The organism is Lachnospiraceae bacterium (assembly GCA_025758065.1).
Taxonomy (GTDB): domain Bacteria; phylum Bacillota; class Clostridia; order Lachnospirales; family Lachnospiraceae; genus Enterocloster.
The window spans coordinates 2,707,229-2,822,571 of sequence record CP107199.1 but is presented as its reverse complement, the minus strand read 5'-3'; the positions used below and the strand labels follow the sequence as shown (position 1 = coordinate 2,822,571).

The 115,343-nt window shown below is 43.4% G+C and carries 105 protein-coding genes, 4 tRNA genes, 7 pseudogenes and 1 riboswitch (2 of these 117 running past the window's edge); of the genes and pseudogenes, 17 read left to right on the top strand and 99 right to left on the bottom strand.

Annotated features, from left to right (window positions below):
- From OGM16_13175 to OGM16_13100, 16 genes and pseudogenes are all read right to left on the bottom strand, one after another.
- Nucleotides 1-431, bottom strand: partial view of a restriction endonuclease subunit S gene (locus OGM16_13175; GenBank protein UYJ45752.1) — the beginning only. The gene continues 1,378 nt to the left of window position 1, outside the view; 431 of the gene's 1,809 nt are visible here — the first part of the coding sequence; it begins with the start codon at nt 429-431; its stop codon lies beyond the left edge, outside the window.
- Nucleotides 428-1,219 (bottom strand): hypothetical protein, encoded by a 792-nt coding sequence (locus tag OGM16_13170; protein ID UYJ45751.1) that lies wholly within the window; start codon nt 1,217-1,219, stop codon nt 428-430. Before OGM16_13170 ends, OGM16_13175 begins: the two co-directional genes overlap by 4 nt.
- Before the next feature lie 5 nt (nt 1,220-1,224).
- On the bottom strand, nt 1,225-2,286 hold the full coding sequence (locus OGM16_13165) for a virulence RhuM family protein (GenBank protein UYJ48462.1): 1,062 nt from the start codon (nt 2,284-2,286) through the stop codon (nt 1,225-1,227).
- The gene (locus tag OGM16_13160; protein UYJ45750.1) at nt 2,286-3,851 is read right to left on the bottom strand and encodes a type I restriction-modification system subunit M; all 1,566 of its coding nucleotides are present in this window, start codon (nt 3,849-3,851) and stop codon (nt 2,286-2,288) included. The genes OGM16_13165 and OGM16_13160 overlap by 1 nt, the downstream gene beginning before the upstream one ends.
- Nucleotides 3,844-4,071 (bottom strand): helix-turn-helix transcriptional regulator, encoded by a 228-nt coding sequence (locus tag OGM16_13155; protein ID UYJ45749.1) that lies wholly within the window; start codon nt 4,069-4,071, stop codon nt 3,844-3,846. The genes OGM16_13160 and OGM16_13155 overlap by 8 nt, the downstream gene beginning before the upstream one ends.
- A 389-nt stretch (nt 4,072-4,460) precedes the next feature.
- Nucleotides 4,461-5,078 carry a zinc ribbon domain-containing protein gene (locus OGM16_13150; protein ID UYJ45748.1) on the bottom strand — a complete coding sequence of 206 codons (618 nt, stop codon included), beginning with the start codon at nt 5,076-5,078 and terminating at the stop codon, nt 4,461-4,463.
- A gap of 102 nt (nt 5,079-5,180) precedes the next feature.
- Nucleotides 5,181-6,623: pseudogene (locus tag OGM16_13145) on the bottom strand (recombinase family protein).
- Between the two features lie 73 nt (nt 6,624-6,696).
- Nucleotides 6,697-7,113 carry a type I restriction-modification system subunit M N-terminal domain-containing protein gene (locus OGM16_13140; protein ID UYJ45747.1) on the bottom strand — a complete coding sequence of 139 codons (417 nt, stop codon included), beginning with the start codon at nt 7,111-7,113 and terminating at the stop codon, nt 6,697-6,699.
- Nucleotides 7,103-7,324: a helix-turn-helix transcriptional regulator gene (locus OGM16_13135; GenBank protein UYJ45746.1), complete on the bottom strand. Its 222-nt coding sequence runs from the start codon at nt 7,322-7,324 to the stop codon at nt 7,103-7,105. Before OGM16_13135 ends, OGM16_13140 begins: the two co-directional genes overlap by 11 nt.
- A 277-nt stretch (nt 7,325-7,601) precedes the next feature.
- Nucleotides 7,602-7,811: a hypothetical protein gene (locus OGM16_13130; protein UYJ45745.1), complete on the bottom strand. Its 210-nt coding sequence runs from the start codon at nt 7,809-7,811 to the stop codon at nt 7,602-7,604.
- Between the two features lie 145 nt (nt 7,812-7,956).
- Nucleotides 7,957-8,220, bottom strand: a complete 264-nt coding sequence (locus OGM16_13125; protein ID UYJ45744.1) for a hypothetical protein — start codon at nt 8,218-8,220, stop codon at nt 7,957-7,959.
- Entirely contained in the window at nt 8,217-8,579 is a 363-nt protein-coding gene (locus OGM16_13120; protein ID UYJ45743.1) for a TnpV protein, read from the bottom strand. The genes OGM16_13125 and OGM16_13120 overlap by 4 nt, the downstream gene beginning before the upstream one ends.
- 70 nt (nt 8,580-8,649) lie before the next feature.
- Nucleotides 8,650-8,778: a helix-turn-helix domain-containing protein gene (locus tag OGM16_13115; protein ID UYJ45742.1), complete on the bottom strand. Its 129-nt coding sequence runs from the start codon at nt 8,776-8,778 to the stop codon at nt 8,650-8,652.
- 153 nt (nt 8,779-8,931) lie between these two features.
- Nucleotides 8,932-10,278, bottom strand: coding sequence for a hemolysin family protein (locus OGM16_13110; protein UYJ45741.1), 1,347 nt, complete (start codon nt 10,276-10,278; stop codon nt 8,932-8,934).
- A gap of 148 nt (nt 10,279-10,426) precedes the next feature.
- A complete protein-coding gene (locus OGM16_13105) occupies nt 10,427-12,199 on the bottom strand; it encodes an ABC transporter ATP-binding protein/permease (GenBank protein UYJ45740.1) in 1,773 nt (590 codons plus the stop codon).
- Nucleotides 12,189-13,967, bottom strand: a complete 1,779-nt coding sequence (locus OGM16_13100; protein ID UYJ45739.1) for an ABC transporter ATP-binding protein/permease — start codon at nt 13,965-13,967, stop codon at nt 12,189-12,191. The genes OGM16_13105 and OGM16_13100 overlap by 11 nt, the downstream gene beginning before the upstream one ends.
- A 164-nt stretch (nt 13,968-14,131) precedes the next feature.
- On the opposite strand from OGM16_13100, the gene OGM16_13095 reads away from it, so the two are divergent.
- Nucleotides 14,132-15,010: a LysR family transcriptional regulator gene (locus OGM16_13095; protein UYJ45738.1), complete on the top strand. Its 879-nt coding sequence runs from the start codon at nt 14,132-14,134 to the stop codon at nt 15,008-15,010.
- A 122-nt stretch (nt 15,011-15,132) separates the two neighbouring features.
- On the opposite strand, the gene OGM16_13090 is transcribed toward OGM16_13095, so the two are convergent.
- Nucleotides 15,133-15,951 carry a YihY/virulence factor BrkB family protein gene (locus tag OGM16_13090; GenBank protein UYJ45737.1) on the bottom strand — a complete coding sequence of 273 codons (819 nt, stop codon included), beginning with the start codon at nt 15,949-15,951 and terminating at the stop codon, nt 15,133-15,135.
- A gap of 246 nt (nt 15,952-16,197) precedes the next feature.
- On the opposite strand from OGM16_13090, the pseudogene OGM16_13085 reads away from it, so the two are divergent.
- Nucleotides 16,198-16,404 (top strand): annotated as a pseudogene (locus tag OGM16_13085) (HAMP domain-containing histidine kinase).
- A 3-nt stretch (nt 16,405-16,407) separates the two neighbouring features.
- Here the strand turns inward: OGM16_13085 and OGM16_13080 are convergent.
- The 5 genes from OGM16_13080 to OGM16_13060 form a co-directional block, all read right to left on the bottom strand.
- Nucleotides 16,408-16,767, bottom strand: coding sequence for an Hpt domain-containing protein (locus OGM16_13080; protein ID UYJ45736.1), 360 nt, complete (start codon nt 16,765-16,767; stop codon nt 16,408-16,410).
- A 206-nt stretch (nt 16,768-16,973) separates the two neighbouring features.
- Entirely contained in the window at nt 16,974-18,497 is a 1,524-nt protein-coding gene (locus OGM16_13075; GenBank protein ID UYJ45735.1) for a 4Fe-4S dicluster domain-containing protein, read from the bottom strand.
- 186 nt (nt 18,498-18,683) lie between these two features.
- Nucleotides 18,684-20,186 (bottom strand): 4-alpha-glucanotransferase, encoded by a 1,503-nt coding sequence (gene malQ, locus OGM16_13070; GenBank protein UYJ45734.1) that lies wholly within the window; start codon nt 20,184-20,186, stop codon nt 18,684-18,686.
- Between the two features lie 59 nt (nt 20,187-20,245).
- Nucleotides 20,246-21,094: an endonuclease/exonuclease/phosphatase family protein gene (locus OGM16_13065; protein ID UYJ45733.1), complete on the bottom strand. Its 849-nt coding sequence runs from the start codon at nt 21,092-21,094 to the stop codon at nt 20,246-20,248.
- Nucleotides 21,095-21,133: 39 nt separating this feature from the next.
- Nucleotides 21,134-23,371 carry a PTS transporter subunit IIBC gene (locus OGM16_13060; GenBank protein ID UYJ45732.1) on the bottom strand — a complete coding sequence of 746 codons (2,238 nt, stop codon included), beginning with the start codon at nt 23,369-23,371 and terminating at the stop codon, nt 21,134-21,136.
- 645 nt (nt 23,372-24,016) lie between these two features.
- Between OGM16_13060 and OGM16_13055 the strand changes: the two genes are divergently transcribed.
- Nucleotides 24,017-25,048, top strand: coding sequence for a LacI family DNA-binding transcriptional regulator (locus OGM16_13055; protein UYJ45731.1), 1,032 nt, complete (start codon nt 24,017-24,019; stop codon nt 25,046-25,048).
- 5 nt (nt 25,049-25,053) lie between these two features.
- On the opposite strand, the gene OGM16_13050 is transcribed toward OGM16_13055, so the two are convergent.
- The 9 genes from OGM16_13050 to OGM16_13010 form a co-directional block, all read right to left on the bottom strand.
- Nucleotides 25,054-26,073 carry a hypothetical protein gene (locus OGM16_13050; GenBank protein UYJ45730.1) on the bottom strand — a complete coding sequence of 340 codons (1,020 nt, stop codon included), beginning with the start codon at nt 26,071-26,073 and terminating at the stop codon, nt 25,054-25,056.
- A gap of 99 nt (nt 26,074-26,172) precedes the next feature.
- On the bottom strand, nt 26,173-27,432 hold the full coding sequence (thiH, locus tag OGM16_13045) for a 2-iminoacetate synthase ThiH (GenBank protein UYJ45729.1): 1,260 nt from the start codon (nt 27,430-27,432) through the stop codon (nt 26,173-26,175).
- Between the two features lie 12 nt (nt 27,433-27,444).
- Nucleotides 27,445-28,209: a thiazole synthase gene (locus OGM16_13040; protein ID UYJ45728.1), complete on the bottom strand. Its 765-nt coding sequence runs from the start codon at nt 28,207-28,209 to the stop codon at nt 27,445-27,447.
- A gap of 87 nt (nt 28,210-28,296) precedes the next feature.
- The gene (gene thiF, locus OGM16_13035; GenBank protein ID UYJ45727.1) at nt 28,297-28,950 is read right to left on the bottom strand and encodes a sulfur carrier protein ThiS adenylyltransferase ThiF; all 654 of its coding nucleotides are present in this window, start codon (nt 28,948-28,950) and stop codon (nt 28,297-28,299) included.
- Between the two features lie 2 nt (nt 28,951-28,952).
- Complete coding sequence (gene thiS, locus OGM16_13030; protein UYJ45726.1) at nt 28,953-29,147, bottom strand: sulfur carrier protein ThiS; 195 nt, start codon at nt 29,145-29,147, stop codon at nt 28,953-28,955.
- Nucleotides 29,148-29,487: 340 nt separating this feature from the next.
- Nucleotides 29,488-30,387: an ABC transporter ATP-binding protein gene (locus tag OGM16_13025; GenBank protein UYJ48461.1), complete on the bottom strand. Its 900-nt coding sequence runs from the start codon at nt 30,385-30,387 to the stop codon at nt 29,488-29,490.
- Nucleotides 30,387-31,475 (bottom strand): iron ABC transporter permease, encoded by a 1,089-nt coding sequence (locus OGM16_13020; protein UYJ45725.1) that lies wholly within the window; start codon nt 31,473-31,475, stop codon nt 30,387-30,389. The genes OGM16_13025 and OGM16_13020 overlap by 1 nt, the downstream gene beginning before the upstream one ends.
- A 5-nt stretch (nt 31,476-31,480) precedes the next feature.
- Nucleotides 31,481-32,635, bottom strand: coding sequence for an ABC transporter substrate-binding protein (locus OGM16_13015; protein ID UYJ45724.1), 1,155 nt, complete (start codon nt 32,633-32,635; stop codon nt 31,481-31,483).
- 222 nt (nt 32,636-32,857) lie between these two features.
- A riboswitch (cobalamin riboswitch) is annotated at nt 32,858-33,088 on the bottom strand.
- A gap of 71 nt (nt 33,089-33,159) precedes the next feature.
- A complete protein-coding gene (locus OGM16_13010) occupies nt 33,160-34,515 on the bottom strand; it encodes an MATE family efflux transporter (GenBank protein UYJ45723.1) in 1,356 nt (451 codons plus the stop codon).
- A 300-nt stretch (nt 34,516-34,815) separates the two neighbouring features.
- On the opposite strand from OGM16_13010, the gene OGM16_13005 reads away from it, so the two are divergent.
- Nucleotides 34,816-36,648: an NAD(P)-binding protein gene (locus OGM16_13005; protein UYJ45722.1), complete on the top strand. Its 1,833-nt coding sequence runs from the start codon at nt 34,816-34,818 to the stop codon at nt 36,646-36,648.
- Nucleotides 36,642-38,435, top strand: a complete 1,794-nt coding sequence (locus OGM16_13000) for a [FeFe] hydrogenase, group A (GenBank protein ID UYJ45721.1) — start codon at nt 36,642-36,644, stop codon at nt 38,433-38,435. Before OGM16_13005 ends, OGM16_13000 begins: the two co-directional genes overlap by 7 nt.
- A gap of 144 nt (nt 38,436-38,579) precedes the next feature.
- Here the strand turns inward: OGM16_13000 and metA are convergent, their stop codons facing one another.
- From metA to OGM16_12965, 7 genes are all read right to left on the bottom strand, one after another.
- Nucleotides 38,580-39,497, bottom strand: coding sequence for a homoserine O-succinyltransferase (gene metA, locus OGM16_12995; GenBank protein UYJ45720.1), 918 nt, complete (start codon nt 39,495-39,497; stop codon nt 38,580-38,582).
- Nucleotide 39,498: 1 nt separating this feature from the next.
- Complete coding sequence (gene ligA / locus OGM16_12990; GenBank protein ID UYJ45719.1) at nt 39,499-41,475, bottom strand: NAD-dependent DNA ligase LigA; 1,977 nt, start codon at nt 41,473-41,475, stop codon at nt 39,499-39,501.
- Nucleotides 41,451-42,287 carry a pseudouridine synthase gene (locus OGM16_12985; protein ID UYJ45718.1) on the bottom strand — a complete coding sequence of 279 codons (837 nt, stop codon included), beginning with the start codon at nt 42,285-42,287 and terminating at the stop codon, nt 41,451-41,453. The genes ligA and OGM16_12985 overlap by 25 nt, the downstream gene beginning before the upstream one ends.
- Before the next feature lie 26 nt (nt 42,288-42,313).
- A complete protein-coding gene (gene queA / locus OGM16_12980; protein ID UYJ45717.1) occupies nt 42,314-43,366 on the bottom strand; it encodes a tRNA preQ1(34) S-adenosylmethionine ribosyltransferase-isomerase QueA in 1,053 nt (350 codons plus the stop codon).
- Nucleotides 43,367-43,407: 41 nt separating this feature from the next.
- Entirely contained in the window at nt 43,408-44,376 is a 969-nt protein-coding gene (locus OGM16_12975; GenBank protein ID UYJ45716.1) for a hypothetical protein, read from the bottom strand.
- A 236-nt stretch (nt 44,377-44,612) separates the two neighbouring features.
- Entirely contained in the window at nt 44,613-45,704 is a 1,092-nt protein-coding gene (locus tag OGM16_12970; protein UYJ45715.1) for a PTS sugar transporter subunit IIC, read from the bottom strand.
- A 392-nt stretch (nt 45,705-46,096) separates the two neighbouring features.
- Complete coding sequence (locus tag OGM16_12965; protein UYJ45714.1) at nt 46,097-47,770, bottom strand: RsiV family protein; 1,674 nt, start codon at nt 47,768-47,770, stop codon at nt 46,097-46,099.
- 66 nt (nt 47,771-47,836) lie between these two features.
- On the opposite strand from OGM16_12965, the gene OGM16_12960 reads away from it, so the two are divergent.
- A tRNA-Arg gene (locus OGM16_12960) sits at nt 47,837-47,908 on the top strand.
- Nucleotides 47,909-48,138: 230 nt separating this feature from the next.
- Here OGM16_12960 and OGM16_12955 read toward each other — a convergent pair.
- The 3 genes from OGM16_12955 to OGM16_12945 all read right to left on the bottom strand — a co-directional run bounded on the left by OGM16_12955 (nt 48,139) and on the right by OGM16_12945 (nt 50,011).
- On the bottom strand, nt 48,139-49,344 hold the full coding sequence (locus OGM16_12955) for a tyrosine-type recombinase/integrase (protein ID UYJ45713.1): 1,206 nt from the start codon (nt 49,342-49,344) through the stop codon (nt 48,139-48,141).
- Nucleotides 49,345-49,451: 107 nt separating this feature from the next.
- Nucleotides 49,452-49,652 carry a helix-turn-helix domain-containing protein gene (locus tag OGM16_12950; GenBank protein UYJ45712.1) on the bottom strand — a complete coding sequence of 67 codons (201 nt, stop codon included), beginning with the start codon at nt 49,650-49,652 and terminating at the stop codon, nt 49,452-49,454.
- 59 nt (nt 49,653-49,711) lie between these two features.
- Nucleotides 49,712-50,011: a hypothetical protein gene (locus OGM16_12945; protein ID UYJ45711.1), complete on the bottom strand. Its 300-nt coding sequence runs from the start codon at nt 50,009-50,011 to the stop codon at nt 49,712-49,714.
- Nucleotides 50,012-50,485: 474 nt separating this feature from the next.
- On the opposite strand from OGM16_12945, the gene OGM16_12940 reads away from it, so the two are divergent.
- A complete protein-coding gene (locus tag OGM16_12940; protein UYJ45710.1) occupies nt 50,486-51,043 on the top strand; it encodes a hypothetical protein in 558 nt (185 codons plus the stop codon).
- A gap of 210 nt (nt 51,044-51,253) precedes the next feature.
- Here OGM16_12940 and OGM16_12935 read toward each other — a convergent pair whose 3' ends face one another.
- Entirely contained in the window at nt 51,254-51,439 is a 186-nt protein-coding gene (locus OGM16_12935) for a ribbon-helix-helix domain-containing protein (GenBank protein UYJ45709.1), read from the bottom strand.
- Between the two features lie 126 nt (nt 51,440-51,565).
- Between OGM16_12935 and OGM16_12930 the strand changes: the two genes are divergently transcribed.
- Nucleotides 51,566-52,705 (top strand): hypothetical protein, encoded by a 1,140-nt coding sequence (locus OGM16_12930; protein UYJ45708.1) that lies wholly within the window; start codon nt 51,566-51,568, stop codon nt 52,703-52,705.
- A gap of 148 nt (nt 52,706-52,853) precedes the next feature.
- On the opposite strand, the gene tnpA is transcribed toward OGM16_12930, so the two are convergent.
- The 9 genes and pseudogenes from tnpA to OGM16_12885 all read right to left on the bottom strand — a co-directional run bounded on the left by tnpA (nt 52,854) and on the right by OGM16_12885 (nt 60,256).
- Complete coding sequence (gene tnpA / locus OGM16_12925) at nt 52,854-53,309, bottom strand: IS200/IS605 family transposase (GenBank protein ID UYJ45707.1); 456 nt, start codon at nt 53,307-53,309, stop codon at nt 52,854-52,856.
- Nucleotides 53,310-53,549: 240 nt separating this feature from the next.
- Nucleotides 53,550-53,681: a hypothetical protein gene (locus tag OGM16_12920; GenBank protein UYJ45706.1), complete on the bottom strand. Its 132-nt coding sequence runs from the start codon at nt 53,679-53,681 to the stop codon at nt 53,550-53,552.
- Between the two features lie 558 nt (nt 53,682-54,239).
- Nucleotides 54,240-54,629 (bottom strand): hypothetical protein, encoded by a 390-nt coding sequence (locus tag OGM16_12915; protein UYJ45705.1) that lies wholly within the window; start codon nt 54,627-54,629, stop codon nt 54,240-54,242.
- Nucleotides 54,622-56,406 carry a type IV secretory system conjugative DNA transfer family protein gene (locus tag OGM16_12910; GenBank protein ID UYJ45704.1) on the bottom strand — a complete coding sequence of 595 codons (1,785 nt, stop codon included), beginning with the start codon at nt 56,404-56,406 and terminating at the stop codon, nt 54,622-54,624. Before OGM16_12910 ends, OGM16_12915 begins: the two co-directional genes overlap by 8 nt.
- Nucleotides 56,396-57,316, bottom strand: a complete 921-nt coding sequence (locus tag OGM16_12905; protein ID UYJ45703.1) for a relaxase/mobilization nuclease domain-containing protein — start codon at nt 57,314-57,316, stop codon at nt 56,396-56,398. The genes OGM16_12910 and OGM16_12905 overlap by 11 nt, the downstream gene beginning before the upstream one ends.
- Before the next feature lies 1 nt (nt 57,317).
- Nucleotides 57,318-57,644 carry a MobC family plasmid mobilization relaxosome protein gene (locus tag OGM16_12900; GenBank protein UYJ45702.1) on the bottom strand — a complete coding sequence of 109 codons (327 nt, stop codon included), beginning with the start codon at nt 57,642-57,644 and terminating at the stop codon, nt 57,318-57,320.
- Nucleotides 57,645-58,107: 463 nt separating this feature from the next.
- Nucleotides 58,108-59,661: pseudogene (locus OGM16_12895) on the bottom strand (type IV secretory system conjugative DNA transfer family protein).
- Nucleotides 59,658-60,134 carry a PcfB family protein gene (locus OGM16_12890; protein ID UYJ45701.1) on the bottom strand — a complete coding sequence of 159 codons (477 nt, stop codon included), beginning with the start codon at nt 60,132-60,134 and terminating at the stop codon, nt 59,658-59,660. Before OGM16_12890 ends, OGM16_12895 begins: the two are co-directional and overlap by 4 nt.
- 41 nt (nt 60,135-60,175) lie before the next feature.
- Nucleotides 60,176-60,256, bottom strand: a pseudogene (locus OGM16_12885) (DUF5348 domain-containing protein).
- Between the two features lie 72 nt (nt 60,257-60,328).
- Between OGM16_12885 and OGM16_12880 the strand changes: the two are divergent.
- Both OGM16_12880 and OGM16_12875 read left to right on the top strand, forming a co-directional pair.
- Nucleotides 60,329-60,670 (top strand): transposase, encoded by a 342-nt coding sequence (locus OGM16_12880; GenBank protein UYJ45700.1) that lies wholly within the window; start codon nt 60,329-60,331, stop codon nt 60,668-60,670.
- Nucleotides 60,667-61,575, top strand: a complete 909-nt coding sequence (locus OGM16_12875; GenBank protein UYJ45699.1) for an IS3 family transposase — start codon at nt 60,667-60,669, stop codon at nt 61,573-61,575. Before OGM16_12880 ends, OGM16_12875 begins: the two co-directional genes overlap by 4 nt.
- A gap of 49 nt (nt 61,576-61,624) precedes the next feature.
- On the opposite strand, the pseudogene OGM16_12870 reads toward OGM16_12875, so the two are convergent.
- Nucleotides 61,625-61,774 (bottom strand): annotated as a pseudogene (locus tag OGM16_12870) (DUF5348 domain-containing protein).
- 31 nt (nt 61,775-61,805) lie between these two features.
- A pseudogene (locus OGM16_12865) lies at nt 61,806-62,009 on the bottom strand (DUF6017 domain-containing protein).
- Between OGM16_12865 and OGM16_12860 the strand changes: the two are divergent.
- A pseudogene (locus OGM16_12860) lies at nt 62,005-63,168 on the top strand (recombinase family protein). The pseudogenes OGM16_12865 and OGM16_12860 overlap by 5 nt on opposite strands.
- Before the next feature lie 128 nt (nt 63,169-63,296).
- Here the strand turns inward: OGM16_12860 and OGM16_12855 are convergent.
- Entirely contained in the window at nt 63,297-63,500 is a 204-nt protein-coding gene (locus tag OGM16_12855) for a hypothetical protein (protein ID UYJ45698.1), read from the bottom strand.
- Entirely contained in the window at nt 63,490-63,729 is a 240-nt protein-coding gene (locus OGM16_12850; GenBank protein UYJ45697.1) for a DUF5348 domain-containing protein, read from the bottom strand. Before OGM16_12850 ends, OGM16_12855 begins: the two co-directional genes overlap by 11 nt.
- Nucleotides 63,730-64,466: 737 nt before the next feature.
- Between OGM16_12850 and OGM16_12845 the strand changes: the two genes are divergently transcribed.
- Nucleotides 64,467-65,381 (top strand): DUF5688 family protein, encoded by a 915-nt coding sequence (locus OGM16_12845; GenBank protein UYJ45696.1) that lies wholly within the window; start codon nt 64,467-64,469, stop codon nt 65,379-65,381.
- A gap of 45 nt (nt 65,382-65,426) precedes the next feature.
- Here OGM16_12845 and OGM16_12840 read toward each other — a convergent pair whose 3' ends face one another.
- The 13 genes from OGM16_12840 to OGM16_12780 all read right to left on the bottom strand — a co-directional run bounded on the left by OGM16_12840 (nt 65,427) and on the right by OGM16_12780 (nt 79,338).
- A complete protein-coding gene (locus OGM16_12840) occupies nt 65,427-66,608 on the bottom strand; it encodes an N-acetylmuramoyl-L-alanine amidase family protein (GenBank protein UYJ45695.1) in 1,182 nt (393 codons plus the stop codon).
- Between the two features lie 140 nt (nt 66,609-66,748).
- On the bottom strand, nt 66,749-67,837 hold the full coding sequence (locus OGM16_12835) for a hypothetical protein (GenBank protein ID UYJ45694.1): 1,089 nt from the start codon (nt 67,835-67,837) through the stop codon (nt 66,749-66,751).
- Nucleotides 67,834-68,727 carry a hypothetical protein gene (locus OGM16_12830; GenBank protein ID UYJ45693.1) on the bottom strand — a complete coding sequence of 298 codons (894 nt, stop codon included), beginning with the start codon at nt 68,725-68,727 and terminating at the stop codon, nt 67,834-67,836. The genes OGM16_12835 and OGM16_12830 overlap by 4 nt, the downstream gene beginning before the upstream one ends.
- A gap of 10 nt (nt 68,728-68,737) precedes the next feature.
- Nucleotides 68,738-69,052 (bottom strand): WXG100 family type VII secretion target, encoded by a 315-nt coding sequence (locus tag OGM16_12825; protein ID UYJ45692.1) that lies wholly within the window; start codon nt 69,050-69,052, stop codon nt 68,738-68,740.
- Nucleotides 69,053-69,066: 14 nt separating this feature from the next.
- Entirely contained in the window at nt 69,067-69,369 is a 303-nt protein-coding gene (locus OGM16_12820; protein UYJ45691.1) for a WXG100 family type VII secretion target, read from the bottom strand.
- 12 nt (nt 69,370-69,381) lie between these two features.
- Complete coding sequence (locus OGM16_12815) at nt 69,382-69,678, bottom strand: hypothetical protein (protein UYJ45690.1); 297 nt, start codon at nt 69,676-69,678, stop codon at nt 69,382-69,384.
- Nucleotides 69,678-69,998, bottom strand: a complete 321-nt coding sequence (locus OGM16_12810; GenBank protein ID UYJ45689.1) for a WXG100 family type VII secretion target — start codon at nt 69,996-69,998, stop codon at nt 69,678-69,680. The genes OGM16_12815 and OGM16_12810 overlap by 1 nt, the downstream gene beginning before the upstream one ends.
- 68 nt (nt 69,999-70,066) lie before the next feature.
- Entirely contained in the window at nt 70,067-70,375 is a 309-nt protein-coding gene (locus OGM16_12805; GenBank protein UYJ45688.1) for a WXG100 family type VII secretion target, read from the bottom strand.
- A 36-nt stretch (nt 70,376-70,411) separates the two neighbouring features.
- Nucleotides 70,412-70,666 carry a hypothetical protein gene (locus OGM16_12800; protein UYJ45687.1) on the bottom strand — a complete coding sequence of 85 codons (255 nt, stop codon included), beginning with the start codon at nt 70,664-70,666 and terminating at the stop codon, nt 70,412-70,414.
- A complete protein-coding gene (gene essC, locus OGM16_12795) occupies nt 70,659-75,257 on the bottom strand; it encodes a type VII secretion protein EssC (protein ID UYJ45686.1) in 4,599 nt (1,532 codons plus the stop codon). The genes OGM16_12800 and essC overlap by 8 nt, the downstream gene beginning before the upstream one ends.
- A 13-nt stretch (nt 75,258-75,270) precedes the next feature.
- Complete coding sequence (locus tag OGM16_12790) at nt 75,271-76,395, bottom strand: DUF4670 domain-containing protein (protein ID UYJ45685.1); 1,125 nt, start codon at nt 76,393-76,395, stop codon at nt 75,271-75,273.
- Between the two features lie 49 nt (nt 76,396-76,444).
- Nucleotides 76,445-76,696, bottom strand: coding sequence for a hypothetical protein (locus OGM16_12785; protein ID UYJ45684.1), 252 nt, complete (start codon nt 76,694-76,696; stop codon nt 76,445-76,447).
- Between the two features lie 140 nt (nt 76,697-76,836).
- A complete protein-coding gene (locus OGM16_12780) occupies nt 76,837-79,338 on the bottom strand; it encodes a LuxR C-terminal-related transcriptional regulator (GenBank protein ID UYJ45683.1) in 2,502 nt (833 codons plus the stop codon).
- Nucleotides 79,339-79,561: 223 nt separating this feature from the next.
- Here OGM16_12780 and uvrB point away from each other — a divergent pair, with 223 nt between their 5' ends.
- Both uvrB and OGM16_12770 read left to right on the top strand, forming a co-directional pair.
- Nucleotides 79,562-81,547: an excinuclease ABC subunit UvrB gene (gene uvrB / locus OGM16_12775; GenBank protein UYJ45682.1), complete on the top strand. Its 1,986-nt coding sequence runs from the start codon at nt 79,562-79,564 to the stop codon at nt 81,545-81,547.
- Nucleotides 81,548-81,701: 154 nt separating this feature from the next.
- Nucleotides 81,702-82,580 carry an MBL fold metallo-hydrolase gene (locus tag OGM16_12770; protein UYJ45681.1) on the top strand — a complete coding sequence of 293 codons (879 nt, stop codon included), beginning with the start codon at nt 81,702-81,704 and terminating at the stop codon, nt 82,578-82,580.
- Between the two features lie 82 nt (nt 82,581-82,662).
- On the opposite strand, the gene OGM16_12765 is transcribed toward OGM16_12770, so the two are convergent.
- The 4 genes from OGM16_12765 to OGM16_12750 form a co-directional block, all read right to left on the bottom strand.
- Entirely contained in the window at nt 82,663-82,920 is a 258-nt protein-coding gene (locus OGM16_12765) for a hypothetical protein (GenBank protein UYJ45680.1), read from the bottom strand.
- A 173-nt stretch (nt 82,921-83,093) separates the two neighbouring features.
- Nucleotides 83,094-83,333 (bottom strand): hypothetical protein, encoded by a 240-nt coding sequence (locus OGM16_12760; GenBank protein UYJ45679.1) that lies wholly within the window; start codon nt 83,331-83,333, stop codon nt 83,094-83,096.
- A complete protein-coding gene (locus tag OGM16_12755; protein UYJ45678.1) occupies nt 83,330-84,667 on the bottom strand; it encodes a DUF2812 domain-containing protein in 1,338 nt (445 codons plus the stop codon). Before OGM16_12755 ends, OGM16_12760 begins: the two co-directional genes overlap by 4 nt.
- 108 nt (nt 84,668-84,775) lie before the next feature.
- Entirely contained in the window at nt 84,776-85,288 is a 513-nt protein-coding gene (locus OGM16_12750; GenBank protein UYJ48460.1) for a nitroreductase family protein, read from the bottom strand.
- Nucleotides 85,289-85,465: 177 nt separating this feature from the next.
- On the opposite strand from OGM16_12750, the gene OGM16_12745 reads away from it, so the two are divergent.
- Nucleotides 85,466-85,558 (top strand): putative holin-like toxin, encoded by a 93-nt coding sequence (locus OGM16_12745; GenBank protein UYJ45677.1) that lies wholly within the window; start codon nt 85,466-85,468, stop codon nt 85,556-85,558.
- Nucleotides 85,559-85,828: 270 nt separating this feature from the next.
- Here the strand turns inward: OGM16_12745 and OGM16_12740 are convergent, their stop codons facing one another.
- From OGM16_12740 to OGM16_12655, 18 genes are all read right to left on the bottom strand, one after another.
- The gene (locus tag OGM16_12740; protein ID UYJ45676.1) at nt 85,829-86,299 is read right to left on the bottom strand and encodes a flavodoxin; all 471 of its coding nucleotides are present in this window, start codon (nt 86,297-86,299) and stop codon (nt 85,829-85,831) included.
- Between the two features lie 27 nt (nt 86,300-86,326).
- Complete coding sequence (locus OGM16_12735) at nt 86,327-87,304, bottom strand: Gfo/Idh/MocA family oxidoreductase (GenBank protein UYJ45675.1); 978 nt, start codon at nt 87,302-87,304, stop codon at nt 86,327-86,329.
- A 401-nt stretch (nt 87,305-87,705) separates the two neighbouring features.
- A complete protein-coding gene (locus OGM16_12730) occupies nt 87,706-88,071 on the bottom strand; it encodes a cupin domain-containing protein (GenBank protein UYJ45674.1) in 366 nt (121 codons plus the stop codon).
- A gap of 146 nt (nt 88,072-88,217) precedes the next feature.
- A complete protein-coding gene (locus OGM16_12725) occupies nt 88,218-88,775 on the bottom strand; it encodes a GGDEF domain-containing protein (protein ID UYJ45673.1) in 558 nt (185 codons plus the stop codon).
- Between the two features lie 39 nt (nt 88,776-88,814).
- Complete coding sequence (locus OGM16_12720) at nt 88,815-89,690, bottom strand: cache domain-containing protein (protein UYJ45672.1); 876 nt, start codon at nt 89,688-89,690, stop codon at nt 88,815-88,817.
- A 386-nt stretch (nt 89,691-90,076) separates the two neighbouring features.
- Entirely contained in the window at nt 90,077-91,327 is a 1,251-nt protein-coding gene (locus OGM16_12715; GenBank protein ID UYJ48459.1) for a S41 family peptidase, read from the bottom strand.
- 232 nt (nt 91,328-91,559) lie between these two features.
- Nucleotides 91,560-92,729: a peptidoglycan DD-metalloendopeptidase family protein gene (locus OGM16_12710; protein ID UYJ48458.1), complete on the bottom strand. Its 1,170-nt coding sequence runs from the start codon at nt 92,727-92,729 to the stop codon at nt 91,560-91,562.
- Nucleotides 92,730-92,779: 50 nt separating this feature from the next.
- Nucleotides 92,780-93,682 carry a permease-like cell division protein FtsX gene (gene ftsX, locus OGM16_12705; GenBank protein ID UYJ45671.1) on the bottom strand — a complete coding sequence of 301 codons (903 nt, stop codon included), beginning with the start codon at nt 93,680-93,682 and terminating at the stop codon, nt 92,780-92,782.
- Between the two features lie 36 nt (nt 93,683-93,718).
- The gene (ftsE, locus tag OGM16_12700) at nt 93,719-94,393 is read right to left on the bottom strand and encodes a cell division ATP-binding protein FtsE (GenBank protein UYJ45670.1); all 675 of its coding nucleotides are present in this window, start codon (nt 94,391-94,393) and stop codon (nt 93,719-93,721) included.
- A 48-nt stretch (nt 94,394-94,441) separates the two neighbouring features.
- The gene (locus OGM16_12695; protein UYJ45669.1) at nt 94,442-95,530 is read right to left on the bottom strand and encodes a helix-turn-helix domain-containing protein; all 1,089 of its coding nucleotides are present in this window, start codon (nt 95,528-95,530) and stop codon (nt 94,442-94,444) included.
- Between the two features lie 215 nt (nt 95,531-95,745).
- Nucleotides 95,746-96,858, bottom strand: a complete 1,113-nt coding sequence (gene ugpC / locus OGM16_12690) for a sn-glycerol-3-phosphate ABC transporter ATP-binding protein UgpC (GenBank protein UYJ45668.1) — start codon at nt 96,856-96,858, stop codon at nt 95,746-95,748.
- Nucleotides 96,859-97,084: 226 nt separating this feature from the next.
- A complete protein-coding gene (locus OGM16_12685) occupies nt 97,085-97,933 on the bottom strand; it encodes a YitT family protein (protein UYJ45667.1) in 849 nt (282 codons plus the stop codon).
- A gap of 101 nt (nt 97,934-98,034) precedes the next feature.
- Nucleotides 98,035-98,868, bottom strand: a complete 834-nt coding sequence (locus OGM16_12680) for a S1-like domain-containing RNA-binding protein (protein ID UYJ45666.1) — start codon at nt 98,866-98,868, stop codon at nt 98,035-98,037.
- Nucleotides 98,865-99,605: a thioesterase gene (locus OGM16_12675; GenBank protein UYJ45665.1), complete on the bottom strand. Its 741-nt coding sequence runs from the start codon at nt 99,603-99,605 to the stop codon at nt 98,865-98,867. The genes OGM16_12680 and OGM16_12675 overlap by 4 nt, the downstream gene beginning before the upstream one ends.
- Before the next feature lie 148 nt (nt 99,606-99,753).
- Nucleotides 99,754-99,826 (bottom strand) — tRNA-Gln (locus OGM16_12670).
- A 34-nt stretch (nt 99,827-99,860) separates the two neighbouring features.
- Nucleotides 99,861-99,933: transfer RNA gene (locus tag OGM16_12665), tRNA-Gln, on the bottom strand.
- A gap of 34 nt (nt 99,934-99,967) precedes the next feature.
- Nucleotides 99,968-100,040 (bottom strand) — tRNA-Gln (locus OGM16_12660).
- A 123-nt stretch (nt 100,041-100,163) separates the two neighbouring features.
- A complete protein-coding gene (locus OGM16_12655; protein UYJ48457.1) occupies nt 100,164-101,648 on the bottom strand; it encodes an aspartate ammonia-lyase in 1,485 nt (494 codons plus the stop codon).
- 355 nt (nt 101,649-102,003) lie between these two features.
- Between OGM16_12655 and OGM16_12650 the strand changes: the two genes are divergently transcribed.
- Nucleotides 102,004-102,933 carry a LysR family transcriptional regulator gene (locus OGM16_12650; protein UYJ45664.1) on the top strand — a complete coding sequence of 310 codons (930 nt, stop codon included), beginning with the start codon at nt 102,004-102,006 and terminating at the stop codon, nt 102,931-102,933.
- A gap of 636 nt (nt 102,934-103,569) precedes the next feature.
- Here OGM16_12650 and trpA read toward each other — a convergent pair.
- From trpA to OGM16_12630, 4 genes are all read right to left on the bottom strand, one after another.
- Nucleotides 103,570-104,346 carry a tryptophan synthase subunit alpha gene (trpA, locus tag OGM16_12645; protein UYJ45663.1) on the bottom strand — a complete coding sequence of 259 codons (777 nt, stop codon included), beginning with the start codon at nt 104,344-104,346 and terminating at the stop codon, nt 103,570-103,572.
- The gene (gene trpB, locus OGM16_12640; GenBank protein UYJ45662.1) at nt 104,339-105,529 is read right to left on the bottom strand and encodes a tryptophan synthase subunit beta; all 1,191 of its coding nucleotides are present in this window, start codon (nt 105,527-105,529) and stop codon (nt 104,339-104,341) included. The genes trpA and trpB overlap by 8 nt, the downstream gene beginning before the upstream one ends.
- A gap of 439 nt (nt 105,530-105,968) precedes the next feature.
- Complete coding sequence (locus OGM16_12635) at nt 105,969-107,318, bottom strand: M20/M25/M40 family metallo-hydrolase (GenBank protein ID UYJ45661.1); 1,350 nt, start codon at nt 107,316-107,318, stop codon at nt 105,969-105,971.
- 12 nt (nt 107,319-107,330) lie between these two features.
- Nucleotides 107,331-107,621: a hypothetical protein gene (locus OGM16_12630; protein UYJ45660.1), complete on the bottom strand. Its 291-nt coding sequence runs from the start codon at nt 107,619-107,621 to the stop codon at nt 107,331-107,333.
- Between OGM16_12630 and OGM16_12625 the strand changes: the two genes are divergently transcribed.
- Complete coding sequence (locus OGM16_12625) at nt 107,588-108,856, top strand: AbgT family transporter (GenBank protein UYJ45659.1); 1,269 nt, start codon at nt 107,588-107,590, stop codon at nt 108,854-108,856. The genes OGM16_12630 and OGM16_12625 overlap by 34 nt on opposite strands.
- Before the next feature lie 105 nt (nt 108,857-108,961).
- On the opposite strand, the gene OGM16_12620 is transcribed toward OGM16_12625, so the two are convergent.
- From OGM16_12620 to OGM16_12600, 5 genes are all read right to left on the bottom strand, one after another.
- Entirely contained in the window at nt 108,962-110,395 is a 1,434-nt protein-coding gene (locus OGM16_12620) for a hypothetical protein (protein UYJ45658.1), read from the bottom strand.
- Nucleotides 110,396-110,511: 116 nt separating this feature from the next.
- Nucleotides 110,512-112,521: a molecular chaperone HtpG gene (htpG, locus tag OGM16_12615; protein ID UYJ45657.1), complete on the bottom strand. Its 2,010-nt coding sequence runs from the start codon at nt 112,519-112,521 to the stop codon at nt 110,512-110,514.
- Nucleotides 112,522-112,972: 451 nt separating this feature from the next.
- A complete protein-coding gene (locus OGM16_12610) occupies nt 112,973-114,187 on the bottom strand; it encodes a sigma-70 family RNA polymerase sigma factor (GenBank protein UYJ45656.1) in 1,215 nt (404 codons plus the stop codon).
- Nucleotides 114,188-114,204: 17 nt separating this feature from the next.
- Complete coding sequence (locus OGM16_12605; protein ID UYJ45655.1) at nt 114,205-114,711, bottom strand: DUF5721 family protein; 507 nt, start codon at nt 114,709-114,711, stop codon at nt 114,205-114,207.
- Between the two features lie 389 nt (nt 114,712-115,100).
- A protein-coding gene (locus OGM16_12600; GenBank protein ID UYJ45654.1) for an efflux RND transporter permease subunit crosses the window boundary here: on the bottom strand, nt 115,101-115,343 show its final stretch. 2,805 nt of this gene lie beyond the right edge of the window; only the last 243 of its 3,048 coding nucleotides appear in the window; its start codon lies beyond the right edge, outside the window; its stop codon occupies nt 115,101-115,103.

Sequence of the window (115,343 nt, the reverse complement as noted above, 5' to 3'; positions counted from 1 at the left end):
ATTTCACTCTGCACCTCAAGAGGTGGTAAGGGGATCTGAATTTTATTCAAAACTTTTTGCGTAAGGCTTGGAACGCCACCAGCCGTGTTATATTGTTCAAGATGCTCCCGCAATAAGCAGTGATATACATATCGAGGCATAGCAAGGTCAGTGTTGATTTCTGTATAGAAAATAGTGTCAACGTTCCAAAATGGGGTATCTACGTAATACAGTTTATCAATAGAACCTTTTCTGGGAATTAAAACAGAAGGCTTATTGTACACATAGCGGTCAATATGGGTCATTATTCCGCCTGAACCATATACAGGGATATCTCCTTCGCCATATGCTTTATAATCACTACCATTTTTTATCTTTAGAATTTCTTGAAGTTCCTTATGCTCCACCCCATCCGGGCAAAGCTCCTGAATCAGTTCATCCAATCGGCTCATTTATCTTCACCTCTTTCTTCGTTCCAACCAAGCACAGTAATAGCATCCAATAACTCTCTATGATTGATTACATTTTCAAGGATTCCTATTACAAGCCTATGTAGGGCTTCAAAATTCTTCAATCCTGCTTCTTCATCATACTTCCCATGAACAACACCGCTCAATTCTCGAAACAATTTATAACCGTTTGCAGAAAATTCTTTTGGAATTATCGAGCATTTTTCATCCACCTTTTTTAGTAGCTCAGAGAAGTTCTTTGGGTTTCCGCCTTCATATTGAGCATACTCAATATCGACTGCTTTCGCTGTTTTCACCGTGATTTTTTCGAAAATTTTTCTCAGATATACAACTGCGCCTGCTCCTAATCCGTCGGTATATGCCTGCATAGCTTTATCTAACAACGGAGTAAACTCCCCGTAGCGATTGTCGTTGATACGAACCATATCGGATAGTTTTACACTTTTTTTCAATATGCGTATAGTAGGCGCTTGACCTGTTATATCATTTTTGCTCTCTATCAAAAACCATACCGGTATGGAAGCACCGCATCCGCAAGTCAAAACACAGTCAACACTGATTAGATTCTTGCTCACAAAAATGCAGGTGAGTTTGGGACTTGACCAAAAAGTCCTTATATCCCCGCATGAAACGCAAAAGTAGTTTAAGGCGACCGTTCCGGTTGAAATATCGACCTTTTGACCTACTTTACCAGCTTTGTTTTGCAAAAATGCATCAATTTGAACGTATTCCTTATCGGGCGGCTTTGACAAAACATCAGATAATCTCATAAAGTTTATTCACCGCCATCCTTTGCTTCCGGCAGCTCTTTTGTATGTGAATCTGCTTCCAGCAATATCCTGTCGAAGTCGCTTTGATACAGCTGATCCTGCACGATGCGGTATTTTTCAAACTCGCTCAGGGCGTGTTGTTCCGCAATTTTGGCAGAAATGCTTCCCGCATTGGTCAAAATTTCCTTTCTGCTCAGCCGAAGAACGCCCTCGAACTGTTCTGCCCAATCCTCCATCGTCATAGGAACCTGTTCCTCAGCTCTTAGCTCTGCCAAATCAAGATAGGCGTTGACGATTCTCGTCATTGCAGAAAGTTCTTCCTGTGTCAGATAATTCTTGGCAATCACCACATCGTATTTCTGAATTTTACCGTTGGGAGCATCCTTCCAAGTGGTCAGCCCCATGTGCTCTTTGCGGCTGTCAGCACGGCGATAGATGGTCTCTGCCGCTGTTTCACCATGAATCGCCCAATGAAGCTGATTCTGCACCCGTGCGAAAAACAGCCTTGTCGTTTCTGCCTTGGCATCGTAGTCAATACTGGTGGCATAGATGTCGGTGATCTTCTGGTAAAACCGCCGTTCCGAAAGGCGAATTTCACGGATGCGTTCCAGCTGTTCTTCAAAATAATCTTTTGTCAGAATAGTTCCGCCGTTTTTCAGGCGCTCGTCATCCATAGCAAAGCCCTTCACGGTAAATTCTTCAATGATACGGTTTGCCCACTTTCTGAACTGCACCGCACGGGGAGAATCCACCTTATTGCCCACGGCAATGATAGCGCTCAGATTATAGTGATTGGTGTTGTAGGTTTTGCCGTCCGCAGCAGTTATTCGAAATTTTCGAATAACTGAATTCTCGTCGATCTCTCCGTCGGTAAATATTTTTTTCAAGTGATAATTGATGGTGTGCGTTTCCACATTATACAGAAGTCCCATCATTTTTTGGGTCAGCCATACATTTTCATCGCAATATACTGCATTTACATCGCTTTTCCCGGTGGCGGTGATGAATGTCAGATATTCCGCAGCGGAGGAACGAACGATGCTGATTTCACGCTTGTCTTTCTTCATCATCCCACCTCAATCTCTGCAATAATCTTTGCTATTTCATCACGAAGAACCTGTTCACGGGCAACGATTTGCTCGATCTCGGCATTGAGCTTTACAATGTCGATTTTCTCTCTGGTGTCCTCGGCTTCCACATAGGTGGAAACAGAGAGATTATAATCATTGTCCGTAATTTTCTCATAGTTTGCCAGATGAGAGAAGTGTGCTTCCTCGGCTCGATTAGCAAAGGTGTCCACGATTCTTTCGATGTTCGTCTGTGTCAGTTTGTTGTTGTTCGTTACCTTGATACACTCAGCGGAAGCATCAATAAACAGGGTCTTGTTGTCGGCTTTGCCTTTTTTCAGCACCATAATGCAGGTCGCAATAGAAGTTCCAAAGAACAAATTGCTTGGCAGTTGGATAATACAATCAATAAAGTTGTTGTCGATCAGGTATTTTCTGATTTTCTGCTCTGCGCCGCCACGGTACATAATGCCAGGGAAGCAGACGATTGCTGCTGTGCCGCCTGTTGCCAGCCACGAAAGGGAGTGCATGATAAAGGCAAGGTCGGCTTTAGACTTCGGTGCGAGAACGCCAGCCGGAGAAAAACGAGGATCGTTAATCAGCAGAGGGTTGTCATCACCAGCCCACTTGATGGAATAGGGCGGATTGGAAACAATCAGCTCAAACGGTTCATCGTCCCAATGCTGCGGTGCGGTCAGTGTGTCCTCACAGGCAATGTCAAACTTATCAAAGCCAACATCATGCAGGAACATATTGATACGGCAAAGGTTGTAGGTCGTGATATTGATTTCCTGCCCATAAAAGCCGTTTCTGACGGCATCTCTGCCCAAAACCTTTTCCGCTTTCAGAAGCAGGGAGCCAGAGCCGCAGGCGGGGTCATAGACTTTATTGATTTCAGTCTTGCCCACCGTGCCAAGTCTGGTGAGCAGTTCGGAAACATCCGCAGGGGTAAAGAACTCGCCGCCGGATTTTCCTGCCCCAGATGCGTACATGGTCATCAGATACTCATAGGCATCGCCAAAGGCATCAATATCGTGATCCTTCACATCACCAAGGTTCATATCAGCTACACCATGCAGAAGTTTTGCAAGGCGTTCATTTCTCTTTGCAACGGTAGAACCAAGCTTGTTGCTGTTTACATCAAAATCATCGAACAATCCAGCAAAGCTGCTTTCGGAAGATGAGCCTTTTGCAGAGCTTTCAATGTGGTTGAATACACGCTCCAAAGTTTCATTCAGGTTTTCATCGTTGTCGGCTTTGAGATTGACATTGCAAAACAGCTCGGACGGAAGAATAAAGAAGCCCTTTTCTTCTACCAAGCCATCACGAGCTTCTTCTGCATCGGTATCGGGCATTTTGGCATAATCAAAATCGGTATTGCCGGCTTCCTGTTCGCCGGAATTGATGTAGTTGGTCAGGTTCTCGGAGATATAGCGATAAAACATGGTTCCGAGAACATAGTTCTTAAAATCCCAGCCGTCAACGGCACCACGAAGCTCATCAGCGATAGCCCATATCGCACGATGCAGCTCGTCACGCTCTTGTTCTTTCTTTGTATCAACCATGGTTTTCCTTCTCCTTTTCGTTCGGTATAAATTCCAGAATATCGTCAACGCCACAATCAAGGGCACAGCAAATTCTTTCGATGCTCTCTAAGGCTATATAGTTGTCACGCTTTAACCGGGTAATGATGTTAGCACTAAAGCCACCTTTTTCCATCAGCTCAGCATTGGTCATTCCCTTATCAATCATAAGATGGAACAGTTTTTTGTAGCTTACCGCCATAGCTTCGCCCTCCTTTTACAATATTTCTTATCATATCACGAATAAGTGAAAAAATCAAATCATCAGCGATGAAATCAAATCGGATTTTCATCCTATAACCATCCTTTTGAGGGAATATAGCGTGGTTCAATAGGTTTGTATTCCCTTATGTACTTGCGGTCAGAATATCGGATGCAAGCCCGACATTTTGACCACATATCGCCCCAACTGTTACATTATTCCGTCCGGCTCTTGAACCCGGTTTGCTTTGCACTCTCATTTGATAAAATAAAAGCGGCGTTCCTGTTCTTCCTGTTTCAGAAGTTAGGAATGCCGCCTGTGCGTTACATTATTCTTATGCTTGGAATGTCAAGTGGTCTTATCCGTAGAACTTATTTTTTCTTTCTGTATTATCTTTTTTTATAAAGTACCAGCTCCGGATCTTCTCCTTCTGGCCCGTATGTGCTGATCATAATGAAATCCATATTGGCAAGGATACCGAAATACCTGTCTCCGCCAAATTCTGGCTCCAGCTGGTTTCCCAGATAAGTGGTTTCATCATTTAAAAATTTTACTGTTTTTCCGTTAGGCAGCGGATATCCCAGATTTACATAGCTGCCCACAAGGGCGTTCAATTTCTCCACTTTCGGAAGACCTTTTATATGAAGATCATTGATCTCTTTTATCAGCTGTTCTTTAAATGCCTCAAATTGCCCATTGTCACTTAATTCTTCATATCTTTTCCAGTAATCCAGACTGGGGAGAAGCTGTTTCATATAAGAACGTGCCTGTTCTTCTGTGAAATCTTCATTTACCATATGTTTTACGCAGACATCGATAAGGTCATCCATATTGCTGTAGGTGTAGGTTCCATCGGCATAGCACCATTTGCAATACTCTTCATTTAATGTACCATCGCTGTTATGGCTTATGATTCCATCCTCTAATGGCATTCCGCAGCACTGGCAAACAAGCTGCCTTGGAGCACCTAAAAGTGTATTGATCGACACGTCAAATTCCTTTGACAAAAGCTTTAAGGTCTCCGTATTTGGAACCGTCTCACCCGTTTTCCTTAGTTAAAGATATTGTTTTATCTGAGTGCCAGTTGCTGCTGACACTCAGTTTTTTTATCAATCAATTTTGCCGACAAAGCGGTAGTAAATCTCTATTTTCTGTTCACGAAAGCCGTTATCGTATTTGACTGCTTCATGGACTACGATTTTATTAATCATGTTGTTTAGTAGTTCTGCGGTCAGTTCCGTAGGCTCAGAATACTGTTTGACAATCTCAATCCATTTCCTTGCATCTTCCACGGACTGTTTGCTTTCTGATAAGGCCGCTTTGAGTTTCTGGATTTTTTCATCCAGTTCAAGCTGCTCCATCTGGTATTTCTGAGACAGCATATTGAAGTTATACTCGGTAATGCGTTCGGAAACTCTGTCCTCATACATTTTGGCAAACAGCCTATCAACCTCTGTCTTGCGCTTCTCAGCTTTTGCAAGCTCCGCTGTGTGTTTCTTCATGGCAGCGGCTCTTTCCTTGTCTCCAGCCTTCAGGATGCTCTCTAAGAGCTTTTCTTCATCCTCTCGGACAGCTTTTGTCCAATGCTGAACTCGGAGCAATACATAGGTGTAAAGCGTATCGTAGCGGATATAGTGCATGGAGCATTTACCGGTGCCTTGTCCGTAATTACTGCAATGGTAATGACCATACGGCGTTTTATTCTGACGATTCTCACCATAGGCAAGAGACCAGCCACAGTCAGCGCATTTTATAAGACCGGAGAAAATCTTGGTAGTGCCATCTTTCTGCTTTCTTCTGCGGGAAGCAATCTGCTCCTGCACATGATAGAAAACATCTTTGGAAATGATAGGTTCATGTGTATTCTCGATACGAAACCATTCTTCCTTTGGCTTGCGGATTTTCTTTTTGTTCTTGTAAGAAATGTTGGTCTGCTTGTTGTGGATGCTGTTGCCAATATAGGTTTCATCTTTCAGAATTTCCTTTACCTGGCCGATTGACCAATCGTACTGTTTTTCCTCTGGGGCATCTGCGTAGATGTGAGCAAATGTTCCGTATCGGGTGTAGTTGAGCCAACCGGATGTGGGAACCTTTTCTTCAATAAGCCTATGGGCAATACTTGCAGCACCGGAACCATGATAAGCAAGTTCAAAGATTTTCTCAATGATCCATTTGGTTTCCTCATCCACCACAATAGCATTTTTGATTTCAGGATGCTTCTTGTAGCCCAAAGGTGCGTAAGTACAGATACGTTGACCGGCAGCGTGCTTTGCACGAAGCGCAGCCTTTACTTTACGGCTGGTGTCCTTGGCAAACCATTCATTGAACAGATTTTTGAAAGGAACGAAATCACTGAGACCTTTTTCGGTATCCTCATTTTCTGTAACAGCGATATAACGGATATTCTTCTCTGGGAACACAAATTCCAGATAGTAGTCCATCATAACGTGTTCACGACCAAAACGGGAAAGGTCTTTTGTGATGATGCAGTTGATCCTTCCCGCATCCACATCGTCCATCATTCGCTGAAATGCTGGTCTGTCAAAAGCTGACGTTAGATAACGATACTTTTGAAAGCACTGGAAAATCAAGGTTTTTCGAGCGACGGACAAGCAGGGTATTGTACTAAAAACTGAATACGACGCAGAAGCGGCGTTTCTTACTCTCTACATGGGAGAACAGGAACGCCGCTTTTTTATGCCCTTTGTTACGCAGTAGGGGCAGAAAAAGCCTTGCTACAAGATCTTCACTTTCAGGCAAATTCAGCAGCCAATCATATCGAGCTTCTTCAGGCAGATAGAAACCGCATTTTTCGATAGCGATTTCATGGATAGGGCGTTCCATACGAGTACCTTTGGTAGAATTAAACTCTGCCTTGATCTCAGGCTCGAACTTGCTATATTTTACATCTGCAAATCGCAGGAAAATCAAGCCGAGAATAGGCTCGGCGTATTCCGTGGACTTCAAGCCAGAATTAGCACGTAGCTGATCGGCGGTTGTCCACAATGTATCCTTTAAGTTTTTCAACTGTTTATTGGTCATTTGTATTCTCCTCCGGCACATATTGCATTAAGTCACCGTAATCGCAGTTCAACACGTCACAAATCCTGCCAAGGATTGCAAGATTGACCGGTTCATCTCTGCGAAGCTTTGTCATTGTATTGGGAGCAATATCTGCCGCTTTTCGTAAATCTGCTTTACTCATTTTCTTATCGACAAGCAGTTTCCACATTCGGTTATATGAAATAGCCATGCGTCTACCTCCTGTTTCCGCTTTTACGCTTACTGTGTATAATAATAGCAAAACTTGCCGTAATTTTCAAGATACATTCGCAACTATATGCGATGACGGCTTGATTTCTGTGATTGTACATAAATGGTCATTTTCTTTCAATTCCATTCCGGAACGGATAGAAAAGGATCAGTATCACTATAATCAGTATTATTAATATCAGTATTATTACATTGTGATTTTCACAGTTCTTGAATTGTGAATCCACAGAGTACAGGCTGACCCAATAGGCCAGCCTTCATTGCAATTCATAGGTTTGGTTGTAACTCAGTTCAGGAACAACCACTGCTATTTGCGTATTGATTGGAACAGCGGACAGGAGACGCTGCATTTTGCGCTCAAACTCTTCGGAGAATTGATGCTGACATTGTTCCGGTATCGGTAAACTCTCATTCATTGCAAGAGCAAATTCCTCAGCCACCTGTTTCAATAATTCCTCGGACAACATATCACCCCCATCATATTCGTTTAACTATAATAACGATTGAAAACACCAATTTTGGACAGGCGGAAAATATTTTTTGCATTTTGATAGATACAAAATACCACCCGAAGGATCGTTCCTACGGGTGGCTTCAAATCGTCTATGTTCTTTATTCTTCCATGACTTCCAACATCATTCTGGCACCCAGCTTAAAGCTGTTCTGGAATATCAGGCACTCCGTAATGGTTTGATGTTCTCGGACACAATCCGTGTATTTCTCGAACAATGCTTTCTGTTCGTCCGTCATAGCTACTCGGAGTTTTTCTTCATTCCAGCAAATCAGTTCCTGTAATTTCTTATACTCTTTACAGGAAGAAGTATCGTAGTCGGTAGGCTCAATATTGCCGTACCAAAATTCTTCAAGAATTTTCATACGATGTCCTCCTCATAGACCAGTTCCCGGAGGACACTTTCTTCCGCCTGTGCTTTCAAACTATTCATATGTGCTACCCATGCAAGCTGCTGTGTTGCCTTGTCTGGTGCTGGATTCTTTCCCAACAAATCCGTCATCAACAACTCCATTCGCTTCTCACAGGTCTGTTGTACTTCCCGCAGATGCGGGAACAGGCTCTCTGTCAGAATCATGTCGTTAAAAAGCATTGGTTTGTTCTGTTCCAAAAACGCTCTACGCATTCTGCCATATTTTCCAAGGGCCTGTGTACTTGTATATGACAACTTGATGTTAGGGATATAGTAATCACCGCATTGGGTATAAGTGAAGTTCTGAGCCATAATGATACCTCCAATAAATCTTTAATTTTCATATTGGAAGTAATGTAAGCGTGAGTTTTTGGTAGTTTCTTTAACTTTGGGAAACTCCGTTTTCCCAGCGTGATACCGCCTGTCGTGTAACCATAACCTTTTGTGCTAACTCTTCCTGAGACACCCCCTTTTTCGTGCGAAGCTCTAAAATAATATTCTTTGTTTCCATGGCATTTACCTCCGTTATATAGATCATAACAGAATTACGAGTTTTCGAAAAGCAACCTGCTGTTTCTATAGATATTGAAAGCCGCTGTCAGCCTTTTCCGAATGTATGGCAGCAAAAAAGCAGTCCCCATGGTAAAGCAGGACTGCTTGGATCTTATGTTGCATCCCCGGTTTCCGGGGCTTGTGCTTCTTTCAGTGTCATTTTCACCCGGCCGATCACACGGTCATCCATTTTCAGGATCTCGTAATCCGCTTCCGGGGTGGTTACAGTAAGAGGAAGTGCCTTTTCAGTTGGGATATATCCCAGAGCCTCTATGAGATAACCGGATAAAGTATCGTATACGCTGTCCACATCCAGATGGAATTCTTCTTTCAGGTCCGATAATGCTATACTTCCGGAAAGGCTGTATACATGTCCTGGTTCCTGTTCAATGATCTCAGGTTCTACTTCTTCATACTCTTCGTGGATGTCCCCGACGATCACCTCGATCAGGTCCTCTAATGTGACCATGCCGGATACTCCGCCGTATTCATCGATCAGTATGGCCAGTTTTTCCTTCTTCTGCTGCATTTCCCTGAAAAGAGCATCTGTTCGCCTGTTTTCTGGAACAAAATAGGCAGGTGTTAAAAGAGAGCGGATATCCAGATCTTCAAAAGATTTCTTTCTTGCTTCGATCGTCAGCGCTTTCGTAGAAAGGATACCGATGATATTATCAATATCTTCCTGATATACCGGGATCTTGGAATGCATGGACTGGAGGATATCATCCAGATAAGAATCCACCGGTTCATCAATGTTAATGGCTACCATATCCTGTCTTGGCACCATGACTTCTTTTGCTTTTTTATCATCAAATGAGAAGATCGAAGTGATCATCTCTTTCTCGATCTCATTAAATACACCAGTCTCGCTTCCCGTTTCCAGAAGGGATTTGATCTCCTCCTCTGAAACATCACTTTCCAGATCTTCATGATGCATACCGAAAAGCTTTAAGATCCCACTGGTGGAAACATTTAAAAGACCTACAAAAGGCTTTACCACGCAGGATGCAAAATAGACCAGGCCAATGCAGGATAAGCTGAATTTTTCTGCATTCTGCAATGCTATTCTCTTAGGGATCAGTTCTCCGAATACCAGATTTACATAAACAAGGATAATGGTAACAAGTACCAGTGCAGCGATCCTGCTGCCAGGTATGCCCCATTGGTTCATCTTTACAGCTAATATTTCTGAAATCCCTGTTGCTGCTGCCGCACTGGAAAGAAAACCGGCCAGTGTGACTATCAACTGGATCGCAGATAAAAATGCTGTTGAGCCTTCCATCAGGTGCTCGATCAGGGCTGCTTTTGTATTTCCCTGTTCCTTTAACCTGTGGATCTTGTTTTTGTTTACAGATGCCACAGCCATCTCTGCTCCTGCAAAATATCCTCTTATAAGAGTAAGTACCAGAAGAATAAGAAGCTGTGTGAAAATACTGGCCGGTTGCGGATCGGTTTCCATAATAAAAATTCCTCCTTTGGGATGTGGATCATCATCCGTATTATTATCATTTAGACTTTATTATACAGACAGTCACGAAAAAAGTCAGCCCCTATTTTCTCAAAAAGGGACTGGCTTTATAAGTTTCTTTATAAATTTAACATTTCTTTTATCCTACAGCTGTAAACTGGCTGTTATAGATCTCAGCATAAAAGCCGTTCTTTGCCAGCAGCTCTTCGTGCTTTCCTTTTTCTACAATATGCCCGTCGCGCATAACAAGGATCATATCTGCCTCGCGGATAGTAGAAAGACGATGGGCAACAATAAAGCTGGTCCTTCCTTCCATCATCTTGGCAAAGGCTTTCTGAACACGGATCTCAGTACGGGTATCAATAGAGGATGTTGCCTCATCTAAGATCAGCATCGGCGGCAAGCAGAGCATAACTCTGGCTATGCACAAAAGCTGCTTCTGGCCCTGGGACAGGTTTCCGCCGTCCTCACTGATCACAGTATCATAGCCCTGAGGCATTCGCATGATAAAGCTGTGGGCATGGGCTTCCTTTGCTGCACTTACGATCTCTTCTTCTGTTGCCTCCGGTCTTCCGTATGCAATGTTGTCACGGATAGTTCCTGATTTCAGCCAGGTCTCCTGAAGCACCATGCCATAGCTGGTGCGAAGACTTTTTCTGGTAACGTCACGGATGTCTTTTCCCTCTACCTTAATAGAACCGGGATTTACATCATAGAACCGCATAAGGAGGTTGATCACTGTGGTCTTTCCACAGCCAGTAGGCCCTACAATGGCTACTCTCTCACCAGGCTTTACAGAAAGGTTCAGATCTTCGATCAAAGGTCTGTCCGGTGTATAAGAGAAATTTACATGTTCGATCTCCACCTGTCCCTTTACATTTTCAAGGACTGTGGCATCTTTCTTATCTTCCAGAATAGTCTTTTCATCGATCAGTTCAAATACTCTGGCTGCAGATGCGAGGGCATTCTGAAGTTCTGTTACAACGCCGGAGATCTCGTTAAATGGCTTTGTGTACTGGTTTGCATAGCTTAAAAAGCTGGTAAGCTGTCCAACGGTCATAAAACCCCTGATAACTGCATAAGCACCGGTAATACCAACAGCTGCATAGACCAGGCTGTTTACAAAACGGGTAGCCGGGTTGGTAATGGATGAAAAGAAAGTAGCACGCAGACTGTATCCGGCCAGCTTGTTGTTGATCTTATGGAAACGTTCTTCTGCTTCTTTCTGATATCCAAAAGCCTGGACCACCTTCATATTTCCAAGCATTTCATCAGTCAGTGTAGTCAGCTCACCTCTTGTTTCAGACTGATGTTTAAACATAACATATGTCTTTTTGGCAATAAAGCTTGCAACAAACAGGGAAACAGGCGTTAAAACTACAACTACCAGTGTGATCAGCGGGTTAATGGAAACCATAAAAAGCAAGGTTCCAAGAATGGTCATCACTCCTGTAAAAAACTGGGTAAAACCCATTAGCAGGCCTTCAGAAAACTGATCGATATCTGCAATAATACGGCTGATGATATCACCAGAAGGATGGGAGTCAATATAACTTAAAGGAAGGACTTCCAGATGTCCGAAGGCTTTTGTACGGATATCTTTTACCACTCTGTAGGTGATAATGTTGTTGATATGGTTCATAAGCCACTGGCTGATGGCGGTAGCTGCCATTGCCATGATGATCTTTTTAATAATGTTTATCAGGGCTGCAAAATCCACATTTCCCTGACTTACGGTCTCATCCACTGCTTTGCCTGTAAGGATAGGGATATAAAGAGTAAATGCAACTGTTACTAATGCTAACAAAAGGGATAAACATACTGCCCATTTGTAAGCAGCAATATAATCAAGGACTCTTTTTAATGTCTCAATGCTCTTATCCCGGCTCATTTTCGGCTTTTTACTGCTCATCCCGTTCCACCTCCTCTTTTGACAGCTGTGACAGGCAGATTTCCCTGTAAACATCGCATTCCTTCAAGAGCTGCTTATGACTGCCCATACCTGCCAGCTTTCCATCATCCAGCACCAGAATGGTATCTGCATTGCGGATGGTAGTTGCTCTCTGGGAAACGATAAATACAGTCATATCCTTTGTATTTTCCCGGATGGCCTTTCTCAGTCTTGCATCTGTTGCAAAGTCAAGAGCAGATGCGCTGTCGTCCATGATCAGGATCTGCGGATCTCTCACCAGTGCCCTTGCAATAGTAAGACGCTGGCGCTGGCCACCGGATAAGTTATGGCCGCCCTGGTCGATCACCAGGTCAAGTCCTTCTCCTTTTGCTTCAACAAAATCTCTTGCCTGGGCAACATCCAGTGCATGCCAGATCTCTTCATCAGAAGCATCTTCCTTGCCCCAGCGCATGTTATCACGGAGCGTGCCTTTAAAGAGGACAGCTCTCTGGGGTACCACGCCAATAGCATGTCTTAGATCTGTAAGGGATAAGTCTCTTACATCTTTTCCATCAATAAGAACAGTTCCTTCTCTTACGTCATAAAATCTTGGGATCAGATTTACCAGCGTAGACTTGCCGGAACCTGTACCGCCGATCACGCCAATCGTCTGTCCTTTCATTGCCTTAAAAGAAATATCTGTAATGGAATCAGATTTTGCACCTGCATAAGCAAAGTTTACATGGTCAAATTCCACTTTTGCAGTTTCAGCACTGACTTTTTCTGTGGTATCTTCCATGCTTTTTGCGCCACGAGTTTTTATCTCATGAGTTTTTTCCTCAATGCTGCTCTTGATCTCAAATACGCTGTCCACACGTCTCATACAGGCAACTGCCTTGGAGATCAGGATGATCAGGTTTGCCATTTTGATCAGTTCTACCAGGATCTGGGCCATATAATTTACAAGAGCAATGACTTTACCCTGACTGATGATACCGGCATCTACTCTTGTGGCACCTACCCAGATCACAGCTACAGTAGCAATATTAATGATCACATACGTAACAGGGTTTAACAGTGCAGATATCTTTCCTACAAATACCTGCATTTTTACCAGGCTGCCATTTTCTTCTTCAAACTTCTCACGCTCATTTTCCTGGCGGTTAAAAGCACGGATCACACGTACGCCCATGAGATTTTCCCTTGTAGTCAGAAGCACTTTATCCAGCTGCCTCTGCACAGACTGGTATAACGGCATACTTACAAGCATGATGCCAAATACTACAACGCACAATACAGGAATAGTCACTGCAAATACCATAGCTGTATGAGCATCTACGGTAAATGCCATGATCATGGAGCCAAATACCACAAATGGGGAACGAAGCAGCAGGCGCAAGGTCATATTAATGCCGTTCTGCACCTGGTTGATGTCACTGGTCATCCGTGTGATCAGCGTAGAGGTTCCTATGGTATCGATCTCCGTATAAGACAGAGTCCCAATATGGGAAAACAGGTTATTCCGCAATGCAGTGGCTGTTCCCGTGGCTGCCTTGGCTGCAAAATACTGGGCTGTCAGGGAACAGGTCAGTCCAATAGCTGCAAGGAGCAAAAGAAGACCTCCCATGCGCACCACATAAGATACACTTCTGTTTGCAATACCTACGTCTACCATACTTGCCACTACTAAAGGCACAAACAGCTCGAAGCTGGCCTCCAGCATCTTAAACAGCGGCCCCAGTATGCTCTCCTTCTTGTAGGCACCCATATAACTGAGTAATCGCTTCATAATGCATTTCTCCTAAAAATATTGTATTTTATTTAACTGTCTGGTATTATAGCACATGAAAACCTATATTTAAAATATTGATTTAATATAGAAATTATATGTTTATCCTATAGATATTTTTTATAAACATTTTGCAGAATTTGTAAAAAAAAGGGGGGGCTGTTATGAATCTGAAACAAATGGAATATTTTATAGCTATTGTAAATGAGGGAAATATTTCCGCGGCTGCCAAATCCCTGCATATCTCCCAGCCGCCTTTAAGTGCCCAGATGAAGCTGCTAGAAGATGAACTGGGTGTGGTGCTTTTTGAGCGGGGTTCCCGGAGCATTTTTCTCACGGAAGCCGGAAAAGTTTTCTATGAAAAGGCTTTGCACATCCTGCATCTGACTACCGCGGTATCTGATGAACTGCAGCAGATGGGCCAGGGATTAAGAGGGCCGCTGCATATGGGTATGATCTCATCTGTGCAGACTCCCAGACTGATCCGGGCGCTCTCCTCTTTTGTCAGTCTCCACCCGGAGGTGACTTTACGCATCAGTGAAGGAAATACATACGAGCTGATGGACCAGATTAATTCCGGTCTTATTGAAGTTGCAGTAGTAAGGACTCCTCTTCCTACAGAATCTTATCAGTGCCACTTTTTAGAGGCAGAACCAATGATGGCAGTGGGAAAACCTGAATTTTTCCCAGACCCGGCAGCTGCTTCCATCTCTGTAGCTTCCCTGGCTTCCTGTCCCCTTATTGTATACCGCAGATGGGAACCTTTTATCAGTCACTGTTTTCCCGGTACTGCTCCTGATTACCTTTGTATCAATGATGATGCCAGGACCAGCATGACCTGGGCCCAGTGCGGCGCAGGGATCGCTCTTGTACCTTCTTCTATGGCAAGATCAGGAGGCGAGGACTTATTAAAAATCCCCCTGTCAGACCAGGGGGTCATCAGCCAGATCGCACTCATTGCCAGAAAACATGGCATGGTCAGCCGTGTATCCAAAGAGTTTTTCCATTTTTTCCCGGAATACTTTGCAAACAAGGATTTTTGACCTTGAAACCCGCAAAAACATGAGTAAGCAGCCATTTTTCAAAGAAAAATGAGCGGATTACGAATGTTTTTAGGATTGCGAGAGTGCAAAGCACGTAGCAATCCGATGTGCAAGGACACCCACTATATCTCATCCCAAAACCAGTTCAATTCCGCTCCCATAAACAGGATGCATATACAGATATAAAACCACAAAAATGACAACGCGATAGCTGCAAGACTGCCATACATATAAGAATAGTTTTTCCCACCTGTAAAATTGAAATACATGGAAAATGCAAGAGAAAAAAGCATCCAGCCAGCTGTGGAAAATACAGCCCCCGGCAAAGCAGCTTTGACGTTTTCTTTCCGGTCCGGGACCAGGCAGTAGATCCCCAGAAAGAAAATAAGAAGCATGCCAAAGCCCCATAGCTGGCGCATCTGAATCACATAGCCGGTAATAGGTGCGATCAGCGGAAAATGACTCTGGATAAAGCTTTGAAGCGTTCGTCCAAACACAAGAAGGCCCATAGACAGAATGCACACTGCAATAAAAAGAATGGTGTAACCACAGTAGATCAGGCGGTTAAACACATACCAGTGTTTTCTCCCTTTTCCATTGACCCGGTTTAAACCTCTTGCTACGCTGAACATACCTCGCCCTGCAGACCAGAGGGCTGTTACAGCCGTAGCAGAGATCATAGTTGCCGGTGATTTTAGCATCAGGTCATTTACTACACGAAATGCCAGAGATCTGTATTCAGCCGGTACAATGTCCATGGCGATCTCTAAAAAGTCTGCTTTTGAGATCCCCGGTATCATCTGGACCGCCGTAAGAAGCAGCATCAGAAAGGGAACAACAGAAAGGATCACAAAAAAAGAGACCTGAGCCGCGTACACTGTCATCTCATCTTCTGAAAATTTATTGTAAATACGTTTTCCAATAAGAATGAGACGTACCATGGGCCAGAACCTCCTATTTTTAAACATGTTCTCGCGGAATCTTTCTGTGCTTGATTTTGTGGGAAGATTTTTTGTCAGTTGTGCCCAAATTTCTGGAAAGCCATGGTTTTTACCATGTTTTTAGCGGGTCACAGGTTCAAAAATGCAGGCACAAAATACACATGCCTGCATTTTAACATAAATATCTTTCAAGTTCAACGCCCTATCCGGCGCCACTTTTTCCTCTCTATCCACCCTGGACGAACAAATACCGGCATTGGCATGACTGAAGAGGTGCAAAAACATATGTTTGACAAATTTTACCAGGCCGAAGGCAGCCGCAGTATGGAAGGCAACGGCCTTGGTCTGGCATTAGTAAAAAAGATCCTCAGTCTCTGTGGTGGCACCATTAAAGTGACCAGCACACCAGACCTTAAATCTTCCTTTACAGTCAGGCTTCCTGTAAACCTGTAAATTTTAAAGTTCTTTAATAGCAGCTATGGTACGTGCATATTCTTCATCTACTGCAGGCATCAGTTCAGTTGCTTTTTCCATATCACCGGAACTGTTTTCAGACGGCCTTAAAACCTCTGTCACCTGTGCAGCCGCCTTGTAAAGGGGGCCAAATCCCAGATTCTGTGCCACACCTTTTAATGTATGGGCGCCGCGGAATGCTTCCAGGGCGTTTCCGGCGGCCATGGCATCTTTTAAAGCTGCATAGCTGTCATCATCCAGAAACTTAACAGCAAACTTGCGTACCAGCCCTTCACTTCTTAACCTGGATAATACATCCTCATAATCGGCTCCCATTTTCTCATAACACTCTTTTAAACTCATGACTTCTCTCCTCTTTCGTAAACAGATGCACTGTTTTTTATCCATTTGTATGTTTTATGCTCCCAAACCGGAATACAAAAAACACTGCTCCCCTTCTGGTAAACGAAGCCTGAACACAGGCATTCTTTCATAACCATGAGAAAAGCAGTGTTTTGAATTACCAAAATCACTTATTATTATAATGGAAAATGTAATTTAAAACAACATCAATCCACCAATTTGTCTAGCTCTTTTACATATTCCGTTTCATGACAGTTTTTATGGTTTGCCTTGGAAGCGTAAATATTGACAGCTGCCTGGGATTTCTTTACAGGCTGCATGGTTCCTGCGCCGGCTACACAACCGCCTGGACATGCCATTCCCTCTAACAGATAACCGTCATATTTGCCTAAGGTTGCAAGCTTTAACAGCTGACGGCACTCTTTTAAGCCTTCTGCATTGGCGATCTTGACTTCCATATCCGGTCTAAGTTCTTTTAAAACATCCTTAACAGAGGTTGCTACACCACCTGCAACAGCAAAGTTTCTTCCGTCTGTGGAAGCATCGTTGACACCGTTTGGATCTTCTTCAATATTTTCAATATCCACATGCTTCGCATCAAAGATTCCGGCCATTTCCTCAAAGGTCAGTACGAAATCCACGTCGCTTCGGATACTGGTGCGCATTGCTTCCAGTTTCTTTGCTGCACATGGTCCGATAAATACAACCTTTGCGGATTCATGCTGCTTCTTGATCAGTCTTGCAGTCAGTGTCATAGGAGTCAGTGCCATGGAGATGCAGTTTGCATGCTTTGGATATACCTTCTTTGCCATTACAGACCATGCAGGACAGCAGGAGGTTGCCATAAATGGAATCTTCTCCGGTACTTCATCTAAGAAGTCCTGTGCTTCCTGGGCTGCACAAAGGTCAGCACCGATCGCTACTTCAAAGACATCGGCAAATCCTAATTTCTTCATAGCTGCTCTCAGTTTTCCAGGAGTTACCTTTGGTCCGAACTGGCCTACGAATGCAGGAGCTACTGCTGCGTATACACGTTCACCAGACTGGATAGCACGGATGGTCTGGAAGATCTGTGACTTATCTGCAATAGCGCCAAATGGGCAGTTTACAAGACACTGTCCGCAGGATACGCACTTATCATAGTCAATATCTGCTTTTCCATTTTCATCAGAAGAAATAGCATCCATACCGCAGGCTGCTGCACACGGTCTCTGCTGAACGATAATGGCATTGTAGGAACATACAGTTGCACACTTACCGCACTTGATACATTTATCTTCATCAATGTGGGAGCGTCCTGTAGTACGGTCCAGGGAAACAGCTCCCTTTGGACAGACTTCCACACAAGGATGGGCTAAACATCCCTGACATCCATCTGTTACAAGGACTCTTTTCTCCCTGCAGGCATTACAGGCAAATTTAATAACATTGATCAGAGGTGGTGTATAGTAGGTCTCTGCTTTGTCTGCTGCTTCGATATTATCAGAAACTGGCGCATGCTCAGATGCATTACGGCACGGAAGTCCCATTGCCAGGCGCAGTCTCTCTCCTACAATAGCTCTCTCTAAGAATACATCATTACGGAAGTTTCCAACTTCTCCCGGAATGATCTTATATGGAAGTTCCTCAATACGCTTGTCTACAGGCCATTCAGTATGATAAGCCATACGGGCTACTTCTCTGAAGATTCTGTGACGGATCTCCTGAATACGGGTTTCTACTCCTCTCATTGGTTTTCTCCTCTTTGTTGTGATTTTTTTAACAGTTGCATATAGATCAAAAAAGTTTTATTAACATAACAGAAACAGCTCATTCGGGCTGTTTCTGTTTTTATTATACGCATATACGAAATACATTGCAAGTGATTTTCTTTCTCAATAGCTTATGTTTCTGTTAAAAAACAAACGAATTGCAGGCTATTGACCATTTAAACGTCCATATCTGCGGGTCATACCACGGATCTCTGCTTTTAACTGATCCGTCAGATCTCCTTTTTTCAGACGCCATTTCCAGTTTTCTCCTACAGTAGAAGGCTTGTTCATACGATAACGGTTATCCAGCCCCAGATGATCCTGCATGGGGATCACGCAAAGAGCTGCCTTGGAACGCATCACCAGACTGTTTAAAGACCTGTATAAATATTTCTTTGGTGTGTAATGATCGCACAGATAATCTCGTACCAGTTCCTGCTCTTCTTCTGTAATGCTGTCAAACCAGCCTGCCAGCGTTTCATTATCATGGGTTCCTGTATAAGCCACGGAATTCTCCGGATAGTTATGGGGCAGGTAATCACTGGCACAGCCGGAATCCCTGGAATCAAAGGCAAATTCCAGTACCTTCATTCCCGGAAATCCGCTGTCATGGACCAGTTTTCTCACAGAATCCGTTACATAGCCAAGATCTTCTGCAATGACTTCTTTTTCTCCCAGCACCTGGCGCACCCGGTTAAAAAGATCGATCCCCGGTCCCTGTTCCCAGTGGCCTGTGATGGCAGTTTCCGCTCCATATGGAATGGAATAATACTGGTCAAAACCTCTGAAATGGTCGATGCGCACTGCATCATACAACTTAAAGCAATGAGAAAGACGCTGCAGCCACCATTCATAACCTGTCTGCCTGTGATATTCCCAGCGGTAGAGAGGATTTCCCCAAAGCTGGCCTGTAGCAGAGAATCCATCCGGCGGACAGCCTGCTACTGCATACGGTACATTTTTTTCATCTAACTGAAATAAAGAAGGATTTGCCCAGGCATCTGCGCTGTCCATAGCCACGTAAATAGGAATATCCCCGATCATACGGATCCCAAGACTATTTACATAAGCCTTTAATTTATTCCACTGTTTATAAAATGTAAACTGCAGGTATTTCTGGAATTCTATGTCGAAATACAGTTCTTCCCGGTAATAATCCATGGCATAACCATAGCGAAGGCGGATATCTTCTGCCCACTCAGTCCATGGTCTTCCCTCATACCTGTCTTTCACTGCCACAAAGAGAGCATAGTCTGAAAGCCACCATTCATTTTCTGCAAGGAACTGCTGATAATCCGGGTTTTTGCTGATATTGCTGCGTTCATACGCTTTTCGTAAAATGGGATACCTGCCCTCATACAGTTTTTTGTAATCGATCGTCCCCTCTTCAGACTCTGTTTCCAGCTTTTCACATTCCTTTTCTGTTAAAACACCTTCTTCGATCAGATCTTCTAAGCTGATAAAGTAAGGATTTCCTGCATAGGTAGAAAATGACTGATAAGGAGAATCCCCATAACTGGTCGGCCCTAAAGGAAGGATCTGCCAGTAGCTTTGTCCTGCCTCTTTTAGCCAATCGGCAAATTCATAGGCGTTTTTTGAAAAACAGCCGATGCCGTATTTTGACGGCAGACTGGATATGGATAAAAGTATTCCTGCTGTTCTCTTCACTGTATTTACACTCTCTTTCAAATAATTATTTGGCACCTGCATCATCAATATTTACCGGATTATTTACCGGTTTCTATCATAACTGCATAATGATCTGAAACCACCGGTTCTCTTTTTCCGTTACATAAAATGCGGGATTCTTCTATATTAATATCTCCCCAATGCCAGATGTAGTCGATGCGCATTCCCTGCTTAGGCGATGTTTGGTCTGCTTCCTTCCAACCATCGATCTTTGGCGGTGCTGTAAAGCCTTCCTCTTTCTTTTTTGCAAGCTTCCATGTATCTTTCCAGCCACTTCCACTTACAAGATCGTAGCCTTCTCCCCTTACAGAAGCAGGACTGTTAAAATCTCCCATGACCCACAGGGATGTCTCTTTTTTATCTGTTAATTTCCGGATATTTTCTGAAAAAGATTCCCACTGGGCCTTAAAAGGTTCTTCTTCATCTTTCCACCAGCCCATATGTACTGTAAAAAACCAACCCTTTTCTGTGTGTATGCCTAAAGCTTTTCTGGTTTTCCAGTTATAGTAATCATTTGTATTACTTAAATTAAATACACAGGAAGAATGAATGGGATTTTGGGAAAATATTGCCATTCCTTCATCATATTTATCATATCCCACTTTTACCGGAATCCATGTCCAGTAATAAAAAAGGCCTTTTTTTCTTAACTCATCTACCAGAGAAGCTGCATAGTTATCCCGGCGCATTTTCCCTTCATAACCATTTACCGGCTGATAACCAGAGACTTCTTTTTCATTTATAAATGGTTCTGCCATGGTCTGGTTTACTTCCTGAAATGCCATGATCTCCGGCTGTTCCTGTTCTATGATACCGGAAAACAGCTGCATTTTTTCTGTAGCATTTTCTTCTGCCAGACTGTGTGTATTTAACGTAAGGATCTTCATTTTTCTGCCTTTCTATATCAGAGCAATTCCAAAAAACATTTATAAGATGTCATTAATATCTGATTTCAGCACATCTGCCTTTGGTCCATAAACTGCCTGGATCCCTTTATCCTTCTTTAAAAGCCCTAAAGCTCCCTCTGCTTTCCATGCCGGAAGCTCCGCAACCTTATCTACATCTTTTACTGTTACACGAAGTCTTGTCATGCAGGCATCTACTAAAACAATATTTTCCCTGCCGCCTAAAAGAGCGATGATCCGTTCTGCCTGGGAATCCTTCTTTGGGCTGCCGCCTTTTCCTGTGCTGTTATTTTCTTCCTCTTCTGCCCCGTCATCTGTATAATTTCCAAGACGTCCCGGTGTTGCAAAATGGAACTTGCCGATCATAAAATAAGCAACTGCATATCCGATCACAAAAAATGCGATCACACAGATCACGAAATTGATCAGATCCCCTGTCAGCCCTGCTTTCACAGACATTGGGATACGGGTGAAAAATTCCAGGTTTCCAAAAGAGTGAAGACGCAGATGGATGATACCAGCCATTGCAAATGCACAGCCCTGAAGTACTGCATAAACCAGATACAATGGCAGTGCACAGAACATAAACATGAATTCCAGTGGTTCTGTTACACCTGTTAAAAATACAGCAAGTACAGTGGATAAAAACATGGATCTGTATTTATCTCTTTTATCTGGATCTACTCTCTTATACATTGCAAGGGCAATACCTGAGATAAGTCCGGTAGCACCGATCATCTGTCCAACTTTAAAACGGGCCGGTGTAACTGTTGTAAGAAGATTTGTATATGCAGCCATGTCTCCTGCATTTTTGAAGTTGATCAGGTCATTCACCCATGCAAGCCATAACGGATCCTGTCCAAACACCTTGCTTCCTGCATTTACACCTGTCATGATCTCATAAGTACCGCCAAAGGAGGTATAATTCATAGGAATAGTCAGCATATGATGAAGTCCGAATGGCAGGAGCAGACGTTCCAAAGTACCATAGATAAATGGTGCCAGCACCGGTGATGTTGTGGAAGAACCTGCGATCCATACACCAAATGCATTGATACCGCCCTGGATCACCGGCCATACAACAGCTAAAACAGCGGAAATGATCACAGACCAGAGGATCACTACCATAGGTACAAAACGTTTTCCATTGAAAAATGCCAGTGCATCTGGAAGTTTCCTGTAGTTATAATACTTATTATAAATAATGCCTCCTACGAAACCGGATATGATACCTACAAATACACCCATATTTAATGCCGGGGCACCTAAAACAGATGTAAAGTAACCATTTACAAGGATTTCTTTTCCAAACAGTGTATGGGTAACTGCCTCCGGATCTGCCAGCATGTCAGAAGTAATTCCAAACAACGCTCCTGTAATTACATTGATCAGGATAAATGCGATCACTGCTGCAAAGGCGCCGCCGGCTCTCTCCTTTGCCCAGGAACCACCGATAGCTACTGCAAAAAGAATATGCAGGTTATTGATGATGGCCCAACCAATGCTCTCCATAGTGCTTCCCACCGTGAAGATCATACTCATATCGGCTCCTGTCATCTGGACCAGCTTTCCAATACTGATCATCAGACCTGCTGCAGGCATAACTGCGATAACTGCCATCAGTACTTTTCCCAGCTTCTGTAAAAAGTCAAAGTTGATGGACAGCTTTTTCTTTTCCTGCTCTGACTCTGATACTGCTTTCTGGTTCTCTTCTGTTCTTTCTGCCTCTGTTCTTTCTGATTCTGTTCTTTCTGATTCCTGCGCTTTTGCTTCTTCTGGCTTTGCTGCCACTGTCAAAAGTTCACTCTTTCCGGCTTCTACCTGTCCTGGCTGGCTCTTTACCAGTATTTTTCCTTCCATTCCGCCACAGATCAGAACCGGTGTAATGGGATTAAGCTTTCTTTCTTCTAGGAATTTGAGATCCATCTCTGCAAGCACATCTCCTGCTTTTACAGTATCCCCCTGCTTTACATGTACCTTAAAACACTCCCCTTTTAATGATACTGTTTCAAGACCTGCATGGATCAGAAGTTCTATACCATCTTCTGTTTTCAAACCATACGCGTGAGCTGTGTCTGCTACAGATACTACCTGTGCATCCACCGGACTTACGATTCTGCCATCTGATGGAATGACAGCCATTCCGTCTCCTATGATCTTCTGTGAAAAGACCGGATCTGGAACTTCTTCCAACGATACTGACCTTCCTGTCAGCGGTGACAGGAACAGGATTTTCTTACCTTCTTCATTTCTGCTCATAAACTGCAACCTCCTTTTATATCGATGTTCTCTCGGAATCTTTCTGTGTCTGATTTTGTGAGAAGATTTTTTGTCAGTTGTGCCCAAATTTCTGAGGCGTTGGCGTTGCGTCCGCCTCTGAAATTCGGGTGCGACTGGCGGAAAATCGGCCACAAAGGCAGATACAGGAAAGACTCCGGGAGGACATTACGGCCTGCTTTCTTTTTGTGCCCCGTCTCATGTTTCTGCAATATTGTGCAACCGCTTGCACTAAATATAATAAATTTGCATTGTATTTTCAAGTGTATTTTATATATTTTTTAGGTTTTCTATCTTTTGCACAATTTATCATGTTGCATTTTGTGCATATTTTCAAGTGTTTAATTATTTTAAATGGTAGTGCTTATATTTCGCAATATATTCATGGTTACTGTTCATGCGTTGCATGACCAGTAACGGAATTTGCCGTGGCTTCGCATTTAAATACGGCAAATTCCCGCTACCACTACGTTATCGTACGGCACTTTCGGTTCCAAAAGTGCCTACCATGTACAGTAACTATTCATGCAACTTTTGCATTGTGTTTGCACAATTATCATTGACACAGATTTCATTCTCTTTTACAATGATACCATACGATTTTTACTGAACCCAGGAGGTTTTATCATGGCAGTTACTATAAAAGACGTAGCAGCTCTTGCAGGTGTATCTTCTTCTACTGTATCCAGAACCTGCAAAAACAATCCATCTATAAGCGAAGAAACAAAAGAAAAAGTACGCCGTGCCATGGCACAATTAGGATATGAACCCAATTTTCAGGCCAGCAACCTGGCTTCCAAAAATTCCCGCACCATCGGGATCATTCTGCCCGTTTCTGCCAAAGAAGCATACGAAAACCCATTTTATCTGGAAGCTATCCGCGGGGTCAGCCAGCTGTGCAACAAGCGGCAGTATATTAATACAGTGATCACAGGTGAAAGCGAAGAAGAGATCCTTCAGGTGATAAAGACCATGGCTCGCAGCGGCCAGGTAGATGGGTTTATTGTCCTGTATTCCCGTCAGGATGACCCTATTGCCGATTTTCTCTATAATGAAGGCTTTCTTTATGTGCTGGTGGGAAAAGCCTATGCCCATGCAAACCAGACTATCTACATTGATAATGATAACCTTCTGGCATCTCAGGAAGCCACTGAATATCTATACCAGATGGGTCACAGGCGGATCGGCTACATTGGAACTGACACATCCATGATCTTCTCTGCTGACCGCAAAAGCGGTTATCAGACTGCCCTTTTGCAGCATAATATCCTTCCAAGAACGGATTACTGTGTAGAAATGGCTGCATCAGAAAAAGACAGCGCACCTTTACGCTGTCTTCTCTCTATACCAGACCGTCCCACTGCTGTTGTAGTCAGTGATGATATCCTGGCTGTAACCCTGGAACGTGTCTGCCTTGAAATGGGGCTTTCCATACCACAGGATCTTTCCATTGTATCTTTTAATAACTCTTTATTTGCAAGGCTTACCTCTCCCCAGCTTACTTCGGTAGATATCAACTCCTTCCAGCTGGGATCAGAAGCTGCTGCCCAGATGATCAACCATATTGAAGATCCCAGTCTTCCTGCTACCAAGATCCTGGTGCCTCACCATATGGTAGAGAGGGACAGCTGCTGTCCGCCAAAAAACAACATATTATAAATTTTTTACTGGATCCATGCCCCGTTCCCATCTACATAATAACCATCTGGTGTGCGGGTATTGGTAAGCATCTCACCGCTGTCACAGCAGTAATACCATACGTTGTTCCACTGTACCCAGCCGGTTACCATATAGCCGGATGCATTGAAGAAATACCAGTAATTGTTGATGTACTGCCACTGGTTCACCGGATAACTGCGGTCTGCGTTGCAGTACCACCAGCCCACATCATTTTTAAGCCATGCGCCCTGGCTGCTGTTTGTATCTCCAGGGCCTCCATCATTGTTTACGGAATTGGATGGTGTATTTCCGGAGGATCTTCCATTGTCACGGATATCTCTTGCCTCGCTGGAAGAAACGCTTAATTCATCAGACTCTTCCCAGTCACCTTTATTGGAAGAATTGTAAATAGCACGCACCTTAAAGGTGTAATCGCCGCTTCTTGTAAAATAGCTGGCAAAGTTATAACTGGTATCTGTGGTGGAGATGGCAGAAGAAATGCTGCTGCCATCCCTGTAGAGACGTACCTCATAGCGCTTTGCATCTTCCGGCTCTTCCCAGCTGGCGGTGCCGTCATAATCATCCCAGTTCAGTTCTGTTACATCCAGCTCATAATCATCGGAGTCACGTTCCAGCTTTTCCAGTGTAAGGCTGACTGTCAGCTCATATTTACCAGATCGGCTGACTGATGTCACATTGGCATCATTTCCGCTGACTGAAATATCACTCTTGTTGATACCTGTACCAAAATAAGCATCCCTGTCTGAAGATAATGTAACTTTGATCTTTGGTCTTGCGCCATTCTTCCACTCGTCAGATGGCTCATTTGTAACCTCTACATCGTCCACACTGCAATATCTTGAGGAAGTAGTCACTTCCACATCATTGCTGCTGTCACCTGCCTCAATAGAAGAATCGATCTTCAGTGAAATACTGCTGATCTTTGTATCCGCCCATACATTTACAGGCATTGCAAGACTAAGCGCCGTAATAAGAGCTGCCAAAAGCTTTCCCGTTTTCTTCATGGAACTCCTCCTTTACATCCAGATGTATTTCAACCTGATTTCAGTATAGCACACCTCCTTATTACTTTTCTATTACAATTTCAGTCACAGTCTTTACAATTATACATAAATATAATCATTTAACACCGGCTGCAGACCGCCTTTTTCCATATCTTCATACATGCTGGCAAAGGAGCGGCCGTCGTTGATCTCAAACTGCTCATCTCCTACGTCTGCATCTTCCTTACCCTCGTATTTCTCCTCATGATCTCCAATGCCTGTAGATACACCGGCAGATACCTTTGTTGCACAGATCTTGGTAATACCATTTCTGAAAGCAGCGCTCTCCCGGCTGGAAACAGTGATGCCTGCAAATGGCAGGAAAATACGGTATGCGCAGAGAACCTGGCAAAGCTCTTTTTCCCCTACATCTCTTGGGTTGATCTTGTCATTATTAACGATCGGACGCAGTCTTGGGCAGCTTAAGGACAACTCAGCGTAAGGGTATTTCCGGTTAATATAATACACGTGAAGAGCCGTTGCCAAAGCATCCTTCCTGAAATCATCCAGACCTAACAGTGCAGAAAAACCTGCGCCTCTCATGCCGCCCATAAGAGCCCGCTCCTGGGCATCAAAACGGTATGGCCACACACGTTTATGTCCCATAAGATGCAGTGTTTCATACTTATCTGTATTATAAGTCTCCTGGAATACAGTCACATAATCCACACCACATTCATGGAGATATTTATATTCATCCACATTCACAGGATAGATCTCAATACCGATATTGCGGAAATATTTTCTGGCGATCTTTACTGCTTCTCCAATATATTTTACATCAGAATAAGCCCGGCTTTCTCCTGTGAGGATCAGTATCTCTTCCATACCGGTCTTTGCGATCACCTGCATCTCATGCTCGATTTCTTCAGTGGTCAGCTTCTTTCTGCGGATGTTATTATAGCAGTTAAAACCGCAGTAAATACAGTAATTCTGGCAGTAATTGGCAATGTAAATAGGAGTAAAAATATATACAGTATTCCCAAAATGGTTTTTCGTGATCTCCTCTGCCTTTCTTGCCATGGCTTCCAGATAAGGTGCTGCTGCCGGGGATAAAAGTGCCTTAAAATCTTCAATGGAACATGTTTCATGGGACAGCGCCCGCTCTACATCTGATGCTGTATAGGCATCATAATCAAAAGCTTTCATGGCCGCTTCCACTTTATCCTTGATGTCAGACTGGATCACTTCCATTCCTTCCATATATTCCATATGGTTTGTGCGGAACGTAGGATCCTGCTCCAAGCGATGTTTCCGTTTTAATGCTTCTTCCGGCAGCTTGTCACTGTCCACAAAATAAACCTGGTTTTCTTCGTTCATGTCTGCCGCCTCCTAACGTAAAAATCCTGTAAGCGGATCAGATGCACTGCCGCCTCTTGCCAGGACTCTTCCCATTCCTGTAAGGTAAGCTTTTCTTCCTGCTTCAATAGCCAGCTTAAAAGCATTTGCCATGGCAGGCACATCCCCGGCTGTTGCAATAGCAGTATTTGCCATAACTGCCGCAGCACCCATTTCCATTGCCTCACAGGCCTGGGAAGGTTTGCCGATACCTGCGTCTACGATGATAGGCAGGTCGATCTCATCGATCAGCACCTGGATCATGGCTTTGGTTGCCAGTCCCTTGTTACTTCCGATAGGGGCTGCCAGGGGCATAACTGCTGCTGCACCTGCACTTTGCAGATCTCTTGCCACATTTAAGTCCGGGTTCATATATGGCAGAACAATAAAACCCTCTTTTGCAAGGATCTCTGTCGCTTTTACAGTTTCATAATTATCCGGGAACAGGTATTTTGTATCCCGCATGATCTCAACTTTTACAAAATCCCCGCAGCCCATGGCACGGCTCAGTCTGGCTATGCGTACAGCTTCTTCTGCATTTCTGGCACCGGAAGTATTGGGAAGCAGTGTGACTCCTTCCGGGATATGATCTAAAATGTTTTCCTTTTCCTGGGTATTTGCCCGTCTTAAAGCCAGGGTAATGATTTCTGCACCGCCCTGTTCTACTGCAGCCTTGATCAGATTAATGTTGTATTTACCGGAGCCTAAAATAAAACGGCTGTTAAATTCTTTTCCCCCAAGAACCAGTTTATCTTCCATGTTGTTTTCCTCTCTTTTTTACATATGCATATATTTATGTATTTTTCTGTTTATTTTCTGCTTATCTTCTGTGTGCAGACTTCTTTTTTATGACTGCAAGATCAGCTGCAATACCTTATTTGCCTGGTGTGCGGCACAGGCTGCCACTCTTGGAGCCATAAGACCGATCCCGTTTCCTACATCGGTTTTCTGGTCTCCACACACATAAAGGCGTCTCATCATCTGTCTGGTCTGTATATCGTTTGTATCACCGAAACCAGCCATTCCATTTCCGGATACTACGGTGGTTTCCGGGCACTGTCCTAAAACCTCTCTTACCAGCATGGCCTTCTGATCAGGTTTGTCAAATGCTTCACAGACAATAGGATACGCCATGAATAATTCTTTTACATTATCCGGTGTGACTTTTATGCAAATGGACGTATATTCCAGATAAGGATTGATCTGGCAAAGTATATCCGGCAATGCCTCTGCCTTTGGTCTTCCCAGATGTGGGATCATATACATCTGCCGGTTCAAATTGGTCACATCCACTGTATCAAAATCTACTAAAAGCAGGTGTCCCACCCCGCTCCTTGCAAGCATTACCGCTATATTAGACCCAAGGCCTCCAAGACCGGCTACTGCCACACGGGCTTTTGAGAACTTTTCTTTCATTTCCCGTGGAAATCTTGCATCAAAGGCCCGGTCCAGTTCTTCTCTCCTGATCAGGGCCTGCATTTTTTCCTGTATGTCTGTCATTTTCAGCCTCCTCCTACAAAACAAAGTATTTCAAGCTGGTCGCCTTCTTTGATCATCGTATTTTCAAGCTGATCCTGAGGAATGATCGTTAAATTCTGTTCCACTACCACGCGGCTTGTATCATATCCTTCTTCCAGAAGGTATGCATATATTATTTTTCCAGCTGCATTTTTTTCTTCTCCGTTGACCGTTACCAAAATAGGGCCTCCTTTCTGACATGATGTCCTCTTTATTGTCTGTGCAGACGTTTTTAAGCTGTTTTTGAGCCGCCATGAGAAACACTCTCCCACTGTTGCCCATAAAAAAACGCCTGCGGATGTTATATCCACAAGCGTTCTGTACATTCTTCGATTCATCGCCGGGATACACGTAAAATATGTTCCGGCGCCTTTTGATTTTGTGAAAAGTGGTGCCCCCAATTCACAAAACAGGAATGATCCTGAGACCATTGCCCGCTTTCTTAATACTACACTAACTTAGAATTTTTTTCAACAACAATTTTCTGAATATTATAAAATATCGCAATATTCTATACTATTATGACGATTTTTCCGGCAATACGATCCACCGGTCTTCTAAGTTATGGATCGCAGCCCGTATCCCATAGGCTTTTTCGATCCGGTCCGGTGTGATCACTTCTTTTGTTGCTCCTTCTGCCAGTACGTGGCCATCGTGTAATAATGCCACCCGGTCCGCAAAATCAAGAGCCAGGTTTAAATCATGGATCACCGCTACTACTGCCAGGTTCTTTTCCCGGCTTACTTTTACCAGAAATTCCATGACCTCGTACTGATAGCGAAGATCCAGGCTGCTGGTAGGTTCGTCTAAAAGAAGTACCTGGGGATCTCCTGCCAGTGCCCTGGCGATGAGGATTCTCTGGCGTTCGCCGCCGCTTAGCTGTCCCATCTGCCTGAAAGCATAGTCAGACAGACCAAACTGCTCTAGCACCTGGGCACTTTTTTCCACATCCTCTTTTCCTGTTTTTCCCCTTGAAAACGGAAGACGGCCGGAAATAACCGTTTCCATAACTGTAAGGCTTAAGCCAGCCTGTGTGTTCTGGGGAACATATCCGAAGATCCTTGCTTTTTCTCTGAGAGAAAGAGGCGCTGTGTCTTTTCCCAGCCATTTTACAGTTCCGTCAGAAGCTTTTAAAAGACCGTTGATGCATTTTAATAAGGTGGTCTTTCCTGCTCCATTGGCGCCTAACAACAGACATACTTCCCCACGTCTGGCCTGGAAACCGGTTCCTTTTAAGATTTCTCTTTTACCGTAATGGAATTTTATACCGGAAACTTCCAGATCTGCCGGTGTTCCCATTACAATTCCTGATCCATTGACATTTCCCATTTTATTTTCAGTTTTGCTTTCAGTTTTTCTTTCAGTTCCAGTGGGATTTCCATTTGTGATCACATATCCAGCTTCCCTTCTATCTTCCATCACAAACTCTTCCTCCTTTCACGAAGGATAAGATACAAAAATAATGGAACACCTACATAGGAAACAACGATACCCACAGGCACTGTAGTAGGTGAAAAGGCGTTTCTTCCCAGTGTATCTGCCGCCAGTACTAAAAATGCCCCTGTTACTGCAGAATAAGGAAGAAGATGACGATAATCACCTCCAATGAGCATACGTGCCATGTGAGGTGCTACCAGACCAACAAAACCAATAATGCCGGTAAAACTGACTACCGATGCTGTAAGTAAAGTTACTGCACCACCGCAAAGCAGTCTGGTGCGTTTAACATTAACCCCTAAAGCTCTTGCAGTTTCATCTCCCCCATCATCCAACAGGTTAAATGCCCACGCCTGACTCATAAATACAGGAAAAGCTGCTGCAAAGAAGAAAAGCATAATGGCAATATCAGACCATGTTACAGCTGTAAGGCTTCCAAAGGACCAGTGTACAATAGCAGGAAGCTGCTGCTCATTTGCCACAAACTGCATAGTGGAGTTTAAGGCATTAAACAGATAATTTAAAGCAATGCCTGTCAGTACCAATGCTTCCGGACGGAGCTGTTTGTAGCTCGCCACTGTATAAACAACAATGGCACAGATCACAGACATGGCAAAAGCAGCCGCTACAGTAGCTCCCTTTTGCATCCACAATGGAAAGCCGCCAAACAGGATCATAAGTGCCGCTCCAAACGCTGCTGCACTGGAAAGACCTGTTGTAAAAGGACTGGCCATAGGGTTTCCTGTAATAGCCTGCATACCAGCTCCTGCAATCCCCAGTCCGGCTCCTGCGATCACAGCTGCCGCGATTCTTGGAAAACGCAGCATAAGAAGTACGTTCTGCTCTTTTGCATCTAAGGGCATCACTCCTTTAAACATTCCCGTAAAAGAAGGAAGCCATGTTACGATTATACGGTCTGGTGTCAGCTTTGCCACCCCCAGGCAGGCAGCCCATACAGCCATCACCAGCAGCGCTAATAAAAGAACAGCCAGAAGAATGTTCTTTCTCCTGGCTCTTCGCAGATAATCGCCTGCTAAATCTCTCTTTTCCTGGTTATTATCCGCCCTCATGTGCATTAACCCTGTGCAGGTACGTGATAATAATGAGGTGCGTTTGGTTCAAAGCCCTGATACTTCATCCACTGGGTAAAGATAGCATCTGGATCTAAGTCAGTCATCAGATCCGGATACAGCCATTTTGCCATGTAAGCAGCTCCGATCATCTTTCCAAGACCGCCGTTCATAAATGCTGTATTAATATAGAAGTTTCCTTCCTTAACAGCCTTTAAATCCTTCCAGCCTGGACGTTCAAGCATTTCTTCCGCCTTCTCAGCAAATTCTTCCTGTGGTGGTGCTGTAAATACACCGCTGTTTCCGATTACATTTTTACCAGCATAGATCTTTACGATCAGGTCTGGATCTTCTGTTAAGATCTGCTCTGGATCAATGTCCTTACCAGCTAAGGAAGCATCACCAAAAATATTAATACCGCCAGCCATAAGGATCATGTTGTGCCAGCCATCGTTAGAAGTTCCTGGAATACAGGTGCTGTAATCATTGCCATATTCCCAGTAAACTTTCTTGCGGTCTGTTACCTGCTTTAACTGCTGGTTGATATAGTCAACTGGTTTCTGATAAAAGTCAACCAGTTCTTCTGCCTGCTCCTGCTTTCCAAACAGTTCGCCGCAAAGACGGATCTGCTTTGGAACATCAGAGTTATCCCATCCTGTAATAACAACTACCTTAATGCCAAAGGACTCTAATTTATCAACAGACTCTTCTACTTTGCCGTTCTTTGGAACTACCAGCACCTGAGGATCTAATGCAACAATCTTCTCGTAATCATACTCATCTTTTCCGAATGTTTCATCTTCACCAAACTGTGGCCAGTATACCGGATCCTGAGAGGTGTACTGATCTACACCTACTACTGCATCACCAGCGCCAACGGCACGGATTAGCTCGTTATTATAACGGTTTGCAACGCAGGCACGGGTGATTGGAAGCTCCAGTTCTACTTCTCTTCCCAGGTCATCTACGAATGTGGTTGTTTCTCCCTCTTTTGCCTCTGCAGTGGTCTTTGCAGCAGTTGTTTCCTCTGCTGTTGTCTCTGCCGCGGTTGTTTGCGCTGCTGTGGTCTCCTGTTTAGATGCAGTGTTTCCTGCGCATCCTGTTACTGCGATCATAGCACCTGCTAAGATCGCTGCCAGCCATCTCTTGCTGTTTCTCATCTTTATGTCTCCTTTCAGTCTGCCTGTCCTATGTGCCTCTATTTTGCTGTTTTCATCTATTTGTACAGCCTTTCGCACAAGGATAAATATGCTCTCCATCATAAATTGCATAACAGAGCCATATCTTCTGCAAAGTTACATATTTACATATAATTTAAATACATTTTTCCTATATGCACATGTTTTTACAGACTGAAAGGTAATAGTCCCTGTCCCAGACTATTCCTCTGTCAGACATCTGGCCGGTCTCCTGGCTTATGGTTCATCCTCCGGACGCCTTCCCGCTTTCGCAGTGACTTTTTTGTCCTTTGTCCCCAATATAACTATCTGGCACTTATTGTCCCGGACAGTCACATAATTACAGTAGAGGCAGCTGCGGGGGATTTTCACCCCACTTCCCTGGCGGTTTCTATCATGTATTCCCTATATTGAACCGCCTTTTTTCCAGATGCTGCAAGTTTTCAGTTGAGCTTTTAAAAGGGTATCATTTTTTTAATGATTTGGCAACACCATTTTTCCATTTTTCATGCTCTGCCACTATATGCTTTTTTCTGTGGGTTCTGTCTTTGCAGCAGCAGAAATAATCCAGCACAGATCACAACAGACACTAAAGATCCCCCTGCAGTTGCCAGTCCCATTGGAAATAATGTTTCAGGAAATATCTTAGACGTCAGGTACACGCCAGGAACACGCACCAGGGCAATAGAGACAATATTGTGGATAAAGGAATATCCGGACCGTCCGCAGGCACAGAAATAGCCGCTGAAGCTGAAATGGATCCCTGCAAACATGCAGTCCCAAATATAGCCCTTCAGGTACTGAGTACCTGCACAGATCACAGCCTGGTCATTAGTAAACAGGTTCTCCACATTTCCAGCTGTAAACTGGATGATAATAGCTATGAGCAGGCCAAATCCACCTGCAATGCTGATAGCATATTTTAAGGCAGCCACTGCCTGCTGCGGCTTTCCTGCACCTACATTCTGGGCTCCTAAGGCTGATACGGTGGAGAGCATGGATGAAGGCACTAAAAACAAAAAACTGATCACCTTTTCCACAATACCTACTGCCGCCGCATCTGTCAGGCCTCTTCTGTTTGCAATAATAGTGATAATGATAAATGCCACCTGGATCAGGCCATCCTGCATGGCAATGGGAAAACCGATCTTTAACAATCTTCCCATCGTTTCTTTTCTGGGTTTAAAATCATCTTTCTTTACGGTAATGCCTGTTTTTCCCCTTATAAACATGGTCAGAGCCACGATCACACTCACTGTCTGGGATAAGGTAGTTCCCAGTGCTGCACCGGAAGGTCCCAAATGCAGGACTCCCATAAAAATATAATCCAGCACAATATTTACACCACAGGCAATGGCTATAAAGTACATAGGGCTTTTAGAATCTCCCATTCCCCTGAAGATAGAACTGATAATGTTATAAGCTGTAATAAAAGGGATTCCCATAAAACAAATTTTTAAATACATTGCTGTTCCTGCTGCTGCCTCTTCCGGTACAGACATGATCCCTACAATGCCATTTACGCAAAAATATAGAACAACCGTCAAAATAACAGAAAGCATCATAAATAAAGTAGCTGTATTTCCCGTATCCACCGCCGCCCGCTTCTTATCCCTAGCACCAATGGCCTGTCCAATATTTACAGTGGCACCCATTGCCAGACCTACGATCATCACCGTAAGCATGTGCATGACCTGGCTTCCAACAGACACAGCCGTGGTACTTGCCACGCCCTCAAACTGGCCGATGATAAACAGATCTGCCATTCCATACAAGGTCTGAAGAAAATACGCCAATAAATAAGGAATGGAAAAATAGATAATATTTTTAAATATGCTTCCTTCTGTAAGGTTTCTTTCCATAATATATGTCTCTCCTGTTGTCTGTTTCATAGCATTTTTTCTGCCTGTATCAGTTTATACTCTATAATAATTGTAGGGTCAAGTTTTTTATTTCCACTATCTCGGTCCATTTGGATACAAACAACAGTGTCCATACGCCGCTTTTCAAGCACAAGCAGCTCTTTTTGCAAACTTTTTTAGATATCTAAAAATTATTACAATTTTTTTGTATATTTTATAGTGCATTTTTTACAACTATATGTTATACTAATTAATGACATTTATTATCATTAAACAAAATATATGTTCAGGAGGATTTATATGAGCAGATTGGAGTTGTTCACCCCAAGTAAAGACCAGCTGATGGTTGAGAGTCTTTACAAAAATCTGGAGCAGCGTATTGTGGCCAGCCCTCCAGGTATCTGCCCTGTTGATATAACAAGGGCTTTTATCGAAATGTGCCATGCCCAGACCTGCGGAAAATGTGTTCCCTGCCGTGTGGGACTTCATCAGTTGAAACATATGATCACCAATGTGTTAAATGGCGATGCTGATTACGAGATCCTGGACCTGATCGAGGAGACTGCCCTTTCCATTATGCAGACCGCCGACTGTGCCATTGGCTCTGAAGCAGCCAAAATGGTATGGCGCATGGTACATACCTGCCGTGATGATTTTGAGGCACACATCCGCAATAAACGATGCAGCTGCGCTATTTCCCAGCCAGTTCCATGTGTTGCCCTCTGTCCGGCCCATGTAGACATTCCAGGTTATATTGCCCTGGTAAGAGACGGACGCTTTGCAGATGCCATCCAGCTGATCCGCAAGGACAACCCATTCCCTTCTACCTGCGGTTTTATCTGCGAACATCCATGCGAAGCACGCTGCCGCCGCAATATGGTAGATACCTCTGTAAATATCCGGGGACTGAAACGTGCTGCTGCTGATCTTGCAGGAAAAGTCACTCCGCCAGCCTGTGGTCCTTCCACCGGCAAAAAGATCGCCGTTGTAGGCGGCGGACCTTCCGGCCTCTCTTCTGCTTATTATCTGCAGTTAATGGGCCATCAGGTCACTGTTTATGAGATGCTGCCAAAGCTGGGTGGTATGCTGCGATACGGTATTCCAAACTACCGTCTGCCAAAGAACCGCCTGGAAGAAGATACAGATGCCATCCTGGAAACCGGCATCCAGGTACATTACAATGTAAAGATCGGTGAAGATATTAAACTGGACGAACTGCGAAAAGTATATGACGCAGTGCTTATTACAGTAGGCGCTTCTACAGATAAGAAGCTTGGCCTTCCAAATGAAGATGCAGCGGGTATTACTTCTGCTGTGGATTTCCTTAGAAACGTAAGCCTTGGGGACTGTCCTGATCTTAGCGGCCAGGAAGTAGCTGTCATCGGTGGCGGAAACGTATCCATGGATGCTGTCCGCACTGCCATCCGTCTGGGTGCAAAGAAAGTCAGCATCGTTTACCGCCGCCGCGTAGCTGATATGACTGCTCTTCCTGCTGAGATCGAGGCAGCTGTTGCAGAAGGTGTAGAACTGCTCACTTTGGTTGCTCCGGCTGGCATTGAAGTTGATGAAAATGGACGTGTAAGTGGTGTCCGGGTCACTCCTCAGATGATCAGTACCATCAAAGACGGCCGTGCAAGTGTAACTGCCAGCGGTGAACCGGAATATGTGATCCCATGCCAGACCATGATCATTGCCATTGGCCAGAATATTGAGGTCAAACATTATGAAGAGTCTGGTATCCCGGTATCCAGAGGTAAGATCGTTACTCTGCCAAACGGTGGATTTGCTGATATCCCAGGCGTATTTGCAGGCGGTGACTGTGCTTCCGGCCCGGCCACTGTTATCAAAGCCGTAGCTGCCGCAAAGGTAACTGCTGCCAACATTGACGAATATTTAGGATATCACCATGAAATCACCTGTGATATTGAGATCCCGATCCCAAATAACAACGACCATACTCCATGCGGCCGTGTAGAACTGTCTGAACGGGAAGCAAGTGAACGTAAACACGATTTTGAAGGTGTTGAAAACTGCATGAACAAGAAAGAAATAGCGCAGGAATCCGGACGCTGCCTCCGCTGCGATCATTTCGGCTTTGGAATCTTTAAAGGAGGGCGTGAGAAATTATGGTAAATTTAACCATCGACAAACTGCCTGTATCTGTAAAAGAAGGCACTACCTTAATGGAAGCAGCCGAGTCTATCGGCATCCATATCCCACACTTATGCTACTGGAAAGGTTTAAATGAGATCGCTGCCTGCCGCGTATGCGTTGTAGAATTAGAAGGACGTGACCATCTGATCACTGCCTGCAACAATAAGGTAGAAGAAGGCATGGTCGTTTATACTAACAGCCCAAAGGTACGCTTAGACCGCCGTCTTACTGTTCAGCTGATCTTATCCCAGCATGATTGCCGGTGCGCTACCTGTGTAAGAAGCGGCAACTGTTCTCTTCAGAAGATCGCAACGGATCTGAACGTCCAGGATGGTCTTTTTGAGGAACGTCTGGAAAAGCAGCCATGGGATAAAACATTCCCTCTGATCCGTCAATCCGAAAAATGCATTAAATGTATGCGCTGCGTTCAGGTCTGTGACAAGATCCAGGGCTTAAATATCTGGGATCTGGAAGGTACCGGTTCCCGTTCTACTATTAATGTAACCGGAAACCGTAAGATAAATGAAGCAGACTGTTCTCTCTGCGGTCAGTGTATCACCCACTGTCCTGTTGGAGCACTTCATGAGCGTGACGATACAGAAAAATTATGGAGAGCTTTAGCTGATCCTAATAAAACAGTTGTTGTACAGGTTGCTCCTGCTGTCCGTGCTGCATGGGGCGAAGGTCTTGGATTTACACGGGAAGAAGCTACCATTGGAAAGATTTTTGACGCTTTGAAGAAAATGGGAGCTGATTATGTATTTGACTCCTGCTTCACTGCTGACCTTACCATTATGGAAGAAGCAAATGAGTTGTTAGTCCGCCTTGGCAAAGGGGATTTAAAAGACCGTCCAATGTTCACTTCCTGCTGTCCGGGATGGGTACGCTTTGTTAAGAGTGAATTCCCACAGTTTGTAAAACAGTTATCTACTGCCAAATCCCCAATGCAGATGTTTGGTGCTGTAATGAAGAGCTATTTTGCAGAGCAGATCGGCAAAAAGCCGGAAGATATCTTCTCTGTTGCCATTATGCCTTGCCTGGCTAAAAAGGGCGAAGCAAATATGGAGCTGTTCTACAAGGAATATGCAGGTCATGATACAGACTGCGTGATCACTACCCGTGAGCTGATCCGCATGATCAAGGGTTCCAGCATCATTACTGACCGTCTTACTGATATTGAACCGGATCGTATCTTCCACGACGCTTCCGGTGCCGGTGTGATCTTCGGCGCTACAGGCGGTGTTATGGAAGCTGCCCTGCGTACTGCCTACTATGCTATCATGGGCGAAAACTGCGCTCCTGATGCCTTTAAAAATGTACGCGCTTCCTCCCAGGAGACCGGTATTACAGAAGCTGAATTTGAATTAAACGGACAGATCCTGCGTATTGCTGCTGTCAGCGGTCTGGGAAATACCAGAAACCTGTTAAAAGCCATTGAACGCGGTGAAAAGCATTACGAATTTGTAGAAGTTATGGCATGCCCTGGCGGCTGTGTAGGCGGAGGCGGACAGCCTCAGCATGACGGCGTGGAAATGGCCTTTGAACGCGGAAAGAACCTGTATTTCCTGGACGCGAATGCTGATATCCGCCGTTCCCATGAAAATCCTGATGTGAAGGCTCTTTATGACAACTACTTTGAACAGCCATTAAGCCACAAATCCCATATGCTGCTGCATACTGACCATAATAAATGGCAGATGCCTCCAAGCCCTCAGAGAAACCGCAATGGATATGTGATCAATCCTAATGCGAAGCTGCAGGGATAAGATGTGAGATAATGTGAGGTTGGATCCTGTTTCGGAGGAATTCGTGAAAAAAGTTAAAAACCTTCCGGCATTGGAATATTTTCCGTGCCGGAAGGTTTTTTCATATTTATTACATAGTCTATGATACTGCTGATGTACTAGCTCCTACTCCCCATCATCCAACAAATACGGTGTCATCTGGTATACATAGAAATTCAGCCAGTTGGTATACAATGTATTAGAAGTATTTCTCCAAGTAAGTTCCGGTACGGAAAACGGATCATTATCCTCATAATAATTAACCGGAAGAGATGGGTTCAGCCCCTTGTTCAGATCTCTGTGGTATTCGTTATTTAAAGTCATACGGTCATATTCCGGATGGCCCTGGACAAAGATCTGCTTTCCATCACGGCTCATTACCAGAAATATTCCGGCTTCTTCGGACTCTGCCAGAATGACCAGCTCCGGGTGCTTCTCAATATCTTCCCTGCGGACCTCTGTATAACGGGAATGAGGTGCCAGGAAGGTATCATTAAAGCTGCGTACTAACGGCACCTTCCGGTCTGATACTCTGTGCTTATAAATACCGGAAAGTTTCTCTTCTCTCTTATATTTCGGGATGCCATAATGGTAATACAGTCCCGCCTGGGCTCCCCAGCAGATATGGATAGTCGAGGTCACATGTGTTTTACTCCACTCCATGATACCGGAAAGCTCTTTCCAGTAGTTTACCTCTTCAAAGTCCATATTTTCCACAGGCGCACCTGTGATGATCATTCCATCGAATTTTTTCTTTCTGATGCTGTCAAAGGACACATAAAACTTGTTTAAATGACTGGCAGATGTGTTTTTGGACACATGGGTAGACAGCATTAAAAAGGTACAGTCCACCTGCAGCGGTGTATTTGACAGCGCACGCAGCAATTGTGTCTCTGTATCCTCCTTTAAAGGCATGAGATTTAAGATCAGGATCTCCAAAGGTCGGATATCCTGGCTCATAGCCCTGTCTTCATCCATGATAAATATATTTTCTGATTCCAGGATCGCCCTTGCAGGCAGATCCTTCTGTACTTTAATAGGCATATCAGCCTTCCCCCTTTTCCTTCTCCTGAAGCAGTTTCAGGAAATCTTCTTCCGAAAGGATCGGAATCCCCAGTTCCTTTGCCTTTTTATTTTTAGAAGAACTGGATTGTGTATCATTATTGATCAGATACGTGGTTTTTGAGGTAACAGAACCTGTTGCCTTTCCTCCCTTGCTCTCGATCAGTGCCTGCAATTCCTTTCTGTTTGCAAAATGCTCTACAGAGCCTGTGATAACAAAGGTCATTCCTGTGAAAGCAGTACCATTTTCCTCTGCCTGTTCTTTTTCAATGTGAAGCTCCTGCAATAAATGATCTAATACCTCATTGTTCTTTGCAGAAGCAAAGTAATCTACCCATGCCTGAGCCAGTACACTGCCAATGCCATCTACTGCTGTCAGCTCTTCCACGTCGCAGTGACGCATCTGATCCAGATCATAGTTAAAATGACGGCAGAGCATTTTCGCATTTGCAAGACCAATTCCTGCAATTCCCAGACCATATATCAGTCTTGGCAGTGTGGTGTGGGAGGCAGCTTCAATGGAACTAATCAGATTATCATAGGATTTCTGACCAAAGCCTTCCATTTCTGTAATCACTTCTTTATGGTCTGATAAATGGAAAATATCTGCATATTCGTGGATAAAACCGGCACCGATGAATTTCTCCAGAGTTGCTTCTGATAATCCATCTATATTTAAGGCATCACGGCTTACAAACAAAGTAAAGCTTTTGATCTTTTTTGCCTGACATTCTGGATTAGTGCAATATAAACTCTTTACATCATTGGTCTGGCGGATCTGTGTAGCGCCGCCGCATACAGGACAGATCTTAGGAATATCCCTTACACCGCTGCGGGTCAGGTTATCTGCGATCTGTGGGATGATCATATTTGCCTTGTATACCGTGATCTTATCTCCTGCGCCTAACTCCAGCCCTTCCATAATGCTGATATTATGGACGCTGGCGCGACTGACAGTAGTCCCCTCTAACTCAACTGGCTCAAACACAGCCACCGGATTGATCAGACCGGTTCGTGAAGGACTCCATTCAATATAGGATAATGTGGTCTCCCGGATCTCATCCTGCCACTTAAAAGCAATGGCATTTCGCGGGAACTTGGCCGTACGTCCCAGTGAATCACCATAGGCAATATCATCATATAACAGCACCAGGCCATCTGAAGGAATATCATTATGCCCGATCTGCCCTGCAAACCAGGCAACCTTATCCATTAGATCGGCTGCTGTTACTTCTTCGTGATGCACGACCTCAAATCCCTGGTTTTTCAGCCATAAAAATTGCTCTTTTCTGGAATTTTTAAAGTCAACACCTTCTGCCTTAACCAGGGCAAAAGCCTCAAAATGAACACTGCGCTCTGCTGTGATCTTACTGTTTAACTGGCGCACAGAACCGCTGCAAAGGTTTCGCGGGTTTTTATATTTGGCATCTGCATCACCGATCTCATCGTTAATACGTTCAAAATCTGTATAGGTAATGACTGCCTCGCCCCGGATGATCAGCTGCCCCTTATAGGCAATTGCCAGGGGGATGTTGGAAAATGCCCTTGCATTTGGTGTAATAACTTCCCCGATCTCCCCATTTCCCCTGGTAACAGCCTTTACCAGCGTTCCATTTTCATAAGTAAGAACTACCGTAAGGCCATCCATTTTCCAGGATAAAAGGCCTTTCTGGTTTCCTAACCACTGCTGTAAGTCCTCTACACTCTTTGTCTTATCAAGAGACAGCATAGGCTCTTCATGGGTCTCTTTTGGAAGCTCACTTAAAACCTGATAACCTACCTGCTGTGTGGGACTTCCCGACAGGATGATCCCTGTCTTTGCCTCCAGGGCAGACAGCTCATCATACAGCTTATCATATTCAAAATTGCTCATGATCTCCCGGCTTTCCTGATAGTAGGCTTTCGCAGCCTGACGAAGCTGGGGGATCAGTTCTTTCATTCTCCGGATCTCTGTTTCCATTTATTCACCTGATCTTCATTCTTAGAGTGAAAAGCCACATATCGTTTTCCTCTTCTGTCTGACTTAGACAGACTTGTGGAACCTTCCAGCAGTTTTATAAGCCGTTTATATTCTTCCCCGGTGATCTTACGATATTCCCCTGTTTTCAAACCGCCTAACTGGATATTCATAATACGCACCCGCCTAAGAAGATGCACCCGATAACCGCAGGCCTGGCACATCCGCCGGATCTGCCTGTTTAAACCCTGAGTCAGGATAATAGAAAAACGGCGTTCTCCCTGTTTTCGTACTTTACACGGAAGTGTTTTCCGCTCTAATTCCTCTAACCACACGCCTTCTGACATCTGTTTGATAAATTCATCTGTCAGAACCTTATCTACAGTAACGATATATTCTTTTTCATGGGCATTGGTACTGCGCATGATCTTATTTACCAGATCTCCCTGATTCGTCATAAGGATCAGTCCCTCAGACTCTTTATCCAGACGGCCAACAGGGTAAATACGTTCCGGATAAGAAAGCATTTCTACAATATTTTCTGCCCGGTCTTTGTCGGAAGTAGTGCAGACGATCCCTCTTGGTTTATTTACCGCAAGCAGAACAGGGCGGGGAGGTTTTACTTCTCCCCGCCCGCCGTCTGCACCACCTACCGGCTTTCCATCGCATATTACTTTCTGTCCATCTTCTATACGCTGACCCATCTGGGCAGTTTTTCCGTCAACTAAAACTTTGCCTTCACTGATCAGCCGGTCTGCCTCCCGCCTGGAACACACTCCCATGCGGCTAAGCCATTTATTCAGACGTTCTTCCATTTAACTTCCTACGCTTTCTTTACTTCCTACGCTTTCTTTACAGGCTGTGGATCATCAGCGATGAACATGGCATCGCCAAAAGAAAAGAATCTGTATCTTTCCCTGATCGCTTCATTATATGCTGCTAAAATATTCTCTCTTCCTGCTAATGCACTGACTAACATCACCAGTGTAGATTCCGGTAAATGAAAATTGGTGATCAGTGCATCCAGGATTTTAAACTTATATCCCGGATAAATGAAAATATCAGTCCAGCCTGTTTTTGCCTGTAAAATACCATCCTCTGTGGAGGCAGATTCTACTGTACGGCAGCTGGTGGTTCCCACACAGATCACCCGGCCTCCTGCTGCTTTTGTTTCATTTACTTTTTTTGCCTCTGCCTCATCTACTACATAAAATTCAGAGTGCATATGGTGGTCTAATACATTTTCCACCTTTACAGGGCGGAAGGTACCAAGACCTACATGTAAGGTAACATGAGCGATCTTCACACCCATATCCTCAATCTGCTTTAACAGTTCTTTTGTAAAGTGAAGTCCGGCTGTAGGCGCTGCTGCAGAACCCTCATGAACTGCATAAACAGTCTGATAGCGGTTCTTATCCTTTAACTGGTGTGTAATGTATGGAGGAAGTGGCATCTGACCTAAACGGTCTAATATCTCTTCAAAAATGCCTTCGTATGAGAACTGGATCAGTCTGTTTCCATCATCTACTGTCTCAATAACAGTTCCTGTAAGGATACCGTCACCAAAATCAATGACAGTTCCTGGTTTTGCCTTCTTTCCCGGCTTTACCAGAGTCTCCCAAATATCATTTTCACGGCGCTTTAATAAAAGCACCTCTATTTTTGCTCCTGTATCCTTTTTTACGCCAAATAATCTTGCCGGGATAACCTTTGTATCATTGATCACAAGACAATCTCCTGATCTTAAATACTCTACAATATCCTTAAAGATCCTGTGCTGTGTCTTGCCTGTCTTCTTGTCCAGTACTAAAAGCCTGGAAGAAGAACGATCCTCCAAAGGATCCTGTGCGATCAGTTCCTGTGGCAGGTCAAAATTAAAATCTTTTACATTCATTTTTCTGTTACTTCCTTTAATTTTTCTTACTGCATATTTTCTTACTGTATAGCTACAGCTGCATCAGAGTTATCCCCTGCTGCTTCTGTCTGGGTTTCTTCTGTTCCTTCTGCCGGTGTCTCACCTGTGGTCCCTTCTGCAGCATCTGCACCTGTAGTTTCTTCACCTGTACCAGAAGAAGCATCTGTACCATCACCGATCATAACCTGGCTGTCTGCATTTTCCTCATCTTCAGAAGTGCTTACTACTGCACCATTGCTCAGATCCTTATAAATACCGGCTAAAAGGCTGTCGGATTCAATAGCCTGTTTTAAGCGTTCATTGACCTGGGTCGATAAAAGGCGTACATCCTCTGTCTGGTTCTGGCTGGCAACATAATCCGCCTCATCACCCAAAACATTTTCACGGATAATATAATCGCCGTTATCATTTTTCACTACATAACACCACATAAGACCAGGTGCCAGAGTGTCCACTCTTCTGAATTTTACATCATAGGTCACATATACCACATATGAATCATCTGTCATTCCCGCTTTTGTATAACAGGTGATATCCTGATAGTCCTCGATATAAACAGCTTCATCTTTTAACTGCTGCTTTCTCTCCTCTATACGGTCATCCTCTTCTTTTCCAAATACCTTATAAAGCATCTGGGCATCCTGATCCACTTTTGCCTGAAAATAAGTGCTAATCAGCTCATTGACCTGGGGATTTGCGTCCTTTTGGAGTTCATACGCAGAAAAATCCTGATTATATTCATTGTTATCCGGTTCAATAGATGCATCATCCGTACTGCTTTCTGTATCTCCTTCTATAGAAATATCTGAAGCTTCAGATACTGTGGTATCCTCTGTATTTTTACTGCTTCCCGGTTTCTTATCCATGACCAGGATCACAATCAGCAGTACCAACACTATTGCTGCCGGGATTGCCAGCAATCTGGCATACTTAGTTTTATCATCAGACCTTCTTCCAGGTTTTTTTCTTCCTCGAACAGTTTGTTTCATATTCTATTCTTCCTCCATTATCTGCCACTACTCCGCTCTATTCTAGCAAAAAGCAAACCAAAATGCAATACAGCGAAAATCAGCGGATACATAAAAAAACTTCCCTATCCTAAGGGACAAGCCCAGTTTTAACAGGATACGGAAGTTTTTAATATTGCGGAAGAAAACATTCGTAATCCACTCATTTTTCTTCAAAAAATGGCTCCTTACTCATGTTTTGACCCTGGTACATCATTTTATTTCAGTGTCAGGTCTCCTTCTTTGACCCAGCCGATCTTCTTTAAGAACATATTAATGACCGGGCAGATCACTGCCGGAAAGATGATGGATACAAGAAGCAGTCCGGCCCAGTCGCCTGTTGTGATCACTGCCTTTGTTCCTTCAGAAACATCTTTGACCCAGCCTGTATATACACCGATCTGGCCAACCAGACCGCAGGTGCCCATACCGGAAGAAACAGCAGCACCATTCATTTCCATATGGAAAAGGCAGGTGGCAACAGGTCCTGTAATAGCAGAGGTAACAATAGGCGCGATCCAGATCTTTGGATTTTTTACAATATTTCCCATCTGAAGCATGGATGTTCCGATTCCCTGGGATACCAGGCCGCCCCATTTATTCTCCGGGAAAGACATAACTGCAAAACCTACCATCTGGGCACAGCAGCCTGCTACTGCTGCTCCTCCTGCCAGTCCTGTAAGTCCTAAGGCTGCACAGATCGCAGCAGAAGAAATAGGAAGTGTCAGTGCGATACCAACAAATACAGAAACTAAAATTCCCATTAAAAATGGCTGAAGCTCTGTTGCCCACATGATCACACTTCCCACTTTCATGGCTGCCTTTCCAAGCGCTGGCGCTAAAAGTGCAGATAATGCAATTCCCACACCAATGGTAACAAGAGGCGTAACAAGGATATCTACCTTTGTTTCTTTAGAAACTGCCTTTCCTGCCTCAGAAGCAAGAACTGCAACAAAAAGGACTGCCAGAGGACCACCTGCACCGCCAAGGGCATTGGACGCAAATCCTACTGTAATCAGAGAGAATAATACTAACGGTGGGCAATGAAGTGCATAGCCGATAGCCACTGCCATAGCAGGACCGCTCATAGCAGATGCTAAACCGCCTACTGTATAGGCTGTGTCATTAACAGTTGCCACTGTCATGGTTAAGAACGGGATATGAAGCTGGGTTCCCAGTGTATTGATAATGGTTCCGATCAAAAGGGAACAGAACAGTCCCTGTGCCATTGCACCAAGGGCATCAATGCCGTATCGTTTCACACTGATCTCAATGTCTTTCCGGTGCAGAAAAGCTTTTACATTTTCCATAATACCTCCATAGCTTATAACTGATTTATTTTTTCATAAGATATTAACATGATGTAAGTGCGGGAATTGCATAGCAATGGAGCAATCCGGTTACATCAGTGAGTGGCAAAATTTACTTTTGACACTCACATCATTAACATCTTCGCAATTCTAACTCTTTTTCTTTGTCTTGTCAATCACTATTGTCATGTGACAAGACAGTTATTGGCACCAAAAAGCCAGGAGATAATCTCCTGGCTCTCTGGTGTAATGCGAATAGGATTTCATTGTTTGTCTGCCGGAAAGCCTCCCGGACAGCTTGAATAGATTTTAGCATACATTTCATATAAATGCAACTCATATTTAACAAAACAAGGCCTTATAGGGAATTTTTGTAACTTTTATGTAAAATTTCACCCTGCAAATATGAGTCCATCCAGTACACTTTCAAGTTCTTCTCCATTTATTTTCTGTGGCCAGTCGCTGTTATACATAGATACCTTTCCGTACTGATCCCCATCATAACGAAAGATAACGTAACTTTCATTATCTGTCATGTAAAAATACAGTTTTGTTCCCACAGGGATCACTTCTGTTTTTCCATTTTCCCTTCCAGAGGCATCTGTCTTTTTTACAGTCAGTGCCTTTTTTACTGTAACCACTATTTCTGCCGGTCCTGCCACATAAGGATCGCTGCTTTCTAAAAGTCCAGAGCTTCCTACATGATAATGTCTGCTGCCGGAATAGGTACTGAATGCATTCATAGTCTTTTCAAGGTAAAGAGCACCTGGATCATTGTATGCAGCCACATCCTCGCTGTTGGTAAAAAGACTGTCCTCATTATAATTATACTCATATCGTATCAGTGCTGGAGTTCCCTCTACATATCCCAGATCACGGATCTGCCCATTTGTGATCTCATACACATTATCCGCAGTCCAGTCATTTTCTGAATGTGTGAAAACATGAAGAAAATGCCTGTTTCCAGTCTTCACATAATATGCCTCCATGGTGAAATAATACATATCATCAAAGACACGGCTTGTAACCTGTCCATTTTCATCCTGGATCTGTATGCGAAGGGCACTGTTTGCATAATCATCTGTTCCATCCGGATAGACACTTACATCTGAAAAGCTGCCATCATTGTAAATATCTGCACTGTAATCTGCATAAATCCCAATCTTTACAGAGTAATCTGATGGCCCCATCTTATACTCTTCTTTTACGGCATCCGGATATTTTTCAAAAGGAAGGCTGACGCTGACAATGCCTAATGCCCAGGAACCGATATTATAGGGATTATAATAAATATTCAACCGGTCCGCACCAAGACTCCAGGCAACGGCACCTGACTGATCCTTAGAATCCACATATTCAAAAAATGTATCTGCATCTTCTTCAGGAGTATTATTCTCCACCAGCCCGTCTTCGCTGGCATACTTATTTTTTAATTCCTGTATGATCCCGGCTTTTACACTTTCTTCACCTGTGATCACATCATAAAGATCCAGCTTTTTTCCTGTTTTAGTATCAAAGGTAAAACCAGCATAGGAATGATACCCATGTGCTCCACCGTAATAATCATCATAAAACTGTTCGTAGCTGACCACATTTTCATCTGCACGAAGGACATACGGTGCATATTCAGCTATTAACTGCATATTATCATCCCCCTGCATATACTCCACCATTTCCTCTGCCGATTCTTTCAGGTTGTTCAGATCTTCCTGTGTACTCTTTTTTAATGTGTCATACTCCAGGGTCAGCGCCTGATTCAGTTCCGGATAAGCCGCTGCTTCCTCATCACTTAATACCAGTCCTCCTGTTTTCAGGCTATAATTTATCTGGACACTGCCATCTGCACTGTTTACATATCCGCTTACACTGTCTGTGTGGATATAGGGATGTAGCACTTTCTTTTCTGTTTCCTCTTTTTCAATTTGTTCTTTGGATGTATCCTTTTCTTCCTTGTTTTCCTTTACTGTTGTCTGTGCAGTATCTTCTTTTGAAGTCTGATGGCAGCCAGCTGCTGTCAATGCCATAATAACAGCAAGTCCTGCTGCCGCTATTCTTTTCTTTTTCATATCTTTTCTCCCATTTTCAAATTGACTCTTGAAGTTTTGGTAAAAATATAGTATGATACTAGAGATGCGTTTGTAGCTCAGTGGATAGAGCAGTGGCCTCCGGAGCCGCGTGCGGAGGTTCGATTCCTCTCAGACGCATTCTTTTTATGCCATCTTCACTAAAAATAAATTATGAAAAAAATTATGCGAAATGCTTGTGAATCCCTTATATTTCCAGGATTTACGGGCGTTTTTTTATTGCCTGTCCATATTTTTTACTGATTTACCGAAAAACTGATTTTTACTTATTTTTACTGGTTTCTCCTGTTTTTATTGGGTCAAATTTGTGGTCAAAATTTGGGTCAAGTTGTGGTCAAATTCATTGTTATTTAGATTGATGGAATCATCTGCATCACCTGCTGCTTCTGTTCCTCAACAATGTGAATATACGTGTTATACGTTGTTGTGATATCCCGGTGTCCCAGCAGCTTACTCACTACGGTAATATCAATCCCTGCCATCAGCATACGGGAAGCAAATGTGTGACGTAAGCCATGCACTCCGATATGATGTGCACCAATCGCACCTAACGCATAATCCAAAGACCGGAATAAAGATCGTTCTGAAATTCTCTCCCCTGTCTCTGTTGATATCACATGGGTGGTGTCAATATGCATCTGCTCATTATAAGACTGGATCTGATGCAATGCCTCTACCGCTTTATCATTTAACGGGATTGTCCGGCGGCCTGCTGCCGTTTTGGTCTCACTGACCAGTTTCTGGCGTTTTCCAGGATTTTCTTCCTTGTCACGCTGCTTTACCAGTGTAAAATTTTTGGTAACCCGGCATTCCCGCTTTTCGAAGTCGATGTCTGACCACTCCAAGGCGATTGCCTCCCCACAGCGTAAGCCTGTATTTAAAATAAAAATATAGGCCGGAAGGTGCTTGTAAAACCGATTGCCGCTATTGCGAATCTGATCACTAAACTGATAAAGTCTCTCAATCTCCTTGCTGCTCAGAATCTCCGTCTCTTTGCGTTTTACCGCTACATGCTCCTCTTTTGGAAGGATTACACTCTTACACGGGTTCATTGCTACAATCTGGTTACACTCCAAATGGTTAAAAAGAGCATTCAGAAACTGATAAATCTTTTTGATGTAAGATAAGCTCAGTTCCTGGGCCTTCTCATTAATCAGCATCTGGACATCATCGCTGCTAATCTGGTTAACCGGAATACTGCCTAATTTAGGGTCAATATGGTTAACATAAGTTGACTCCAGCCGATCTCTGGAATTGCCTCGCAAATTTGGAAATTTGTAAAGCTTTATCCATTTCCAGGCATATACCGATAATGGCGTTTTGTCAGCTTCCATTACATATTTTTTGCGGTTCTCCTGGTACTGCTTGATGAGCTTCTTTAACTCCTTTTCGCTTTTAGCATAAAAGCTCTTATACTTATACTTGCCCTCGACAAGCCCTAAGCTAATGCGATACTCCCAGCGGCCATCCTCCCGGACACGAATTGTTCCCTCTCCATCATAGCGTTTTGCCTTTGTCGCTGTATTTGCAGTTGTATTTGGTTTTTTCATCGTCATTTTTCCTTCCTTTTCTCCGGAAAAATGCCGTATCTCCATTGACCACTGTACTTTGTTGATCATGGTTATTATAGCATTTTCCTTCAAAGATCATCAATACCTATATCTTAAAAGTCTATCACTTTTCCGGCATTGTTTCGCATCCAGCGATCGAAGGCTTCCTTACTTATGTAATATCTGCCACCGACCTTTACCGTTGGCAGCAAACCCGACAGTAAAAAACGATGCATTTTGTCACGGCCAAAACCAAATAACTGTTGTAAATCCTCTTGGTTGTAGTAATCATTTATCTTTCGCTCTTGATTCATATACCTTTCTTCTGGTGGCTGACTGCTCAGTGTCAGCCACCAACACATCACTCCTTATATTAGTCTACATTGCCATAGATTAATTCGTGGGCTTCTTTTTCCTCATAATATTCACAGGCCCACTCATACGCTCTCTCGTGACTACCCAAGATGCATATCCCGGTACCACCGCTCACGCTGCCGTAGTCATCACGTGTAGCAAGATCTGTCTTGGCACCGCCCTCACATAATAACCAGTACTCGTCTGTGTCCTTAGTTTTGTACAACGTCTCTGAAAAAAATTCAAATCCGCGTCCATCATCGAAGTGCTCTGCGATCCTAATTGATGTAGATGTAGCATAATCGTACTCTAATGTCATAATTTTTTAGCTCCTATTCTTGTTTTTCCGGTGGCGGTTATTATCACCTCCATCTGATGTCATGATTATACATCTGTTTTATCATTGCTTTACATCCCCCATTTTGCGGTAAAAACCTGCATTTTGATACTTGTTTTTTATATCTAAATATGATATAATTATATATTTATATTTTAGCTAACAAAATAATGCAATCCCTGTTTCTTTTATGGTAAGGTTGTCAACGTATTAAAAAATAGAAATTGTGCTTGTTTTACTCAAAAAAATGTGGTATAATATATTTAGTCAAGTATTTTATGTTCACGGAATTCAAGGTTCAATTATTTTTGTTTAATAGTTGAACCTTTTTTGTCTGAAAATTTCTTATAAAATCGCAATATCTTCTCAATATTCGTAAATTCCAAAATAGTAGTTGGTCAATTTAATTTGACTGAACAAATACAACAGCTACATGCCAACCATAAGGAGCTTTTTATGAAATATACAAACGGCATGTATTTATTTTTATCTCTTATCTTTACTGCAACAACTAAACTGCAATCGTTTTTAATGGATCGTGCAAAAACTAAACACTGGGATATCACAACCATCGCAACCAAACTCGACATCTCCGACGAGCGATATGTACAATTACGTGATGTACGAGATCCTTGGGAGCAATTAGAGATGCTTATCTATCTATCTCAACATTGCAATGTCAACAATGTATTTGTCAAAGAAGCATTAGACTCTTGGCATAATTACTTTATCGAGGCTTTAATTTATGGCCAAATGCCAGTCTTACCTATGCCTCTTAAATCTGCACCAGACTCTGTACCAACAGCGTTGCAGCGGTTATGCAGCCAGGGCCGGGTCAAACCCTTACTGTATGCTACATTGGCCACTTTGGCTGCTTTAGATGCAAATACATCTACTCTCAAGATTACACTAATGTCATCACCCAGCACTTATGATGCCAATGAAACCCGCTGCACTGATGCCAATATCGCTAATGTAACCTCGATCAGGATTGATGGCCGCATCATGCTATAACTTGTAACTCGCTAACAATCATGTAGCTTATGAGTAATAATCTATACTTATTACAGTATATAAGAAAATGCAATGATAGTAAAAAAGAAGCGAGAGGTACAACAATAATATCAAGTATCTCTCGCTTCTTTATATAATTTTGATTATTTTTATCTCTAACGTATCATATTTATATACTCAAGCCACCACTTTCCAACTTGTGAAATCTTTTCATTCTTCAATAATGTAATGCTGAATCGCATATTCCAGAAATATGTTCACAATTTCATTGCGGCTGTATCCAGAAGCTTCCGCAATTTCATCCAAAGATTTCACAAGTTCTTTCTTTACTCTGACCGAGAATACCTTATATCCATCCTCTCCACGAACTTTCCTTATAATCAATTTATCATCCATAAAATATGTCCTCCTAACATATTTTAGGTTTGATTCTCTAATATTTATATGTTAGAATATATGTTATAAAATATGTTTAAAATAATGTTATATCAGACATTTTTAGTTATTTAAGGAGAATACATTATGAAAAAAATTAAAAGCAAAGTTATGAGAATCCTGTCTGGTACATTGGCTGCTTCTATGTTGTTTGTAACACCTGTCTTTGCAGGAGAGTGGAAACAGGAAGGTTCATCTTGGAAATATCAGAATGATGATGGTTCTTTTACTACAAACAACTGGCAGTGGATTAACGGGAAATCATACTGTTTTGACGCTAATGGTATAATGTATGCAAATACAACCACCCCAGACGGCTATACCGTAAATGCAGATGGTGCGTGGACTGTAAATGGTGTTGTTCAGACACAGACAAGTGCTAATTCTTCCACCAATAATTCAACTTCAAATGAGCAGTATCCATTGGCTCATTTGAAAAAGTATCTTGTGATAGGAAATGACGGCTACCTTGATCTTAAATGGAGCAGCCAGAATATTTATTTATCTAATCCTTCTGTTCAGAATTATTTTATTTATGCAAAAGAGCAGGCTATTAAAGATAAGGATATTTTTGAAATGGTTACTGGTATGCAAGGTTCTGCTATAATTGCGATTGCGAAATTAGCTGGTATGCCTATTAGCGGATATGAACAGTTTGAAAACGATCCAATGGTTCTCGGAATCGAAAATGAATTGCGGAGTTTCTTGAATAGTTTTGATTGGAAAAATGCTTCTGATTACGAAAAAGCAGTTGCGATTGCAAAAAAAATTAATGAAGCAGAATATGATAATAATGGTGAAAATGTTCATCTTCCATATGGTTGCTTAGTTGAAAAAAAATCTGCCTGTGATGGTTTTACAAATACTGCCGAACTTCTCGGAATGTGTGTAGGCTTGCCTACTTCCGGCGTTGAATTATTGTTCTCTGCTCATGCATTTCCGGTTTATTGCATTGACGGTGTTTGGTTTGCACACGAACCTACCAGCCATAACACAGATTTTGAATTATACGACTATCATAATGCTGCACAGTTAGTTGGGGATTCTGTTTTTAATACTGCTTTTGGAGACTATTGCATTGGTACTGGATATGAAGTTCCATCCACCGAAAATGCGAAATCCATGTTTTCAAATCTTCCTTACTTTGTTGATTCAAAAGGTACATTTAATTTATATTTTAATAATCATAACCACCCGTCCAACGGGTGGTTTGCACTAGGGCTATAAGCCCTTGTTACTAGGCCAGCGTCTCAAGGCGCTGGCTTTCTCTTTAGACTGTGGGAATTCTGTTTACACAGCCTTCCCACAGCTCCGTTCAAGCCATATTGCTCTTGACTCGTCGCTACCCCTTAAAGGGTATTGTTACTACTTGGCATTAACCCTTAAAAGGGTCTTCATATTCCTTTACACTTAGCTTATCCATTGCTATATCATGCTTTTCCTGCTCTTGGATATATTTTTTTATTGTAGCCTCATTTAATCCTACTGTGCTAACATAATATCCTTCTGCCCAGAAATGACGATTTCCAAATTTATACTTTAAATTTGCGTGTTTATCGAATATCATAAGCGCACTTTTCCCTTTTAAATATCCCATGAATGATGATACACTTATCTTTGGCGGAATACTTACTAACATATGGATATGATCTGGCATTAGATGACCCTCAATAATTTCAACACCTTTATAACTACACAATTGTTTTATAATATCTCTTATATCCGCTTTGTATTGATTGTAAATTATTTTTCGTCTATACTTAGGTGTGAAGACGATATGATATTTGCACATCCATTTCATATGCGCAAGTGAATTTTCTTTCTTCGCCATAAATTACCTTTCCTTTCTGCAATACAGCCTGAACAACTCTATTGTAAACGGAAAGGTGATTTTTTGTATAACAATCGACGCGCACCCGCATAGCGGGTGGTTTATTGTTTCGCCCATCTCCATTTTTCGGAACAACGAAAAACTCCAATGGGCTCAACAGACTAAAGTCCATAATTAAAAAAGAGAAAAGAGCAATGAACTATGTTCACTGCTCTTTTCTCTTTAATATTTGGCATATTCTTATTCTTGTACAATAATCTCGTATCCCAATCTTTCAGCAAATCGTACTCCATCAAAGGTAGCCTGGATCACTTTCTCCTTTTTGCCATTTTCTGTATTCTCTCCGATTTTCAGTCTTATACATTCTGGCATATCATAGAATACCTTTTCCGCCTTTCTGTTTCCGGTTCTCGGAAATGCTTCAAGGACAATAACACCAGGATTAAAGGTACTTTTAAACTGTATTTGAATAGTTAAGGCTTAACCACAAAAGAACAGTAGGTGTACTTGATTACACTCACTGCTCTTTTCATAAACGTATCAATATGCCAATATTTTTATAAGCCAGTCTTCCTACCTTCATTTTCTCTCCATTCAAATATATGTGGCATAGTTCCACAAAATATGTTATTCTATACCTGCTGCCGAGCCTCCAGCAGAAAGGAGGTGAATGCCTTATGGCAGAATTGTCCATCACTTTTCTTGTCTCTGTTTTAGCAGGAGTAGTTAGCCACTACATATGCAAATGGCTGGACAGAGATAAATAGGCAGCAACAGCCTAAACGGAGTAGTTCACCGTAACGAATAGAAAACCCCAGAGGTGGCCGCCTCTGGGGTTTTCGTTTTTGCCTTATGGAAGTCCATCACATTCCTTAGCTGTCTATATCATATTCTATTTTGTTCCGTTTGTCAATATTCCTCTCAAATCTTCTATCCCATAAGCAGATTCACTTTTACGCTGACCTTCACATCTTTTCCAGACTGGTTCAGTTTCTGGGCCACACAAAGGCGGTGACGGCCATCGGAACAGCCAATATGTCCATCCCGGCAGTAAAAAATATCAACCGGACGCTCAAATTTCCCCGCAATCAGCATTTTGGCAAGATTCACACAATATGCCGCTTCAAACTCCTCCGGTCTGTTGTCTTTCTTCAAACTGTCCATAAAATAAATATCCATCAATGACAATCCTTCGATTGGACACACCCCACTATGCTTTTGACAACACTCATTTCTATGAAAGCAGAATCGGAAATAATCTCCCTTCTCCGGCATAAACTTCCCATCTTTGATAAAATATGGCTGCTCTCTTTTACGCATTTTTAAAGTCCTCCTTAAAATAATATGCTTTTTTCACCCTGCAAAATCCATACGGCGATAACAGCAGTGCTTCATCTCCCAGGTTCTGCAATGCCTCCGGCCGGATAATATGTGTCAATCGCTTGCTCCGGCCACTGCTAGGCTGCTGCCCGCCAAATAATCCACCAGTATGCACCGTTACATCTGTCTGGTAATGCTGACCAACCATATCGGAGATTTCTCTTGCCGTTGCCGGGTCCATGACAGACAGGATCAATTTATACGCTGCGTTATCGGTAATGATTTTTCTTTCCGTCTGACCATAAACCTTATCTAACTGACTGTAAGACTGCATCAGCAGGCATACCGTACATCCTTTGCTTCGCAGGGTTGCCATACCGTCAATGACTGCTCTGGCTTTTCCCAACTGCGGAAACTCATCCAACAAAACCAGTGTCTGTACCTTGCCATCCTCTGGGAACGAAGTCATAGCATGTAAAAACTGATTGATCATCATGGATGTAAAGGCTTTCCAGTTTTTTAATCTGGCTTCTGGAATCTCCAAAAAAATCTGCTGCCCCTGCAACAACAATTCCGGCTTTATGGTCTTTTTTCTCGTCAACATTCTCTGGATTGCCGGGTCAGTAGCAAATAACTCTATGGCGTTCAGCACGTTTTGGATGATCGAGGTTTTCGTTTTGTCTGATGCCTCCCGGATATGCCGTATATGCTTTATGGCCTCCGTGCAACTAGATGACATAATTCTGTCCATAAATACATCCATGTCTCTCTCATAAATCTCTTTATTGATTGCAACAAAAGACATGCAGTTATAATAAGCCCATGTATATGCCCCAGCCAGATAACGTCTGGCAGCATTATCCCAAAATGGTTCCTCAATATTCGGGTTTTCCGGAATAATGGAATACAAAATATCGTTTAAAACATGGGTAAATTCGTCATGCGGCACCAGACGGAGCATCTCAAATGGATCATACCCATAGCTGTTATTGTCAGAAGGATCAACTACACACCGTCCATATCGGTGCGGTGCGTTTTTTAGCAGCTCTCCTTTGATATCAATCGCAAACACCGCACCAGTCCACATATGCAGAGTTGGGATTGCCACTGCACTCGATTTTCCGCTTCCTGGTGTACCAATACAGATAATATGTCCATCCAGTGTCTGCTGCTTGCCGATATATTTTAATCCATATTTTCCAAATACAAACCCCGGATTGTCTTCCAGATATAACCTGGAATTCGGTGCCGGACGCAATTCTCTGCGTTCTACTAATGGCAGTCTGCGTTCTTCTCGCTTTTGGGAGTCCAAAAGTGTCTTTATATCAAACGATCTTTCCCCCGCTATGTAATTTTTGATATTTTGCACCGTAACAATCCCCGATGGGATGATGCATAATGCATCCAAAAAATCATTTGCTTTGATTTTTGTTGGGATTAACAGAATCCTATAGATGACCATCAGAGCCGCAGCAATCCAGAGTCCGGTAAACTCCGTAATTGTCTTTGCGTAATCCAGCCATTTGTCTTTCTTTTTAGTACTTGAGCGTAAGGGCTCCACCTTTGGTGCATCTTCCTCTTTCTGTGGCTCCTGTTCAAACTCGTGATCCCGGTTTTCTTCCCATTCGTTTAACAAATTTTTATGGTCTCTTTCTTTTTCCTCGTCCAATCTGGCCTGCATCGTCAGTCTTTTCCGCCTGTCACGGAGGCTCTCCTGCTCTTTGGTCAATGGCTCAAAATTCTCTGGATTCGGAATAAACGGCTCTTTATCGCTCATATTCCATGCTCCTTTCTTTTTCCCGCCGCATCAACGATAATGCGTGCAGCTTCTCTTGATTTTTCTCTTTCTGCTGCAAATAATGCTCGATCGTGTCTTTTGTATACAGGTCTCCCAGTCTGCGTTCATGGCATGGCTTTGCCTTCCTGGAATCCCTGCACTCATGCTCCTCTTTCTGATTGCCAGAATTGCTACGGTCAAATTCCTGCGGAATATAACGGTATGCACCTTTATGTTCTTCTACCTTTACTTGATAACGATTCCACATGATTTCCTGAAACTGAGCTGGATTTTCTGCGTATTCCTTTGCCGACTCAATCTGTCCTCGCAGACGGTCTTTCCAACTGATCTCGCCTTTGGCAATCAATGCCATTTCGCATCTGGTCAGACGTTCCTGGGCTTTATTTCTGGTATTGACCAGGCTGTGTTCATATCCATACGCTTTACAGATCTGATTACCACGATCCATCAGCTCTTTTCGCAGCCCCGCCGTAGACTGGAAGCTGTGTCCCACCTTGACATGCTGTTCCTTATTTGCTCTATAACTGACATTATTAATCACGACATGAGCATGTAAATGATCTGGACGATCCGTATGGACAGCCAAATACCACTGATAATTGTCAATCTTGGTATCCCTGCACAACTGGGCTGCCATGTCCCGCACTTCTTCCGGACTGATCTTTTCCAGCGTGGTATTATAGCTGATGATCATATGGTAATAACTGCGGTTTCCTGCATCCGTAGGTTTGTCAAAATATTCTGCGATCGCCTTAAAATCCTGTTCAGCCGTGTCCTTGCTGCATCCAGATGTTTCAATAAGAGTTTCTGCAACCGTTCCTTCCCGGCTGACATAGTTGATAATTGCTGACACATCCCTTTTGCTTGGGTATATCTTAATAATAGGCATGTCATACCACCGCCTTTTCCTGCATCCCCTTTAATTCCATACGGATTTTTTCCAGACTTTCCGCGACCTCTCTTAATGCTGATTCTGATGGTGGGACACGATACATGTGTGACTGGTGGGTTAACTGGTTTAAATTTACCCCAATTCTCCGCACCTCCAAAACTAACTCCGGCAGTCCCTCGTAAATATATACATTGCCCTGCATAGCACAGACACGCATATACTCTGACACGGAAATACCGCTTTTCTGGCATTTTTGTCTAATCTGATTTCGCTGGGTCGGTGATACCTTGATCCCGATAAAATCATTTTTTGATTCTCTTTTCACTTCTATTTCAACCTCCTTCCGTGAGGCGTGAGTGAGGGTGGGTTCCATAGGGCGGGCTTCCCGCCCTTGGCCAGATGGTCAACGGTTTAACCGTTGACGTATCTGGCCTGCCACCGCAAATGTCAGATGCCCCATAAAAGCAACTGATATTTCAAGGTGGCTCTCCGGAGTTTCCCATAGTTAAAGATACCACACCCAATATCACAAACTCACGCTTAAACAATATTCCTTAGTCAACCACATACAATAACAAATACAAAAAAGCTGGAAGCAGGCTTAATTTTGCTCCCGGCTTTTCTTTATTGTTTTGATGAAGTCGTTCAATGATACTTGTTTTTGCTATCTGCTTACATAATGTGCATACTTGTCACTTGTGTTCTGATATATCTGTCCCTCTTATTGCCTAAACTCATATTAAGGGTGCGTCACAAGGTAGACTGCCACAAACGCCTTGAACACCCACTTCCGTCATAAGCTGCTTTCCCAATTTCTGATAGTTCAGCCCATGCGAAAGCTCCCGCCCCCTTGTTTCGGACGTGTTAAAGCTGTCTATCGTTTCTTTTCCTAAAATTTCCGATATTTCTTTAAGGGTGGTTTTCTCCTTGCCGCCCAAGAAAAGCGTGGTGTCGCAGTTGCCGACTATGGTATCGGCGTTGTCTTTGTAAATGGCTTTTAGCTGTGACTGGCTCTGCAAGATGATTGACGCGGATATTTCCCGGCTCCGTATCGTTGCAATGAGCTTTTCAAACTTTGGTATCTGCCCGATATTCGCAAATTCATCAAGTAAGCACCTAACATGGACGGGAAGCCGCCCGCCGTATTCATCATCTGCCTTGTCACAAAGCAAGTTGAATAGCTGTGTGTAAAGGATTGAAACGACAAAGTTAAAAGTGTCGTCGGTGTCGCTGATGATGACGAAAAGGGCGGTCTTTCTGTCGCCTATGGTGTCAAGCTCCATTTCGTCGGTTTCCATAAGCTCCCGCAGCTCCTTAATGTCGAATGGGGCTAACCTCGCGCCGCATGAGATAAGTATGCTTTTTGCGGTCTTGCCCGCCGCAAGTTTGTATTTTTTGTACTGCTTGACTGCAAAATGTTCCGGGTCTTTTTCTTCCAGACGTTCAAACATGAGGTCAACCGGGTTCTGGAAATCCTCGTCGTCCTCGCGGGCTTCCGACGCATTTATCATCTCAAGCAGCGTCGTGAAGTTCTTCTCGTCCTCCGGGGCTTCATACCAGATGTAGCCGATTAGCGCGGTGTAGTAGAGCTTTTCCGCTTTCACCCAGAAATCCTCGCCGGATTTTTCCCCGTCGCCTTTGGTGTTGGCGATAATGGTATTGACTAACTTCAAAATGTCCTTTTCGCTCCGCAGATAGGCAAAGGGATTGTATTTCATGGATTTTTTGAAGTTAATCGTATTTAGCACTTTGATACGGTATTTGTACCGCTGTAACATTTTCCCGGTTTCCAAAATCAGTGTTCCTTTCGGGTCAGTGACGATATACGACGTTGGAAAATCCTTTGACGTACATTGCATGAGCGACGGTTTCACAAAGAACCGGGTCTTGCCGCTGCCGGAACCGCCGATTACAAGGATATTTTTGTTTCTTGCGTATTTCGGCTGCTTCGGGCGGCTGTTCATGGTGAGCCGTTCCGTCTGCGTTAAGGGGATATTGTTCTCAAATACCGGGTCGGTGTACGGCTTTATGTCGTCAGCCCCGCCCCAACGCGCCGAACCGTATTCTGTCCCGCGGCGGTATTTCTTCGCGTTCTTGCCTTTGGTGTAGATAATCAGCCGGACAATGACCGCCCCCGCAATGCCTAAAGCTAAGTCTGCCGGGTGGAAGCTCGGCGCGATACTGGAAAAGGCGGCGGTAAAACCGTCCCCAAGATGTAGCAGCTTTGCGCTTGCGTCCGCGCCGGGGGAGAGCCGGACAGCCGCGCCCACTTTATCAAAGAGCCAGACAAAGAGCAGATACGGGAGATTTAGGATAAGCAGCTTCTTGATTTCCGGCTTCATAGCGATACCTCCCTGTCCTTGTTCTTGACCTTTGCCCGTTCCGCGTTTCTGCCCTGTGCAGCTTCTTTGAGGGTAGAGAGCAGCTTTCGGATTGAGGGCTTTTTCTCCTGTGTCAGCTTTTTTGCGGAAAATTCCTTAAAGGCTGCGGTCAGTACGTCCGCGTCCCGCCCCTTGAAGAAAACCAGATAGCGGGGCGGGCTTTCCGTCGCGTCCTTTTTCAGCGCAAAGTCGATACCGTACTTTTTCGCCGTACTCTCAAAGGCTTTGATATTGCCCTCGGTAATCTCAATGTTGGAAACGCCCGCGTTCTGCTTCATAAGCTGCTTTAAGCTCTGCTTGCCCTGTGGCGGTTTTGCAAGCTGCTTTTTGCCCTTTGACAGTATGGCTTTCATTGCCTTTTGGAGCGTCTGCGCGGTCAGCTTCCCGGTCTTGATGTAAAGGGCTATGGTCTTTTCGTTTACTTCGTCCTGCAATTTGTCGCGTCCTCCTTTCGCGTTTCTTTATGGGGCGGCGGTCAGATACGCACCCGCAGCCCGTTCAAGTCCTCGGCTCTGATACCCACAAGATACCAGTTGTCGCCGTACTCAATGATGGTGTATAAATAAAGTTGACAGCCTATTCTCAAGGATTTCATAGTATAATCAAGAGAATAAGGAGGTGCCCAACTATGGCACGAAGTCAACGTAAGTACGATCATGAATACAAAGTGCAGGCAGTTAAGCTTGCAAAAGAAATCGGTGGTGCGAAAGCCGCTAAAGAATTAGGAATTCCTGAAGGGACTATCCATACCTGGCTTAAAGCCGTAAGAACCGGACAACTGGATATTGGAGAAGGTGCCCATACTCCAGAATCTGCCATGAGCCTTGCGGAGGAATTAACCATGCTTCGAAAACGCGTGAAAGATCAGGATAAAGAAATTCGTCGTCTGAAAGAAGAAAACGAGTTTCTGGAAGAAGCCAGCGCTTTTTTCGCAGCGAGCCGTCGGAAGTCTCTAAGACCGAAAGAATGAAATTCATTGCGATTAAGACTGACGATGGCACCATCAAGGGAAAACTGGCTTTTTACTGTCGTATGTTACATGTGAGCCGCCAGGGATTTTATAAATATCTGTCCGTAAAAGACCGTCCGTGGAAATACCAGACGCTTGCAGATACCATGCTTGAAATCCATGCTGAGGATGTCTGCAACGACACCTATGGACGTGTACGTATGTTCCAGGCATTAACTCTTAAACGACCTGATGGCATTCCTATCCCCAGTGAGCGTACCGTTTATAGAGTCATGGAAAAAATCGGTCTCAGTCATCGTCCTAAGCGTAATCCGAAAGGAATTACGAAAGCAGACCGTGAGGCTCGTAAATCGGATGATCTTCTTAAGAGAAATTTCACATCAGAAAAGCCTCTTGAAAAATGCGTGACAGATATCACCGAAATCAAAGCAAAAGATGGAAAACTCTATGTTTCGGCAATCTTCGATTGTTTTGATTCAGCAGTACTGGGGCTGGCAATGGAAACCACGATGAAGGCAACGCTTTGCCAGCATACGGTAGAAAACGCTTTTATCGCATATCCTGAAATTCAAGGAGCAGTGCTTCACTCCGATCGAGGTAGCCAATATACCAGTGAGCTTTACCGCAGCACCCTGAGAAAATATGAAATCATCCAAAGTATGAACAGTGCCGGTGGTCGATGCCATGACAATGCCCGTTGTGAAAGCATGTGGGCGCGTCTAAAGACAGAATTATTGTATGACCGATACAACAGTGAAAACCTGACTGTGTCCGAACTGAAGTCTCTAATCTGGAGATACTTTATCAGTTATTGGAACAATCGGAGGATTTGCACCACCAATGGTGGTCTTCCTCCCATGCTCAAGCGACAGAGATACTATGATTCTCTGCGTATAGCAGCATAGTCCATGATGTCCTTGAGAAAAATGTGTCAACCAATCTTGACAACATCACAATCCGGGTCGGCTTCCACTTGCCCCGCACGAATACGTCAAAGCACTCGCCGCAATGCAAGCCCCCGTAGTAGCTGTTTAAGTCAAAGCGGATGTCGTAACGGTCGGTGCGCTCGTCAAATACCAATGCTCCTGTCATTTTCTGTGCCATAATAAAATCCTCCTTTTGTGGTTGTGGGTGGTTACAGGCTTTCGCCCTCATTGCATGAATAATAGTCCGGGTCGCCGTACTGCGGCTTTTTCGGTGACAGTGCGCCGCTTGCCATGTCATGGGCGACAAGGGAAGTGTAGTAGTTGCCGATTGTGGACGGGGCGTTGAAAAGGGCGGCTTTCAGATATTGCTTGATGTTGCGGATTTTGGTTGTGTTCTCCCGCATACAGTCAAGATTTGCCAATGGCGCACACTATGGAGCCTATGCACCGCTGGGCTATGTAAAAGACCCGGACAAAAAAGGTCATCTTCTGATCGACCCGGAAACACGCTGGATTGTAGAGAAGATTTTTGACCTTGCTGTACACGGGCGTGGAGCCGCCAGCATTACACGGATTCTGGTGGAGGAAAAAGTACCTACCCCCGGCTGGCTGAACTATGAAAGATACGGGACTTTCGCCAATATCTACGCCGGTGCGCCCGCAGAAAAAGCCTATGCGTGGACGATTGCACAGGTCAAGAGCATTTTGAAAGAGGAAACCTACATCGGTCACAGCGTTCACAACAAGCAGAGCAACATTTCATTCAAGAACAAGAAAAAGGTGCGGAAGCCGCAGGAAGAATGGTATCGTGTGGAAAATACCCACGAAGCCATCATTTCCGAAGAAGTGTTCCAAAAAGTTCAAGAGCTGATTGCAAGCAGACGCAGGAAACGCAGAAACGGTACGACACAGATTTTCGCAGGATTGATAAAATGTGCAGACTGCGGATGGTCTTTAGCCTATGGGGAAAACAAGCAGAACAAAAACCCATACGGGTACTACCATTGCAGCAAGAACGGACAGGAATTACGCCAGTGTTCCATGCACTATATCCGCTATGATGTACTGTATGCCTATGTGCTTGCAAGACTGCAATACTGGTCTATGCTGGCACAGAAAGATGAGGACAAGCTGCTGAAACGGCTGCTCAATGTCAGCGACAGGGAAAGGAACTCTGCGAAGAAAAAGCAGGCTGCGGAGCTGAAAAAGGCAGAGAAGCGTAAAGCCGAGGTTGACGGGCTGTTTGCTAAAATGTATGAGGACTGGTCTGCCGGACGCATAACCGAGTATAACTTCAATATGCTGTCCGAGAAGTACCAGAACGAGCAAAAGGAGCTTGAAACAAAAATAAGACAGCTTCACGAAATGATGGAAGCCGCCGTACAGACCGCAGCGGATGCTGAAAAGTGGATTGCCCTAATGAAACAGTATGTCAACCCTGTGGAGCTGACCGCCGAACTTCTGAACACTCTAATTGAAAAAATAACCGTCCACGAAGCTGTCAAGGGCGAGGATGGAAGCCGTGAGCAGGAAGTAGAAATCTACTACCGCTTCATCGGCAAAATCGACTGACCTTTCTTTTTTACCCAACAATATCTTTAATTAAGGGAAACGGGGCTGGATGCTCCATCTGCTGGATGCTGCGTAGAGCAGCAGACTGCTAATGGGGCAGACTGGTCGGAGATACCCCTCACTCACGCCTATACGCTGCCTCCAGATAAATAATCCCAGACTGCATTGCGGAGACGTTCCGGCCATCCAGATGCTTTACGGTATACATCCTCCAAAGCTGTATACACCAACGGACTCAGTGCCAGGATAACCGCCAGATTTAATGCCATCTGACTGCACTGCAACAACTTTTCGCTATTGCTTTTCCCAGATATCATATGTTTAATTTTCATGGCTACCCCACTTTCCGGTTCTGACGCTTAATCCCTCTAACTGCTCTGTCCGGATGCCTACCAGATACCAATCCGCACCATCATACTCAAGTCTGGTCTGTCTCCAGTGGCTCCCCACCTTAACCTCCAACGGTGTTCCGCAATGCAATCCATCGCTGTACTCCTCGATTCCGTAACGGATCATCATTCTGTCCGACTCTGCATCACGAACTAATGTTCCTTTTCTCATGTTGCGTATCCTCCTTATTTGTTATTTATGTTAACCTTTTCCGTTTTTTCAGAAAGGGATTAACCCAAAAATGAGTACAAAAAAAGCCGACTATCAATTTCTTGACAATCAACTTTCCCAAATGTAATGATACACAATTTTGATACCCGGAAATCAGACCGCAGGCTGCCGTTAAACGATTCATGGTCAGATTTGTGGTCAGATCAACATACAGTGGCTGGAGATACCGCATTTTCCTTTATTTTCTCTGGTGTATGTCAGTGGTTCGATTCCTCTCAGACGCATTCTTTTTTTATCTTTTTTTCCTCTTTCCCTTGACAAATCATCCCCCATCCCTTATTCTGGTTACATATCTTATATTTAATCTTTATCATTTCTATGATCTGTAATTGATTAGATACCAGGGTCAAAAGGTCATAAATCCGATGCAAGCTTGCTTGCAGGAGGATTTTTGAGCTTTGGACCTGCCAAAAACATGAGTAAGAAGTCATTTTTTGAAGAAAAATGAGCGGATTACGAATGTTTTTAGAATTGCGGGAGTGCAAAACACGTAGCAATTCGGTATCAGAGAGGTCAAAATACCTTTTGGCCTCAACATCTTGATTATAATGAATCCGTATGAATCCATTTTTACAACTGACTTTCATTTATGATGATGTCACCGCCAAATGGCATATCCGTTTACTATGGATCTGCGTATGCAGTTTTCATAAATATTATATTAGGAGGTATATCTTTTGGTATACAATGAATTTCTTGAAACAATGAAAAAACAAATGGAACTGGCACTGGGGGATGGTTACTCTCTTACTTTAAGGAAAGTACAGAAGAATAATAGTCTTATCCTGGACGGACTGTGTATTGAAAAAAACGGCAGTCCCGTAGCACCTTCTATTTACCTGAATCCCTTTTATGAGCATTATCTGGACGGCGTTTCTCTGGAAACGATCACCAAAAAGCTCTTAACTGCCTATCATGAAAACAGTTATCCGCCTTTTTTAAACCAGTTCGCACTTTCTGACTATGCTTCCATTTCTTCCCGTATTGCTTTCCGCCTGATCAATGCTGCTTCCAACCAGTCTCTTTTAAAGACCATGCCCCATATTCCCTGGCTGGATCTTGCTATTGTCTTTTATCTGTATATACAGGAAAATGAAGACGGTATTATGACAGCTGCCATTTATGACCATCATATAAAGACCTGGGGCATTACTGTAGATGATCTTTACAGGCAATCCCTCATTAACACTCCCAGTCTTTTTCCTCCTTCTATCTCCAGCATGTCATGTATTCTGGAATCTCTCGATCCCGGACATTTACACTATGACCCATCGCTGCCAGATACTCCTTTTTACGTTCTTACCAATAAAAACGGCATAAATGGCGCTGCCTGTATTCTTTACAAAGACACAATAAAAAATTTTGCTGAAGGGATGGACCGTAACATTCTGATCCTTCCCTCCAGCATTCATGAAGTTCTTCTTTTACCTGATGATGAGTTGGTCTCTTACAATGATCTTGCCCATCTGGTAACTTTTATCAACCAGACAGAAGTCCCGGCCCAGGACCGTCTTTCTAATCAGGTCTACCGTTATTCCCGCTCTGAAGATGATTTTTCAATTGTTTCCCTAAGTCCCTCTTCTGTATGCTGAACTGACTTTCATTTATGGTGATGTTCCTGTCCTGTACATGTCCGTTTACTGTACCCAGGCACCGGAACCATCCACATATCTTCCGTCAGGTGTCCATGTATTTGCATACATTACACCATTTCCGCCCATATAATACCATCTGCCGCCTACAAACTGCCAGCCTATCGTCATCTCACCGTTTCCGTTCAGATAATACCACTGGCCTCCGATCTGCTGCCAACCAACCTTCATAGCGCCGCTGGAATCCAGATAATACCATTTATTGCCTACGCACTGCCAGCCGGTCTGCATCTCACCGCTTCCGTTCAGATAATACCACTGGCCTCCCACAAACTGCCAGCCGGTAGTCATCACACCGCCACCGGTTAAATAATACCACTGTCTGTCTACTCTTACCCAGCCAGTCTGACAATAACCGGAGGTATTGAAATAGTACCATGCTCCATTGATCTGTTTCCAGCAGTTAGTCGGGTATCCGCCTGTGGAATATGAGTACCACCAGCCATTGTTATCCTGTATCCATTTGCCGGTTCCATTGTAAGTTCCTGCCTCGTCTTCATCTACGTAATACGAAGAGGAATCATCAGACCACTCACCTGCTTTATTGTTGTAGCTTGCAATGGCTCTTACGCGGAATGTGTAGTCTCCCTCTTTATTAAAGTAACCGGAGAAGTTAAAAGAAGTTGCCGTAGTATTTACAGTTGTCACTGTTTTTTCATTTCTTAACAGCTTTACATCATAGCTTTTTGCACCATCAATGGAATCCCACTCTGCAATACCATCATTCCACTCCAGATTGGATGTTCCCTCCAACTTGCCGCCTACACGCTTTAACTGGGCTGTTACTTCAATGTAATCACCGCTGTCATAGATCTTTGCTTTCTGGAACTCTGCATTGCAGCCGGAAATTTTGAAATGGCTTTTGCTTGTATAAGAGAATCGGTAGCCATCTTTTGCATAAAGCTCTACTTTTACTTCCGGCACATCTCCTACAGTCCAGGTATCCTGATTCTCTGCATTAGTATACTCAGCAGACTCTACATAATAACTGTCTGTATCACCACTTACATGGATAGAACCAATGGAATCTCCACTGGCCGGCGCCCTGTCGTAAGAAAAAGTCAGCTTTACTGTGTCAATTTTTTTGTCTGCTGCAAATGCAGGCATTACGGACATAAAGGTCATTGCTGCAGCTAATACCATACACCAGGCTTTTTTCATCTTCATATTCCATCCTCCTTACTATCACTTTTTATAAAAATGTCTGATTTTTATCTAGTTTCATTATAATAGAGAGGACGATAAGATGCAATTTCAGAATCCTTAAAAAGAGTTTACAAAATACTGTCTTTTCCGGCTTATTATTTTTACTGTACTGTGCCACCCATTAACTGGATCAATGCCAGGTTTTCATCACTGGTACCACTGTAGTTTGTAAATCCTAACAGCTCTGCACAATACTTTCTGGTCTCGAAGTCAGGAGAAATACCGCTGAGCATAAATGCATCGATCACAGAATGGCCTACATAACCAGCCAGAAAATCACTAAGATCGATATCGTCAGACTCTACATCTACACTGTCCTCTGCTGTAAGATAGCTTGTAAGGATATTTAAGGTGCTGTCTACATCTTCTGCCGCTGATTCATAAAGATAATAGGTAGTATCATCCTCTGTCAGCTCAAAGCAATAGCTGTCACCTTCTTCAGACAGATCCCATCCTAATTCATAGGACATATCTGTTTCATCATCGATCAGGGTCAGATGATCATAATCAAGACTCCACAGACCGGAAATGGACTGTGTCTGGATCTGGCCATTTTCATTGTAGAGAAGGTCAAAATATGCCTGGTCTCCTTCAAAATAGAAGATCATAGCTGTTTCGTCGCCGGAGCCGATCCAGTAAGTCCCCTGTGCTACGTACTCGATCACACTTGCAGTGGTCATCATCTGGTCTAATGTGTTTTCCAGGTTGCTTCCATCCCCCTCACTGGATAAGATAATATCATCTAACTGGATATACTCCCCATTTTCAGTTGTATACCAGTCAAATTCAAAAGTTGTGGGATCATCGGAGTAATCCTCATTGGCGTATAGATAAAATGTATCATAATCCGCTTTCCAGTAGCCATCCAGATCTGTTACCTCTCCATTTGTATCTAAAATTGCCATATACACATCTTTTTCATCAAAAGCAGCTACCATGATCTCCTGTTCACTGGAAATCCCCGCCCAGGTAGTACCTGCCAGGATCTCTGCCATATCAGAATCATTAACAGCCTCTGTTTCCTGTGCTGTCTCTGTTTGCGTTTCTGCTGCAGTGGTGGTTGCTATCGTTTCTTTCTTATCAGCCACCACCTTTTTAGTAGACCCGCCGCATCCTGCAAGGGAAATACACATTACGGCTGCCATTGCCACTGCTGTTCCTTTTTTCATACTACTCATCATCTTTCTCATTCTTTCTCCTCCATTTCCATTTCATTGAACCGCCTTAAACGTTCTCTGGCTACTTCTAACTGTGCCTCTATGTCTGTAGACGGGTCCTGCTTTTTCTCTTTTGTAAACGGTTCCGGTTGTTTGATACGTTTTATTGATCCTCCTGCGATGCTGCCAATAGCAGCTCCGGCTGCAACTGCTCCGGTAACAGCCGGGGCAGATCCCGGTTCAGGAATTTCAGATGCCATAGCCACCGTTTCCTTCTCCGGTATATCTGTCAGACTGTCAGTTGCCTTCGGCGCAGCCACATTTCTGGCATGTTCACTTACCTGGGCAATAGTGGCAGATGGTCCCCTCTGTGTGTATACAGCCTGCCGGATATCAGAGTCTGTTTGTGAAGACACATTTACTGTACCCTGTGACTTTATATGGACGCTTCCACCTGTACCAGATACTGTATTTGATGCATCTGTTACTGTACCAGATGCCACATTAGATGCTGCAGGTGTTGTCCCGGTCGTTTCTGCTACTGCGGCTGCACCGGATAATGCACCTGCTGTCGCACCGGCTCCTCCCGCAACTACAGTCACAACCACTGGATTTCCATAAAAATCCCGGTTATGCGCCCGGAACTGATTGCTTTTTGTCACCGCCTTTTTCTGGGCTGCGGTATACTTTGCATTTGACTGTTCTAACGCCTTTGTCATAAGGAGAATTACTCCCGCCCTCGTTTCCAAAGATGCTGCCAGCTTCGTAAGTGCTTGCCGCACACCGTCCAACATGGCATCTTTACCCAGAGATGCATTGACCTTTTTAATCTGTTCTAAAGCATTATCTAAATTTTTAACTGCCTTTTCATACTCTTTTTTCTGCTGTTCTAAACTATGGGCTGACACCTTTACAGAAGCCATAGGCAACCTCCTATTTCAGATTGATCTTCAGTTTGCCTGCAGAACTGGAGATCTTCTTCTCATTGGCACTGTATACATCTGCTGCTTCTGACAGAGTCAGGGCATAGGTATTTACCACATTTAATACCTCTTCGCACTTTCCGATAATGGCATCAAAACGACTGTAAAACTCTGCAGAGCCGCTACCCGTCCAGGTGGATTTCAGGTTCTTTACCGCTGTTTTGCTTTCAGAAAGATAGCTGTACATGTTTTTATAGCCTGTTTTAATGTTATTGGAATAGTTTTTCAATTGTTTGGGATCCACTTTGATGTTTGCATCTGCCATTTATACTCACCTCCCTATTTGCCCAGATATTTGTGTACAAGATCCATAGCTTTATTATCTGCCTGCGTATAGCTGTTGGAAAATTCTCCAAGTGTTGCTCCCATCTGCTGTAAGATCTGGGTCAGCTGGGCCAGATTTGCCTTGTCTGCCTGATACCGCTTCAGGTAAGAAGCACTTGCTTCCCCGCTCCATCCAGAAGATACCTTCTGGATATTTTCATCTAACTTATTCATCTCACTTTTCATTTTGGCTGCCAAATTGGTGAGATTTACCCCTGTTGATTTTAATTTTGCCGCATTTACCTGCTGTGATGCCATTTTCTCTCCCTCCTATCTCCTGCTTACCACTGCTTTAGCCTGTGCTTCTGCTTTATCCATGGAAGTGCAGGCATCCCGCAAAAGGGCAGCAATCTCTCTTAAGGAAGCTGTCCCTGATGCCAGATCTACACTTTGTTCCTGCATAAATTTCACAAATATCCCGCCGGCTTTACCAGACCAGGATGCAGCTACTGCTTCATTGGCAGCATTGATCACCTTTATAGTCTGGTTCTGGATCTGGTCTGCCGCTTCTTCTAACAGCTTTGCCTGCTTTTTTACCGCCTGGGAATCAAAATTAATAGCTGCCATTACCGCATTCCTCCAAACTTAAGCTTTCCTGCATTTCTGCTTACTGTTTTCTCTGTATCCTCATATACACCGGCTAATTCCTTTAAGACCTTTTCGTAATTTCCCAGCATGGTAATAATAGCCCCGGAACTTTTCTTTAACTGCCCTGCCACTGCATAGATATCATCAGCGCTTTCTCCTGCATAAGAATCCTGCAGTTTGCGAAAATGTGCATAAGCTGCATCTGTATTTGCTGCAACAGACTTTTTTATAGAAGTGATCTCCCCTACTGCCCGCAGCAGTTCCTCTGTATTGACCCGGCTGGTCCCGTCTCCTGCCATATGCTACCTCCTGTTAAACCTGACCTCTTTGATACCGGATTTCTGCGTACTCTGTGCTTTTGCAATTCTTATCCCTTTGCAGCCGCCTGGATCTGGCTGCTGATCTCTTCTTCTGCCTGCTCTAACTCGTCTGCGATCCAGAGCAGTCCCTCTGACACTTCTGCATACTGGGCTGCCATTTCTGCAAGAGCAGCCCGGTCTTTCTGATAATTCTGCAGAAAGCGGTCTTTTGCATCACTGCTCCAGGTGCTGCTTAAACCTTCGATCACAGCCTGGAACCGTTTCAGTTCTTTTCCCATATCAGCAGCAGAAGTTTCTATTTTTTTTGCTGTTGAACGCAGCACATCCGGATCCATTTCCATTTTACTTCCTGCCATGCTCTCCTCCTGTTTCTGCCTGAAGATGGTGCGTTTTTATACCATGACCACCCGGCTGCCGTTTTTGATCCCTACTTCACGGAATGTCTCATTATCCTGGATCAGACCTTCCAGCTCAAGGGAACCAAAAACAATATTGTCCAGTCCTGCAAACAGATCATGGCCTTCTAATTCTGCTATCTGCTTCATGATCTGCTTCTTTGCTGTGCCGATCTTCATACGGTCATCTAACATAAATTCATAAGTTTTGGCATTTCCAGGTATCTCTACTTCCAAATGGATCTTACTCATATTTCCCCTCCTTTACAAAAGGTGTCATAAAGAGTACTGTTTTTCCTTCCTGTTCTGTAAATGCAGCTCCCGCCGGATAGGTCCTGCTCCGCTCAGAAGGTGTTACTTCATAATCAAAAATTCCCTGTTCATCAAAAGCTCCTCCAAGGTGGATTCCCTGTTTCCAGCTGCCAAACTGACGAAGCGCCCTGTAACCAGCCAGTTCTTCATATTCTCTTGGGGACAGAGCCATAAAGAAATGCAGTTTATGTTCCATTCCCTTTTCAAATACAGTTTCAAGAACCTCGCTTACATCAAAATCTTCACTGTACACTGCTTCCATAAACTCTGATGCACTGTTAATGAGGAGAACGATGCGTCTGTAGTCCTTTAAAACAGTCTGGACCAAAGCACCTGTCTGTCTGGCCTCATATACAAGTTCGTTGCGTTCTCCCAGCTGTAAAAGCAGTACATTTTCCATAAAATGGTAAAGTTCTTCTTTGCCTGTCATGTAACCGTCCAGCTCATTTTTTCTGGAAAATTCTTCCAGTTCCTTTAAGCATCCATCAAACACATAAACCTCTGCCCCTTTTTTCTTCATCTGTAAGGCAGTATATTTTAAGAAATTGGTCTTTCCTGTTTTTCCGGATCCACAGACTGTAAAGCATAAGGTCTGATCCAGGTCACAGGTCTGAAACATTCCTTCCTGTTCACCCATTACAAAGGTGTTATCTGGCAAATCCCGGAAATTGATCTTTTCCAGAAATTCCCCACTGTCGGTCATTGTAAGGTCTGTTCCCAGTTTTCTCGCCCCGGATATGCCATTTTCTGTCAATGGCTTTAATTTTTCCCGGATCGCCAGCATCATGCTTTCTCCCTGGAATGCCTTTACAGGAAGAGCTGCCTGGAATTCCAGCGGAACCCTTTCTTTGATCAGGCCTCTGCCTGTGGTCCGGTCATCTGGAAGGATTTCTGAACGCATGCCGATAACACTGTCATACTCAAACCTGTCTGCCAGCTGAAGTCCGATGCCCTTTGTCATATTCTGTAAAATGCGGCTTCGGATATCTCCGGAATTATTGCAGGTAATAATAAGATAAATACCATAACTTGCCCCTTCTCTGGAAAGCTGGATCAATGTACTCTCATATTGCTCATAACTGTCAGAGAAAGCCGGATAATTATCAATGACCAGGAAAATGGCCGGGACATCACTGTAGCTTTCACGATAATCCCTGTAAGATCCCATTCCTTTCTGGGAAAATGACTTCTTCCGTCTGTCTAATTCTTCCTCTGCGAAGCTCATCATCATCTGGATCTTCTCATCATCCCCTTCCATACAGATACAGCCTGTATGAGGAAGACCTGCAAAAGCTGTCATAGTACGGCTGGAAAAATCCGCAATATAGAAGTTCACCTGTTTTGCCGTATAATGAAGAGCTGCACCATAAAGGATCGTCTGCACCAGAGAGGTCTTTCCGGAACCTGCCGAACCGCAGATCAGCAAATGCCCATCTCTTATAAAGTCCAGATAAACCGGGAACTGTCTCTGGTTTTGTGGATCGTCTGCAAGACCAACCGGTAATTTTATCTGCTTTTCATCCCAGGTAAGCTCCAAATCATCCAGATAAAAAAGTCCCGGAAGAGGCGGCAGCCAGATCTGACGGAGAGGTTTGATGTGATTTTCCTCTGCCAGATTTGCCGCATACTGTACCATAGCATCTAACTGGGTGAATTTCTTCACATTGTCCCCTTTTTTCTTCTTTTTCTTCTTAACTGCCTCTGGCTTGCCTGTCAGTCCGATGATAACTGCCTTTGCCTTGCTGTCATCATTAAATGGTACTTCCGGTGTATAAGGTGCTCCTGACCAGCCGGACTGGAATTCATCAAATATCTCATCATTGCCTACCTGTAAAAATCCCCGTCCTGTTCCAGTAATATAGGCTGCATCTGTGCGCTTTAACATTTCATTGGAATCCTGTTTGTCTGCCACCCGCAGACAAATGCGGAAACGTGTATTGCTCCAGATCTCATCATCTACTACGCCGCTTGGTTTCTGGGTAGCAAGGATCAGATTGATGCCTAAAGAACGTCCTACACGGGCTGCTGAAACCAGTGCCCGGACGAAATCAGGCTGCTCTTTTTTAAGCTCTGCAAACTCATCAGCAATAATCAGCAGATGAGGCATAGGCTCTTCCGCTTCCCCATTCCTGTAAAGCTCAATATAGGCGTCAATGTGCTTGATCTTATATTCATTGAAAATGCGCTGTCTCCGCTTGATCTCTGCGTTAATAGAAAGGAGCGCCCTGGTAGTCTGGTTTCCTCCCAGGTTAGTGATCACACCAGCCAGATGAGGAAGCCCGATAAAGCTTTGGGCCATGCCGCCGCCTTTGTAATCAATAAGGATAAATGCCACCTCATGAGGATGATAATTTAACACAAGACTTAAAATATAGGTCTGCAGTGTCTCTGACTTTCCACTTCCTGTAGTACCTGCCACCAGACCATGGGGACCATGGTATTTTTCATGGATATCCAGGTACACCGGCTGTTCTCCCGCCTTCTGGCCAATAAGAGAACGCATACTTTCATACGTACGGTTTTCCAGCCATTTATGGTACATATCCAGATCTTCCACCCTGGAAGTCTTATACATATCCAAAAAGGTAAGCATATCCGGGATCGCTGCATTAGAAGCATTTTCCCGTACCTTAAAATTGGAAAGCTGTCTGGAAAATACATCCATTTCAGATAAATTCACGCTGTCAAAGGCAATGCCGGCCATTTCTTCAAATTTAGATAACGTACTGTAACAGCCACAGTAATCCTTTTCCCACTGTACAATGGTATTACAGTGAGAAGGCAGCTTATCAATGGCATCTGCGCTAAAGATCACACTAAGTCCTGCATTCTTTGGTGGATCTAAAAGATACTTGGAAACAGGCTCGCCTTCGATCATGGAAATATCACTGATAAATACTACATAATGAGGAAGGACTTTTTCCTCTTCTTCCCTGTTTTTCTGGTTTTCCCCTGCTTCCAACCGCTCTCTGATCACATCCGATAAATAATACATTACATCGCCCATAGCTCTTGGATCGCAGACGATCATACGAAGTTTTCCATCAGGGGTATAGGTATGTGGCAGCCAGCGGGTGTATTCCATTTTCTCAAGGTCTCTTCCTGGAAATACATAGCACATGCGTACATCTGTATATGGATGCAGAGCCGTGATCTGCAGGGCTAAAAGCCGCATCAGCTGATCCCGTTTTTCCTCATCCCCGCTTACCACACCTAACAGCCGGTGCTCATAAAGTGAAACAGCTGCCGGAACCTGATGGAGTGTTTTAAACTTCTCCTGAATTTCCTCCATGTGATCATTTAAAGGATCATGTTCACTTCCCAGATCTTCTTTTGCCCCTTCAATCCCATTTGGCGAAAGCATATCACCGGTTCCCAGGCGAAGGGAAAGGAAGTCCTCATGGGTGCTGCTTTTTTCCCAGAGCCGTCTGGTATTAGATGTAGTAAATTCCAGAAGTTCTTTTGATGAAGGATACTGTTCTGCCAGTACCAGACGGTTGTATTCTGTCTTATTTTTCAGCTTTTCTTCCACCCGGACCATGTACTCTAAATATTTGCTGACCCGGTTAGATTCTGACTCTTTTTCTTCTTTTTTATTGTAGGCAGAATTAACTACCGCCCATATAGCCCCGATCCCGGCTGCTCCTAAAGACATGCAGATACTTCCTGCGCCAAAGCCGTCACTGGTCATAGCTGCTGCCAGTGCAATGGGGATCACCATGGTAAAAGAAGGACCTATGGTGAAGATTAAAGGCTGGCGTTTCTGCTGCTGTTTTTTAGGGCATTTTTCAATAGAAATCGTCTCTTTATCCAGATTTAAAAGTTTTCGCGGAGTGCGCAGGAAATACACATCCTCTGTGTCTGCATCTTCTGCAGGCTCATCTTCAAAATGTGGGATCTCCACTGCCTTTAATTCCCGTATCTTACACTGCCCATCTGGATCATTGATCGCCAGGAGATTATTCAGATACACGATCTTAAGGCCCACTACATAAATAATGTCACCGTAATGCAGCCTTGTTTTTTCTGTTACCAGCCTGCCGTTTAAAAACGTACCATTTACACTGTTTTTATCAGTTATGTAAGCAGCTCCTGATTCAAAGGTGATCTCTGCATGGGTTCCTGTTACAAAACGGTTTTTGTATACAATATTGCAAAGGTCATCACTGCCTATCTCCAGTTTGAAAATACTGCCTTCTTTCAGCATATATTTTTCAAAATTTACATTTTCCTTCTGGACCTGGTCGATCTTAACAGAAAAATACAGCTCTGTTTTTCGTACCATTCCTTCGATCACAGTTCCATCTTCCAGATCAGCGCTTTCTACCGGATCCCCTTTTAAGATCAGTGAATACTGGGAAGAATCCCGCAGCCGCCAGTGTCCGTCCCACACTTGCACGTTTAAGATCAGTTCGTCTTTTAATCCGCTGACATAAGGGCGTATGGCAACAGGAAAATTGCGGTTGTCTACATTGGGAAAATAATTTTCCGAGAAACCATTTTCAAAGAAAACGGTCATAAGTAATGCCATAGATCTTCCTCCTTTAATATGTGTTATCAAGGATACTTGCTGTTACTTCTTCCAGCGGCTCTTCATATGAAGGTTTCATAGTTGCGTAAACAGCGACCAGATATTCCCCTTCTAACGGAAGCATCATAATAGATGTAGACGCCATGACACCTTCCTCCTGATCTGTAATACTGCTTATATCAAAGGAGATATATTCGCTGCAGTAAACATCCCGTCCAGATTCTGTGGTCATCTTATATACCTGCTTGTCATTCATGCCAAACACGTATTCCTCCATAACATGTATAAGATCTGTAGGATCTGTGCTTTCTGTCATGTAATTCATATCGTCCTGTGTGCTTCCTAAAACATAAACAAAGGAAAAATCTCCCTTTTCCACACTGCCATATTTTAAGTAGACACCGCCATCTGCATATGCCTCTTCAAAGCTTTCCGGATAAAATACATCGTAGCCTAATACCTGTTTTGCGGCCATAAGATCACAGTCCGTACCAAATACACCACCCTTTTTGCCTCCAAAAAACAGTACCAGACAGATAACAAGCACAACTGTCACAGCCACACCACCTATTGCCAACGGCAGTACCGGAAGCTTCTTTCCCGGCTGTATATCTGCTTTTCTTCCTGCGTCCATAGTTGTTTCTTTTACTGCCTTTTTAGCCTCTGCTTTAGCCGCTTCTTTAGCTGCTTTTTTCTCTGCTGCCCGTTCTTTTGCTTCCCTTTTTCTTTCTTCCGCTCTCTCTGCCTCTTCCTGTTTTGCCTGGGCCTTTTCCTGGACAGCCCGTTCTCTGGCCCGCTTTTCTTCTTCACGTTTTTCCTGGATCCGGCGTTCTTCTTCACGCCTTACCTCTTCCTGCTTTCTTTTGGCTTCTTCTGCCATTTCCTGAGCTCTTCTTGCTCTGGCCTCCGCTTCTTCTGCCTCCTGTTTTACCCGTCTGGCCTCTTCTTCTGCCTGGCGTCTGTCTTCTTCCTGTCTGGCTTTCTGACGTCTGGCCTCTTCCTCTAAGCGCCGGATCTCCGCTTCCATTTCTGCTTTTTTCCGGCTCATTTCTTCTCTTCGTTCCTGTTCTGCCTGCTCTTCCTGCTGCTTTTTCCTCCTGGTAGCAAATAAAGCATCTGCTTCGTTCCGATCTGCCATACTCCTTCTCCTCTCTTTTCTTCTGACCATGTGTAATCCCCGAAAGCTGTCACCGGCCGTTTAAATGTTCCCGCTCTGCCATAGAAAGGATCTCATCATGGCTCAGCTCCACATTTCCAAAACGTACAAAGATCCCATTTGTCACTGCGCTGTTCCACACCTTTGGGTCTGTAAGGGTACGAAACCGTATTTTATCCACATAAGGCTTCATATCTAAAAGCAGCCGGCTTCCTGATATAAAGTCGATCTGCAGGATATAAGGTTCTAAGGGCTTAACAGCCAAAATATACTTTCTCTCCACATGAGTCCTCCTTCCAGATACAATGTACTCTCGGAATCTTTTTGTACTTGATTTTGCAGAAGAGACTCCGAAAGGATATTAAAAAATCCACCGTACATTTACTGTACGATGGATCTTCTTAAAAACATATTAACTAAAGGTTAGTTATTGGTATAGAACCTCTCTAAAAGCTGTTTACGCTTGGTTCTCGTATCTCCTGTTATCTCTAATTTAGAATAGATCTGGTTAATATACTGCTTTACCGTTCCCTCAGAAAGATAAAGCCTTGCTGCGATCTCCTTGTTACTCATGTGGGCGGCCATTAACTCTGTCAGCTTTAATTCCTGTTGTGTAAGACATTTAAACTGTTCCGGATAAGTCTTTTCATTTCCCAGATTTTTACAGTTTTGCGCATACTCTCTGCCAAGTAAGATGATCTTTTTCAGGAATCCTTCTTCAATCTCCGGCATAGTTCCTTCAAAAAGCGGTTCCAGATAAATAAAATTTTCCACAAAAGGCATGACCATGTTATCTTTAGCAGCATCTGAAAGCGCCTGCTTTAAAATAGCTCTGGCTTCCCCGTGCTTTCCCATCTTTTCATAGGCTGCCGCAGTCTGTATCTGTACATGAAGGGCAACTAATGCATAATGAAGTCCCTGGCACACAGCAAGTATCCCCTCACTTTTTCCGATCACCTTAACATAAGCGCCCTGAGCCAGATAAACCTGGTTTTCGATCATTTCCATCATAGGTCTTCCGGGAGCCAGATAATTCACAGCCGAAAGTCTGTGTTCCCCAAATATCTCCGGAATCTGTTCCACCCGGCCGATCAGTGCATAGTAATAGGCACAGGTGCTGTTAAAAATATTGATCCACATGGAATTATGATGCTTCATCAAAACCATGCGGCGCTGTTCAAAGGAATATTTCTGTTTTATATCCATACACAAAGACAATCGTCTTAACAGAAAATCGCAGCAAAGTGCCATGGATTCCTGTCCATTTTTCTCAATCTGGGCATAGGCTCCTTCCAAAGCGATCTGGGCATCTGCAAAATGGCCCTGTACAAACAATGCCTCTGCATCCATGACCCGTTCTGCCCCCTGACCATGACCATTGGTGATCTTGTAATAATGAGGCATGCACTCCCTCATTTCTTCCTGTTCTTTTAAAAGTCCCCCCGATTCTCTATGAAACATCATAAGCACTGAGGGCGAACCAAAGGTCCAGCCGCCATCATTGCGGATACTGATAGCAGGCCTTGACATCTGCCTGCTGGCACTGCGGTGGAAATGACTCATTTTGGAAATGTCATTGTACATCAAAAAGCTGGTGATCAGGTCACATTCTCCTAACAGATTTCCTCTTTCCTCTTCAGGAATTTCCTTATGTCTGTCAATAGCCTGGATCAGAAACTCTTTCAATTTTAACATTTCCGGGATCTTGCGCCAGTTAAACATACAACGCATCAGCACCAGCACCGATAAGGGATAGGCTTCTAAATCCTCTTTTGGGCATTTACTTAAAAAGTTTAATACATCCTCTGCTTTTAAAGATGCCAGAAGGATCCCAGCATCTTTCTGGATCACCCTCAGGGCCCCATTAAAATTTCCGCTCTTCCGGTAAGAAGCCAATGCATGAAGATATTGTCTGTGTTCCTCATACCATTTTCCATAACGTTCCAGATAAACAGTCTGCTTTTCTTTGTCCATTGCTGCAAAAGCCTGCTCTGCACATTCTTTCATCATATGATGAAAACGATATGTCCCCCCGTCTGCAAGGCGGCTGATAAAAGCATTCTGCCTGGTCATGGCAGACAGCAGCTGTTTTGTATCTTCATTCTCCGTAATAAATTTTGCCATTTCTGCGGAAAATTCATCAGCAAGGCCCAATACAATGAGAAATTCCCGCTGTTTTTCAGGAAGTGGATCGATCATTGCAGCTGAAAACATTTCATAAATATCGGAATGATCATCCGGCAGCTCGCCCCGTTCTGCGAAGGAACAAAGGTTTAAGTAAACAGCGGAAAACCAGCCTTCACTGGAATGAAGAAGGGATTCAATCTGCCGGTCGTTTAACTCCGTGCCGCAAAGATTAGAATAAATAGAAAGTTCCGTATGATTCAACCGCAGATGATCCACTGTGATCTGATGCAGCTTGCCGCCTAAGCCTACCACTGCCCCGCCAGATAAAAAACGGTCTCGGCTGGCCACTATAATATGAATATTATCCGGGATCCGTTTTGCCAATGTACAAAAAAAATCCCCTATCCTTGCATCTGTAAGAAGATGAAAATCGTCAATAAAAATATAATAATCTGTTTCGCCTGCCAGAAGATGGCTGAGATCATCTGCAAACAGACCGCCACTTGCCAGATCTGAAGGACACTCATATTCCTCGAAGAAGTTAAAACCTGCAAACCGGAAGGCATTCTGCACACTTTTCCAGAAAATAGGAAGGTTATTAGTGTAAATGCTGATGCGGATCACTACTGCACCACCCTTTTTCACCCGCTCATTTAAATACCAGTTTACAGCTGTAGTCTTGCCGTAACCCATAGGAGCCACTACTGTTGTCAGGGTGCATCTGGAGATCGGCCGCAGCTTCTCCTGTAAGCGTTCTGATATGTAAATGGTATTCAGATCATTTTTCTTTCTTGGCATTTTTCATTCCCCTCCCCGGTTTTCCCCTTTAAAAATACATTCTGTTTTTATTCTAACATGAAATCTTTCTAATGGGAAGAAATGAAAAAATACAAAAAAGAGCATGAACGAGCGCAAGAACAAATGTTCTTTATTTTATCTATACTTTTTAAGAAATTCATGGTATACTTTTTACAAATTTCTATGGATTTCTGCAAAGAGAAAGGAAGGAATTTGAGATTTCATGGATCATTTTAAATTAGTATCTGAATATAAACCTACTGGTGACCAGCCCCAGGCCATTGAACAGCTGGTAAAAGGCTTTAAAGAAGGAAATCAGTTTGAGACACTTTTAGGCGTTACCGGTTCTGGCAAGACATTTACCATGGCAAATGTGATCCAGCAGTTAAACCGTCCTACCCTCATCATTGCCCATAATAAAACACTGGCAGCCCAGCTTTATTCTGAAATGAAGGAATTTTTCCCGGAAAACGCTGTAGAATACTTTGTTTCCTACTACGATTATTATCAGCCGGAAGCCTATGTTCCTTCCACTGATACCTACATTGAAAAGGACTCTTCTATTAACGACGAGATCGACAAGCTGCGTCATTCTGCCACTGCTGCTCTTTCTGAGCGCCGGGATGTGGTGATCGTGGCTTCGGTTTCCTGTATCTATGGTCTTGGAAGTCCCATTGATTATCAGAACATGGTCATTTCCCTGCGGCCGGGTATGGAAAAAGACCGGGATGATGTGATAAAAAAGCTGATCGAGATCCAGTATGACCGCAATGATATGGATTTTAAGCGTGGTACCTTCCGTGTAAAAGGGGATGTAGTTGACATTTTCCCGGCTTATTCTGACAGTGAAGCCTACAGGATTGAATTTTTCGGTGATGAGGTAGACCGGATCATGGAAATTGATACAGTGACCGGAGAGATCAAAGCACAGTTAGGCCATGTAGCTATTTTCCCTGCTTCCCACTACGTTGTTCCCAAGGAGAAAATGTTAGAGGCAACAGAACACATTTTAGAGGAATTAAAGGAACGGGTGGCATATTTTAAAAGCGAAGACAAGCTTTTAGAAGCCCAGCGCATTTCTGAGCGCACCAATTTTGATGTGGAAATGATGCGGGAAACGGGATTCTGCTCCGGTATTGAAAACTATTCCAGACATTTAACCGGCCTGGCGCCTGGAGAACCGCCTTGTACACTGATCGACTATTTCCCGGAAGATTTCCTTATCATTGTGGATGAGTCCCACATTACACTGCCACAGGTGCGGGGAATGTATGCCGGTGACCGCTCCCGCAAGTCTACACTGGTAAACTACGGTTTCCGCCTGCCATCTGCGTTGGACAACCGTCCCTTGAATTTTGAAGAATTTGAAGGAAAGATCAACCAGATGATGTTCGTATCTGCTACTCCTTCTGACTATGAAAAAGACCACGAACTGCTGCGTGCAGAGCAGATCATCCGTCCTACCGGGCTTTTGGATCCTGAGATTTCTGTCCGGCCTGTAGAAGGTCAGATCGATGACCTGATCTCCGAAGTAAACAAAGAAACGGCCGCCCATCATAAGGTTCTTATTACTACTCTTACCAAACGAATGGCAGAAGACCTTACAGATTATATGCGTGAAGCGGGCATCCGGGTCAAATATCTCCACTCTGATATTGATACCTTAGAGCGTGCCCAGATCATCCGCGATATGCGTCTGGACGTTTTTGATGTCCTGGTTGGTATTAACCTGCTGCGTGAAGGTTTGGATATCCCGGAGATCACGCTGGTTGCCATTTTAGATGCAGATAAGGAAGGCTTTCTCCGTTCGGAAACTTCCCTGATCCAGACCATTGGCCGCGCCGCCCGGAACTCTGAAGGCCATGTGATCATGTATGCTGATACTATTACTGATTCCATGAGAAAAGCTATTGAGGAAACAGAGCGCCGCCGCAAGATCCAGCAGAAGTACAATGAAGAACATGGCATCACTCCTACTACTATCAAAAAAGCAGTCCGTGATCTGATCGCCATTTCCAAGGCTGTGGAAAATCCCCATGCTGCTGATACCAAAGATCCTGAGTCCATGGATGAAAAGGAATTAAAGAAACTGGCAAAAGAATTAGAAAAGAAGATGCGCCAGGCTGCAGCAGAGCTGAATTTCGAGGAAGCCGCAAGCCTGCGTGACCGCATGATCGGAGTAAAGAAAATGCTGCTTGATATGGAATGAGTACAGCAAGGAGACTTGGCTGCAACGCAGACCTTTGCTTTTGGCAAGCCATTCATGGGCAAACAGCCTGCATAAACAGGCGGTAAAGTACATGAGCGGGGATCTGCCAATAGATCTATGATAAAATTTCAAGATATACAGGAGAATTTACACTATGGAAACAAAACTTGTCCTTTTAGGAACCGGAACCCCAAACGCCTGCCCCAATGCCAGCGGACCTGCTTCTGCTGTAGTTGTTGGTGACAGAGCTTATCTGGTAGATTTTGGCCCCGGCGTAGTACGTCAGGCTTCTAAAGCTTATTTTAACGGCATTGATGCCCTCCGTCCGGACCGCCTTACAGTGGCTTTTTCCACTCATCTGCATACAGACCATACTGCTGGATACCCGGATCTTATTTTTACCCCCTGGGTCTTAGAACGGCCTGTACCGTTAAAGGTCGTTGGCCCAAAAGGCTTAAAGCATATGACCAAACACATTTTAATGGCTTATGAAACAGATATTGATTTCCGCATCCATGGCTTTGAAAAAGCAAATGAACAGGGATATCAGGTAGATGTAACAGAAATTGAAGAACCAGGTATTGTTTATAAAGATGAACGTGTCACTGTGGAAGCATTTCCAGTGAGTCACGGAACACTCATCAGCTACGGTTATAAATTTGTTACTGCTGACCGCACCATTGTGATCTCCGGAGATACCGCCCCGTTAGACATTGTTGCAGAAAAAGCTGCCGGCTGTGATATCCTTCTTCATGAAGTAGAATACAGCGCCGGTATCGCCTGCAGAGAACCAAAATGGCAGAAATACCACCAGGAAGTCCACACTTTAAGCACTGACCTGGCGAAAGTGGCTGAAAAAGCCAAACCAAAGCTTCTTGTCACCTACCACCGCATCTATCACATGAACATCCAGGATAATCATATTAATCTGGAAGCAGAAATGCGCCGCAGGGATGAGGCTATTTTAGACGAGATCCGGGCAGCCGGTTATGATGGAATGACAGTAAATGGACGGGATCTGGAGGTGTTTTAATTTTTAAAGATCCGCTGCCTTCTGTGGTCGGTCTTATTGGTATTGCCATTATCGTTGCAGGCATGACCGGGAATAGTTTATGTCAGTAAGAAGGGCGTGTGAGCAGTCCCCTGGCGGCCCGCTCACTCTTTTTCCCCACAGACAGACTGTAAATATTTTTCACGGATCCATCACGGGATAACTGTACATTACTGCCGCGGAAGTTGTTAAAAGAAAGCCGTAGCTGGTTGTTGGTGCTGGTGTCTTTGAATGGGATGTGGTGCTCATCAAGCAAGTTTTTTGCAGTGAAAAACTTTGTTAGATTCATGGTGGTGTAGACTTCTACATATTTTTTGAACAAATACATCAGCCTCCTTCTGGGTGTGAGGTACCAAATCTATGTCGCAACATAGCTTCCACCACAGACTTCGGACTGTACATAGAATAATATTCGTCCCCAGACTGACGATGGGCACCGATTCCAATTATGACCATAAGAGTGGGCAGATAGCAACTTTTATATATATGATCTATTTATTCTGACTTATCTGATAAACGATCAATTTTATCTTTCAGTGACCGCATCTCCTCCAAAATAAGCACGGTGCATCCAACGATAAGCCCTGCTAAAAGGATAAGGCCTCCGTAAATGGGATATAAAAAAGACTCCGCCACACCGCCTCCAAGCACATTAGAAAGTAATCCCCAAAGTCCTGCACCTGGAAAAATCATCAAAATAAACATGGCAACCATAGATATCACAACTTTACTCATTGTCCATTACCTCCCATAAAAGCATCTACTGCTTCTTTTAACCTAGCAAGATCTGTTCCACCACCGTAGTTCAACACCACCAGACGTCTTTTGTCTTTTAATATCACTTCATCCATAGCTGGTGCCGGATCATATTTAGCGGCATCCCTTTGAATATCGTTTTCCTCTGGATCAGATTTTATCCCGTTTTTGCAGACCATATACCGGTACCAGAACACTTCCACATCCTCTGGAAGCGCTCCAACCTCTGCCGGAACTTCCATTTCTATCTGCTCCCACAGTCTTGTCATATCCTTTGGATAACATTCACTGGTTTTGTTGATGATCCAGGGAATAGGGCTTGTATACACGGTGACACCGATGGGTTTGTCAATGCTCTTTCCTCTGAAATCACCTTCTTCATAACTTGCAAATATGGTCTGTTTTCTCCCTGTTTCCAGCTCTTCTTCTCCAAGGAAATGAGTCGCTACTCCGTTGCACAAAGGGATCAGGATCATGTATGCAACCCCGACTCCAACCAGGTAGGAGGTCACCCAGTCATCCCTGTTATCTCCACTGCCATTTTTCCTTACCCATTTTCTTACAAAAAGGGCGATGAATAACATGAGAACTAAAGAAAGCATAAAGGTGATCTGCGCTTTCACAGAAGATAGAAACGCCAATGCCACAACCCCCAGTATCAGAATCACGTCACTCAGCAAAATATGCTTTTTACATTTTATGATCCGTTTAAAATCCAATTTCGGAAGCGGCTCTCCTTTCTTTAAAGCTACCGTATTTCCATGGCTCCAGCGAAACATCTGCACATAAGATACAGTCCAGGAAATGCTCATGCCAATTAACAACAGGATCAATAAAATCTTCATGGAATCTGCAAACAATTTTCCTGGATTTTGCAGATACCGATACACGGACCAAATTTCTAATACAACTAATATAGGATAAAAAATTTTCACCCACCAGTTCCATGAAAGAGATCTCTGGATCTGAAACTGTTTCTCTTCTTTCATATCGCCGACCCGTTTTACTGCATCATCAGTCGTATAAAATATCTGCCAATAAGTGCTGCTGCACTGAACTTTCCAGCCTGCTTCTTCACATTGCTGTCGAAGCTGCCCCGCTTTCCAGTTATCTGTGCCTGTAAGAGAAGAGCTTTCCGGCACTAGGAGAGCGACATATCTGCGTTTTTCCGGCTGACCCTTATGAAATTTCATCACAGCACCGCCAACACTTTCCAAAAACCAGCCCTTAAGCGCCATTTCTTCCAGATATTGTCTAAAAGCATCTGCTTCCCATAACTGAAATGTCCACCAGATCCGTTTCTTTTGCTCCATAGGCTCATCCCCTTCCCACAAAACAGGACTGTTTTCTCCCATTTATATCTATCATCATTATAGATATAAATATAACTGCCTGACAAGAAAGAGGAACTTACCATTTTCTTACATATATTCTAATATTTCTTCCAGCTTTTTCCTTGGCCTTGGATACGGTTTTTCTGCTGCATATCCCACTGCTACAGCTCCTATTAACTGCCCCTTAGAAGGGATCACTTCCACCATATCATTATAGGCAAAACAGGTATTGGCGATCCACAGAGTCCCAAGCCCCAGTTGGGTAGCTTTCAAAAGCATATTCTGGATTGAAGCCCCAATAGATAAGGAATCGCAGATCTCTGCCAGTCTTTCATCAGCGTTTACAGGCTCATAAGGCGATCTTCCATCCGGATCCATAACAATGATCGTAACCGGTGCTTTCCTCATAATAGAAAGTGTCTGAAATGCACCCGGCAAAGCAAATGCTGAACCTGGCAGCAGGCAGTGTTCCTTCTTTTCCCTTTCCAGCCCCCGTTCCATAGCTGAAAGCAGCTTTTCTTTTGCTTTTCCTTCATATACCAGATATTTCCATGGCTGGCGGTTTTTGGCTAACGGAGCCAGTGACGCTGCTTTTACAATAGCTTTTATCTGGTCATGACTGACTTTCTGGTCTGTATATTTACGGATTTATGTGATTGCTGAACAGATGATCTTATGATATACTGATGAAACGGAAAGTCAGAACACATCTAAGGCGGCCTACCCTCCACCATGGAGGGGCTTACCCTCCAACTCTACGGAAGGAGGGCGATGCCAATGTACATTACATATTCGGATCTGATCCAGATAGGTATCTTCATTGTTGCACTTATTGGTCTCATTTATGAGATTTTTAAGGATAAAAAATAGCCGCCACTACCACCAATAGTGACGGCGAGTCTCGCATGAGACTTAACGTAAATATTGTAGGGTAGGCCGTGTGTTTCTGACTTTCCCTTTTCATATTTAATATAACATACTTTTTCTCCGTAGTCAAATTGTAAATAAACCATAACTCGGATCTTAACCTGCCACTGATGTCCTATTTTTTGAGTTACTTTTCCGCTTTTTTCTCTCTATCTTAGCTTTTTGTCTCTTTTTCTGGATTAATCGTGAACTTTGAATTATACAGAAAGCTACTTATAAAGACTTTACCCACTTTTCGATTTCCTGCTTATTTGCTCTGTTAAGAAGCTTTCCTTCTACGATCTCAGCTCCCGGTGCAGATGGTTTTAATTCTTTCACTGTATTGCCAAAGCCGCTTCCACCAGATGTTGCAAACAGCACGATCTTTTTACCGGAAAAATCATATTTTTCCAGAAATGTATTTACAATGGTAGGCGCTACATACCACCAGATTGGAAATCCCAGGATAATAGTATCATATTCTTTAATATGAGCATCTGTATCTGTAATCTCCGGGCGGATCTTCTTGTTGCTCATCTCCACACTGCTTCTGGACTTCTTGTTCATCCAGTTTAAATCGTCACTTGTATATAATTCCTTTGGTGTGATCTCATACAGAGAAAAATCTCCGACTTCTGCTATCATTTCTGCTATTTTTCTGGTTGTTCCGCTTGCACTGAAATACACTACTAATGTTTTATTCATGACTATTACCTCCTACCAAATGATCGTCTACTTTTCCTCCTCAGGATACGTAAAATTCCATGACCTTCTAAACTCTGTCATCAGATTCATTACATCCTTCGTATAATCCAGATGCATACAGGAAACATCTCCGGCAATGGCCTTCTCCATATCAGAAAGCTCATAAGCCAGTGCATCCTCATGTGCCCCCGCTTTTATCACCTGTATCTCTCCTGTTTCCGCATCCACGATCTTCGCCTCCCAGGCTCTTGGATACTCCATGACCTCAATATAGCCCTTTTCACAGGACACCATACCACGTTTTGGCTGTTTAGAGTGCATAGACAGCATCACTGTGGCCATCTGCCCCTCTTTATTACTTAAAAGCAGACCTGCCTGCTCATCTACTCCAGTAGGTGCTGCCTTCATCTGGGATAATAACTGATCCGGCTTCGAATCCATAAACCACCGGATAAAAGAAAGGGCATACACACCAATATCCAGCATGGCACCACCCGCCAGATTCCGGTTAAAGAAGCGGTTCTCCATGTTGTATTCCTTAAAACTACCAAAATTCATGGTGATCAGGTTCACCTTTCCCAACTTACCAGAATCCAAAATCTCCCGCAGTTTCTTATAAACCGGCATATGGAAAATGGTCATAGCCTCTGCAACAATAACGCCCTTCTCCTTTGCCATTTCCAATGCCTCATCCAGTTCCCCACTATTTAAAGTAATGGATTTCTCCACTAGAATGTGTTTCCCGTTCTCAATGGCCTTCTTCATAAACCTGATATGAGTATTATGAGGGGTTGTAATATAGATCACGTCCACTTCCGGATCCGTAAACATTTCATTATAATCTGTATACACCTTTCCAATTCCATACTTTTCCCCAAACTTTACGGCCTGTTCATAAGTCCTGTTTCCCACTGCATAAAGCTTTTTCCCATTTTTTTCCAGTGCTGCTGCCATCTCATTGGCGATCACACCTGTTCCCAGTACTGCCCAGCGGATCCCTCTCATTTTATGATCTCCTTCTTGTTCACAAAGATTATACACCATCATTATACTACTTCCATTTCCTATAGCATATCCCTTTTTCTCAGCCTTCTTTTCAGCATACTTCTTTTCAGGCACAAAACCTTATATTATGATGTGGGGATCAAAAGGTATTTTGACCCCTCTGATACCGAATTGCTACGTGCTTTGCACTCCCGCAATTCTAAAAACATTCGTAATCCGCTCATTTTTCTTCAAAAAATGGCTTCTTACTCATGTTTTTATCGGGTCCCAAGTTCAAAAATCCTACTGCAAGCAAGCTTGCATCGGATTTTCGGCCTTTTGACTCTGGTATCATATTATAAAAGCCCTGGCAATATTCACTGCCAGAGCTTCTAAATCTTTACGATTTTACTCTTTCTTAATTAATCCCTGTCATTCAGATAACCTGGTTCATTATAAATAAGAGCCATAAACTCCACATCAGAATCGGAATTATTCTCAATGCTGTGATACTGTCCTACTTCAATAATACAGCAGTCACCAGGGCCAACCTTGGTCACAGACTTGTCATTATCAATAAAATCTGCTTCACCCTTTAAAATATAATATGGCTCAGTATCATGTACATGCTGATGCCAGCCTACACTTGCACCTGGAGGAAGAACAACCTTAGCATACAGTCTGCCGTGTCCTAACAGCTCCTCCTTAGATACAATATGATGAACATACGCTGTTCCCTTACCTCCGCCTAAATGTTCCACTTCCAGAACGTTGTCTTTACGAATCATTGTCATGTCCTCCTGTTGAATATAATCCTGAAGCAATTTGAAACATTTTACTGCTTATCTTTTCTCATTATACTCTATTTTTCTCATTTTTCCAAGAACAGGATATAAGTTTTCTCTCACCATATATGTCTGAAAGATTTTTCCCATCAGTTCGCCTTTTCATACACACTAAATCCATCTCTTCCGCCCCGTTCCACCTGATACAGCGCTGTATCTGCATGACGGTAAAGCTCCATAAATGCAGTACCATGATCCGGCGAATAGGCAATTCCTACACTGATGGTAATACCGCTTCCGGCCAGCTCAGGTATCTGAAGGGCTCTTACCTCATTGATCAGCTTTTTCGCACGGTCCTTTGCTATTTCCACATCTTTGATATTACAGATCAGAACCATAAATTCATCACCACCGATACGGCCTACAATATCCTTCTCCCTGAACTGTTTTGCAAGAAGACGTCCAAAAATCTTTAAGACCTTATCCCCTACCATATGTCCGTATGTATCATTAACCTGCTTAAAATAGTCCACATCCATGATCATAAGAGCATTGCATCTGTCTTTTCCATTTTCTTCCAGGAAGCGGTCGATCATATCCTGGGTTGTCTTTTTATTAAAAAGACCGGTAAGTGCATCTCTCTGGGCCCGTTTTAAAAGCCTTGACTTTTCCTGTCGGTTCTTATAAATAATATAAAAGATGACCACTGTCACCAGCATGCTAAAGATAATAAGAAAAGTGATCTCCTATTCCCTGATAAAATCATAAGATGCTTCTGCTGCTTTAACAGGAACAATATAACCGATCATCCAGTCATTCATCCCCAGGGGTGCGTAAGCAATATAATAAGATGTTTTTTTTCCTTCAGTCAGCCGAAACTGGCAGATACCGTCTTTCCCATCTGCAAAATCAGCTTTTACCTTCTGGATGGAAGCTGCCTTGATCTTATAATTGTCAAAATACTCGAATATATTGGCGAAAAATCCTTCCAATTCCTGATCTGTATAGACACGGTCATAGGCGATCACCTTTCCATCTTTGTCCGTAATAAGGCAGTAACCTTCTCCGTTAAACAGATCATCAAACATCATACGGCTTAAAGCAGTCACATTATAAGAACCACCCAGAACGCCGATCACTTCATTTTCCTTACAGACTGGTACTCCAAGTATAAGTCTGACCTCATGATCCACACTGCTTTCTATAGGATCACTTAATGTCTGGCTTCCACCAAATGCCTCTTGAAAATAACTTCTGTGGAATACATTTTTTACATCTCCTGTATCATAATGAGCTGTGCCATCTGCTTCAATCAGCGCCATCCGCTCTAAATCTGTCTTGTTATGGATCGTCACCAGGGAATCCAGATTTGCCTCTGAAAGAAGATCTTCTTCTTTTGCCATTTCTTCTGCTATCTCATTCAGATACTGATAGTGAATACTTAAGATCGTCCGTAAATATTCACTTTGACGTGAGACATTATTCATCATAGCCTGTCTGGAATTTCTTCCTATAGAAGACTGCATACAGCAAAAAAATAGCATGATTCCTAAAATAACTGATGATACAAACAATCCCATCACTATTGTATAACTTTTTAAATGAGCAGCTTTTCTTTTCATTCTTTTTACACACCCCCCCCCCGGTATCATTATTATCACATGTAATATTCATGTCCCTTCAATACATATAATTAATGTCTGCTGCGCAGCCGCTTATTTTTCCCTGCGCTCATTATATCTTATACTCACGAATCCCGCGCTGACGCGCTCCACTGCCTGCTTACGCAGGCGATTCGTTCGTTAATGGCTTGTGAAAAACAAATGTCTGCTGCGCAGCCGCTTGTTTTTCCCTGCGCTCATTATATCTACACGGAGGGGCAATACCAGTACCCTGTTTAAAAAATAACCAGCCCATCCCCTTGTATGCAGATTGAGCCGGTTATTTATGAAACAATATACTAATTGATTTATTTTTACACTAAGGAGTTTATTCCCATATACTACTCTTATTTCTTTTCCAATGCCTTAACAGCTGCCTGCACCTGGTTATCTTCCTCCGGTGTGACTACTGCCTGGCTCTTTAAATTCTCATCTAACTCTACTTCCACATCTGGGGCAATACCCTTTCCATGAAGGTCAAAACCACTTGGAGTATAATAATGGGCAGTGGTGATCTTAATGGCAGATCCATCTCCCAACGGGATCAGGTTCTGTACAATGCCTTTGCCATAGCTGGTAGTTCCCACAACAACAGCTTTTTTATAATCCTTTAAAGCACCGGTAAATACTTCTGAAGCACTGGCAGAGTTTTCATTGACCAAAATAGCGATCGGCATATCAACCTCATGGCTGTCTGATGCAGTATAAGTATCTCCATCCCCGTTCTTATCTGCTGTATACACGATCAGTGTCTTTCCATTGCCTTTTTCAAAATTTTTCATATCATCCGGCAGAATATAATCTACCATGGCAACAGCACTGTCTAAGATACCACCTGGATTGCTCCTAAGGTCAATAACCAGCTGCTTCATTCCCTGTTTTTCCAGCTCATCAATGGATTTTTCAAACTGTTCTACTGTAATGGCATCAAACTCGCTTACCGCCACATATCCTACATTGTCAGCCAGCATCCTGGACTCTACAGTAGGGACCTCTATCTTTCGTCTGGTAAGAGTCATATCTACATAGGTATCAGAATCTGCACGGTATACTGTGATCTGCAGCTGTGTACCTTCCTTACCCTTAATATAATTGCTTACCAGCACATCCAGACTTTCTCCTGCTACTAACGTATCACCTACTTTGTATACAATGTCTCCAGGTTTCATACCAGCTTCCAGGGCTGGTGAACCTTCAAACACTTTCACGATCGTGCAAAGTCCTGTAGTCTTATTCTGACTGATCATGGCACCAATACCGGAATAGCTTCCATTTGTGCTGTCCTGAAGTGCTTTATAGTCATTTGCATTATAATATACAGAATAAGGATCATTTAAACCTGCCATCATGCCCCGGTAAATATAATCTTCCACTTCTGTTGCATCTTCATCATATAAAAACACCTGATCAATGATACTCTGTATCATCTGCATTTTTGAAGATACTTTTTTCAGATCTGGCTTCGTGGCCTTTTCTCCCTCTGTAATACCCGGAGCACCATTTCCACCACCTGAAGACTGCTCTGTGTGGATCACCTTTCTGCCTGTAATATATATCCCGGCAGATACACCTACTACTAAAAGAACAGCTAATGCCATGATCAGGGCGCCAGTTAAAACACCGGCCCAGAAATGACCGCCCTTTCCCTCTTTCTTTTTATCTAAACTATCCTGGATTTCTTCTTTATCCTGCTCTCCCACTGCTTTTTTGTCTCCTATCTGCCTGTACACCAGGTGCCTTTTTCTTATTCACAGCCTATGCTGCCCTTTTCAATAAAATACCATATCATGGCTGAACTATAAATACTACCATGGCCAAAAATGCTGTCATCTATGGACTTACATAATTGCTTGGATTTACATAGCTCCCACCGGAACGGATACCAAAATGCAGATGGGGACCGGTAGAATACCCAGTAGATCCCACTCTTGCAATCGTCTGTCCCTTTTTCACCTTCTGCCCCTTGCTTGCAAGAAGCTGGGAACAATGCATGTATACTGTGCTGACACCGCCGCCATGGTCGATCATGATATAATTTCCCGCTGAATAACTGTATGTAGCGATCACTACCTCACCATCGGCAGCCGCCACAATGGGGGCACCGGTACTGGCTGAAATATCTATCCCCTTGTGATTGGTAGAGGCCCCCTCTGTAGGTGAGGTTCTTTCTCCAAAGCCAGAGGTGATACGTCCACTGGATGGGCATGGCCATTTAAAGCTAATATTCCCCAGATTTGTCACCTTATACGTCTTTTTCTGGGCTTCTGCTTTCTTTCTGGCTTCTTCTTCCCTGCGCTTCATCTCCGCCTCAATAGCCTTCATCTGGTTTTCCTGGGCTTTAATATCTGCATCATACTGGTCAATACTGCTCTGGGCAGAACTGATCTGGCTGTTATAAGAAGAAAGCTCTTTCTGCTTTGAACTCATCAGTTCCTGCACCGACGCCTGTTTGGCCTCGGTAGTATCCTGAAGCTCTAACAGGTTGGCATGCTCTGCCTCCAGATCCTGTTCCTTCTGGTTTACCTTTTCCTTTGCAGCCTGATACTCTTTTAACATTTTCCGGTCGTAGGAAGCGATCTGGCTTGCATACTCCGCCCGGTTTAACAGCTGGGATGCATCTTTAGAAGTCATGATGCTGTCTGCAAAGCTGACATTTCCATTTTCATACATATACTGGATACGCAGCTTCATAGAAGCATACTGTTCTTTTTCCACTGCTTTTGCTTCTTCCAGTTCCGCTTTTGTATCCTTAATCTGGCTTTCCTTTGCCGAAATATCCTTCTCCAACTGGCTCAATTCTGCATCCAGGGAAGTCAATTTCTTATCCAGCTCTTTTACATAAGCCGCTGCATCGGATTTCAGGCCTTCTAACTGTTTTAAGGTATCCTGTACCTTTTTCTTTTCTTCCTGAAGAGAGGACATTTTATTTTTTGCATCCTTCAGATCAGCATTGGTCGCATACGAAGAAAAAACACAGCTAAAGCCAAGGACGCAGCCCATTCCAAAAGCCAGAAATCTGTTTTTTCGGTTCTTCATCCTGTTTCTTTCTCCTATACGCGCAGATGTCTCTGAATGGTCAGGAAACTGACGATCACACCGATCCCTACACCTAAGCCCATGGCAGAAGCTGCCATAAACGGAAAAATCTGTCCAAGAGGCAGAAGTTCAAATAATCCTGTTATCATCTCATAATTGGTATTCAGATACATCAGTCCTTTTTTATAGAGAACCGCCATAGCCGCCAGGGGGATCAATGCGCCAAAAAAGCCTAAAATCAGGCCTTCTACAATAAAAGGAGCACGGATCATAAAATTGGTAGCACCAATATAACGCATGATCTCATTTTCCCGTCTTCTGAAAGCAGCTGCTACAGAAATGGTATTACTGATCAGGAAAACTGCAACTGCCAGAAGCACTCCGATGATAACTGCCGATAAAGCACCTATCATCTTTCCTGCACTGGTAAAGCCGGCTACCAGAGCACTGGAATAACGGACCTTACGTACACCTTCTATGGCTTCCAGACGTTTTACAATCATATCCTGGTTTGAAATATCCTTTAAATATATCTCATAAGAGGCAGAATTAGCCAGGGGATTGTCCGCCTCAAAACCATCTGCCAGTTCTTCCATTCCTTCAAAATATTCCTTTTTAAAAGATTCCCAGGCTTCACTGGCAGATATATATTTTGCCTCCCGCACTTCACTCCAACCACGGATCTGCTCTCCTATAGCCTGTATCTTTCCTTCTTCCATTCCCTCATCAAAAAATACAGAAATACCTACAGTCTCTTCAGCAGTCCTGGCTCCATGCTGCACATTGGCTACCATGGAAAAAAACAGACAAAATAAAAAAATACATGCAGAAATGGTTGCCACAGACGCCAGGGAAAACCATATATTCCTGCATATATTAATAACGCCCTGTTTCAGGCAATATAAAAATGTACTCATTTACTCTTATGCCTTTCCAGCGGTTCCAGACGGTTTCTAAATCCCGGACCCGCCCTCATCTCTGACGACTTCCCCACGATCCATGGTAATGACTCTTTTATTCATCTCCGCTACCATTTCCTGACTGTGGGTCACTACAATAACAGTCGTTCCCCTCTGATTGATCTGGTCCAAAAGATTCATGATCTCATGGGTATTAAAGCTGTCCAGGTTTCCTGTAGGCTCATCTGCCAAAAGCACCTCCGGTTTATTTATAAGCGCTCTTGCAATGGCAACTCTCTGCTGTTCCCCGCCTGACAACTGACCCGGGTATGCCTTATATTTTGAAGAAAGACCTACAAGGTGCAGCATCTGGGGCACTGTCTCACGGATCGTCTTTGGTGGGACACCAATGACTCTCTGGGCAAAAGCCACATTTTCAAATACAGTACGGTCTTTTAAAAGACGGAAATCCTGAAAAACAACACCTAGCTTTCTCCTGTATTTTGGGACATATCTTCGGGGCATCTTCCCCAGATCTATATCATTGACCACAATACGTCCCTTAGTAGGATCAAGCTCCTTCATCAGGAGCTTGATCAATGTACTCTTTCCAGAACCGCTCCGGCCTGTGATAAACACAAACTCCCCATCCTCAATGGTTAAAGAAAGGTCGCGGATGGCCTTGCCGCCGGTTCCATAAGATTTACTTACATGACTTAATTCTATCATTTTCTAATTTTCTCTAACTTTCCTCTTATGGGGTAATGCCATTTATCATTAATAATCCAGGCTTTCCATGTACTTCATGTACTTTGCAACCATAAGGGCGATCTTAAAGGTAATTGCATCCTCAAAAACGCGCAGATCAAGTCCAGTACTCTTCTGCAGCTTGTCCAGACGGTAAACCAGAGTATTTCTGTGGATATACAGCTGTCTGGAAGTCTCTGATACGTTCAGGCTGTTCTCAAAGAACTTGTTGATCGTAGTTAAGGTTTCCTCATCAAATTCATCTGGGGATTTGCCGTCAAATACTTCACGGATGAACATCTTGCACAGTGGGATCGGGAGCTGATAGATCAGACGGCCAATACCTAAGTTGCTGTATGCGATCACGTTCTTGCTTGCATAGAAAATCTTGCCTACATCCAGAGCCATCTTTGCCTCTTTGTAAGAACGTGAAACTTCCTTGATATCATTAATTACAGTGCCGTAAGCTACCCGTACCTTGGTCATAGCTTCTGTATTTAACATATCTAAGATCATGTTTGCAGTCTTATCCAGTTCCACATAAGACTCGCCCTGACGTACTTCCTTTACAAGGATGATATTCTTCTCATCTACAGCTGTGATGAAATCCTTTGTCTTGGAAGCAAACAGGCTGCGTACAGTTTCTAATGCATTTACATCTTTTTCATTATGTGTCTCAATAATGTATACAACACGCTTTACATCGGTATCAATATGCAGTTTCTTTGCACGGTTATAAATATCAACTAACAGCAGGTTGTCAAGAAGCAGGTTCTTGATAAAATTATCTTTATCAAAACGCTCCTTGTATGCAACAAGCAGGTTCTGGATCTGGAATGCTGCCAACTTTCCTACCATATATACATCATCACTGGCACCTTTTGCCAGTAAAATGTACTCTAACTGATGCTCATCAAACACCTTAAAGAACTGATATCCCTGGATCACCTGACTGTCTGCCGGTGAATCCACAAATACCAGAATAGAGTTTTCAGACTCTTCTGCATCTGTAAAAGTAGAAGCAAGTACCTTTCCTTCGGTATCACATATTCCTAAATCAACTCTGGTAATTCCCTTTAATCCATCTAATGTGGTCTGAAGTATCTGATTTGAGATCATTCCACTCTCTCCTTTTCATCTTATTGATTTGGTATCCTCTCGGAATCCTTTTATGAACATTGCCATAAAAATCCATGGCGGAGTTACTGTTTTCCCTATTTTCATATTTTAATGCAAAATAACAAAAAAAGCAAGAGAGTTGTAAACTCTCCTGCTTCTTTTTACTGTCGTTTTTAACAGAGGTTTTTCATTATCTTCTCTGATATTCGTTATAATTAGTTAATAATAACGCTTTCTGTTTCTTTGTCAAAAATATGAACCTTATCCAGATCCATAGCCAGCTTTACAGTATCGCCAGGTCTTGCAGTCGTACGTGGATTAACCTTTGCTGTAAAGTTAGCATCATCAATATCAAAGTACAGAAGTACTTCAGAACCTAACATTTCGTATACACGGATCTCTACCTGGAATGTGCTCTTTGGATTTTCTGCCAGGAATGCTTCTTCATCATGAAGATCTTCTGGACGGATACCAAGAGTAACCACCTTGCCTACATAGCCAGCTTCTTCCAGAGCTTTGCCCTTTGCCTGTGGAAGTGTTAATGTATGTCCGCCAAATGCTAATGTTACATCTGCACCATTTTTTGCCACCTGGGCATCGATCATATTCATCTGTGGTGCTCCGATAAATCCTGCAACGAACTTATTGCATGGCTTGTCATACAGATTCTGTGGGCTGTCTACCTGCTGTACTACACCGTCCTTCATAACAACGATCCTAGTACCCAATGTCATAGCCTCAGTCTGGTCATGTGTAACGTAGATAATAGTTGTTTCCAGTCTCTGATGTAATTTAGAGATCTCAACTCGCATCTGGCCTCTTAATTTTGCATCCAGGTTTGACAGAGGCTCGTCCATAAGGAATACCTTAGGACTGCGGACAATAGCACGTCCCATAGCAACTCGCTGTCTCTGACCACCGGATAATGCCTTTGGCTTACGGTCTAACAGATGCTCCAGATCCAGGATCTTGGCTGCATCATGTACTTTCTTGTCAATCTCATCCTTTGGAGTCTTTCTTAATTTCAGTCCAAATGCCATGTTATCGTATACAGACATATGTGGATACAGAGCGTAGTTCTGGAATACCATTGCAATATCTCTGTCCTTTGGCTCTACATCATTTACCAGTTTTCCGTCAATATACAGTTCACCGGAAGAGATATCCTCCAGACCTGCGATCATACGAAGAGTGGTTGATTTTCCACATCCTGAAGGTCCTACGAAGATGATAAATTCCTTATCAGCGATCTCCAGATTGAAATCCTTAACTGCCACAAATCCATTAGGATATTTCTTGGTTACATTCTTCAGTGATAAACTAGCCATTTACTTTTTCCTCCTATTAGATAGATGTCTTTCTGCCCCGGTTCCCCTCTTTCAGAAAGATCCGTAACTCTTTTGTAACTGTCTTTATCATACAGGAAAGCGTATTTTTATTCCATACTGTAAATCCACAAAATCCAAATTTGTTATTTAGTTAAAATGTATATTCAATTTACAAAATGCTGTATCTGTCAAATTTTCGCTTGATTATCACCAAAAACTTTGGTTATTATGTTAGCTGATTTTTATCTTCAATAAACCCCTCACCAAAAACTTCACGGGCATCACTGACGATAAAAAATGCTCTTGGATCGTATTCTGATACAATTTCTTTTATTTCTACGATCTCTTTTCTGGAAACAACACAAAATAGCATATTTTTGGTCTCATCTGAATACATTCCTTTTGCTGCAATTCCTGTTACCCCTCTGTTCATACGTGTCATAATGGTATCTGAAATTTCTTTATATTTATCCGAAATAATATAGACCTGCTTGGAAAACTTCATTCCTTCGATCAGGCTGTCTGCCACTTTTCCCAAACAGAAAATAGCGATCAGGGCATAAAGAGCTGTCCGGATGCCAAATACAGTAGCACCGGCTACCACAATAATACCATCTAACAGCTGCATGATCTGCGCAACGGAATAATGAGGAAATTTTGCCCGGATCAGAGCTGCCAGCATATCAGTTCCCCCTGTGGTGCAGCCTCCTGCCAGTACAAAGCCGGTTCCTACACCCGTGATGATACCGCCAAAAAGAGCGGACAGCAGCAGGTCATCTTCTATATACATGCCTTCCGGCAGAATATAAAAGACAACTGACAACAATACCGTGGCATACAGTGTACGCTTAATAAATTTCCACCCCATGATCTTAAAACCTGCTAAAAACAACGGGATATTTAAAACAGTATTAGTCACCCACAGCGGCAGACCCCAAAGTTCCTTTCCAATAATAGCTACACCGGAAACACCTCCTGTTACCATATTGGCGGGATCAAAAATATTTTTGGTGGCCAGACCAATAAGAATGGTTCCCAAAGTGATAGCGCCATAATCTTTCCATACTTTCTGCATTTTATGCTTCCTCCTTATCCAAATAAAAAGACAGCTGTAATAAACACAACTGTCTTTCTGCTACCCATATGATACCGCAGGATCTGCTCCTGCAAAGGTTTTTATACCCTTTCTATGGTCTTTTCTGTAATTCTTACTTTTCCTTCTTTTAAAAGACGTCCAACAGCTCTTTTAAATGCATTCTTGCTCATGTTAAACTCTCTTAAAATAGTCTCCGGTCTTGCCTTATCATTAAAAGGAAGAACTCCGTCAAACTCATCAATAACCTTTAATACCAGCTCTGCATCTGATCCCATCTGCACATAGGAACGCTCTCTCACGCAAAGGTCAAGCTTTCCATCCTCACGGACTCTCATTACTCTCGCCTTAACAGTATCTCCCTCACGGAATTTTCCATACATCTCTTTTTTCGGGATCAGGCCATAATATTTATTATCTACTGCAACAAAAGCACCGATAGTCTCATTGATCTCATAGATGGTTCCATTTACCCAGTCTTCTGCTTTATATGGGGACTCGCTGCTCATGTGGGAGTAAACTTTCATGGTAGCTGCCAGTCTGTGACTCTTATCCACATAGAGACATACCAGACATTTCTCTCCTTTTCTCACAGGATGGGTCTGTTCTTTAAATGGAAGGAGCAGATCTTTTTCCAGTCCCATATCCAGGAAAGCTCCGATCTTTGCCACATCCTTTACTTCCAGGATCTCACACTGACCTACCTCCAGCTTCGGTGTGCCGGTTGTTGCGATCAGACGGTCAGAGGAATCTTTATAAATAAATACCTTTACCTTATCTCCGATCTTTGCTCCGGCCGGAACCTGTTTCTTTGGCAGAAGGACTGCTGCTTCATCTCCTGCTTTTTCACTTAAATATACGCCGAATTCTTTTGTGCGGACAATTTCTAATTCCTGTGTCTTTCCTAATTCCATCATGATCCATACTCCTTATTACTCTTATGTTCTCCATACTGAAGCCATACAACTGCCCTGACCTCGCAAACTTCATCTGCCAGTACAACAGTCCACTCATCTTCACCTGTTTTTGTCACTCTCGGCACAAGGATTTCTCCTAAAACTGCTGCTTTTTTATAATCAGCCCTGATGCCCTTTACTATTTTCGTACACGGCACTGCTTCTCTTGCAATATCCACATACTGGGCGTTATTTACATGATGATTGGTATCCAGATGATGAGTCGCAATGGTAACAGGTATTCCTTCTTCGTATTCTTCCGGAATGAGGATCTTCCTGGGCGCTTTTCCCAGATCAAGTGCCTCCTCGTTTCCATAAGCAGCTATGTCTTCCGGCATCACACGCACCGGCACCATTTTCTCTGTATCGCAGAAAAACCATATGGATTCTGCCCGTACCAGATAGTTTCCATCCTGGTCCATGATCACAAAATCACGATATCCGTAAATTCCTTTAGATGAAGTAGCCCAGGTTCCTATCTTTATCCTTTCACCCAGTACCGGATACCGGTCAATAACGATCCTCCAGGAAGACAAAAGCCAGGCCCTCTTCTTTTCTTCCAGATACTCTACTCCAAGCCCAATATCTTCAGACTGGAAGGTACTGCAGTCCTGGAGGTAATTGATCACTCCCAACAAACTTAACGCACCTGTTTCATCAGTCTCACTGTAACGGATCCTACTGTCAAATGTATACATTCATTTCCTCTGTTTCTTCTTATTACTATCTCTTATAAATACATCATCATAGATAACCACTTTTCTCCACAAGTATAACACGGTAAAATTTGCTGTGCAACAAAAAAGTCTTTCATTTCCAACAACTCAGAAATCAAAGACTCTCTAGCTGGGCTACAAGGATTCGAACCTTGAAAATGACGGAGTCAGAGTCCGTTGCCTTACCATTTGGCGATAGCCCATTACTTTATGAAGTTTTAAAGCATTTCTGCTTAGCTGGGCTACAAGGATTCGAACCTTGAAAATGACGGAGTCAGAGTCCGTTGCCTTACCATTTGGCGATAGCCCATTATTTTATGAAGTTTAAAAGCGTTTCCGCTTAGCTGGGCTACAAGGATTCGAACCTTGAAAATGACGGAGTCAGAGTCCGTTGCCTTACCATTTGGCGATAGCCCATTATTTATCTTCGCAGCCTTAATCGCGACTGCGAAGATTATTATACATATAATACCAGTTGAAGTCAAGCACTTTTTTTATATATTTTTATATCCGGGCAAATATGCCCAGATCAGACCGCTTTTAACGCAGCTGCTCCATTGGATCCTTACCAAGGATACCCGGCTCTGTCATGGTATATGGATCAAGGACTGTATTTAACTGTTCTTCATCCATCAGGCCCTTTTCTAGGATCAGGTCACGGACCTGTCTGCCGGTGCGCAGTGCTTCCTTTGCTATATTGGCTGCTGTCTCATATCCTACATATGGGCAGATAGCAGTAATAACGCCGATACTGTTCTCCACCTCTTTGAGGCAGTGTTCCTTATTTGCAGTAATACCTACGATACAGTTATCAACCAGTGTCTTCACTGCAGAAGCCAGTGTTTCAATGGATTCAAACAGGTTATAAAAAATGATGGGTTCAAAAGCATTTAATTCCAGCTGGCCTGCTTCTGCCGCCATGGTAATGGTCATATCATTTCCTATAATATTAAATGCAACCTGGTTTACTACCTCCGGAATGACCGGATTGATCTTTCCTGGCATAATGGAAGATCCATTCTGTCTTGCAGGCAGATTGATCTCTCCGAAGCCGGTTCTTGGACCGGAAGACATAAGGCGCAGGTCATTACACATCTTGGAAAGGTTCACTGCACAGTTTTTCACAATTCCTGATACAGAAGCATAACTGTCCAGGTTCTGGGTAGCATCGATCATATCATAGGACTGAACCAGTTCTTCTCCTGTGAGAGTAGACATGTTTTTAACTACCCTGTGGAAATACTGTACATCTGCGTTTAAACCGGTTCCAATAGCAGTTCCGCCTAAATTCAAGCAGCGGATCTCTTCTTTTGCATTGTCAAAACGCTTGATATCCCGACGGATGGCAGATGCATAAGCGTGAAATTCCTGTCCTAAGCGGATCGGTACTGCATCCTGCAGCTGCGTCCTTCCCATTTTAATAACAGAATCAAATTCTTTGGATTTATCCATTAACGCTGCTTCCAGCCGTTTTAACTGCTCCTGTGCATTGGAGATCAGTTTTAAAGCTGCCATTTTTCCGCAGGATGGAAATACATCATTGGTAGACTGCCCAAAGTTTACATGGTCATTTGGGTTTACCAGGCTGTAATCGCCTTTTTTCCCGCCTAAGATCTCAATGGCTCTGTTTGCGATCACCTCATTGGCATTCATATTCAGGGATGTTCCTGCACCGCCCTGGATAGGATCTACAATAAACTGGTCATGAAGTTTACCACCTATGATCTCATCACAGGCCTGTGTGATCGCAGAAGCACGCTTTTTATCCAGCTCACCTACTTCAAAGTTAGTGATGGCTGCAGCTTTTTTGATCTGCGCCACACTTTTGATCAGCTCCGGATGCATTTTTAAGCCTGTAATATAGAAGTTTTCATGAGCACGCAGAGTCTGTACTCCATAATATGCATCAATGGGTACTTCTTTTTCTCCAATGGAGTCATGCTCCAGACGGTATTTTTTCACCTCAGTTCCATTATTTCCTATTCCATTAATTCCAATTTCATTTCCATTGCTTTCATTATTCATGATTTCCTTCATAATCTTTCCTCCATCTATATGTTCTCTCGGAATCTTTCTGTACCTGATTTTGTGAGAAGATTTTTTGTCAGTTGTGCCCAAATTTCTGAGGCGTACGCGGTGCGTACGGTGATGAAATTCGGGTGCGACTGGCGGAAAATCGGCCACAAAGGCAGGTGCAAGAAAGACTCCGAGAGGACATTTCTATGCGTTGCATGGTCACTTTTTCCTTAGCACATGATCATCCTCTTGACTCTAATATAGAACTGGGCTACAATATTTTCAAATACTTATAATTTCATACTTTCTATAGACAAGCATCTATAGCGTATTTGTCAAATACATATTTACCAAGGAGGCTCCCATGTTCCAGGGAATGCACTACGTTTACGAGGTCTACAAAGAAATGAGCTTTTCCAAAGCAGCCAGAAACCTGTTTATCAGCCAGCCATCTTTAAGCGCTGCTGTAAAGAAAGCAGAAGCCCAGATCGGTTTTCCCATTTTTGACCGCAGTTCCAACCATATCCAGCTGACAGAGCTGGGCAAAGAATATATACGTTCCATTGAGATCATTATGGATGTGGAAAATGGATTTCAGAATTATATCAATGATATGAAAGAATTAAAAAGCGGCACCATTGCCATAGGCGGCACTAACCTTTTTGCCTCCTATGTGCTTCCTCCTCTTTTATCCCGCTTTACAGAACAATATCCCCAGGTTCAGGTCAACCTGGTAGAAGCAACCACATCCCAGCTTACAGACCGGCTTTTTTCCGGTTCTTTAGATCTGCTCATTGACAATAAAAGCATGGATCCTGCCATTTACCAGAAAAGCTTTTTCTGTGAGGAACATTTGCTGCTGGCTGTGCCTATCCGCCTGTCTGTAAATGAAAAAATGAAAAATTATGCACTTACAGCTTCCGATATACGCGAAAACCGCCACTTAAACTCAAGGATCCCACCTGTACCTCTGGAAAATTTTCAGGAAGAATCTTTTCTCCTTTTAAAATCCGGAAATGATACCCGAACCCGAGCAGACCGCATCTGCCACAATGCCCATGTTATTCCGAAAATAAAACTGGAACTGGACCAGCAGATCACTGCTTATAATCTGTCCCGATACGGCATGGGAATCTCTTTTTGTTCTGATACCCTTGTGCGTCATGTGCCGGATGATGAAGGATTGGTTTACTATAAACTGAACCATCAGGACGCTCTTAGGGAAGTGAATTTTTATTATAAGCGAAACAGGTATATGCCGCGGATCGTTAGTACATTCCTGGATATGATCTGATATACTATGAAAAAGGCAATTGTTTTTTATCTATTATAGCTATAATTGTTATAATCATTTGTCTATGATTCAAATGGATTTCTTATATTGGGATATTGTTGACTAAGGTCCGAAAGCCACCGGCGCACATGACAGATGCGCATTTGAATGAAAATCCTTTGCTCGTGGGCTTGCGCCGCCTATTGTCAGAACTGCGAACCAAACTCGCACGCGCTGCGTGCTCAAACAGTGATTCTCCGTTCTGACGCTATGCGCGCCCACTCACGGATTTTCAAACAAATGCTTATTCTGTCATGTGCACCGGCGGCTTTCTACGTTATTGGCAATAAAAAATGTAGGAGCAAACCAATAAGCAGTTTTTATGTGGGAGGGGGTTTGTACTTAAGTATGGTATTTTTCATGTGACATATCCAATACAGTAGAAAGGGCTCCTCCATGTATAATAAGCATTCGGTAGGCAATTTTGTCCATTTTGCGAGCATAGCTGGCAGGTTGGAGGCATTGTTTGAGCGAACGCAGTGAGCGAGTTTGCCGGAGACCTGCCTAATCGGCGGCGGAGCAAAATGGACAAAATTGCCGTGAATGCGTTTATACATGGAGGAACCCTTTCGGACCCTATTGAACTAAATCACAATATTAAGCTTCCATTACAGCCTGTTTCATTTCCCTTACATATTCCGCTACATACGGAACACTGTCTTTTCCATATTTGGCGATCCGCTTTACAACGGCACTTCCTACAATCGCTCCGTCTGACAGGCCAGCCATCTTTTTTGCCTGCTCTGGTTCAGAAATACCAAAGCCTACAGCGCAGGGAACATCAGTCACTGCACGGATCTGCTCTACTAAAGCCCCGATATCTGTCTTGATCTCGCTTCTTACACCAGTAACGCCTAAAGAAGATACTACATAGATAAATCCTGAAGCCTCTTTTGCTACCATTGCAATTCTGTGATCAGAAGTAGGTGCGATCATAGAGATCAGATCCAGACCATATTTCCTGCAGATAGGTTCAAATTCTTCTTTTTCCTCATATGGCACATCCGGAAGGATCAGGCCATTGATGCCGATCTGGGCTGCCTTTGAGATAAAACGTTCCGAACCATAAGAAAAAACTACATTTGCATAGGTCATAAATACTAGCGGGATCTTTACCGTCTTTCTGATGCGGGCAACCATGTCAAAAATCTTATCAGTGGTAGTTCCTACAGACAGTGCCCTTACATTTGCTTCCTGGATCACAGGTCCTTCTGCTGTTGGGTCAGAAAACGGGATTCCCAGTTCGATCAGGTCCGCACCTGCCTCTGCCATAACGCATACCAGCTTTTCAGTCGTCTCCAGATCCGGATCTCCACAGGTCAAAAACGGAATAAATGCCTTACCATCTTTAAATGCATCTCTTATCTTAGTCATAAATATTCTCCCCTCTGTAGCGTGCGATCGCTGCGCAGTCTTTATCTCCTCTTCCGGAAATGTTGATAACGATGATCTGGTCCTTTCCCATAGCCGGTGCCAGTTTTCTTGCATAGGCAACTGCATGGGCTGATTCAATAGCAGGAATAATACCTTCGGTCCTGGACAGGTATTCAAAAGCGTCTACTGCCTCATCATCCGTTACAGGTACATAGGTTGCACGGCCGGTATCATGTAACATGGCATGTTCCGGTCCGATCCCCGGATAGTCAAGTCCTGCAGAAATAGAATATACTGGAGCGATCTGACCGTATTCATCCTGGCAGAAATAAGATTTCATACCGTGGAAGATCCCTAAACGGCCTGTAGCAATGGTAGCTGCTGTTTCCGGTGTATCTGCACCGCGGCCTGCTGCCTCGCAGCCGATCAGCTTAACAGATGGATCATTGATAAAGTTATAAAAAGCACCAATAGCATTGGAGCCGCCACCTACACAGGCGATCACTGCATCCGGAAGTTTTCCTTCTTTTTCCATCAGCTGTTCCTTGATCTCCTTTGAGATCACTGCCTGAAAATCTCTTACGATCGTTGGGAACGGGTGTGGTCCCATAACAGAACCAAGGCAGTAATGGGTATCGCTGATGCGGTTGGTCCACTCTCTAAAGCAGGCAGAGCAGGCATCCTTTAATGTTCCGGTACCTGTAGTTACAGGAATCACGGTTGCCCCTAACAATTTCATCCTGTATACGTTTAATGCCTGGCGCCTGGTATCTTCCTCGCCCATATAAACTACGCATTCCATTCCCATCAGCGCCGCTGCTGTAGCAGTTGCCACACCATGCTGTCCTGCACCGGTCTCGGCAATAAGCCGGGTTTTCCCCATTTTCTTTGCTAATAGTGCCTGACCTAATACATTATTGATCTTATGAGCGCCAGTATGGTTTAAGTCCTCTCTCTTTAAGTAGATTTTGGCTCCGCCCAGGTCTTTTGTCATCTTCTCCGCATAATACAGGCGGCTTGGACGGCCTGCATACTCATTTAACAGCTCAGTCAGCTCCGCCTGGAACTGAGGATCATTTTTATAATGATTATACGCCTCTTCCAGCTCCATCACTGCGTTCATCAATGTTTCCGGAATATACTGACCTCCATGGATCCCGAAACGTCCTTTTTTATTTGACATATCTTTTCCTCCTCTTGCCAACCTTAGTGTTTTTTCCTTCTTTTCCTTCATCTGTTGTGACAGTTTCCAAAATTTTCTGTAAACATGAAACTTTAACTTTCCTGTCACAAAAAAAGTCCCTGATGATACAAATATATCATCAGGGACGGAATAAACCGCGGTGCCACCTCTGTTTCACATAAGCTGTGCGCTTTGCGTAGTACAATCATACTACCGGCTGTTAACGTCAGCCCCACGTCGCAGAATACTCGAAGTCACCTTCTTTGACTGCGCCCTCAACGGTCCATTTGACAATCTGGGTTCTATCGGACTTCCACCAACGCCGACTCTCTGTGAGGCCATAACTGCCGTTATCTCCGTTTCAACGGTTTTCTAATGAAGTTGTCTGGAGTATAGCACTGTGACGTGGTGATGTCAAGAGGTGTTTTTCAGATTTTATTTAGTCCTTTTCATTAATTTCAGAAACTGCCTGCAATGCACACACTGTCAGCGCAATTCCATCCATATACTCTTTAATGGATAAATGTTCATTTGGCGCATGATTATCTGAATCAGCATCACTCCATCGCACCTGAATAGCCGGTAGCTTTAAAACATTAGTCCACAAATAATCAGGGGCTGATGATGGTCTGCATGGGTAGATTACATATTCACCATAAATATCACGACAAATCTCTTCAACAGCCGGCAGATACGGCGTGTTCACGTCTGTTTTTGAAGAAGGGATATAACCATCATTTTCAATTTTTACATTATCATATCCCATCATCTCAACGTGCCTCTTGATACATTGAAATACCTTCTCAGGATCCTGATCTGGTACTAAACGGCAATCGATCAATGCTTCCGCTTTTGCAGGAACTACTCCATTAGCTCCTGTTTTGATCCAGCAAATATTAAATGTAGGCTGTCCTAAAAGCCTTGGATAAAAGTCCTTGCCATAATTAGACGACTTTGCCTCATAAATTGTATTCAAACTGTCCTCTGACTTCGGCAGTTTATCCATGATCTCAATTTCTTTTTCTGTAAAAGGTAATATTCCTTCCTCAAAACCAGGTATCAGAATCTTATCTTTTGACTTGCACTTTCCCAATATCTCCACCAGCTGCCACGCAGCGGAAGGCAGTACCGGTGCATAACGGGCATGAACATTCCTATTCATCGTTTCAACTGTAATATGAACAGACAAATCTCCCTTTGCTCCCAGCGCAATGATAGGCAATCCACTAGGATCCTTTGGACCATCGCTGAAAAACACCAGATCTGCTGCCAATTCCGTCCTGTGCTCTGCCAGAAATTCTTCCAATCCTCTACTGCCGCATTCCTCATCCCCTTCAAATACAAAAATAACATTTACGGGAACTTCCATTTTTTTTCTGACAAAGTATTCCAAAGCTTTTAAATGCGCCATTAAAGGTGATTTATTATCAGCACTTCCTCTTGCATAAACTTTTCCATCACGTACTGTAGGAACAAACGGATCTGAATGCCACAATTTTCGTTCTCCAGCCGGTTTCACATCGTAATGGGCATAGATCAGAACTGTCTTTTTTTCCGGATCATTGCCAAACCTCCCTACCAGGACCGGAGCGGGTTTTACAGAATACTTTGTCACTTGAATTCCAATTTCTTCCATTTTTTTCTGGATCCAGTCACAGCAAGTTTCAATTCCTTCCCCTGTTTCACTAACACTTATATGACGGATCAGTTCATACCAGTCTTCCAAAACCTGATTCTCATAATATTTTAGATATTCCTTGATATCTGATAAAAGTTTTTTGTTTTTCATGTCCATCCTCTTTTACATTTCACTGATTTCTTTTAAAACTGTAGCTGTAAGCTCAGTCCCTTTGATACAATTGGATAAAGTTAAATGTTCATTTGGTGCGTGATTATCAGAAGTAGCATCACACCAACGCACCTGGATCGTAGGAAGCCCCAGAATATTGGTCCACAAATAATCCGGTGCCGTTGATGGCCGATTAGGATATACCATGTACGGACCAAATACATTCTGGGTCGCTTTCTCCACCGGAAGCAGATACGGAGTATCAACCGGTGTTTTGGCAGGCTGTTCCTGATCAATTTTCATTTATTGCTAAAACCCCTGTAAATCCACTTTTAATTCCTAATTATATTATAGACGGTTTTTCCAGCAGTGCAAAGCTGATTTTTATGGTCATAATGTCTGGTGGTGCTTTTAACGTTCTGGTTGAAACCGGTGCACTTCAGGTACTAATCGCAAAAGTAGTTGCAAAATTCGGCAATAAGGAAGCTATTTTCATCCCACTTCTGCTCTTGGTTTTCGCTGCCATTGCTACTACACAGTCTGTAACTGTATTTATTGGATTTACTCCTGTTATCATTATGATGACAAGAGCTATGGGATTTGACTCCATTACTGGTGCTGCACTGCCACTTTTAGGTGGTGCCATTGGTTTTTCCACAGGCACTTTAAATACCTCAACTACCATTGTTGCCCAGAAAATTGCAGAACTTCCACTTTACTCCGGTATTCAATACCGTTTCTTCTGCTTCTTCGTTTTCTGGATCTTTACCAGTATTGCTCTGATCCGTTACGCACGTAAAGTCAAATCCAATCCTGCTTCAAGCCCTATGTACGAATTGGATAAACTGAGAAATGATGAAGATGTTGATGCCTCTCACGACTCTTCTCTGACTCCACGTAAGCTTCTGGTTCTTTTAACTTTAATTGGTTCCCTTGTTGTTCTGGTATGGGGTTGTGTAACACGAGGATGGGATCTTCCTGAAATATCTGTTGTCTTTATCTGGCTTGGTGTAATTTCAGGTGCTTTTGCTGGGTTTGGTCCAAGTACTATTGCTAAACATTTTGCAGCAGGATGTCAAAAACTCACTGTATCTGCTTTAATCCTTGGTCTTGCAAGAGCTACATCTGGTGTTTTATCTTCAGCTAATATTCTGGATACTCTGGTTTACGGATGTACCATTGTACTTAACGCATTTCCTCCCGCACTGCGTGGCATGTGTATGTACTGGGTTAATTTTATCATCAATATATTGGTAACTTCCGGTTCCGGACAAGCTGCTGTAGTTATGCCAATTTTTACTCCCGTTGCAGATATGGTCGGAATTACTCGTCAAACTGCTATTCTGGCATTTAACTTTGGCGATGGATTCTGCAATTACATTCTTCCTATGTCTACCGCATTAATGGGGAACTTAAGTGTTGCAAATATTCCTTACGATCGTTGGATGCGCTTTATGTGGAAAATCATGCTTCTCTGGTTGGCAGTAGGAAGTGCCCTGGTATTTATCGCTCAAATGATTCACTTAGGCCCCATGTAACGGCACATATATCAAAAAACTTTTAATATTCATAATACGTTAGTAATGTCGAAAAAACGTCAAAGAGCCTTCCTTACTCTTTGACGTTTTTTACCAACTATCTGACTACGCCTGTGGCTGTCTTATACTGTCATAAACCTGTTGTACCTGGTTTTTCAGCTCATCGTAGTAATCAAAATGAATCAGGACCAGTTTGGAATCGATCTGGCGTACATACCAGTCAGAGTGATGGGCGGTTCCATCGCCAAAATCGTAGGAAGTCCTGCAATAGCGGAATTCATAGCCCCCCAGGTTCACTTTACCTGAAGCATCTACCTTATATCCATCTGTTCCCCCGTGACCGACTACTGCATCTATAAAACGGTCCAACTCCATGTCTGCATCTGTAAAATCCACTGTAATACGGTAACTTAATTCAGGATCATTTACATCCACATGTTCACCACCAACCAGGGCATAGGTCTGGGCACTGCCATTTCCGATCATAACAGTAGCTGCCTCCGGGAAGGAAAGTGTCATATCTGCCCAGTAATTCGTATAGGTATTTCCTTCCAGTTTTCCAAGGGAATAATCCAGAGCCGCTTTCTCACTTCCGGCGATCATATTTCCCTTATCATCAAAAGTATACTGGGTCCCGTTAATGGTTCTGGTCACAGAAGTTACCATATGACCGCTTTCATCCACGTATTTCCAGCCACCGTTTTCATGTACCCAGACGCTGCGCTCAATATTTCCATTTCCATCCAGATGATAGGTAAGCCCATTTTCATCCTGCTCCCAGCAGCCTGCTGCCATCTGGCCATCCGCTTTTTTATACTGCCAGTTCTCTCCGTTTTTGTACCAGCCTTCTACACCTGTATACGGCTTTAAAAGGCTTAGAAATGCAGCAGCCCTCTGCACCTGGTCTGAGGAATAGGTCTGGCAGAGTACATAGATCTGGTCTCCTGTATTCCGGATATAAAAATCATTGACCAGCATCTTTTCCATCTGGTTGATAAAAGTCTGTGCCTGCGCTTTCTGCTTTTCAGAGAGCCGTCCTGACTCCAGCTGCCTACGCATGGAGTCCGCCATCATTTTTCCGTAATTTACTTTCAGATATTCATAATCTGCAGCCCCCAGTCTTACAGTACCGCTTTCTGTATTTTCCGGGTCAAGACCGGATTCTGCTAATTCTGCTTTTAAGGCAGCAACACTGAAAGGCTGTCCGGAACCATCATCTGCCGGCATTACCAGTGCTGTGTTGATAATATAGCTTTTGTTCGCCTCATCTACCATTGATGCAGCAAAATCCACTTTACCACCATTTTCCACAAGACCTGCTACCAGTTCTCCTGAAAGTGCAGAAGAGGCACCGCTTCTGTCCACTTTATATTCTGATGGTACAGACAATTCAAAACTTCCAAAGCGGCTGGTAACATTCTGTCCATTAATATAGCTTAAGCCAAGCGGATCTGCAAAAGCTGCAAAAGCGCCTGCTGCCGCTAAGGACATGCCAAGAGCCAATGTGAGCAGACTTCTTGATAAAGTACGTTTTTTCATGTGCATTTCTCCCTATATCCCAAATTCAGTATATTCCAAAAAAACAGGGGCCGACTCAGGCAAAATGCCTGTGAAACAGCCCCCGCAAATCTGTGTCGTGCTTTTTATTGTACTATTTATTCTGCTTTCTGTCCAGCCATGATCATCATAATATCATTACTGCGGTTTACAAAGTTAGTCATACGCTCTGGTGACAGCTGACCATGTGCCAGGCTTGCCAGATCATACAGCTGTTCGCAGATCTTAACTGTATTTTCGCCTTCTTTGTTCTCCAGGACATATTTAACCAGAGGATGATTTGCATTTAATACAAGAGTCTCTCCTGTTGCGCCAAACGCACTCATATCCATGCCGCCCATGTTGTACATCTTCATCATATCCTGCATACGTCTGGTTTCCTCAGATACAGTGATCATAGATGCAACAGATGCATTCTTCATCTTCTCAACCTTGATATCCAGTTTGTCATTATTTAAAGCCTTCTTAAATACCTCTGTCAGCTCTTCACTTGTCTTCTTGAAAGCTTCGTCATCTTCCTTTACCTCTTCCTTGAAAGAAGCATTTAAGTCTGTATCAATACGCAGGAACTTAAGTCCTTCATGCTTCTGCTCTACATGGCTGATAAACGGATTATCAATAGCAGCAGGCATGATCACTGCATCAATTCCTTCTTCCTTAAACAGATTGATGTACTGGCTCTGTTCTTTTTCATTGGTTACATAGAAAATAGTATTTTCATGTTTTTCCTTGTTTTCTTCCAGGCAGTCATTTAAGGTAAGATACTTGCCCTCTAAGTTCTTATACAAGATATAGTCGCCCATCTTCTCTGCAAACTTCTCATCCTTGATATAACCAAACTTGATAAATGGAGCAATATCATCCCAGTATTTCTCATAATTCTCACGATCTGTCTTGCACATACCAGACAGCTTGTCTGCTACCTTCTTGGTAATGTAATCGGAGATCTTCTTTACAAAACCATCATTCTGCAGGGCACTACGTGATACGTTAAGAGGCAGATCAGGACAATCAATGACACCCTTTAACAGCATCAGGAATTCAGGGATCACTTCCTTGATATTATCAGCGATAAATACCTGGTTATTGTAAAGCTTGATGGTTCCTTCCAGGCTGTCATATTCCATGTTGATCTTCGGGAAGTACAAGATACCCTTTAAGTTAAACGGATAATCCATGTTCAGGTGGATCCAGAACAGAGGCTCCTTGTAATCCCTGAATACCTTGCGGTAGAAATCCTTGTACTGTTCATCCGTACACTCATTTGGATGCTTATTCCACAGCGGATCAGTATCATTTAATGCAACCGGACGCTTTAAAATCTTATATTTCTCCCTGGATGGCTCTACTTCTACTGTTTCCTTGGTTCCATCCTCTTTTTCCTTCTCTTCTGTCTTTGCAGGTTCAATAACTGTCTCAACAACTGTATCCTTGTGAGTAAGCTCATCTTTTTCGATGGTCTCATATTCCGGCTCTGCAGTCTCATTCTTTAAGAAAATGTTTACCGGCATAAATGCACAGTATTTTTCGATCACTTCTCTTGCTCTGTATTCATTTGCAAATTCAGTGCTTTCTTCGTTCAGATACAGCTTAATGGAAGTACCAACCTCCTTTTTGTCGCCTTCGGCCATCTCAAAGTTGATGCCGCCTTCAGACTCCCAGTGTACCGGCTTTGCATCTTTCTGGTAAGACAGGGAATTGATCTCAACCTTGTCAGCTACCATAAATGCAGAGTAGAAACCAAGACCAAAGTGGCCGATGATCTGGTCTTCATTTGCCTTATCTTTGTACTTTTCCATAAAATCCTGAACACCGGAGAATGCGATCTGGTTAATATACTTGTCGATCTCTTCCTCAGTCATACCAAGACCATTATCTTCAATGGTGATGGTCTTATCTGTAGGATTTACGCTGACCTGGATCTTGTACTCAACCTCTTCTGGCTTCTCGTACTCTCCCATCAGCTCTAATTTCTTTAATTTAGTAATAGCATCGCAGCCATTGCTGATCAGCTCTCTGTAAAAAATGTCATGGTCGGAATACAGCCACTTTTTGATTACAGGGAAAATATTTTCACTTGTTATAGATAAACTGCCTTTCTTTGCCATAATATACGCCTCTTTCTTATAAATCTTCTTAATCTTTTCTAGTACATCGTTTTCAAAATAACTATACCACTCACTTGTCTGCGAATCTGATTGCACAGGCCTAAAAACCTCAGCGTAGCCAGCTACGCCTGCGTTTTTAGACCTGCACACTCAAATCCGCATCCTACGTGATTCGTACAGTTATTTACGAAACGATGTACTAGTAATATGTGCTTTAAAAATCTTAAAAACGGATTTTGTCCGCAAGATATATTGTAGTACCGTTATATCTAAAAGTCAACAAAAAATTAGCACTCATTTTAAATGAGTGCTAGCAAAAGTACATCACCTGCTGTTCACATTACCATTTTTACATAAAAAGATCCACCGTACCTTATTGTACAGTGGATCAAGCAAAAAAGTATTAACTGTGGGTCCGTGAGTCACCTGATATGACCTTTCTGTAAATTTTTCACGGCAGAAAATCCCTGATTTTCTTACTTCTGGATGGATTGCGAAGCTTTCTAAGCGCTGCTGTCTCAATCTGCCTGATACGCTCTCTGGTAACTTTGAAGCGCTTTCCTACTTCTTCCAGTGTCAGGGGATGGCCGCTTTCAAGACCAAATCTCAAGATGATCACTTCCCTTTCCCTTGGATTCAACCCCTGGAGCATCTGTTCGATCTCTTCTCTTAAAAAGACGCTTTCTGCTTTTTCCTCTGTGGAAGCATTGGAATCATCTGCCACAAAATCGCCTAAATTTGAGCCGTCTTCATCTCCTACCGGTGTCTCTAAGGATACCGTATCACCGGAAGACTGCATCAGCTCTGTAACCCGCTTTTCAGACATTCCCACTTCTTTGCCGATTTCTTCATTGGAAGGCTCTCTTCCAAGCTTTACAGCTAAAGCTCTCTGGGCTTTTCTGATGCGGTTTACCGCTTCTACCATATGGACCGGCAGGCGGATGGTACGGGACTGGTCTGCCAAAGCTCTTGTAACAGACTGTTTTACCCACCATGTGGCATAGGTACTGAGACGGTATCCCTTTGTATAATCAAACTTCTCTACAGCCTTCATTAGACCGATATTTCCCTCCTGGACCAGATCCAGAAAACTCATACCACGACCGGTATAGCGCTTTGCAATGCTGACTACCAGACGAAGGTTTGCTTCTACTAACTTCTTTCCTGCTTCTGCATCTCCCTCGGATTTACGCTTTGCCAGATCCTGTTCCTGTTCCTGGGTCAACAAGGGGATAGAACCGATCTCTTTTAAATATTCACGAATGGGATCTGTACTTGCAACGCCCTCTAATAACTGCTCCTGGGTAGCATTTTTCCCTTCTTCATCATCGGCAGAAGAAGACGTAAACTCATCATTGTCCCCGTCATCTAAAGAATCGTTGTGACTCCACCTGTATTTATCTCCAATGATGCTGGAAACAGAATCATCCGAATCATCCCCGTCATCTAAAAGAAGACTTTCATCTGCTAAATCCCCTTCTTCCCCCTCTGTCAGTATCTGGATCCCCTTTTTTTCCAGCTTGGCATAAACAGATTCCATTTCTTCCGGTGTCACCTGTTCTTTAGCAAAAGCGTCCAGAACCTGTGTCATCTGGAGTTTGTTCTCACTGACCGCTGCCAGAGCTGTAAGTTCCGCCAATTTCTGTGAAAAATTGTTTTTATCCATGCCATTTCCTCCTGCTTTTATCCTTCAGTTGCCTCTGTACATGGAATCTCATGGGACTGTAAAAACTGTTTGACCGCCTTGTCCCATTCAAGATCCAGCGTTTTGTCCATGGTGAAAAAATTTAATGATGTTCCGGTAATACAATACATTTCCCCATTATCGTAACGTATATTCAGATATAACCCTACGATCTGGTTTCCATCGATCCCGGCGCCTGTTCTTGCGGCAAATTTATCTGTCCCCGCCTTTGGCAGCTGCAGCACGATGCGAAAACTTCCAGGAAGCTTTTTTCCTTTGATCAGTGAAAAACAAAAAGGCCTTAAGGTTTTCCAGGTTGAAAACTCTTCTATGTTGTTTTCTTCCCGTTCTTCCTCTGTGTAATAGCCCTGTTTTACATGTCCGTCAATGGAAAAACTGTTGTAGGTGGTAATGTTCACTTCTTTTACCAGAAATGCATCAAAATCCTCCCGTACAAACAGTTTGGTAGTAAAGGACTTTACATCTTCGGCCTTTAATGCGATCATTTGTATTCTCCCGTCTGAAAATTTCCAAATTCTTTATCAATTATACAATTTTTCAGGTAAAACGTCAATCAGGTTTATACAAAAAGCATAACGCCATGTCATGGCTGAACTGTAACAACGCCAAAAGAGAGCAAAACCACAAAAGTCCTGCTCTCTTATTATCTTACATATCTTAAGAGGTTGGGGTCAAAAAGTATTTTGACCCCTCTGATACCGAATTGCTACGTGCTTTGCACTCCCGCAATTCTAAAAACATTCGTAATCCGCTCATTTTTCTTCAAAAAATGGCTTCTTACTCATGTTTTGGGCGGGTCCCAAGTTCACAAATCCTCCTGTAAGCAAGCTTGCATCGGATTTATGAACTTTTGACCCTGGTATCATCTTAATTTTTAATCAGAAACCATAGGCACATCTTCCCCAACTGCCTTACGTCCCATATTGTGGACCAGTCTGTAATAAGTTGGAAGAAGGATCAGTGTCAGGATCGTTGCTGCGATCAGACCACCTACATCTACCAGTGCAAGGCCCTGCATCATGGCACCGGATTTACCGTAAGCAACCGCGTTAGGAAGCATAGAGATCACGGTTGTTCCTGTTGTCATCAAAATAGGTCTCATACGGATAGCACCAGC

Coding starts and splice junctions, on each gene's coding strand:
- OGM16_13170 (UYJ45751.1), bottom strand. CDS start 1,219: ATGAGATTATCTGATGTTTTGTCAAAGCCGCCCGATAAGGAATACGTT.
- OGM16_13165 (UYJ48462.1), bottom strand. CDS start 2,286: ATGAAGAAAGACAAGCGTGAAATCAGCATCGTTCGTTCCTCCGCTGCG.
- OGM16_13160 (UYJ45750.1), bottom strand. CDS start 3,851: ATGGTTGATACAAAGAAAGAACAAGAGCGTGACGAGCTGCATCGTGCG.
- OGM16_13155 (UYJ45749.1), bottom strand. CDS start 4,071: ATGGCGGTAAGCTACAAAAAACTGTTCCATCTTATGATTGATAAGGGA.
- OGM16_13140 (UYJ45747.1), bottom strand. CDS start 7,113: ATGACCAATAAACAGTTGAAAAACTTAAAGGATACATTGTGGACAACC.
- OGM16_13135 (UYJ45746.1), bottom strand. CDS start 7,324: ATGGCTATTTCATATAACCGAATGTGGAAACTGCTTGTCGATAAGAAA.
- OGM16_13130 (UYJ45745.1), bottom strand. CDS start 7,811: ATGTTGTCCGAGGAATTATTGAAACAGGTGGCTGAGGAATTTGCTCTT.
- OGM16_13125 (UYJ45744.1), bottom strand. CDS start 8,220: ATGAAAATTCTTGAAGAATTTTGGTACGGCAATATTGAGCCTACCGAC.
- OGM16_13120 (UYJ45743.1), bottom strand. CDS start 8,579: ATGGCTCAGAACTTCACTTATACCCAATGCGGTGATTACTATATCCCT.
- OGM16_13115 (UYJ45742.1), bottom strand. CDS start 8,778: ATGGAAACAAAGAATATTATTTTAGAGCTTCGCACGAAAAAGGGGGTG.
- OGM16_13110 (UYJ45741.1), bottom strand. CDS start 10,278: ATGGAAACCGATCCGCAACCGGCCAGTATTTTCACACAGCTTCTTATT.
- OGM16_13105 (UYJ45740.1), bottom strand. CDS start 12,199: ATGAGCAGTAAAAAGCCGAAAATGAGCCGGGATAAGAGCATTGAGACA.
- OGM16_13100 (UYJ45739.1), bottom strand. CDS start 13,967: ATGAAGCGATTACTCAGTTATATGGGTGCCTACAAGAAGGAGAGCATA.
- OGM16_13095 (UYJ45738.1), top strand. CDS start 14,132: ATGAATCTGAAACAAATGGAATATTTTATAGCTATTGTAAATGAGGGA.
- OGM16_13090 (UYJ45737.1), bottom strand. CDS start 15,951: ATGGTACGTCTCATTCTTATTGGAAAACGTATTTACAATAAATTTTCA.
- OGM16_13080 (UYJ45736.1), bottom strand. CDS start 16,767: ATGAGTTTAAAAGAGTGTTATGAGAAAATGGGAGCCGATTATGAGGAT.
- OGM16_13075 (UYJ45735.1), bottom strand. CDS start 18,497: ATGAGAGGAGTAGAAACCCGTATTCAGGAGATCCGTCACAGAATCTTC.
- OGM16_13065 (UYJ45733.1), bottom strand. CDS start 21,094: ATGAAGATCCTTACGTTAAATACACACAGTCTGGCAGAAGAAAATGCT.
- OGM16_13060 (UYJ45732.1), bottom strand. CDS start 23,371: ATGAGCAGAAATGAAGAAGGTAAGAAAATCCTGTTCCTGTCACCGCTG.
- OGM16_13055 (UYJ45731.1), top strand. CDS start 24,017: ATGGCAGTTACTATAAAAGACGTAGCAGCTCTTGCAGGTGTATCTTCT.
- OGM16_13050 (UYJ45730.1), bottom strand. CDS start 26,073: ATGAAGAAAACGGGAAAGCTTTTGGCAGCTCTTATTACGGCGCTTAGT.
- thiH (UYJ45729.1), bottom strand. CDS start 27,432: ATGAACGAAGAAAACCAGGTTTATTTTGTGGACAGTGACAAGCTGCCG.
- OGM16_13040 (UYJ45728.1), bottom strand. CDS start 28,209: ATGGAAGATAAACTGGTTCTTGGGGGAAAAGAATTTAACAGCCGTTTT.
- thiF (UYJ45727.1), bottom strand. CDS start 28,950: ATGACAGACATACAGGAAAAAATGCAGGCCCTGATCAGGAGAGAAGAA.
- OGM16_13025 (UYJ48461.1), bottom strand. CDS start 30,387: ATGGAAGATAGAAGGGAAGCTGGATATGTGATCACAAATGGAAATCCC.
- OGM16_13020 (UYJ45725.1), bottom strand. CDS start 31,475: ATGAGGGCGGATAATAACCAGGAAAAGAGAGATTTAGCAGGCGATTAT.
- OGM16_13015 (UYJ45724.1), bottom strand. CDS start 32,635: ATGAGAAACAGCAAGAGATGGCTGGCAGCGATCTTAGCAGGTGCTATG.
- OGM16_13010 (UYJ45723.1), bottom strand. CDS start 34,515: ATGGAAAGAAACCTTACAGAAGGAAGCATATTTAAAAATATTATCTAT.
- OGM16_13005 (UYJ45722.1), top strand. CDS start 34,816: ATGAGCAGATTGGAGTTGTTCACCCCAAGTAAAGACCAGCTGATGGTT.
- OGM16_13000 (UYJ45721.1), top strand. CDS start 36,642: ATGGTAAATTTAACCATCGACAAACTGCCTGTATCTGTAAAAGAAGGC.
- metA (UYJ45720.1), bottom strand. CDS start 39,497: ATGCCTATTAAAGTACAGAAGGATCTGCCTGCAAGGGCGATCCTGGAA.
- ligA (UYJ45719.1), bottom strand. CDS start 41,475: ATGGAAACAGAGATCCGGAGAATGAAAGAACTGATCCCCCAGCTTCGT.
- OGM16_12985 (UYJ45718.1), bottom strand. CDS start 42,287: ATGGAAGAACGTCTGAATAAATGGCTTAGCCGCATGGGAGTGTGTTCC.
- queA (UYJ45717.1), bottom strand. CDS start 43,366: ATGAATGTAAAAGATTTTAATTTTGACCTGCCACAGGAACTGATCGCA.
- OGM16_12975 (UYJ45716.1), bottom strand. CDS start 44,376: ATGAAACAAACTGTTCGAGGAAGAAAAAAACCTGGAAGAAGGTCTGAT.
- OGM16_12970 (UYJ45715.1), bottom strand. CDS start 45,704: ATGGAAAATGTAAAAGCTTTTCTGCACCGGAAAGACATTGAGATCAGT.
- OGM16_12965 (UYJ45714.1), bottom strand. CDS start 47,770: ATGAAAAAGAAAAGAATAGCGGCAGCAGGACTTGCTGTTATTATGGCA.
- OGM16_12955 (UYJ45713.1), bottom strand. CDS start 49,344: ATGACGATGAAAAAACCAAATACAACTGCAAATACAGCGACAAAGGCA.
- OGM16_12950 (UYJ45712.1), bottom strand. CDS start 49,652: ATGAATCAAGAGCGAAAGATAAATGATTACTACAACCAAGAGGATTTA.
- OGM16_12945 (UYJ45711.1), bottom strand. CDS start 50,011: ATGACATTAGAGTACGATTATGCTACATCTACATCAATTAGGATCGCA.
- OGM16_12940 (UYJ45710.1), top strand. CDS start 50,486: ATGAAATATACAAACGGCATGTATTTATTTTTATCTCTTATCTTTACT.
- OGM16_12935 (UYJ45709.1), bottom strand. CDS start 51,439: ATGGATGATAAATTGATTATAAGGAAAGTTCGTGGAGAGGATGGATAT.
- OGM16_12930 (UYJ45708.1), top strand. CDS start 51,566: ATGAAAAAAATTAAAAGCAAAGTTATGAGAATCCTGTCTGGTACATTG.
- tnpA (UYJ45707.1), bottom strand. CDS start 53,309: ATGGCGAAGAAAGAAAATTCACTTGCGCATATGAAATGGATGTGCAAA.
- OGM16_12920 (UYJ45706.1), bottom strand. CDS start 53,681: ATGCCAGAATGTATAAGACTGAAAATCGGAGAGAATACAGAAAATGGC.
- OGM16_12915 (UYJ45705.1), bottom strand. CDS start 54,629: ATGCGTAAAAGAGAGCAGCCATATTTTATCAAAGATGGGAAGTTTATG.
- OGM16_12910 (UYJ45704.1), bottom strand. CDS start 56,406: ATGAGCGATAAAGAGCCGTTTATTCCGAATCCAGAGAATTTTGAGCCA.
- OGM16_12905 (UYJ45703.1), bottom strand. CDS start 57,316: ATGCCTATTATTAAGATATACCCAAGCAAAAGGGATGTGTCAGCAATT.
- OGM16_12880 (UYJ45700.1), top strand. CDS start 60,329: ATGGCACGAAGTCAACGTAAGTACGATCATGAATACAAAGTGCAGGCA.
- OGM16_12875 (UYJ45699.1), top strand. CDS start 60,667: ATGAAATTCATTGCGATTAAGACTGACGATGGCACCATCAAGGGAAAA.
- OGM16_12855 (UYJ45698.1), bottom strand. CDS start 63,500: ATGAAAATTAAACATATGATATCTGGGAAAAGCAATAGCGAAAAGTTG.
- OGM16_12850 (UYJ45697.1), bottom strand. CDS start 63,729: ATGAGAAAAGGAACATTAGTTCGTGATGCAGAGTCGGACAGAATGATG.
- OGM16_12840 (UYJ45695.1), bottom strand. CDS start 66,608: ATGAAGATGAAAAAAGCCTGGTGTATGGTATTAGCTGCAGCAATGACC.
- OGM16_12835 (UYJ45694.1), bottom strand. CDS start 67,837: ATGAGAAAGATGATGAGTAGTATGAAAAAAGGAACAGCAGTGGCAATG.
- OGM16_12830 (UYJ45693.1), bottom strand. CDS start 68,727: ATGGCTTCTGTAAAGGTGTCAGCCCATAGTTTAGAACAGCAGAAAAAA.
- OGM16_12825 (UYJ45692.1), bottom strand. CDS start 69,052: ATGGCAGATGCAAACATCAAAGTGGATCCCAAACAATTGAAAAACTAT.
- OGM16_12820 (UYJ45691.1), bottom strand. CDS start 69,369: ATGGCATCACAGCAGGTAAATGCGGCAAAATTAAAATCAACAGGGGTA.
- OGM16_12815 (UYJ45690.1), bottom strand. CDS start 69,678: ATGGCAGCTATTAATTTTGATTCCCAGGCGGTAAAAAAGCAGGCAAAG.
- OGM16_12810 (UYJ45689.1), bottom strand. CDS start 69,998: ATGGCAGGAGACGGGACCAGCCGGGTCAATACAGAGGAACTGCTGCGG.
- OGM16_12805 (UYJ45688.1), bottom strand. CDS start 70,375: ATGGCAGGAAGTAAAATGGAAATGGATCCGGATGTGCTGCGTTCAACA.
- OGM16_12800 (UYJ45687.1), bottom strand. CDS start 70,666: ATGAGTAAGATCCATTTGGAAGTAGAGATACCTGGAAATGCCAAAACT.
- essC (UYJ45686.1), bottom strand. CDS start 75,257: ATGGCATTACTTATGACCGTTTTCTTTGAAAATGGTTTCTCGGAAAAT.
- OGM16_12790 (UYJ45685.1), bottom strand. CDS start 76,395: ATGGCAGATCGGAACGAAGCAGATGCTTTATTTGCTACCAGGAGGAAA.
- OGM16_12780 (UYJ45683.1), bottom strand. CDS start 79,338: ATGCCAAGAAAGAAAAATGATCTGAATACCATTTACATATCAGAACGC.
- uvrB (UYJ45682.1), top strand. CDS start 79,562: ATGGATCATTTTAAATTAGTATCTGAATATAAACCTACTGGTGACCAG.
- OGM16_12770 (UYJ45681.1), top strand. CDS start 81,702: ATGGAAACAAAACTTGTCCTTTTAGGAACCGGAACCCCAAACGCCTGC.
- OGM16_12760 (UYJ45679.1), bottom strand. CDS start 83,333: ATGAGTAAAGTTGTGATATCTATGGTTGCCATGTTTATTTTGATGATT.
- OGM16_12755 (UYJ45678.1), bottom strand. CDS start 84,667: ATGGAGCAAAAGAAACGGATCTGGTGGACATTTCAGTTATGGGAAGCA.
- OGM16_12745 (UYJ45677.1), top strand. CDS start 85,466: ATGTACATTACATATTCGGATCTGATCCAGATAGGTATCTTCATTGTT.
- OGM16_12740 (UYJ45676.1), bottom strand. CDS start 86,299: ATGAATAAAACATTAGTAGTGTATTTCAGTGCAAGCGGAACAACCAGA.
- OGM16_12735 (UYJ45675.1), bottom strand. CDS start 87,304: ATGAGAGGGATCCGCTGGGCAGTACTGGGAACAGGTGTGATCGCCAAT.
- OGM16_12730 (UYJ45674.1), bottom strand. CDS start 88,071: ATGATTCGTAAAGACAACGTTCTGGAAGTGGAACATTTAGGCGGAGGT.
- OGM16_12720 (UYJ45672.1), bottom strand. CDS start 89,690: ATGAAAAGAAAAGCTGCTCATTTAAAAAGTTATACAATAGTGATGGGA.
- OGM16_12715 (UYJ48459.1), bottom strand. CDS start 91,327: ATGGCATTAGCTGTTCTTTTAGTAGTAGGTGTATCTGCCGGGATATAT.
- OGM16_12710 (UYJ48458.1), bottom strand. CDS start 92,729: ATGGGCTGCGTCCTTGGCTTTAGCTGTGTTTTTTCTTCGTATGCGACC.
- ftsX (UYJ45671.1), bottom strand. CDS start 93,682: ATGAGTACATTTTTATATTGCCTGAAACAGGGCGTTATTAATATATGC.
- ftsE (UYJ45670.1), bottom strand. CDS start 94,393: ATGATAGAATTAAGTCATGTAAGTAAATCTTATGGAACCGGCGGCAAG.
- OGM16_12695 (UYJ45669.1), bottom strand. CDS start 95,530: ATGATCTCAAATCAGATACTTCAGACCACATTAGATGGATTAAAGGGA.
- ugpC (UYJ45668.1), bottom strand. CDS start 96,858: ATGGCTAGTTTATCACTGAAGAATGTAACCAAGAAATATCCTAATGGA.
- OGM16_12685 (UYJ45667.1), bottom strand. CDS start 97,933: ATGCAGAAAGTATGGAAAGATTATGGCGCTATCACTTTGGGAACCATT.
- OGM16_12680 (UYJ45666.1), bottom strand. CDS start 98,868: ATGATGGAATTAGGAAAGACACAGGAATTAGAAATTGTCCGCACAAAA.
- OGM16_12675 (UYJ45665.1), bottom strand. CDS start 99,605: ATGTATACATTTGACAGTAGGATCCGTTACAGTGAGACTGATGAAACA.
- OGM16_12655 (UYJ48457.1), bottom strand. CDS start 101,648: ATGAATAATGAAAGCAATGGAAATGAAATTGGAATTAATGGAATAGGA.
- OGM16_12650 (UYJ45664.1), top strand. CDS start 102,004: ATGTTCCAGGGAATGCACTACGTTTACGAGGTCTACAAAGAAATGAGC.
- trpA (UYJ45663.1), bottom strand. CDS start 104,346: ATGACTAAGATAAGAGATGCATTTAAAGATGGTAAGGCATTTATTCCG.
- trpB (UYJ45662.1), bottom strand. CDS start 105,529: ATGTCAAATAAAAAAGGACGTTTCGGGATCCATGGAGGTCAGTATATT.
- OGM16_12635 (UYJ45661.1), bottom strand. CDS start 107,318: ATGAAAAACAAAAAACTTTTATCAGATATCAAGGAATATCTAAAATAT.
- OGM16_12630 (UYJ45660.1), bottom strand. CDS start 107,621: ATGAAAATTGATCAGGAACAGCCTGCCAAAACACCGGTTGATACTCCG.
- OGM16_12620 (UYJ45658.1), bottom strand. CDS start 110,395: ATGAAAAAACGTACTTTATCAAGAAGTCTGCTCACATTGGCTCTTGGC.
- htpG (UYJ45657.1), bottom strand. CDS start 112,521: ATGGCAAAGAAAGGCAGTTTATCTATAACAAGTGAAAATATTTTCCCT.
- OGM16_12610 (UYJ45656.1), bottom strand. CDS start 114,187: ATGGATAAAAACAATTTTTCACAGAAATTGGCGGAACTTACAGCTCTG.
- OGM16_12605 (UYJ45655.1), bottom strand. CDS start 114,711: ATGATCGCATTAAAGGCCGAAGATGTAAAGTCCTTTACTACCAAACTG.